The sequence below is a fragment of the Phaeodactylibacter xiamenensis genome (genome assembly GCF_000759025.1).
Taxonomy (GTDB): domain Bacteria; phylum Bacteroidota; class Bacteroidia; order Chitinophagales; family Saprospiraceae; genus Phaeodactylibacter; species Phaeodactylibacter xiamenensis.
Map to the genome: position 1 here is coordinate 57,672 of NZ_JPOS01000016.1, position 102,826 is coordinate 160,497.

Here is a 102,826-nt window from a genome sequence, read left to right on the forward strand (position 1 = left end):
AAAATTAGAAAGGGTATTGAAATGGACTGGGTCATTACCATGCTCATTAGTATGGCTAAAATGGCCAATGAGGATAATATGGAAACTATTCTCCCCATGTACTGCCATCTCCAAAGCAGGCCAATTACCAATATAATGCCTAAGTTTCCAAAAATTTCAAACTGACCACCTGCCTCAACTAGCCATTTCTCTGAAAAGTTACTCCCCACAGCAATTGCAAAAATAATGGCAGCCACCACCATAGTTTCCGTTTTACCTATTTGCTTAGATTCCATGAATTGCATTTTTTAATTTCCATTCAACTGCATTGGCTAACGGGCTCTTACCCTCATGAACCCCTACCCTGCAAACCAGTAATGCTTAGTTTTCCAATCGCTCTAAAACATAGTTCAAGCAGACATTTTCCCCATTGACATACGCGTCAAAGGTAGGGATAACTTCATAGTGAGGTATCACCCCTCTGCCAAAGGGCAGTGTGGGCTTCACATTCATCACAAACTGCAAAGCCGGGACGGACACCTTAATCTTCGAATTTGGCAACACCAATGCCCGGCCGTAGCCGCTTGTATTCCCGTAGTAGCCCCCTCCGGTTTCCTGCCCGACAAATGTGGCTAAACCCTGACTGTACATCATATTGCTGAATTCACTGCCCCCGGAATAGGTGGCCGGGCTGATCAGGACGTACGTTTTGCCCCTGAATTTGTAATCCGGCTCCTTCTTGTAGGCCATCAGCCCTTTGCCGGGTGCCGCTCTTCTTTCCAAAGAGCCGTCCTCCATTTTCCGGTTGGTCAGCAGCCTTTCAAAAAAGCCGAATGCCTTTAGGGTAATGGGCTTGTCGGTTCCATTATCCAACACCGCCTTTTGAGCCTTCACCCTCACCTTTTTGTATTTCTGATAGTTGTCGCCGAAGTAGGAATACAGCAACCCTTCATTGCCCTCCGACCCGCCGGTGTTTTGGCTGACATCCACGATGAGGGTTTGAATATCATTTTCCCGTATGGATTTAAAACTGTTCCTCAGGAAAACACTCAGCTTCTTTTCTTTTGAATGCGCTCTTATTTCACCATTGCCAAAAGTATGAATGCCCAGATAGGCTACCGAGTCATTGAGTATTTTGTATTCCAACACCTCCTCCTCCGTGTTTTTGGGCTTGCCATACCTGTCGTTCAGGTGCCTGGTAATCGCCTTTACCGTCAGCGGTTGAAGGATTACGGGCTCGCTAATGCCCTTGAACTTAATCTCAAACTGATCCACCTGCCCGTAGTAGTAGAAGTGGTAGACCGAAAAGCTCAACCCTTCCAAATCACTGTACTTGACGGCTTTGATAAACCCATCGGAAGCAAAAAGATTCCCAATGTTGCCCACTATATGCTCCGGCGTTTCTCCGTTAATGGATTCGATGGGTTGGCCTTCGAGCGCAAAGTCTTCAAAGTCGGAGCCGTTCTTAACGCAGTAGAGTTGTTTACCCAGGAAGACCACGCTTAAGGGCAGCAACCTTACTTCGCTGTTTATTTTTTCCTTCACGATCGCAGGGCGAAAGATATCCGTATGGTCTTCCCGGGAAAGGGCCACCAACGGCGCGATCAGCTTGTGAAACTCAAGGACATTTAAATCCTTCGTGATTTTCCTTCTGACGTCTGCAAAAGCCCTGTCCACGCTGTCTTTGGGCGTGTACCAATACATGCCGGAGTGGAATTTGTCCAGCCCCTGATACAGTATTTCCAGGTCACCTAATAGCTTTTCTTTCTCAATCCTGGGCAAATCGCCGAAATCCTGGGCGCCCGCAGTTTGGAGTGCAAGACAACAGATGATGATGACGTTTAAAAGGTTTTTCATTGGTGTTTGATTAATGTGCTGCGACTCAGGAACATTCGTATTCACCACCTGTTCCAGTGCCTGTGTTGTGTGTCGTGAACCGATTTACAGTTCCACTAAAAGCTTTAGGATTTCCTTGCAAATGATGGCTGCATTTTCTTTCAGGCTGAATATGGTAATATGGCCTCCTTCCAGAAAAAACGCCTGCCCATTCGTTGAAAGTCCCGCTATCTCTTCCTGCATTTTTCTTCTTTCTGTCCTAATCTCTTCCGGGTTTAAACCCATTTTTAAGAGTGCCTTCTCGTTCAGGTTTGTCCCGGCGAACACCCGGACCGGCCTGGAACCAAAGTCATTAATCAAACGAGCCTTTTCCACTAACTCCGGGTACCCTTTTTCTTCCTCAAGATAGCCCCATAGGTATTTTCCATTTAGCGTGTAATCAAAATAGCGGTTCGTTACTTCTTCTGGTAGTCCGGGTGCTCTAAGTATCGGCCCCAAGACTCTATCGCCCAGCCCCAGGACACCCAGGTCACCGGTAATTGCTCCTACTTTATATAGCGCCTTTAGGAATTTTGGCTCAGGCGGCATATTCAACCTTTCGCTTGAATTCGGATGAGGGGCATCTATGAATACCAGACCCGCTACTTCGTCTGGATAAAGCGCTGTGAAGACACGAATGTAATGCCCGCCATACGAGTGGCCCGCCAAAATATAAGGCGGTGATTCCCCCGCCTTTTCCAGAAGGGTGTGCAATTCTCCAGCAATGGTTTCCGGGTCCCTGGACGCATCGCTCAAATCGCTGTATCCTATCCCCGCCCGGTCATAACGGACAACGCGCATGCTGTCCTTTAGCATTTCACCTAACCAATAGTAATATTCACTGGGCGCTCCTGCTCCGGATTCAATAAGCAGCGTTGGCTTGTCGTTTTGTGCTCCGATGGCATTGATGTGCAAACTGAAACCACCAACATCAATAAGCTCGCCGGGGGGCTGGGGTACAGGTGCAAACAGGCGGAAAACAAGGCCCGCCAAAATGACCATTGCCAACAGTAACCCCATGGACTTCAGAGCCCACCTAAATATTTTTGATATTATTCGCATTGGTATTCATTTTGCGTTCTATTTCAACCTTTTCCTCATCGTCAGTGAAGTTGCCGTCTCTCCGGCAACCGTATACCCCAGCCGTTGGTACAAATTCACCGCAGGGTTGGCCTTATCGACACTCAGCGACAAGTATTCCACGCCTAATTTAAGATATTCTGAAGCAATGGACTTCATCAACCTCGTTCCAATGCCCTGATTGCGGTATTCCGCTACGACGGCCATGCTCAGCTCCGGCGTCCTGTCGTCAACGTACCCAAATCCCTTATGCTCCTGGTTGAATAAGCGGCCCCAAACGGCGCCAACGAGTTGGTGGTCCGCTTCGGCGACCCATGCAATATCCAGTTTGTCCTTCCCCCAGTTTTCAATATACCTGGACAAGGATGGGTCCTGAATGACTGCTTTGGGCAGCGGCCCGTGCCCTTCCGGAATGAAAATCGCCTCATAAAGCATGTCCGCTAAGAAGCCCGATTCCACTTGCCGTAGTGCCCTTACCGTCATGATTGCTCCGTTGGTTGGTTCTTTTCCTTTATAAGCCGGTAGTAAACTACTGGACATTTCTGAGGCGGGATTGATTTTTCCTGCCTCCGCGCGCCCCCTAGCCCCCTAGCTCCTTCGCATCAGCTTCGGCGCTCAAGGAAGGGGGGAACGCAAGCCCGCAAAATCAATCCCTTCCATCCATTAAATCCCTTTTGTCTAGTAGTCTGAGCCGGTAGTAAAAAAGCTCCGGGTCCCCCTCATCCAAGCCAGTCAGCTGACCGGCAAAAGAGAAACCGGCTTTGGCAAGTGCTTTTTGCATTCGGGTATTGGACCGATTGGTAGAAGTGAACAACTTCTCCGCCTTACATTGCTCCCCCAGAAGATCAAATACTTTCCCGCCAATGCCTTTACCCCTGCAGGCTTCGTCCAGGATCATCAGCTCTATCCACCCCTGATCAAAAAAGCGGTAATCGAAAATCACAAACCCTATGGCTCGGTGGCCGGCCAAAATGATATAGCAGGTCTCCTCCAATATCGCTTTGGCAATCTTGTTTTCCCGGTACAAGCTGACCCCCTCCTCCTGCTCAATGCTCTTGTAAAAGCCAACGGCAACGGCTTTGTCTTTATCGGAGGCTTTTCTTAATCTAATGACATCCACAGGGCTCCATTTTACACATTTTACAGGCTTGCGCTCTTTTTTCGCAATGTATTTAACGTCAGGAATATACGAATTCTCCCGCTCCTGCTTGTCATTATCCTGGAACCGGATACTGATGTTTGTGTATAGGTGGCGGGTGGTGGGGTTTAGGCCTCCCGTTCCTGCTCCGGCTGCCTTCCCTATCTTCCGTGCCAGCTATCGGAGCCGAAGTTGCCAACGGAGTGCAGCCTTGAAAAGGTCTATTTGCTCACGGCTTTAGAGGAACGATAAAACCCGGTCAGCAATTCACTCACGAGCACATCCAAGTCGATATCTGAGGAGGCGAGCCATTGTTTAACTTCCTTGTCCACACTTAGTTGAATATGAAGATGGCTTTTGTAATGTGCCATATCCGACTCAATAGGCACCCACTCCCCGTCAAAATCTTCATCATCGGCAATATTGGCGTCATCGTAGTAAATACAAGCCTCCGGAACATCTACTCCGATCGCCCCAAGCTTGATCGCATCCGTTGCCTCCACCCGGTCGGAGTCCGAAAATTCGACGGAGTAGCTGCTGTCCAGCCGGTTGTTTGTCAGTAATTGAAGCGCTTCAGGAAGACGGATTTTTCTTTTGGTCATATGCCTCATCTTGTTTGCTTAAACTATTTGCAATATAACGTTCCCGCTCATCTTTTCTTGCTGGCCGAGCCGAAATCAGCCTAAAAGCAATTCATTGCCGTACACTTTTAGCTCGGCAAAAAGTTCATTGAAAGTTTGGAAAGAGAGACAGAAAAAATAAGGGTTTTCTGAGATTTTAAAAATCTTTGCAGAAAACCCTTTCAAAATGCCGTTCTGCAAAGATCTAAAAAATGGTTGATAAAGCATCAATCTGAGGTTCCACAAGGCAACGCCTTGCGTCGATTAACCGTCTTATCTGGTTTATTAGGTGCCTTAATCAAAGGTGGCCGGGCATCTTTATCAGAGTTGGGCCGCCATATGGAAGACCCCACTGACCTGGAAAGTCGGGTCAAGAAGGCCAAGCGTTGGTTGCAAAATAAGTGGACCGATGTCACGGTACACTTTATACCCTACCTTCTTCCGATTCTCCACTCTCTGAGCAAGGCTGGAGAGTTAGTTCTGGCCATCGATGGCTCCTGTGTGGGCAAAGACTGCATGGCGCTGATGGTCAGTGTAATCTGGCGCAGGCGAGCCATTCCCATTTGTTGGGTAGTTCGTAAAGCTCCCAAAGGCCATTTCCCGGAACACATGCACGTGGCCATTATCGGTCAAGTGGCGATGCTTATGGACAGTATCCTGGAACAGGATTGCCGGATTTTCCTGCTGGGAGATGCCGAATTCGACGGCTGCGAGTTGCAACAGTCTTGTTTGGCTCACGGTTGGGAGTACGTGCTAAAAACGGCGAAGGATACTTTGGTAGCCGATCATCCGAACATGGAGAATGCTTCGGCTTTTGGCCATTTGGCCGCAAGTATCGGTCAAAAAAGCTTGTTCCTGCCCCAAATGTATGTGACTAAGCAAGGGTTTGGGCCAGTCAATGTCTTGTTCTGGCATGACCGGACCCGATATGACCGACCTTTGTATCTGTTGACCAGCTTGGAATATGGCCCGCAAGCCGAAACATATTACCGAAAGAGGTATCACATTGAAACCTTTTTCGGCGATATCAAATCTCGCGGATTCCACATTCATAAAACCAGGATTGAAGAGCCTCAAACCTTGTTCAATCTCTTGATCGTGGCTAGCCTGGCTTTCATCATCTGTATCTTGTTCGAGTTTGATGCCCGAACCTCAGCCCAGTTGGGTAAATTCTGCCGTAAAGACCGAATCGATAGCTTGTCCGTGTTTCAGATTGGACTGAGGGCTGTCCGATTTTATGTCAGGCATGCTTTAAATCTTTCTTTCCAATTTTCAAAGAACTTCCCGTAAAATAAAAGTGTACGGCAATGAAAAAAGCAAAGTCTCTTATTGTGTATACAACGGTGATGATTACTTTGAGAACCTTGCCAATCGTAATGTAACGAATTTCATCTTTAGATTCAACTGCGTATTGAAGCCTGTTCTCATCTTCGAACACACCAGAAGCCTGTTCAAAAGATAAGTTATGCTTTTGCTGGTTCTTTCGGTTTTTATTCTCGTCCCATTCAAACGCCTTCATCTTTTTGGTTTTGGGTATTTACTTAAGCCGCATCGGGCGTCTACACATTATCACTTTATGATACCTTTCCATGAAGTGTCCCAATACATCAGATTTGTAAGATATTGAAAAACCAAGACCGACGCAAATAAATTGAATTTTTTTGTTTTACCTTATTTCTGAAAGCAGCACCCACAATAGGGGCAGCATCACTGTAATATACAGCACACTGACGCTTTGTGCATAAATAGCGGGGGGAGGGTAGATTTGGGTAGGAAGTGCTTGCCTTAAGGTAAGCCGTACATACTCCGGCCGTCCGTCCTGTTGACCAGGCTGACCATTGGGGGCTCTTACACACTCAGGCCCTGCCCGCCACCGTTTTACCCTGTACCTTCCTTCTCCAAAAAACGATGTAAACCGTACCTATGACAGAAGGGAGTATCCAAAACAGCAAATGCACAAGCCCTAAGCCGGCAACCAGAAAAGCCGTGACGGAAGCAATGAACGCGCCGACCATCTTACGGATGTGGGACACCAAATAAGCACTTCTTGACTTTCCATCACATTGTATTTTCCGTTGAACCAAATGCTATAAATCTATACCTGACCTTCCCCTCCATTCGCCAAATGCCAACGCGCCCGCCCGCTGACTACCGGCCAGCAGCCCCGGGCCTCCGGGACAGATCGTACTAAGTATTTTACTGATCTTCTCCCACTTCTTCGGCTGCGTGCTTTGCAGGAAGGCAAACAGCGCCTCCGGGTCAAGGGCGGGGGTGGCATCAAAGGCATTAGAGTCGCCTCTAGTGTAGCCGCCATTGTCCGGCAGGGCGGCTTCTATTGCGCTTCAAATGTGTCTTCGGTGTGTATGCCTTTTGCCATATCCTTTGCTATTCTTTGATTAACAAGCCAACCAGATCGTTATTCACATAGTAGTTCAGCTTCCCGATTTTGTACTTTGAAATGATCTTCTTAGGGTCTTCCGCCAGTTCATTCAGGTACTTTGCCGCTGTTTTCCTGTTGATCTGCAAGTCCTTTGCCAAAAACTCAATCCTGGTGTACGGATGCCGGAACAGGTTATTAAGCAAATCCTGGCTGTAATAGGAGTAATGGTCCCTTATATGGACTTTATAGGATTGCATGATCTCCTTGATGTCCTTGATCAAGGCAATACTTTGACGGGAAATATTCTCCACGCCATCCAGCATGTAGAGGATCCAGGGCTCCCAGTCTCCAGTGCGCCTAACTTCCTGCAAATGATGGTAATACATATCTTTATGCTGATTCACGTAGCGGCTAAGGTACAGAATGGGGTAGTCCAGCAGCCCCTTTGCTACCAGATACAAAATATTGATAATCCTCCCGGTGCGCCCATTGCCATCATAAAAAGGGTGAATGCTTTTTGCAGCTTCCTGAATACCTTTAAGGTCTCGACATTGGCTTTCAACGGTAATGCAGGGATGTCATAAGTCATTTTCAGCGCATTTATCATGTCCGGGAATGTGCCCATTTTGGACACGAGAGTTTTTAATGTCCAAAAATATACTTTTTATGGACATTAACCTGCTCCTGTGTCCATATTTTGCCGTTTTTTGGACATTCAATCATCTTCCAGCACATAATATTTTCCGTTGAACCAAATGCTATAAATCTATACCTGATCTTCCCCTCCATTCGCCAAATGCCAACGCGCCCGCCCGCTGACTACCGGCCCAACAGCCCCGGGCCCCGGTGTCCGGGGCAGATCGTACAATTAGAGTTTTAAAAGACAGCGAGCGGAACGCCCACCGTTGCTGCTTGAAGATAGCTTTTATTTTTTGGAATGTGGGGAGAATGGTCTGTGGGGACCGTATACCGGACTGAGGGTGGGAGTCACCTCACCATACCGTTTTATGCCCAAGAGCAGCCAGCACAGAACTTATCTTGACCAGGTCCTGAGCAACCGGCGCTGCCCCACTATCCGCCAGTTTTTTTATTTCCTCCAGGTCATCTGTCAACTGTCCTAAAGTCAAATGCGTGGGATCGTTGTAGGGATTATACAATTCATCTCTGTCAATCGACCAGTAGTAGTCCACAGGCTCCATTTCAATCACATCGCCTTTTTGCTTACGCAGTTCGGCCAATAAGTTTTGTAGCGCTTTTTCTACTTCATTGATGTCGATTCGCAAGCCCATTTCAGTTGATTATTTTTATGATGTTGGTATAGAACGTCTGAATCTCCTTTTCTAAATGCGCGATCCTCGATTCTATGATCTTTTGTCTCACCTGCTCGCTGGGAGCATTTTTCAGCAATCCCAAATTATCATATTTGAGTGGGTTTTGCTTGTATTTTTCAAGCTTATCTACATGCTCCACCATTCTTTTGTAATTGGATTTCGCTGCTTTGTATTCACTTTTCGATAATCGGCCTTTAGCATGTTCAATTTCCTCCTTGATGCTTGGTTTCTTTTTCCCGCTTCCTCTACTCGAAGCCTCACTATTTTCTTCTTTGACTTGTTCGAGGATTTGCTCAACGGTTTCCAAAGTAGTCATTGATAAGATCATACTACCAGTAGAGACCTGGCTGAAGGCTGTTTTCAGCAACCAGAAAGCAGTAACCAACAATAAAGTAAATAATAAAGGTTTGACAGCAACGCCCTTTCTGTTTAGAATCAGTTCCATAGGTTAATAGGGGTTTAATGACACATCATGCTAAAATAATCAGAACCTTTTTCATAACTATCGATGGGCTGTTAAAATTCCGGATTTCTCCCTTTTTGAGGCTACGAGCGTGTGCTTTCGGCCCTCGATTGACCACGAATGCAGCTTCATCGCACACATCCCTGCACCGCGCCTAAGCATTTGCACATCAATCCAATGCGCCTTATGGATTATAACGCTTGTTTGTCCCGTCTTTCCGGTGGGTTTATGAGTCCGTGGGCTGACTGGGTGGGCGTGGGTCGATTTGGGGGTGTCGTGGGTTTATTCTTTGAGGGATGGAACACTGAATCATTACCCTAATAAGAACAAAAGCCAAAACAAAATATTTACACACTACTGTTTCAGCAAGAGTAATTTTCATCTATGCGAAAATAACAAACGACAAATTTGTATTTTTTTCATTCCACGTATTGGCAACATCCAGCTGGATGCGATATATTAGCCAACATTGAACTAATCATTTAGCCTTAACCGAACTTCAGCAAACAGAAACAAAAACCAACAATCAGACCTTTGCCAATAAAACTAAGCGCCTGTACCTGATTTTCAAAACTTTCTTTCTGTTGAGTTCACTTTTTTGCAGGATATGCTAGATACCATTGAGTTCCCAAAGAGCAATGAATACCGGACTGGTTCTGCAAATGAGCCAATTGGTTTCTTTTTGGAAGTCCTACCAAAGAGCAGGCGGTTTGATCTATTGCTAGGCTATTTTAGTTCTTCAGCGATAAACCTACTCTCTGTAGGCTTTGCCCAATTTTTATACAATGGAGGCACTGTTAGATTAATTTCAAATCATGTGCTTTCTCCTCAAGACCGAAAAGCAATTGAAGAAGGGCAATCCAATGCTCTCAGCCAATACGAATTTTCTGTTGCGGATTACACAAAAATCAAGTCCACATTAAATGAGTACGGAAGGCACTTCTTTAGGTGTTTAGCTTGGCTAATTTCCTCAAAGAAAATAGAAATAATTATTGTCCGACCAAGCGGTGCTAGAGGCATCTCGCATTATAAATCGGGCGTATTTTACGACGAGCAGGGCAAATCCATAAAATTTAAGTCCTCTTGCAATTTCACAGCCTATGGGCTATTAGAAAATCTTGAAGAATTAGAGGTTAAAAGGTCTTGGGGGAGTGCTGCGGAAGCAGCTGCAATTGAGGAATATGAAAGGTACTTCAATCAAATATGGCACAAGGAGGCTTCTTTTGTAGAGTATCTTACTACCGACGAAGTAGAATTATTAATCGCCAAAGATTTCGGTGGTCATGCGATTGAAGAGCTTATTGTCGACGAGCAAAAATTACTTCGTAAAAAGAGGCAGTTAATCAGCAACTACAAAGTTAGAAGCATCATTGATCGGTTGGAAGAAGAGATGGATCAAAGAGTTTCGATGTATGTGAAAGAGCCTTACTTCCCTTATGAAAAACCAAGGGCGTATCAGGATAAAGCTTACGAAAATTGGAAAGCAAAGGGGTACAAAGGAGTTTTTGCAATGGCAACCGGTACTGGCAAAACGCTTACTGCTCTAAATGCTGTACTACGTGAATATAAAAGACTTGGGCAATACCGTGCTATCATTTTAGTGCCCACAATTGAACTAGTCAACCAATGGGAAGAAGAGGTTAGAGGTTTTAATTACCAGAATATCATTAAAGTATCTTCTCGCAGTAAAGATTGGCGGGGGGACTTACAAATGATCTCCGTACTTTCTTCAGAAGAAGAACGATACTCATTTTTCATCATCACGACATACCGATCATTTACTCATCGGCGCTTTCAAAAAGAATTAAAACGGCTTCCTGACGATACTATTTTAATTGCCGATGAAGCTCATAATTTGGGCTCTAAAAGTATACTGCCCCTTTTAGAGAGATTTCCTATTGGTAAAAGAATAGGGCTAAGTGCTACTCCTGACCGTGTATACGACCAAGAAGGAACAGATGCAATCAATAACTTTTTCGAAGATACGCCACCGTACACCTTTGAATACTCAATGAAACAAGCTTTGGAATCTGGATTCCTTTGCGAGTATAAATACTATCCCATTCTAGTGGAATTAACCCCCGAAGAACTAGAGGAGTATTCTGAAATCAGCGCCAAACTAGCTCAGTTCTGGGCAGATGAATCAGATGAGTCAAAAGCGATGGTGGAGAGATTACTACTAGCACGGAAACAGATTATACACAAGGCTGCAAACAAGCTTACTGCTTTTGATCAACTTGTTGGAGAGCTTGCGAAACTGAATAAGCTGAACTACACCCTAGTCTATGCCCCCGAAGGCTATTTTGGGGATCTATTCGTCGATACAGATAGCTTAGGCAACCTGGATAAAGAGGAAAATAGAATCTGCGAGGTCTACTCGAATCACATTCGCCAAATTTCTCCTGATACCAAAGTTGCACTTTTCCATGGCGCGACTAAAAACAGGGAATCTACACTTGATAGCTTCGCTCAATCCGAAATAGACATCTTGGTATCTATGAAATGCTTAGATGAAGGCGTTGATGTTCCACGAACAGAGCAAGCCATATTCTGCGCAAGTACAGGCAATCCTCGTCAGTTCATTCAAAGGCGGGGTAGAATCCTAAGAAAGGCCCCCAATAAAACCCTTGCGACAATTTATGATTTGGTTGTAGTCCCAAGCGTAGAGCACCGAGTGGGCAACTATAATACAGAAAAGCGCCTCATCGAAAACGAACTGAAGCGGGTATACGAATTTGCAGGACTAGCAATCAATCAAATGGAAGCACTCCAAAGGCTAAAGCCTGTACTCAATTTATATGACATCATAGAAGAACTCTAATCTATATGGACGCACAATATATTCTTAAAGCAATGCTAGATAATGAGGATCTTATGGAAAAGCATAAGTATGGTCCTAGAGACATTAAAGACATTCAATTTGAGCCTCCTCATGACAATGGTTTTATTCAATTTATGCAGTCAGCTGTGAAAATCATGGATGAAACTCAAGACGAGACTCCTCGGATAATGGCGAACCGGTTAATTAAGTTCTTCGAAGAAAACTACGCGCTATGAAGATACTGAAGCTTGAACTAGAAAATTTCATGTGCTTTAGCGGCACGGACAACAGGATCGAATTTACCGATGGGCTTAATGTTATTTTAGGTGGCAATGGCTATGGTAAAACAAAGCTCTATGATTCCTTTAATTGGGTCTTATTTGATAAAATCACGAATCAAGATGGTCGTCTTGACACCCCTACAGAGGAAATAAAAGGCGGACTCGTCTCTAAGAAAGCCATTGCAGATGGCGACGATGGCGCGACCATAAAAGCAATTGTTAAGCTTACCCTAGTCAATGAAAAAGGGAAAGAAATCATTCTTGAGCGAAGCTATGCTGTGAAGAAGCTTTCTGGCATGGAAGCTACTAGTCTTGGAAAGAGTAAATTAACCATTAGCGCGAAGGATGACCTAGAGTTCAAACCGGTAAGTTTTAACTCACAACAAGAGGTTGATGACTACATTCGCGAGCATGTTATTCAGCCCACTGTCCTAGAACACATTTGGTTCCAAGGGGAAAGGGGAATCAAAGGCGCGGTAGATACTTCTAATGCTGTCAAGCTGAAGCAAGTCATCAATAAGCTGTCTTATATCGATACTTGGGAAAAGTTTATTGAAGCTACCGAAAATACAGACCGAAGAACCAGGGAGAAATACGAGAAAGCAGTAAAAAAATCACAAAAGCATAAGGAGAAAACAGATCTCCTAACCAGTCAAATTGAAAAGCTAGACAAAGAGCTTCATGCAATTGAAGAAAAGCTGGCTATCAAGGAAAAAGACTTGGATATAGCAGAAGATGAGGTCGACAATCTGGCGATGGGCGAAAATGTACGAGAAGAACTCCGTGCTCATAGTGCTGAAGAAGATCGTATTAAACGAGAGCTAGCTCAGGCTGAATACGACCTTGATCAAATGCTCGATAATGCCAATCGTGACTTATTTGAAAGTTTTTGGGTAGCTCATGGCACTAGTGAAGTGCAGGAGAAGTTCGAGGAGTTAGTTCAAGATTACGAATTCAACAGAGTCGCCTCCGAAAAAATAAAGAAAAAGGATAAGCCTAAGGATTTAGAGAGTCTGTACCTCCATGATCATATCCACGACATGCTGCATAAAGAGCATTGTACAATTTGTGATCGACCGGCTGCGAAGAATAGTGATGCCTACAAAAGCATTCAAAAATGGTTACCTGAGGAGGAAAAACCACTAGATGAAAAATTGGCGACTCCTTTCAATCACGCCTTTCATTTAAGTGACTTGAGGCGTTCACTAAGTGTAATTAGTAATTATGCGGGTAGTTTTGAGCATGATTTTGAGCAACAAAGAATTAACTTCTTCAAGTTAAAAAATAAGAGAAAGCAGCTTGATGAAGAAAACAGAAGAATCGAGGAAGAAAAAGAAAAGCTCCTTTCAAAGTATAATATTGGTTCAATCGATGCAGGTATTAGGCTAGGCGATCGGATAAGAAGATATAATGAAAAAACGGCTTCGCTACGAGAAGAAATTGTTCGGCTGGAAGAACGTAAAAAAGTACTGACCGAGGAAAAAGCCGAAAAAGACCAAGCTCTGGATAAACTGCACGAAGGGGATATTGACCCTATCCTCAGAAAGCAAAAGGATTATTTTAGTGATCTATTAGCTGCGACTAAAACGGCCAAAGACCAACAGTATAAAGAATTGGTTGACCTACTTATGAAGGAAACCAATCGGCATTACGAAGCGATCAATAAGCAATCCGGAGCTTTCTACGGCAAGATTGTATTCAAGCAAAATAGCAAAGGAGGCTACTCTCCGGAGATCCATAATGAGAACGGTGATAATGTCACTCCCGGCATGAATACAGCCCAGCTTCTATCTATGCAATTCTCGATTCTATTTGCCATTTTGAGTGCAAACAAAGAGTATGGCTTTAACAAGCGCTACCCACTTATTGCAGATGCTCCCAATTCCGCGTTCGATGCCAAGAAAAAGAAGCTACTGCTACGTCAGATAGGCACCACCTTCGAGCAGTCGATAGTAATGATGTTTGAATACCTTACTAATGATCCCGAACGTGCCAACCGTTATAAGATAGACAAATCCGGAATCCGAGAGCTAATAGGCACTTTGAAGGAAGAAGGTGTCCCTATGAATATTTATATGCTTGACATCCCAGATGGTGTAAATTCCAGAGACATCAATGAGCTAACCGTTCAAATCAAGAAAATTTAAGGCTTATGGATACGGTAATTACCAAGTTTAAGATCAAAGAGCCTCGTTTTGCAGAGCGGTACGAGCATCTGTTTGCTCGCTACTCTCGGAAATGGGGCGGAAGTGAGCAAGATCGCCTTGACAAGGTCAAGGTATTTGCCAAAAACTATGAGCTTTACATGTATGCGTTCTTCCTGGGGTTAAAGCATGACAGATCAATTCCACTAGGAAGTTCGGAAAAGAGTAAGTCCAATGTAATGCGTATTGAGGATTGGAGGCCTGAAGCGCTAAGAAACCATCTTGTTGCCTGCACCCTAGTTAAGGATGGCACGCCATTTAGAGAATATGACTTCATGACCGAAGATGAAATCAATAAGAAATCAACGGAGTTGAAGGAAATTGTCGAAGCTTATACCAACGGTGGTTTGTCCATCCTGCAAGAGGAATTTGAGGAGGATAAGAAGGCTTTGGATGAGCCGTTTGCTTTTACGGAGTTGGTGTTTGAATAAAAGACTTTGTTTTATGTTAAATTCAGCATTTGAACTTGCAGAGCATAGGAAGTTGAGGGAAGTCACTTATTCCGTATCGAATAAGTTATGGGAAAAATTTGCGCTTGCTAATACAGAATTAGATATTTCATTTAAAAACTGGACTTCGATCAAATACCTAAATGACGAAGCGAATGATTTCAACCAAGATGTAGCTAGTATTCCAAATGATAAAGGAGGACTCTATCTTTTTTACGCCAAATGTCCGATAATTCCTGGTATCACAGAGTTTCCTTTCTATATAGGCAGAGCCCAATTAACTCCAAATCAGAATCTAAGAAAGCGCATAAAGGAATATTTTCTACAGTATAGGAGGGAAGAGGATAGACCTAAGATAACAAGGATGTTGAGGTATTGGGGAGAGGACCTGTTTGTTGCATATCTTATTGTAGACTCAAATCAGGATATTATTACTTCTGAGAGTTTACTCATTAATTCATTACTATTACCCATGAACGATCAAATACCAGATAAGGAGATCAGAGATGGAGTTAAAGCGTTTTAGATATGAAACTACCCGCAATTAGAGCCAAAATGGGAGACTGGACTTATTATGTTTCGACTCTTACGTTTGAGCAGGTAAGCAGATACGTCTCTAGAGTGGATGATGAGCTTCATAAATCGGAGAGCTTAAAGGAGCTAATTCAAAGGAGCATAACAGATAATTATAAGAGTATTGAAGAGTATATACTCAATCAGGAAGAGTTGTTCTTCAATGCTTTGATACTTGCTGTTTACGATGATTATCCAGATTGGAGAGAGATAGAGTTTCGGTATGATGACTTTGAAACCTACAGTATGGGGGTGCTGGAGTTTCCCAGTAAGCATAAGATATTTCCGGTAGATGGACAACACCGAGTGGAAGGAATCAAGTCTGCATTAAGAAAAAAACCTGAACTAGCCTCCCAGAAGATAACTGCTATATTTATCGGTCATAAAAATGATGAGAAAGGCATGCAAAGAACGAGAAGGTTATTCTCGACTCTGAACAGGTACGCAAAACCTGTTAAAATGGACGATATTATCGCTCTTGATGAAGATGATTCTATTGCAATCGCTACGAGGGAGCTAGTAGAGTCTTTTGACCTTTTTACCAGTGATAATGTAACTAAGTCAAAAAACAAAGCCATTCCAGAAAATGACAAGCAGTCAATAACATCAATTATCACTTTGTATCAATGTAATCGAGAGCTATTGAAGCTGTTTAGGGCGAAAAGAAAAGCTGAAGAGCCAAACGCTAAAAGAGATAATAAAAAACTTAAGGAGTATCTGAAATTTCGTCCTGAAGAGAAGGAGATAACTCTGTTTATTGAGTTCTGTTCCAGTTTCTGGAATCACTTCAAAAACTCATTTCAAGCTGTTCAGCAGTACTTAGAACAAGATAAAGAGGGTCGTGATAAACCAGCTTTAGAGTTTAGAAATAGAGAAAATGGAGGGAACCTTCTGTTTAGACCTGTTGGGCTTTTACCTACTGTTCAGGCAGCGCTTGAAATTCATAAACGCACCAATGTTCCTTTGAATGAAATTTTGCAAAAGCTTGACTTAATAGATATGAAGCTAGAGGCCGTTCCATGGAGGAATGTTCTATGGAATCCAAATGAGAAAACAATGATTATGGGAACCTCTGGGTTAGTAAAGCTTCTATTACTATATATGTATGGAAGCGGCGTGATTCGAACAAGGGAGCTTGAAAACCTGAAAAACAAATATGCCGACAAGATCAATGCTGAACAAGTTGAAACAGTATTAGACACACTAAATTCTCTTTGATAGAACCAAACTCACAATTATCAAATAAAACAAGCCGCACACCCCACCCCTTCCGCATCCTCCACCCCGAGGATGTCGATCAGGCTGTCCGATTGTGCGTTATTTCGTTGGCGCTCCGTGCGCAGATAGTGTTCCCGCTTGATGGCCTGCCTACGCCCGGGCTGTGACAATTCCTCCAGGGTTTCGCCCTGCTGCCAGGTGTAGCCGTCTTTTTCGTAGACTTTGGCTTTTTCGTACAGCTCCGGGTGGTTTTCGTACAGCCATACCCATTCGATCTTTTGCTGGAAAAAGCAGAAGAAACAACCGGAACGGCTGCGGGAGTAGTGCCCGGTTTTGATTTCCCCCTCGATTTCCACCTGATATTCCCGCTTTTCGTAGTAGGCGGGGACGCCCACCCCACTGTCGCGCAGGATGCGGAAGATGTCGTCGCGCACCAATACCTCATCGTTATCGACGAGGGGGAAGTGGTCGACTTTCGATAGGGGGTAATCCGTCGTTTTGAGGAAGGCAAAGACCACGCGGTTGAAGCCTTTAATGTCGAGGTCGAGCAGCAGGTCGAGTTTTTGATCTTGGGTGAGGCGGGGCGAGACGGGCTCCTCCACGATCTCGATCAGCCGCTGCAGGTGCGGGCTGTCCGCTACGTATTCTTCGTACAAACCTTTGATGAACGCGATCTGCCCGTTAGACAGTACCTTCCGGATTACGTCCTCGCTCCAGATATTTTTCCGGAAAGGAAAGATCGATTGGATATTCGGGCGCTTAGAGATATAACCTTCCCGCTGCTCATCCCCGCGTATGCCTACGTAGGAAATCACCGGATCGTCTCCGGCAATGTACTGCTCAAAGGGGTCGAGCTTCAGCTTTTTGGTGCACCAACGCGCCATCGCGGAAGGCAGGTAGCCACCGTACACCTGCAGAAAGTGGTCGAAAGGGTCTTCCGGGCTATCCTTGGCGGCTTCGAGCTTGACGATAGACTGCCCGAGGTAGACCTCGAGGTTTTTAATCAGCTCGTAGGTTTCGTTAAGCTCTTTGCCGGTATCACAGGTATAGTACTCCACCGGAAGGTCCGGATGTTTGTCCTTGAGGTAGATAGCCAGTGCTGCGCTGTCTTTACCGCCGGAGATGCCGAGTACATGCTTTACCTGAGTCATTATAAAGATTCTTTTAAAAGCTTGATCAAAATTGCTTGCCGGAGCTGCTTGTCTTTTGCTTGACTGAGCGCTTTTTTAATTCCAGTTTCGACTTCTTTGAGCTCCTTTTGCTGTCGCTTCGACAATATAATATTTCTTTTCACAGGTTCCGAATTGAAGCCTGTAATTTCTATCTGATAAGCCTCTTCGTTTTCTTCGTCAAAATCAGTAGCGCTCAATTCCAAAAGGTTATCCAGCTCAGCAAAAGAACTCTGAAGACGGTCATAAAGGAGGCGCTCTTCCTCATCGCTTATATCGCTTAGCTGCTTACCGACTAAAGCTTGAGCAATGCTATTTAGCCACGCTGCCCGATCAGGTAATTCTGAAAAGATACGATTATAAAGGGCTCTCTGCCGAGGTAAAAGCAGATGGCTTTTTATGCCTTTATACCGCTTCTGCATCTTTTTCCGATACACCTCAAAGTCAGCCCCTTTCTCTCCAAAAAATGCTGACAACTGCTCCTCAAAGCGCCCGATCAAATCCTCATAAGCCGATCGGAGTTCCGCAATACAGGACTGTACGCGCTCCACAAAAACGCGAAGATCATCCTCTGACTCGCTTAGCTTATTGAGGTTAAGACCAAAGCAGGCAGGTAGGTCTTCAAAAAAAGTCTTTTCTAACTCTTTGGCATCTTTGATAGTATCTCTGAACCCTAAAGCATCGTGGCTTAGGTTTCTGGTTTGCTGTGTATATTTTGGCAACTGCGCATAAAAGACTAGAAAGGGTTTTGCCGTTTGCTGGAAACCTGAAGCCGTAACTTTGTCTTCTTCATCTTGCTGAGTGAGGGCGCGATAACGGTTGAAAAGATCAAGTTTTACGCCTTCTATATTGAAGGTTTTGATCTCGTGGCGCAGTATTTCACGCATTAACAACTCCAACACTTCACGAGATAAATTCGGAAGATAACGGCCGTCTTTGAAAAGCGCGAAATCTTCTCGCTTGACAAATAAAAAGGTAATCATCCAAAATTCCAGGAAGCCATCCTTTAACCGGAAAGGTGGACGCCTAAGCAACTCGTAAAATTCCTTTAGCTTCCGTCTATTGCCTTTAGCGATTTCAAGGAAACCCTCTGATGCTTTCCATAACGCCTCGAAGCTTGGAGCCTCAGGGCTATCGCTAAATGATGCAGTGACAGCACTCTGCTGGGTGTGGATTCCGGTATCATGCAAAAGCGACATGTAGATCGCCTTCTCAGCAGGAAACCGGTCTACCGGCAGCCCCATATAAGGTTTATTCCAGTCTTTTGTAAGGGCCTCTATAAACTGCCGTTTAGCGTTATGGATAGGGCTTGAAACGGTTACTTTGTTTGTATGCTCATTACGGAACGTCGGCGTATTACTGTAAATATCATCGGCTATCTTCGAGAGCATCACGTTAAGCCGCCGTTTTGAGGTGACATTTACCTCCTCGCCTTCGTAATACCACAATACATTCTTTCTCAAAAACAACTCCTCTCCCAGTAACTCATTGAGCTGCTCGATTTGGCTATTCTTCAGCTCAAGTAATTCTCGTTTTGCTACCGGATCATCATTGATGGAGGATAATGCTTTTTCTGCTGCTTTGATATCTAGAACCCTCCTAGTAACCTCCTCCGTATTCTGGAAGATACCGTACAATATGGGCTGATTGCTGATATCAAAAAGCTCGTCTGGCTCAATATCAAAAAGTAGATTAATGATACCGTCTGTTTCTTGCTCTTCCAGGTAATCAAACTCTAAAACAGGCTCTTTGGTGACCTCAAATCGGAAAATACGAGGAGTCCCTGTGATATACGTAGCGGCCTTAGCTGGCACATAATCGTAGTGAATAAACGGCCTAGCTTCAAATGCCACATTTTCCAAGCTACCAATCTCTTCGCGTGCCTCCTTAAATAACCGATCAATATCGACATCAGTACCTTCGAATATCTTATACCGATTCCTGAAGGATTGATAACGAATGATCTTCTGTTTTTCAAGCTGATCGACAATAGGCTCAATGTTCCCTTCACCTAAACAGGCTTTGGAGTAAGCGGAGAGCAGAGCTTGGTCGATCACAGCAGCATTGGTGCCAAGAATATTAAGTAGGCCAATGGTTTTTACAATTTTCACTGCCCGATCGACCTGAGCGGCATCTGCAAAGCTTGATTCTACCCGGTCAATTGCATCCCTTAATCTTACCCATCTCGAAAAGTCGGGATTATAACGGGAATTTAGAATTTGATAGAAATTGTACTGTAAATAATCATACACCTGCGCCAGATTATAATAAGGTGTCTTGGCAGAGGACGTAAACGATTTTAACCCATGATGCTCTTCAGCTTGAAGGAAGCTGAACAAAGAGCGTTCGTTTTGTCCATATCGTTGCAAAGCCACAGTGAGTACCATGGCACTCAAAATATCGAAAGGGAATAGGTGGTCTACAAGCTCTTCTTCCAATTTATTCTTAAGAGCAAAGGCACGTTTTTCCTTGATGAGTTCAAGTAGCTTACGATCAAAAGACTTTGATTTAAAGGAAAAATATTGATTGATATACTCAGAAGCCAAGTATAGCAATTGTTCTACAGGCTCGTTAAAAGCCAGCTCTTTCAACCGGCCTTTTACTTTCTCCCATTCTTTGCGTTGAGCCTCCGTAAGCCCAACCGCGTAAGCATCGAAATTTTGGTGCAGTGTGGTGATGAGCAGTATGTTCTTTTGCTCATCATTCACAAACTCTGCTAACTGCTGAATAAAGTAAAGTTCACGGTCTGGGTCAACGCTAGCCGCATGCTCTAAGAATTTGCCAAACTCATCAACAACAATAACTAAGCACGCTTGATCCGCCTCTAGCGCTTTCTGCTTTTGCTTAAGTACTTTAAAAAGGTCTTTGGAAGAAGCCTCAGCTCCAAATTCATTGGCGAGAGCATCCAGAAATGAATCTTTTTCTCCAACTATATTTAGAAACTCAAACTTATTACATCCGTTGAAGTGACCATTTAAAGGCTCAAAATACTGGTTTTGACCTGATAAATGTTTCTCAAGAGCTATGATAAACGCCGATTTACCCGTTCCGTAACTACCAATAATCGTAAACGAATGTAAGCCGCTCTCAAAATTTGAGCAGATCAGATCGTAAATTCTACGGCTATTATTGGTTGGTAAATAGCTAAAAGAATCTTTCTCTTGATCACGAACTATATTAACAGATGGAGAAAAGCTATTTGCCATAGTATTTTTTAAGAATTGCCTTGTGGTCAATATCTGACTTAAACTGAAGAACTCGCACACCGCCATCATCTGTAAAGACGGCTTTTCCAGAGTGGTTTTTAACAACCTGCTCAATCTTGTGCATCAACCCGCTATCAGAGAGCGCAAAGACCGTGCCTACACTATCCTGGTCTGAGGATAATTGACGGAAGCTAATTGCATTACCATACGCAGGATTTTCTTTAATGCAATATAGAACTACCTCATAAGGAAGATCAGCTCTAAACTTATTATCTATCCGAAACCACCAAGGTTGCTTATTGTTTTTTGCATCTCTTTCTTCTCCTTTGTGGAATCGCTGCACTAATTCAAGCTCATAAAGCAGACGGGAAAAGTCGTCTTCAATTCCCTTAGTTTTGGTTGGCAACAGATAGTTCTGTAGAAATACACGAGCATCTTTTTTGATAGAACTACTGTGAATATTCTGACCGCTTTCCTCAACCTTACGATTGAGAAATGTGATCAGCTGATCCTCATTGAATTCAATCCTCTGTTTTCTAAATATGTTGAAAACAAAGTGATAAATAGAGGAGCGTTTTTGTGTTACCAAGTAATAGTGCAACAGCCAAATCGTAGCCGGGTCTTCTATGAAAGGATCAATCCCTTTTTCATCATGAAAAATAAACTCAGCCAATTCATTTGGTTGTTCTTCTTCATCAACGAGTGCAAAAGCTTTTAGCCAGAAGCGGATAGCGTTTACCATATTCTTACCTACGCCGAGCTCCACTACAGCCTCCTCATTGAACTTCTTTCCAGTCCAAAGCAAGTCAAGCCCCTTCTTGAGCCAGTAATTGCGGCAATAGAAGGTTTCGTGACCTGTAAAATAGAGTGTATCCATTCTGCAAATTTAAGCGAAGTTAACCGCAAAACTTAAACTAGCAAGAACAAACAAGGAATGCTTCCCGGATTGAAAAAAACTAGCAAGAAGAACTACCCCTCCAATGCGGAGTAGGCACAACTCTCCTCCCCCCACCCCTCCACATTAAACCCCGTCTCATAAATATACTTCGGCGCTCTCGGTAGCGGCTGCCCGGTCCGCTGTTCATAGGCCGCTTCAGGGAGGCGCAGCAGGGCATCGAAGTAAAGGTCCTTTGGGAAGAGAGCGGGGTTGGCGCGGACCCGCTCGTAGAAGGTACGGCCGTTGGCAAGCACAGCGCAGCGGGCGTACAGAAAGAGGTCGGCAGACAGGGATTCGTCTTCCGCTACCGAGGCTTCGGCGTAGTCCCGACCGTCGAGGTGATAGAGTTGTCCGGCAAACCAGTCGTAAAAGCCGAGGATGTCGGCTTCCTGAAATTGGCTGAGCTGCGCTATAGCGGGCGCGAGGACCGCTGCATCATCGCCTTCCTTCGACCAGTCGAGCGCGTGAATGACGTCCCAGTACCGGGCCAGGCGCTCGTGTTGCTCAGACAGGGTGTGCTCCACCGCCTGCAGGGTGGCTTCGTCGTCCGTTTCCAGGAGTATTTTGGTCAGGCGCAGTTTGCGTTCGGCAGTGCTCATAAGCGGTAATGGTATAGATGGGTAATTTAGGCAAATTCGGCCCTTTTTGCAAGCCGGCATCCCAACCGCCCATCCTTCCAAAGCGACAACGCAGGCGGCGATTGCGGAATCGCGGCCTGAGGACGGGCGGCAACGCCAAAGCCGCCACCTGACTTGAAAGGCATTTGTCCCTAAAACCGTGTATATTGGCCCTGTCTGCCAGCCACCTGCTTTTTTTGCAGGCAGTGGCTGCTCAAACCGCATAGATAACGCACCACATTATTGAAGCCATGGTATCGGTCCAGCACAGCCCAGTCAACCAGGAGCAGTTCCCGCAACAAACGCCGGTTGCACAGGAACTGCATGCCTACGAGCATGTCCTTTACCACGTCCTGAGCTTAATTAGCAGTGACTTCTCCGCCCTGCAGTACTCTATTTTTCATGATGCGCTGGAAAGCTATCAGCTTTTTTTGTTTTACATCGAAAGCAAGCCGCAGCCCATACGCCCCCTGCGCAGCCGAAGAAAAATGCTTTACCGGGAGCTGAAATTGGGCCGACTGAACCCGGAGGAGGTGTGGGAAGCGGAACTGAAAATCAGTGAGGGGTATTCCCTGATGTGCGCGGCCATTGAGGGCAGCCGGGATAACATCCCTTACCTTGTTGAACGGCACCATCATGCCCGTTTTAATTTCGGCTGCATCCTGCCACAGGCGGCTGCCTTTTCACCCGCCGGGCTGTTGGCAGAGCTCCCCGGTTACTTGCGCCCCCAGTCAAGGCTCACCCGGGTGGACACCCCAAAGCTGCTGCAATACGTTTCGGCACAGCAGGCGCATCTTATACAATTGCCTTCTCCTGCCAATGATGATTTGCGGCTCTCGCTATTTTTCCACCGGGGAGACGCTGTGTTTTCGGCAATTGTCTCGTCTATCGACCAGGAATACAAATTGCCGGATTACAACTGAACGCATGGCCGGCCCCGGTCAGCCTGTTCTTTTTAGCCCTCCACCTTATCTACCATAAAACTCAGCCGCTGCAAGTCCGCCGTGCGCTGCTCCACGATGGAGTCTTCGGCATCGAGCTCCTCCAGCCACGACTGTGCGCCGGTGAGCAATTGCCGGATGGCGGCGGGCGTGGTGCGGCCTTTGCCCTGCAGGTAAAGTTCCAGCTCCACAGCGGCGAGCTGCAGGGCGACGGTGGCGGCTTCGAGGTAGAGAAAGCCTTCGCCCTTGCCCAGGTGTTGTTGCAGGAGGGGCAGGGCCGACCGGTAGTGTTCTCTGGATTTGGGCAGCTCCTCCTGTTCCTGATACAATTCTCCGAGGTATTTGTGGTTGGACGCGAGAAATAACGCCGCTTCGCTTTCCGGGAGCTGCTGCAGCAGGCCCACTGCCCGGTGGTGGCACTCCAATGCTTCCTCCTCCCGGCCTTCATCCTGATGGATCAGCCCGCAGGCACCGTAGAGCCTTGCCAGGAAAAGGGAAGGACCTTCCCCGGAGGCTTCCAGTCCGTTGATGGCTTCATGATAGTGGTGCAGGGCCTGCTCCATTTCAAACTGATCCTGATGCACTTTGCCGAGGTCGTAATGCAGGGCCCAGCGCTCATCAGGGGGCAGGTCGGTGTTCAGGGCTTCCTGCAGCAGGGCCCGGGCTTTATCAAACTGAAAAGCCTGCCGCAGCTGATAGGCTTCCTTGCGCACATTCGGGGTATCCGTATTCATGGTTGGTTATCGCATTTATGCATGATCGGAGCTAAAATACAGACTTTTCGGGGGTAGCCCACCCAGTTTTTCAAAAGCTACCATAATTTAACTACCTTTCCGCAATTACCTAATTTATTCGTTTTAGATATGAAAATTGACAAGCACAAGGTCGTCACCTTACATTATAAACTACAGGAAAAGAGCGCAGAAGGCGATTTGGTGGAAGAAACCTTCGGCAGTGAGCCCCTCGTCTTTCTGTACGGCGCAGGCGCGATGATCCCTAAGTTCGAACAGGAGCTTTCCGGTATGGAAAAGGGCGACACCTTCGCTTTTGGCATCCCGAGTGCGGAAGCTTACGGCGATTACAACCCGGAGGCGATTGCACCCATTCCCACCGAGGCTTTTGTAGTGGATGGACAGCTGGCGGAAGACCTGCTGCAGGTGGGCCGCGTGATCCCCATGCGCGACAACGAAGGCAATCAGCTGCTGGGCACGGTCATGGAAGTGGGCGATGAGCAGGTACAAATGAATTTCAACCACCCCATGGCGGGCGTCGACCTGTACTTCTCCGGCCGTATTGAAGAGGTACGCGAGGCCACCAAGGAAGAAGTGGAGCATGGCCACGTGCATGGCAAAGGGGGCGTAGAGCATTAACCTATGCCACCAATCGTAACTGACCAAATGGGGCGCAAGGTGCAACTGCCGGCGCCCCCGCTGCGGATCGTCTCCCTCGTGCCTTCCCAAACGGAGCTGCTGGCCAAACTGAACCTGGATAAGGCGGTGGTAGGCATTACGAAGTTTTGTGTGCACCCGGAGGAGTGGTTCCGCAGCAAAACCCGCGTGGGCGGTACCAAGGAAGTCAAAATGGACGTCATCGCCGGCCTTTCCCCCAACCTCATCATTGGCAACAAGGAAGAGAACAGCCCGGAGGATATCCGCGCCCTGGAAAAGGACTACCCGGTATGGATGAGCGATATCGAAGACCTGGAAGATGCCCTGGACATGATCCGCACCGTGGGTTTGCTCACCGACCGCCAACCGGCAGCGGAGGAGCTGGCCGGGAAGATCAACGGGGCATTCATCGCTCTTGGGCAGCAGGTACAGCGCCTGCCACCGGTAAGTGCGGCTTATCTGATTTGGCGCAAGCCCTACATGGTGGCGGCCCGGGAGACCTTTATCGATGAGATGCTGCAGCGGGCGGGTTTTAGCAATGTTTTCTCACGGGAGCGCCGCTACCCGGAGGTGAGCCTCGATGCGATTGCTGCCCGGGAGCCGGAGGTCATTTTACTCTCTTCAGAACCCTATCCGTTTAAGGAAAAACACATCGCGGAGCTACAGGCGGCCTGCCCGACGTCGGACATTCAGCTGGTAGACGGCGAGTTCTTCTCCTGGTATGGCAGCCGCTTGCTGCAAAGCCCGGACTACTTCAGGGCGCTGAGGAGGCGTTAATGTCCATTTCACGGCAATGCGGTTGGACAGAATCCGTTATCTTTGTGGTGCGGGCGTGCATTGCCCTGCACATGACTCAAAGACAGACGGCCCATGAAATACTTGTACCTTATCCTTGCCCTCAGCCTGTTTAGCCTGACCGCTCAGGCGCAGCCGGTGGATGCCCAAAGCGGTAAGATTGAAAATCAGCGCCTGGTCCAACTCAGGGAGGACGCGGCACTGCAGCCCTTGCTCAAACGTGCCAATGCGGCCTTTGACGGTGCAGTTTTCCAAAAGAGAGCAGTGGCCAGCAGCCTGAATATCCACCTGCTGGAGTTCGACCCTGCCCGCTGCCCGGCGGATGCGCTGTCGCAGTGGCTGGAGGCACAACCCGAAGTCCTTTACCAACACGCCAACTACAAGGTCGATTTCCGGACTACCCCCAATGACCCCGACTACGAGTTACAGTGGGGTGCCGAACGCATCGGGCTGCCGGAGGTGTGGAATTTCGGTCAGGGCGGCCTTACGGCAAATGGCGATACGATTGTCATTGCGATCATCGACAGCGGCTTTGACCTTTCTCATGAAGACATCATTGGCAATATCTGGACCAACCCGCACGAGATCCCCGGCGATGGCCTTGATAACGACAATAACGGGTACGTCGATGACCTCAATGGGTGGGACTTCCGTGGCAACGGCCCTGACATCGCCTATGACGATCACGGGCTGCGCGTCTCTGGCATACTGGCAGCAACGGCGAACAACGATAAAGGGATAGCCGGGGTGTGCTGGAATTCAAAAATTATGTACCTGAGCATCGGCTCTGTGGCTGGCATCGTTTCGGCCTACGAATATGTGCTCGAACAACGGCAGCGCTATAACGAAACCCTGGGCGCGGAAGGTGCCTTTGTGGTGGCCACCAATGCCTCCTTTGGGCTCATCGATCCGTTTTTCTGTTCGGAATACCCGATCTGGGGCAATATGTATGACCTGCTGGGCGAAGCGGGCGTTCTTACGGGTGCGGGCACTGCCAATAAAGACCTGGACGTTGATGTGGTGGGCGATATGCCGACCTCCTGTGAGAGCGACTTCATCATAACGGTACTTAACAGCACAGAAGACGAGGAGCGCTTCACCCGCTCAGGCTACGGAAAGGTGGCGATCGACATGGCTGCGCCGGGGGAGGGCTCCTACACGGTAGCGCCGTTCAACCGATATGCTTTATTCGGCGGCAACTCCGCAGCGGCTCCCCACCTTACCGGTGCGATTGGCCTGCTGTACAGTATGCCTTGTGAGTTTTTGTCTACTGATGCGCTGACCAAGCCCCGGGAGACAGCGTTGTTCATCCGCTCCATTCTGGAAGAGAGCGTGTACCGCTTCCCGGCTTATGCGGACATCACGGCTACGGGCGGCCGCCTCAATGTGCGCAGTGCCATGAACCTGCTGAGCGATGCCTGCGGGGGCAGCACGGGCGACCTGGGCCTGCTCAATATCTACCCTAACCCGGCGCGGGACCAACTGACTATTCAGTACGAAACGCCGGACTTTGAGCCTTATGAGTTCCGCATCTACAATGCGCTCGGGCAGTTGGTGTACCGCAATAACGATACGCCGGCGCGCTTCCGCGAAAAGCAGCTGCAGGTGGATGTCAGCCGCTGGCAGGCGGGGATGTACGTGGTGGAAGTCTTCAGGGGGAATAGCGTGGAGACGAAGCCGGTTATTATTCTGCAGTATTAGAGATGCTAACATAGCATCTCTATTAGTAGCTGGTCCGGGTGATGCGGGCTGGGTGCGACTTCTACGAAGTCGATTTCACGGGTGTCGCCGGGGTTAGTAACATGTGACTTCTACGAAGTCGGCTCTGCAGGTGTTGCCGGGGTTAGAAAGATGCGACTTCCTGGAAGTCGGTTGCCCCGGGTATTGAGAGGATTAGCGGGGTGTAACTCTCCCAAGTTACAACAGGTAGGCGGACTTCCGCGAAAGCTTTTCATACCTGTCATGAAACTGCTGTGCTTTAACGTGCAGGCACCACTTTCCACCACAGCAGGACTTCGTAGAAGTCGCAGGTTCACCCCAGGCAGCCCACTCTTCAGAGGAGAGGCCTGGACAGGCAGCCAAGGGCTTCCAGGTATACAGATGTGGAGGTGCATGCGACTTCTACGAAGTCAGTTACACAGCTGATGCAGAGGTTAGCAACCTGCGGCTTCCAAGAAGTCGGCTCTGCAGGTGTTGCCGGGGTTAGAAAGATGCGACTTCCAGGAAGTCGGTTGCCCCGGGTATTGAGAGGATTAGCGGGGTGTAACTCTCCCAAGTTACAACAGGTAGACGGACTTCCGCGAAAGCTTTTCATACCTGTCATGAAACTGCTGTGCTTCAACGTGCAGGCACCACTTTCAACCACAGCAGGACTTCGTAGAAGTCCTATATTACTAACCTCCAAACACCACACCTTACCCGACTTCGTAGAAGTCGCAGGTTAACCCCAGGCAGCCGAGACCCTAAGCCGACCGAAACACCTCCCCCCGCAAATTCCCATACGCATCAAAGCTGCGCCCCAGGCTGAAAGCCACCCCCAGCACCACACTCAGCGCAATACAGACAAAAATCACGATCATAATCGCCAGCTGATAACGGATAGCCGTATCCGGTGTCGCCCCGCCGATGATCTGCCCCGTCATCATCCCCGGCAGAAAGACCACCCCCATCGTCGCCATACTCGCAACAGAAGGGTTCAGGGCCGCCTGCAGGCTGTTGCGGAAGAAAGGGATCAGCGCTTCCCAGCGAGACGCCCCCGCAGCCAGGTAGTAACGGTAAGCCTCCTGCTGATCCTGCAGGCGCTGGTAAAAATCAGAAAGCCCAACCACGATCCCCTTGAGGGCATTGCCCAGCAACATCCCACCGATGATGATCAGGTACTGAGCCGAAAAAATATCCGATACCGGCAGTATCAGCACATTGAAAAACAGCAGCACACCAAGTCCGCTGACCAGCAACGCCAGAAAGATCGGCACAAAAAAGACACGCAACCGGAGTGCGCTGTTCTGAACCGCCGAGCTCGCAGCAAAGCCCACCATAGCCACCACCCAGAGCAAATTCAGCCACATATTGTCCCAGCGGAACCAGTAGATCAGCAGCACGCCGACCAGGGTCAGCTGCACCGTCATGCGCACCACCGCCACAGCCATACGCCGGAGCATGCCCAAACGGAAGTACCAGATCAGCCCGGCCGGGATCAGCAGCAGGGCGTAAAAGGCAGCCATCGCCCACAGGGATATAGGTACAGATTGGTCCATCAGGAATGCGTTGAGGTGAGGTCCAGGGTTTGGCCGGCCCGCCAGCCCGGGTCGTGGGCAACGATAATTACTGTTTTGTCTTTCAGGCTGGAAATATAGTCCATCATCTGCGCCTTGCGCTCCGCATCCACTGCCGAGGTGGCTTCGTCCAAAAGCAAGAGCGGGCGGTTCAGCAGCAGGGCGCCGGTGAGCGCCAGGCGTTGTTGCTCGCCCCCGGATAGTTCCCGGACCGGCTGTTCCAGCTGCCCGGGCTGCAGCCCAAAGCGGCCGAAGTGGCTTAGTATCGTTTGTTCCGAAAAATCTGCGCGCTGATTGGCCTCAAACTGATGGACCTGCTCCAGCAATTGCCGGGCGGTGCCTTCCACCCGTGGCAGCTGCTGCGGCACATAGGCTACTGACTGCCGGAGCGACCAGACCGTTTGTGCATTCAGCGGCTTCCCACCAATGTGGATGCGCCCTTCGTCAGGGACACAAAATCCCAGAAGCAAGCGAAGCAGTGTGCTCTTCCCGCTCCCCGATGGCCCCTGAACAAGCAGGTGAGTATGGGTAGCAAGGTGGAGGGAAAAGTCATCAAAGACCGTCTTCTGACCAAAGCGGACCGTGATGTGCTCCAACCGGACCTCCATATCCTGTGAGTTATTGCTGACTGGCGGTAAGGGAAGTGGATCGGGCAATGGCTTTCAGGGCTTCCTTTACCATTGCATCTTCCATATTCCATACCTTGTAGTAGCCCTCATCTTCGAAGAGTTGCTTGGCAATGCGGGCCTTGAGCATGTGTTTGGTGGCGCGCTTGACGGGCTCGCTCAGTGCATCTGCGGTAAGGGGATCGCCATGTTCCTCAGCGTAAGTGATCAGGCCCTGCAGCAAGGCATCATCAATGCTGAAGGAGGTAACAAAGCGGTCCAGCCCCTGTTCCGTCAGCGCAGCGGGGTCTGCCTCTTCGCCCAGGTAGCGGAAAACGTACTGCGGTACGTATTGCCGGAGCGTCAGGTAGTCCTCGTCCAGGCTGAGGGTATCGATGGGTACAAATACATCGGGCATAATGCCACCACCGCCGTAGACGATCCGCCCGTTGTCGGTGTAGTATTCGGTAGAGTCCTGTATCAGGATATTCCGGGCTGCTTCCATTTCTCCGGTTTCGTACCGGTCATACATCTCGTGCTCGTAGGCCTCGGGGTCATCGTAGGGCTTTTGGATGGAACGGCCAGAGGGTGTGTAGTAGCGGGCAACGGTAAGGCGCAGTGCGGCTCCGTCGCGGAGTTTGTACTGCTCCTGCACCAGCCCCTTCCCAAAGGAACGCCGGCCAATAATGACGCCCCGGTCGTGGTCCTGAATCGCCCCCGCTACGATCTCACTGGCCGAAGCAGAGCCTTCATCAATCAACACCACGATGTCCTCCACATCGAAGAAGTTGCGCCCGGTGGACGTATACTCACTGCGGCTGACGGCATCGCCTTCGGTGTAGACCAGGAGTTTGTCTTTTTCTTTGAATAACTGACTGAGCATATTGGTGGCTTGCTGAAGGTAGCCCCCGGGGTTGTGGCGAAGGTCGAGCACGAGGTCTTCCATGCCCTGATTTTCCACCAGCTCTTCCAGTGCTTTCATAAATTCTTCGTAAGTCGTTGCGCTGAAGCGGTTGAGCTTGATATAGCCGGTATTGGCATCCAGCATATAAGCCACGTCCACGCTATTCATTGGGATTTCATCCCGCGTCACCGTGAACTGCCTCAACTTGGTTTCTTTGCCCCTCAGGATGCCGATTTGCACGTCTGTCCCCTTTTCGCCCCGCAGCATTTTGATGATATCATCGGAGTCCATGCCTACGCCGGCTATGGTGGAGTCGGCAATCTGCACGATGCGGTCGCCGGAGAGGATGCCCGCCGTTTCGGAGGGCCCGCCGGCGAGCGGTGTGACGACTACGATGGTGTCGTCCAGGACCATAAATTCAACGCCTATGCCATCGAAATTGCCTTTAAGCTGTTCATTGACGGCTTGCAGTTCTTCCGCGGAAATGTAGTTGGAATGAGGATCGAGGCGGGAGAGCAGGTCGTCAATCACTTCCTGTGTGAGTGCTTCCTTATCTACAGCGTCCACATACTTGGCCTCCACATAGCGCAGGATTTCCTCTACTTTGCCCTGACCGATGCCTTCGGGGCCGGGGGCTTCCTGCTCCACCACGAGCTTGGGCATATTGGACTGCATGCGCATGCCGAGCAACATGCCGGTGACAAGCACAATAGCAAACAGCAAGGGGAGCCAGATACTGAATTTATTCGGAGCTGAAGGTCGATCTTGATGCATGTTTGGGACAGGGTGTAAAGATTTCGCAAAATAATGGCTTCGGCGGACTGAGGCGATAGTTCGTAAAATACCAGGTTAATACAAAAATAGGGGATTTAATGTTGCTCAAATGTGCTAGTTTTTGCTTCGGCGCATTTCAGAGCGGCGCATAGGCATGCGGTCGATGCGGCCGAAGAGCTCCTGCATGGGAACCACGGCTTCCTGTTCTGTTTTGACCGTACCGTCCTTACCAATCAGCACAAATTTTAATCCTTGTTCCGGTACCGGCCCGTATCTGTTGGTAAGCAGCCTGAGCACTTCCGGCTGAAGGGGCGTTCCTCCCGGCCCCGTACCCGAATGTTGAAAAAGCTGATATAAAACCAGATCGCGGTCTGTGACTTCTTCGGGAGTGGCCGTCCAAAGGTTAAATTGTTGCTTCAATGCAGCTTCTTCGGCATCCGGAGCCAGTAGCAAAACGACCCGGTGCTGCCAAAGGTGCTCTTGCAGGGGCTGTGCACTCCCCAAATGAGCAAATAATAAAGACCCAACAAACCAAACGAACTTCTTCATAATTCTCGCTTTACTTAAAATGACTGCATTACTTTTCTGAAAAATCAGAATTTCCTGCTAGTCAAGGCAATAACTGAAGGTCCGCAATTGTTTACTAAAACGTCTCAAATCCCTTTCACCCATGAAGAACTTCCTCCTCCTCTCCGCCCTTTTTGCCGTACAGGCTACCCCTGCTCAGGAACGCTTCGTCAGCCACGACCTGGAGGGCTACTACGACTGGTTTCACGAGCAGTCACAGGTAGCAGACCACTACGAACCGAATACGACCCTCTACACCTTTACCGCTGATACCAAAGTACATGAGGGCCCCTGCCGGGATGCTGAAGTGCTGACTACCCTTCCGCTGGCTTTTCCGGTAACGAACCTTAGCTACAACGACGACTATTTCCTGCCGGAAGACGAGATTAACGGATACGGTGATTTCTGGTATCAGGTGACCGGCAGCGATGCCAACGGAAAGCCCTTCCGGGGCTACGTCTGGGGCGCCGATATTGCCAAAGGCTACACCCGTACTGACCTGAACGACGACCAAACACCTGAGTACCTCCTGCTGGGCATCTCCACGCATGAGCGGAAGCAATTAAGAGATATCAACGGTGAACTGCGCCTGGTACAGGATGGCAAACTGCTGACCGCCACCACAGTGCCCGGGCTCTGCCTGTTCGAGGATTGCGCTTCTAGCTCTCTCCTCCGGGTCATCAACACCACACAGGGCTTCCCGGTAATCGAAACCAGCACCATGACAGTAGGATGCTGGGCCGGCATCGAAAAAGCCTTTTTCTTCTACGACGGCGCCAACTTCAACCGCGTCTATCAGGCAGAGTACACCACCGACCATGAAATTGCCAGCGAGTCTTTCATCGTCAATCAGGGCTCTTCTGCTCAGGTCTGCCAGTACAGCCACGAAGGCAAAGACTATGCCCCGGTCTGGAAATGCCGCCCGCTGGAAAGCCAAAATGACCGGGCAGAAATGGTCATGGAGCCTTCCGCCCATACCCGTGTAAAATAACCGGGCTGGCTTAATTGCGCCGGCCCTCAGGAAACCAAATACTGCGCAGCCTTCCCTCTTCAGAAAAGGCTGCGTTTTTTATTTTCGGGCTCATCCACCAAACATGCCGACTGGACAAAGAAAGCGTTTACGCACACCACCGCAATGATCAGGGATATTGAGTCAGAAGCCGGCGTGTATATGGCATCCAGCCAACTGCAAAAGCTCGAAGAAGCAGCAAATGCCATTGAAGGCAGTAAGCTGATGACCAATCAAAAAGAGGCTATCTACACCTTCTTCGATCATGCACAAAAAGTCATGAATACCCTTTCTGACCGCATTGCCACCAAGAGTTATCAGGATTACAACATGCGATAAACCAATCACCTAAATACCAGATTCAGGCAGAGCGGATGGCCCCGGGCGGGTCATCCGCTTTTTTTGTAGCCGCCAAGACCGAACTAAACACCTGTTACCGGAAAGCCCCGCACATTTTACCTTATTTTCAGCCCATTATTAACCTTGTGAAATGGAAATATGAAAAAATGCTTACCCCTGTTGCTGGCTCTGGTACTTCCGGTACTCCTTGCCGGTCAGCAGCTCAATCATGTCCTTGGAGAAGCCCTGATCAGGCTGGAGCCAAAAGCCAGCGTCCAATCTCTCACCGGCCGCCTGCAAACCTTCAACGGGCGGTCTACCAATTTCAAAATCATTGAGGAAGTCGTGCCCTACATGCGCATCTGGCGTGTGGGGTTTGACCATACTGCGGTCTCGGAAATTGACTTCCTGGCCCATCTCAACCGCATGCCCGGCATATCCGTCGCTCAGTTCAATCACCTGGTAGAGCTGCGGAGCACCGTGCCGGACGACCCGGAATTCCAAAATCAGTGGCAGTACATCAATGGTGGCTCCGGTAGCTGTGTGGAAGGGGCTGACATTGATGCGGACCTGGCCTGGGAGATCACTACGGGTGGCACCAATGCACTGGGCGATGACATCGTAGTTTGCATCGTAGACGACGGGCTCGACCCCAATCATCAGGACTTTGGCGACAACGTCTGGGTGAATGTCGCAGAAATACCTGGTAACGGCATTGATGATGACAATAACGGCTTTATTGATGACTATGCCGGCTGGAATACCGGCTCAGATGATGACGACATTGATGCATCCAATGGGCACGGCACGCCCGTAGCGGGCATCGTTGGCGCTCAGGGTAACAACGGCATCGGCGTGGCCGGTGTCAACTGGGATGTTAAGCTCATGATCGTAGTTGGCGGTTCCGGTATAGAGTCGGAAGTATTGGAGGCCTACAGCTTCCCGCTTGCCCACCGCATGCGCTACAACGAAACCGGAGGAGCAGAAGGCTCTTTTGTAGTAGCCACCAACTCCTCCTGGGGTGTCAACTTCGGACAGCCGGAGGACGCGCCCCTTTGGTGTGCATTCTACGACACCCTCGGCGTGCACGGTATCCTCAATGCGGGCGCTACGATCAACGGAAACCAAAATGTGGATGAAGTTGGCGACCTGCCAACCGCCTGCAGCAGTGACTTCATGATCAGCGTGACCAACCTCAACTGTACCGGCAATAAGGTCAGTGGTGCAGGCTTTGGTATAGAGACCATAGACCTCGGCGCACCCGGGCAGGGCACCTGGACGGCAGCCGAGGGCAATACCTATGGTGGGTTTGGCGGTACTTCCGGGGCAACGCCTCACGTCGCCGGGGCAATTGCCCTGCTCTACTCCGCACCCTGCTCCCAGCTTACACAGCTGTCGCTCGAAGCACCGGCAGAAGCCGCCCTTTTAGTCCGGCGGGCCATCTTTGACGGGGTCAAACCCAATCCAAGCCTGGATAGCATCACGGTAACCGGCGGCACGCTCAACCTTTACAACAGCCTGCAGATGCTGCTCCAAAACTGTGGCCCCTGCCCGGGCGCCTTCGGCCTGGAAGCTACTGCGGTAACCGACAGCAGCGCGACCATCAGCTGGGTGTCTACCGACTCCACTTTGCAGTCCAGCCTCTACTGGCGGGAAAGCGGGGACACGACCTGGCAGATTATTCCGGACGCCATGGCCCCGGTTGAGCTGAGCGGCTTACTGTCTTGCAGCGCTTATGAGTTTGCCCTGGAGGAAACCTGTACAGACACCACCGTTTTCTCAACCATCGCCACCTTCCTGACCGAAGGCTGCTGTGATGCGCCTCAGGACTTGTTCGCCGAATCCACAGTGGACAGTACCGTGCTGTCCTGGCGTCCGGTATCGGCTGCAAGTGCCTATCAGGTGACCGTTACCTGCCTGATGGATACCCTGACTTATGACAGCGTCTTCACCAACACCTTAACGGTGACCGGGCTCGACTCCTGTCAAACCTGTGTAGCCAATATCCAAAGCCTGTGCAGTGATGACCTCTTACCCGACTCCCTGGGTACGGACATTCTCTTTGACGTACCGGGCTGTGGCAATTGCATCGACCTCGACTACTGCCTGGTCACTGGCAATACGGAGTATGAATTCATCAATGCTGTATCCATAAATGACCTGGAAAACACTTCAGGCAACGATGGCGGCTACGGAGATTACACCGGCCTGAGCACCAGCCTGGAAACCGGCGCAGGCTACACCCTGACCATTACACCCGGCTGGGTGACCAGCGCCTATTCTGAGAACTACTGGGTCCTCATCGACCTTAATCAGGATGGAACCTTTGACCTGAGCACCGAAGTGGTGGGCAGTGTAACCGATTCGGAAGAGACCAGTATAGAAATCCCGATCCTCATCCCGGATGATGCCCTGACTGGCAGCACAAGGATGCGGGTGGCGATGGCTTTTCAGGAGGACCAGTTACCAGAATGCAACAACAGCATTGAAGGCGAAACGGAAGACTACTGCCTGGAGATCACCGATGAGGTACCACCCTGCCCTGTACCGGCGGCTGTCACCACCGACTCCATCAGTTATCAGAGTGCCTACCTCAGCTGGGAAGGCAGCAGCGAGGTCTATCAGCTGCGCTTCCGCCCGGAAGGGGCTGCGGAGTGGTCCGGCGTTGAGGGCGTTGGTGCCCAAATGCTTATCCTCGAAGGACTGGATGTCTGCACCGGTTATGAAGTGCAGGTGTCGGGCTTCTGTGGTGACTTCCCAAGTGGATGGTCCGAATCCTTCTTTTTCTCTACGATCTGCAATCCGGCCTGCGACAGTGATGCAGCGATGCTAACCGTCCTTGACCTTACTGATACCACCGCTATGCTGGTCTGGGCGGCACCTGATGCTGCACTAAGCTATGAGCTGCAGGTCCGCAGAAGCGGCACAACGGCCTGGGATACCTACCCGACCACCGGCCTGGAACTTCAACTGGAGAACCTCGATTCCTGCTCGGCCTACGATGCCCGCATCTGGGTCACCTGCGAGGGCGTCAATAACATCAGTCAGCCCTCCGCTACTATGAACTTCGAGACGACCTGCCTGACCGGGACCGAAAACCTGGCCCGCCAACTGGGCCTGGAAGTCGCGCCCAACCCCTTCCGGAAAACCCTCGGTATCCAACTGGAACTGGAACGTGCCCAAACGGTGCAGTACCTGTTGTACAATGCCGCTGGCCAGCAGCTCTTGCAACGGGAAGAAGCACTGACACAGGGTATTCAGCAGAGCAGCCTGTCTACCGCTACCCTGCCTGCCGGACTGTACTGGCTGAGCGTGCGTACGGAACACGGCGTCGCTACGATTAAAGTGATTAAGCAATAACCCGTTTGACGGACTGACCTGCAGCGGCCGGCATTTCTATTGGAAGTGCCGGCCGCTTTGTTATAACATCATTTGATAATACCAATAGAACTAAATCATCGCTCAATGCGTATTAATAGTACCAAATGATACTATCATGCAGCACAAGTATTTTGAGCCTACCGCAGAAATCGTCAACCTTTCTACAGACATAGGCCACCTGCTAGGGGTGATCGACGGCTCACAGCTCCGTAAGCCTCAGCCCACCCTTCGCAAGCGCAACAAGATCAAAACCATCCGCGCCTCTCTCGCTATTGAAGGCAATACTCTGACGGAAGCACAGGTCACTGCCATCCTGGACAATAAACCCGTCATCGGCCCGCAGAAAGATATCCTGGAGGTCAGGAATGCCATCAAAGCCTATGAAAGCCTCCCCGATTTCAACCCTTACGCTGAGTTGGATTATCTCAGGGCTCATCAGATACTCATGGAAGGCCTCGTGGATAAAGCAGGTCAATACCGAACTGAGGGCGTTGGAGTATTTCAGGGCAATCAGGTGGCTCATCTCGCCCCTCCCGCCTGGAATGTCCCTCATTTGATGAGTCAACTCTTTGCGTATTTGCTGTCGGGCACTGAAAACCTGATCATCAAAAGTTGTATTTTCCATTATGAAATGGAGTTTATCCACCCCTTTTCGGATGGTAACGGCCGAATGGGCAGGCTTTGGCAAACCCGCCTGTTGATGGAAGCCAACCCCGTCTTTGAATTTCTGCCTGTGGAAAAAGCCATTAAGGATAGTCAGGAAGATTACTACAAAGCACTTAGCGACAGCGACCGGTCAGGATTGTCCACCACCTTTGTGGTTTATGCCCTGAAAAAGATAAGAAGCAGCCTGCAGGAGATGATTAAGCTGAGTACTCCACCGGCTAATGCTGAAGAGCGCATTCAATACTTTATGGAACAGCACGATCAGCCTTTTTTTACCCGTAAAGATTATAGGGCTGTTTTCCCAAACCTTTCCACCTCCACTGCCTCCCGGGATTTACAGGCAGCAGTGCAACAGGGCTTGCTACTTAAGACCGGTGATAAGCGCAATACGACCTATGAGCGTCGGTGAGGCTTATGTCCCCACCCGCAGCACAATCTTCCCTTTGCTCTGATTGCTTTCCATATACCGGTGGGCCTCCGCCACTTCCGACCAATCGTAGACCTTATCGACAACCGGGCGCAGCTGCCCGTTCGCAAACAAGGGCCAGGCAAAGAGCTGCAAATCGCTGGAGAGGCGGATCTTATACTCCAAGTCCCGGGCGCGCAGGGTGGAGCCGATGATCTGCAGACGCTTGCGCAAAACCGGTGCGATGCTAAGGTTATCCACTTTCACCCCGCCCAGAAAAGCCAGGAGCACCATACGCCCTTCCAGCCCCATAACGTCGAGGTTTTGCTGCAGATAAGGCCCGCCGATGAAGTCCACAACCACATTCACGCCTTCCCCCTTGGTATAGTCTTGTAGCCTTTCGGCGAAATTTTCTGCCTTGTAGTCAATGGCCAGTTCCGCGCCCAGTTCCTGACAAAGGCCATGCTTGCCCGCCGATGCCGTTACGATAGGGTGAGCGCCCATGACCTTCGCCAGTTGAATAGCCGCAGTGCCTACCCCACTTGCGCCCGCATGGATCAGCACCCGCTCGCCTTCCTGTAGGTGCGCCAGCCAGCGCAGGGCCTGAAAAGCAGTCAGAAACACCTCCGGGACCGATGCGGCCTGCACGGCATCAAAGCCTTCGGGCCAGGGCAGGGCCAGGCGCTCGGGAATCACCGCATACTCGGCATAGCCACCGCCGCCCAGCAGCCCGCAGACTTTATCGCCAATCTTCCAGTGAATAACCTGCTCACCAACTTCTACGACCTCGCCAGCCACCTCCAGTCCCATAATCGGGCTATCGCCTTCCGGCGGGGGGTATTTGCCCATACGCTGAAGGGTATCCGCCCGGTTGAGGGCTGTGGCTTCCACTTTGACCAGTATCTCGTTCGCGGCAGGGGTAGGGGTCTCATAATCGCCCAGATAGAGTTCTTCCGGGCCTCCAAAATCTTTAATTTGTATGGCTTTCATCGTTGTATTTTAATGGCTTCAAACTGAGCTGCAGCATCGGCCCAAAGACGCTGACGGTTCGGCGCGAGGGCGCGGGCGTGTTCAAGATAAGGCTTGAAAGTTTCAGGCTGCGTTGCCCATTTGTTCAACCAAGATACAATTTCGGTATGAGACGGGCAAAGCTCCCCATTACGGCCGGCATCCACGTGGTTGGGCACATTGCCCCCGGCATAGGCCAAAATAGGCAACCCTGCCGCTGCTGCTTCCTGCAGGGCCATACCGTAGGTCTCTATATAGGCAGCCGAAATCAACAGGTTGGAACGGGCGTAGGCTGCCTGCAGGGCTTCCTGCGTCAGCGTGCCCAGGTAGTGTACGCCTTCCAGCTTTTCCACAACCGACAGGCACTGTTTGGCGTATGCGGGTTCCATGTCCTGATTACCAGCCAAACTGAGCACTACGCCTTCAGGGGGCGCGGCTGCCCAGGCGTTCAGCAGGGGCAGTATACCTTTCCTTTCCACTACATTAGCGACCACTATGGCTTGAATAGGATGGGCGGTTTTGTCCTGCACCACCGGCAGCTGTTTTAAAGCGGGCTCAATCACCTCAATGGGCTTGGAAACATCCCGGCCCTGCAGGTAATCCGCCGTGTAGGGGCTTGTCGCCAAATACCAGCCAAAGTGGCGTAGCCAGGGCCATTCCTTTTCCCGAAACCAGTCTGCCCCCTTCCACCCCGCCGGTGGGTGCAGGCTTTGCAGGTGGTGCACGATCAGCCCGGATTGCTTCGCAAGTGCAGGTGGCAGCGTTGGGGCAAGTAGAGTGTCTGTGAGCATCGGCACCCCTTCCGGCAGGCCCTCCGGCTGGGCACTTTCGTAAATGGGGTGCCCCAGCTCCCGCAGGGCATCGATCAGGTGGCGGTTGTAGAGATTGCCACCAGACACAAAGGCTCCGGTGTCGGGAATGAGGAAAGCGTACGCTTGCTTCTTAGGCTTCATAGGCCGCCCAGGCTTCGTGGGATTCCCCGAGGACGACCTTGATACGGCCATCAAACTGATCGGCCACCGCTGCCTTTACCTGCCCGTGAATGTACAGAGCCAGAAACTCGGTAGTCGTCAGCTTGCCTTTGAATTGCGGCAGCTCGTCCAGGTTTTGATAATCCAGAGGGGCGAGGGCTTTCTTGAGCGCATCGTGGGCGAGCGCAATATCGATAACGATGCCCATCTCCGTGAGTTGTTGGCTGTAGAAGGTTACATCGGTAACGTAGGTCGCGCCATGCAACCGCTGTGCCGGCCCAAAGTCCGGGTGTGGCAGGGAGTGCGCAATCATAATGTGCTGTCGGATGGTAACGCTGAACATATCTTAGATTTTGGATGAATAATCGAAGGCGGTACCCAGGGGAGGCATGACGCCCGAGCGCAGTTCCTCAAAAAAAGCCGGGGCTTGCGCGAACGGTAGCACCTGTGTGATATGAGCATCGTAGCCCGGGTCTTTGAGCAATTCCATCACCACGGCTTTTCGGCGGCGGAAATCCCAGCGTGCCCGGTGGCCTGACGGAAGATTGGCTACCTGAGAACTGATGATTTGCTTGCGCCCGTAGTGGAAATCGCCGCCCAGCTGCACTTTTGCTTCCCGCTCGCCGTACCAGCTCAATTCAATAATTTTGCCCTCCTGCCCCACCGCGTCTATGGCCTGCTGCAGCCCTCCTCCGGTAGCGGAGGTGTGAAAAGCGAGGTCTGCCGGCTGTCCGTCCCATACTTCAAACCCCATATCCAGGTGCTGCGACCGGCGTTGTTCATCGGTTTCTGCCACCTGCACCTGCACGCCCGGCATACGGGATAGCGTCCGGGATAATAGCCCGCCGATCATCCCGAAGCCTACCACCAGTACCCGGTCGCCCAGGCTGACACCGCTGTCCCAGATGGCGTTCACCACCGTCTCCATATTGCTGGCAAGGGTTGCCCGCAGTGGGGGGACTTCCTTCGGTATAGGGAAAAGGGCTTCAGCAGGCGCACAGATTTCCGTTTGATGGGGCCAGAGGGTATGCACCATTTGCTTATGCAGCGGATGACCAGGAGCTTCCACTTTCCCTACCCAGGAATAGCCGTAGGTCAGTGGGAAGCTGAAGGTGCCGATCATACCGGGTACCCGCATATCGGTATGCAGGGAACGGGGCACCCCGCCGGTGGCAACGAGGCGTTCTGTGCCGGTGCTGACCAGGGAGTAATGGGCCTGTACGCGCAGCCCCTCATCAGTCTGCTCAGCGGGCTGAATGGCGGATTGGGTATCTGAAAGGTGCCATAGGGCATGAGGCATAGTTACTTGCTTTTTGGCGTGGCGGTGACTTCCGGCATTTCCGGAGCCGCCTGTTGTATGTTTTCGGGGATGCCCACAAACATCATGGTATCGCCCACCGGCTCAAAGGTGAAGCTACGAAAGGCAATAGCTTCGTCTACTTTGGCGATTGGCGCGAATTGCACGGCGCCCATACCGGAACCAAACAGCATAGGCGAAATATGCAGCTGCAGGATATCCACTGCGCCGTCTTTCAGGAAGCGGGAAGTGGTGGTGGGGCCTCCTTCCAGGTACACGGTCCGAATGCCGCGGCTATACAGCGCCTTTAGTACCCGAACGGAACACACCCTGCCCTCATCAGGCAAGTCTGGCAATTGTGTATAGTCTACCGGCGCATCCACGCGGGCATCCGCAGCACCGTATACAAAGATGGGCTGATCGCAGGCCTGCAGCAGGGAATCGTAATCCGCATCGGGCCGGCCCACTACCACACGGACGGGATGCTCGCCGGCGACATGCCGCACCGTCAGCCGGGGGCGGTCGCAGGCCAGGGTGCCACCACCAATCAGTACGGCATCACACAGCGCACGCATGCGGTGGGCGTGCACCAGGTTTTCGTCATTGCCAATCCATTTGGAGTGGCCGGATTCAGTGGCGATTTTACCGTCCAGCGACTGTGCAAAGTGGGCTACCGTACAGGCGCGCTGCATGTGGTCAGCCATTTGGGGCAAAAAGAGGTAGGGCAGGTAGGTCCGCAGGTATTGCAGGGTAGTCGCATCAAAGTCCCCGTTCTTGAGTATGCTAAACCGTAAAGCATCTGTTTTTTGGAGGTGGGCCTGACCGGGAAGAGGATCGTGTGTACCTGTGCCGAGCCCGATATAAACAACTTTGTCTCCGGAAAGCGGCTCATTAAGAGCGGCTTTGCCGGATGTGGAAAGGCAGGCAAAATGGACAGGCTGAGTGGTGCGTGACAGAGCCGTACGCAATGCTAAAGTCCCATTCCATAGCCCATCTGTCATTACTTATAGCTTAAAAAGATGCCCCATTTCGTCCTGCTTGGTCTTGAGGTAATCAAAATTTTCTTTTTGTGGCTTAATGATGAGCGGCACGCGGGCGATCACGTCGATTTCCGCATCGTCAAAAGCATTGATTTTTTCGGGGTTATTGGTCAGCAGGTTGATTTTGTCGATCCCCAGTTCCTGCAGCATTTCGATGGCGATGTTGTACTGCCGGGCGTCCACTTCCAGTCCCAGGTGGATATTGGCATCCACGGTATTCATGCCTTTGTCTTGCAGGTTATAGGCCTTCAGCTTGTTGATGATGCCGATGCCCCGACCTTCCTGCCGCAGGTACAGGACCACGCCCCCGTGCTCAGCGGCCAGGCGCAGAGCTTCCGCCAGTTGCTCCCCGCAATCGCAGCGTTTGGAGCCAAAAAGGTCACCGGTAATGCATTCAGAGTGCAGGCGCACCAGAATAGGGCCGGAGGGGTCAGCGTCTTTATGGATGAGCGCCAGGTGCGGCATCCAATCCTCATCACTTTCTGAAAAGGCGACCATATTGAACTCGCCCCAGGGCGTTGGGATCATGGCTTCTGCCTGCCGTTTCATTGCTGTTGCGTTTTTTTGCTGAATCTGCTTTACCATCCCCTTTGTATCATTAGCGCGGTGGCTGCCGGTTGTTAGAGCAGGCACCTGATCATTCTTTTATTTCTTTTCAAACCTTATTTCACGCGAAAAGTTTTGATGAGCGGAGAATGCAGGCTTCAGGCTTCTCCTCCTGGAAAAGGACGATGGCTCTGCTATCCACTTTCACCTTCTGTGACGAATATCATTTTACCTTTAAAAAACTAATCCTACCTTTGAAGTGTATTTGAGATAGTCACCATGAAGAACATTGCTCAATTTATGGCGTTTTATTTTCTGCTCGGCAGTTTCCTGCCCGGAGCGGACTTTAGCCAGTTGAGCAAACTCCCGGCAGCACTCCGACACTTTCAGTTGCATAAAGAACTGGCTGCCGATCAGGGCGACACAGTGTCATTCCACCACTTCATGGGTGCGCATTTCTGGAATCCTGACCATCACGACCATGGTGACGGAGGTCAAAGCCATAAAGATCTGCCGCTGAAGCATGTCCATTCTTTCGACCACCTGGTCCTGGAATTTCCTTACATCCTGGCACCTGCACCGGCAGAAACCACCCATTTCCTTACGGAGAAGCCGCTTAACTTTCTGCCACACCACCACCTCACAAACGTTTTCCGACCACCCATTCAGGCCTGATTAGTATTCTGCTTTACCGGCGGAGCGATCTCCGCTATTCTTTTTCAAGTCTGAATTGAACCACACATGATCAAAGCAATCATTGAGTTTTCCGTACGGAATAAACTCATCATTCTCCTGTTGGTAGCGGGGTTGATCAGCGCAGGTATTTACAGCCTGTCCCGTCTCCCCATTGATGCGGTACCTGACATCACCAACAATCAGGTGCAAATTGTAACCGTCTCCGGCTCTCTGGCTCCTCAGGAAGTCGAGCAGTTTATCACCTACCCTGTCGAAATCGCTGTAGCGAATATACCGGACGTTACCGAAATCCGCTCCATCTCCCGCTTCGGGCTATCAGTCGTTACCGTAGTATTCGAGCCCGGTGTACCTATATTACAGGCCCGGCAGTATGTCAAAGAACAACTAGGCATGGCCGAGCAGGAAATCCCGCCCGGACTGGGCACACCGGAGCTGATGCCGATTACCACCGGGCTGGGCGAAATCTACCAGTATGTCCTGCGCGTGAAGCCTGGCTATGAGGATCAGTACAGCCCTATGGAGCTGCGCACCATTCAGGACTGGATCGTTAAACGCCAAATGGCAGGCACCAAGGGCATTATCGAAATCAGCAGCTTCGGGGGCTACCTCAAGCAGTACGAGGTCGCCCTTGACCCCGTCACCCTGCAGGGCTACGACATTGCCATCAGCGAGGTCTTCGATGCCCTGGCCCGCAACAACCAAAACAGCGGTGGCAGCTACATCGAAAAAAACACCAATGCCTACTACATCCGTACCGAAGGTATGGTGCAGAGCTTTGAAGATATCGAGCAAATCGTGGTGGCTACCCGCAACGGCACGCCCGTGCTGATCCGCGATGTGGGCGAGGTGCAGCTCGGCAGCCCCAAGCGCTTCGGGGCGATGACGATGGATGGGAAAGGCGAAGCCGTTGGGGGCATTACCCTCATGTTCAAAGACGCCAACTCCTCGGAAGCTATCGCCAATGTACACGACCGGGTGGAACAGGTCCGGGAATCCCTGCCGGAAGGCATAGAGCTTTATCCCTATCTCGACCGCTCTGTACTCGTCGGCAAAACCATCAACACCGTCAAAAACAACCTGCTGGAAGGCGGGCTGATCGTAGTCTTCGTTCTGGTGCTCCTGCTGGGCAACCTGCGGGCGGGGCTTATCGTAGCTTCGGTTATCCCCCTTGCTATGCTTTTTGCCCTCATCCTGATGAGCTACTTCGGCCTGTCAGCCAACCTCATGAGCCTCGGTGCTATCGACTTTGGTATTGTGGTGGATGGGGCCGTGATTATTGTGGAAGGGGTGCTCCACGGCTTATTCACTTACCATATCGGCAAAAAGCTGACGCAGGCGCAGATGGACAATATTATCATCGACGAGTCTGCCAAGCTCTTCCGTGCAGCGGTATTTGGGGTATTTATTATCCTCACGGTGTTTATCCCGATCATGACGCTCACGGGTATTGAGGGAAAGATGTTCCGGCCTATGGCGATGACGTTCAGCTTTGCGGTGCTGGGTGCGCTTATCCTTTCGCTCACCTATGTACCGATGATGACCGCCTGGGTGATGCCGCGAAATATAAAAGCCCACAAAACTTTTGCAGACCGTATCGTTAACTTTTTACGCAAGCTCTACCGCCCCACACTTGAGGGTGCGCTACGCCTGCCACAACTGGTGCTGGGTGCCACACTTGTAGTCCTGATTGGCTCCATGCTCCTGTTCCGTACCCTGGGCGCTGAATTCCTCCCTACCCTGGAAGAAGGCGACCTGGCCATGCAGATGGCTATTCAGCCAGGCAGCTCCCTGCAGGAGAGCGTAAAAACCGCTGGCAAAGCCGAAAAAATCCTCCTCGACCATTTCCCGGAAGTGGAGCATGTTGTTTCCAAAATCGGTACAGCCGAAGTCCCCACCGACCCTATGGCTATCGAGGATGCCGACATCATGATCATCCTCAAACCGCAGGGAGAATGGGTCAGCGCTACGGACCGGGAGGGGCTGGTTGATGCTATGAAGGAAAAACTGGAAGTCATTGCCGGTGCTTCTTTTGAGTTTACCCAGCCCATTCAGTTGCGCTTCAATGAGCTGCTGACCGGTGCCAAGACGGATATCGCCGTGAAGATTTTCGGGGAGAATACCACCGTGCTCAAACAGCAGGCCGACCGGGCGGCGGACATCATCAAAGGGATTCCTGGTGCCGGCGACGTCAAAGTGGAACAAACCGAGGGCCTGCCCCAACTGATGGTCGAATTCAACCGGCCGAAGATTGCGGAGTACGGGTTAGATATTGAACAGCTCAACACCCTGGTGCGCACTGCTTTTGCCGGGGAGACGGCAGGGGTAGTCTTTGAGAATGAGCGAAAGTTCGATCTCGTGGTCCGTCTCGATCAGCCAAGCCGTCAGGAACTTGACCTGCAGCAGCTGTTCGTCCACCTGCCCGACGGTCGGTCACTGCCGATGAGCGAGGTCGCCAAAGTGCATTACACCGAGGGCCCCATGCAGATTTCCCGGGAAGGCACCCGCCGCCGCATCAACATCGGGGTGAATGTGCGCGACCGGGACGTGGCAAGCCTGGTGGCTGATATCGAATCGCAGCTCAAATCCGGGCTCGATTTGCCTGCCGGTTATTACATTAAGTACGGTGGGCAGTTTGAGAACCTGGAGGCGGCCAAAGCCCGGCTTGGAGTCGCCGTACCGGCAGCCCTGGCACTGATCTTTGTTTTGCTCTACTTCACCTTTGGCAAACTGAAATACGCGCTGATGATCTTCACGGCCGTGCCTACGGCTGCTGTTGGGGGTATCCTGGGGCTCTGGGCCAGGGGCATGCCGTTCAGTATTTCGGCGGGTGTTGGGTTTATCGCCCTGTTTGGCGTGGCGGTGCTGAATGGTATCGTACTCATTAGCCACTTCAACCGGTTGCGGTACGAAGAAGGGTACACAGATATCCGGAAGGTCGTCATTGATGGCGGGCTGGCACGGATGCGCCCCGTGGTCATGACCGCCACGGTGGCAGCGCTGGGCTTTTTGCCGATGGCGCTTTCCACCTCTAATGGCGCTGAAGTGCAAAAGCCACTGGCGACGGTCGTTATCGGCGGGCTGATCACGGCGACGCTGCTCACCCTGCTCGTCCTGCCGGTGCTTTACTACCTGGCGAATAAGAATCTGAAACCTTCTGTGCCCGGTGCGGCAGTCATCGCCTTACTCCTACTGGCAACACCAGCACTGGCTCAACAGCAGCTCACACTGGACTACGCCACACAGCAGGCGCTGGAGCTTAATCCGGACCTCCAAAACGGCACACTGAGCATCCAACAGGCGCAATTGGGCATTACCGCAGCCCGCGAGATCCCCCAAACGGAGTTCATGGCCGGCTTCGGGCAGTACAACACCACGATGGGGGATTATCAGGTTTCGATTACGCAGCCCTTGTCTCCATTCGGTTTGAATAAAAAGCAGGAGGCTGCTGCCCGCGCTCAGCTGGCGCTGTCTGGTAGCCAACAGGCGTTGCTGGAGCATCAGGTCAACTTTGGCATCAGGCAGGCACGGCAAAGCTGGCTGGCCGAACAGGCGCGTCTGCAATTGTACCAACGGCAGGAGAAGGTGTTTCAAAATCTGGCCGACCGGGCAGCCCTTCAGCTGCGGGCCGGTGCCATCGACCGCTTGTCGTACACCCTGGCTCAACAGCAACTCACGCAGGCCCAAAGCGCAAGCCGGCAAGCCCTTCAACAGGAGGAACAGGCTTTCCGCCGTTTCCAGCAACTGGCGTACAGTCCGGCCTCGGTCCGGCCTGTAGACTCCCTCGAGGTGCTCCCTGCAGGGATGGCAGACACTACGACCGCCCTACAGGCTTTCCTGCGCCCGCTGGAACAGGAAATGCAGACCGCTACTGCAAATGCAGAGGTGGAAGCCCAACGCCTGCAGCCACAGTTGTCCTTTGGGTATATGCAACAAAGCATCCGACCTGACATCCCACTGAATGCCGTTCAGATCGGGCTGCGGGCACCGGTTTTCCAAAAAAGTCAGCGCGCCCGCATCGCTCAGGCAGAGCTGGAGGCGACCAAAGCTGCTCAGCAACTGCAGGGGCAGCGGCAGCAGCTCGAACAGGAACGGCAGATGGCTCAGGTGCAATGGCAGCAACTGGCCCGGCAACTGGGAGAACAGGGCCCGGCACTACTGGCTCAGGCCCGGCAGCTGCGGCAGCTCGCCCAACTGCAACTGGAGCAGGGGGAAGTCAACTACTTTCAGTACGCTCAGAGCCTAAATGCTGCCCTGAGCAGCGAGCTCGAACGCATCAACCTCACGGCCCGCTACAATCAGGCAGTGCTGTACCTCGAATTTCTATCTCAGTAATCCAATTTAAAACAACCACCATGAAATACGTATTTTTCATCTTCATCCTTTCTGCGAGCCTGATGGCTTGCCAAAACGAAGCGGCCCCGGCAGATGCCACCGAAACGCCGGCTGATACTGAAATCGCAGATGGCCTCATCCACTTATCCGCCGCCCAACTGAAGGAGGCAGGTATTCAAACCGGACAGCCCGAGCAGCGGGAAATTCCGACTTACCTTTCCTGCTCCGGCACCATTGATGTGCCCCCGGCTTATCAGCAGGCGGTGCACAGCCCGGTGATGGGTTTTGTGCGCGACATCCGCCATCTGCCCGGTGAACAGATCCGGCGGGGCGAACGCCTGGCCAGCATTGACCACCCTGATCTGGTACGGCTTCAGCGGACTTTCCTGGAAACGGCTGCACAGCTGCCTTACCTTCAAAAAGACAGGGACCGTAAGGCCGAACTGGCTCAGTCGGATGCCGCTTCCCAGAGAGACTATGAACTGGCGATATCGGAACTGTCCATCATGCAGGCCCGGTACGAAGGCCTGAAAGCAGAGCTGGAACTCATCGGTATCGATGCTAAAAATGTGGAGGAAACGAAGAAGATTCAATCTGCAATCGGCATTTACGCCCCCGCCGGTGGGCAGCTCACACACGTGGAAGTCCGCTCCGGGCAGCTCGTACAGCCGGAGACCATGCTTTTCCAGGTCACTGATGACAGTCATCTCCACCTGGAACTGCAAGTCTATGCCAAAGACCTGCACCTCGTGAAAAAAGGACAGCCGGTGATCGCCAACCTGCCGGGCGAAGAGGCACCGATAACCGGTACAGTGCACCTGGTGAACCAAAGCATTGATATGGATCAGAAGACCGCTCGGGTGCATGTCCACCTGGATGAAGGCGCCTCCAAACTGGCGATCGGCAGCTTCCTGTTTGCCAAAATACAGACGGACAGCCGCATGGCGCTGACCGTGCCGGAAGAAGCGCTGATCCGATCCGGGGAGGAGGCTTTTGTCTTTCAGGAAACCGGGAATGGCTTTCAGCGAATACCGGTAAAGCCGGGCACCGCTGCCGATGGGTATGTGGAGATTAGCGGAACAAGTATCACCGACCGGACGCCGGTGGCGCTTAAGGGTGCGTATTATATTAATGGTACGGAGTAGAGGGAACGTGGGGAGGCACCTGTGAATTACGGGTGCCTTCTTTTATGTGGTATTACATGGTAAATTGATCCATCCGCAGATTTTCTTATTCCAAAAGCCTTTTTTCTGTCTTCGAAAAGGAACTATAGCTGGATACCTCCCTTGATGTGCTAAGCCTACTCTTCTTCACTTGCTAGCCTTGAAGTACTGGAAAGAGCTTGCTTCAATTCTTCTTGTAATTCTCCTACTATTTGCGCTATCATTCGGTTTGAAATATTGTCTTGTTCTGATTTATCGTAAATAGATAATAAATAAATATCGGTATCTTTTGGTTTTTGGACTAGCTTAGTCTCAACGTAAGTAATTATCCTCATGCCACCACTTTTGCCTTTGCCTTTACTTCTAACCGCGAGCCTTACCTTGTAAACATTTTCACTGATTTGGACTCCAATTCTTGGTTCCCCCTCTAGTTCTTCCGTAAAATCCAGAAGCTCCCGCCTCAAAGAGCGGTATTTTTTGATTAATTTTTTCGCTTCTCTTTCAAAGTTCGGGGTCAATATAACATTAACACTCATCTAAAAAATTTTGCATCGTGCGTCTTGGTAACTCACCGGATTGGATTTGCTGTACCTCATCGAAGGCTTTCCTTAAACGCTCTTTAAGCTTTTTATACTCAAAGAATTCGCTCAGCTCATTTTGAAAGTCTTCCCATTCTGCAAATGGGATCATTACCGCCTTCTTGTTGCCGCTTTCATCTACCACAAATTCAAGATTCATTTTTCCCATTTCTTAACTATTTGTACTCAATAATACAAAAAACCTCTGCTCATTTTAGTTCAATTCCCCATTGTTTTTATGGTCTGAGTCCGGACTAGTGGTCTGTCAAGTGTTAATTTATGGGTTGAGTGGGAGCGAATTTTGAGGCTAATCAACCTGTCCGTGTCTCGTCGCCTGTTGGCTTTGGCCACCGGAGACCGTACTTAGGTACTAAGGCAGGCGGGGGCGGATGTTCCCGCGCATAGCAGCGCTACGTAAGGGGTTATCCAACGAAGAGTAGCCTCATAAGTCGCCGCAGGCAACCCCTGGTTTTAGCCTTGACAGACCACTAGTGTGTGACTAAATCACAAAGTCAATATTCAGGTCTGTTAGGCCAGGAAACAGGCCGCCCCTTTCCCATCTTTTGCCGAAGTGTGTTATTTTTACCGCTAACTATCATAAACGACCTGACACCCATGACCGCAAAATCCAACCTTCCCAACCGCGCGGAGCGCAGAAAAGCGCAGCAGCGCAAACAACGCAACCTTATCCTTTTGATGGCTATTCTCGCACTCCCTGTAGTCGGGGGGCTAATCTATATGTCTATGCCAAAATCCACGCCAAAGGCTTCGGGGCCACAGTTTACCAAACAGGGCACGCTTACGTTTTATGCAGAGCAGGGCGATCAGGCGATCAGCACTATTGATATCGAAATCAAAGCCGATGATATGGGCCGGGCGGAAGGCATGATGTGGCGCAAGTCCATGGAAGACAATCAGGGCATGCTTTTCATTATGGAGCGGGCAGAGCCGCAGTCCTTTTGGATGCGCAATACTTATATCCCTTTGGATATCATCTTCATCAGTGAAGAGCAGCGCATCCTGAATATCCGCAAGAATGCACAGCCCCAGACGCTGAGCCCGCAGACCAGTCAGGGAGACGCCAAATATGTACTGGAGGTAATTGGAGGCCTGTCCGATAAGCTGGGGGTAAAGCCGGGCGACCGGGTTGAATTTGAGCGCCAATAAAAAATCCCCCCGACGCGGTCGTGCCGTGCCGGGGGGATTATAACAATTGTACTAGAAAACCCGCTGAGCGGGATCAATATTATCCATTCTCGAGGGCAGCCGCACCACCCACAATTTCGAGGATTTCGTTTGTAATGGCTTCCTGACGTGCTTTGTTGTAGGAAATCTTGAGGTCGCGCAGCAGTTCCTGAGCGTTCTCCGTTGCCTTGTCCATAGCCGTCATACGGGCACCGTGCTCAGAAGCGTGGGTGTCGAGGACGTACTTTTGGAATTGCGTCTGAAGGATGGTCGGAATAAGGTATTCCAGCAATGCTTCCTTACCGGGCTCGAAAATATAGTCAGCCAGCATGCCTTCCGTTTCTTCTTCGCCAGCTTCCGCCTCAATCTTAGGGACAGGAAGGAACTGCTCCACCTGTGTAATCTGAGTGGCGGCATTTTTGAACTTGCCGTAGGTCACGTCAACCGCATCAAAATCCCCCTCCTCAAAATACTGAATGAGCATCTTAGGCACTTCCGACACTTTGTCGAAGCTCAGATCATCAAAGAGATTGACATAGCCCGGGATGAAGTCCAGGTCCGGATAGCGCTTTTTAAAGTACTCCGCTCCTTTCTTGCCGATGCACAGCATGCTCAGGTTGCCGCTTTCGCGCACAGCTGCATACTTAGTCTCCACCAGATGAGCTGCTGCTTTGGAGATATTGGAGTTGAACGCACCGCAAAGACCACGGTTGGACGTTACCACGACGATGCAGGCTTTCTTTACCTCGCGCTCAACGCCAAGGCTGCTGCCGGCATCTCCTTCCAGATTGGAAAGGATGTTGCGCAGTACCTGATTCAGTTTATCAGCATAGGGGCGCATCTGCAGGATCGCATCCTGCGCACGGCGCAGCTTAGCCGCTGACACCATCTTCATCGCCTTGGTGATCTGCTGAGTATTCTGAACCGACTTAATACGGTCCCGTACCTCTTTTAAGTTAGCCATCTATAGCAATTTTGCCGGCAGCCACCAGGGGCTGCCGATCAAATAATCGATTGTCTTACTTCTTGTACTGTGCAGACAGTTCAGCTGCCAGTGCTTCTACCTTGTCTGTAGCGTCTTTGTCGAGTTTACCTGCTCGGAAAGTGTCAAGCACTTCAGGGTACTGCTTCTCCAGAGTGGTCAGGAAGAGCTCCTCGAACTCCTTCACCTTTTCTACCGGCACATTACGCAGTTTGCCTTTGGTACCCAGGTAAATGATCGCCACCTGTTTCTCAACCGATACCGGAGAGTACTGTGGCTGCTTCAGGATTTCCACGTTGCGCTTACCTTTCTCCAGCACGGCCGTTGTTGCAGCATCAAGGTCAGAACCGAACTTGGAGAACGCCTCCAGCTCGCGGTACTGTGCCTGATCGAGCTTCAGGGTACCGGATACTTTCTTCATGGACTTGATCTGAGCCGAACCACCCACACGGGATACGGAGATACCTACGTTAATCGCAGGGCGCACACCAGCGTTGAAGAGGTTGGACTCGAGGAAGATCTGACCGTCGGTAATGGAAATTACGTTGGTCGGGATATAGGCAGAAACGTCACCCGCCTGCGTCTCGATGATCGGCAGGGCCGTCAGTGAGCCACCACCTTTTACCAATGGCTCGCCTTTTTCGTCTTTGGCGTTGGCCAGGGTTTCCGGCAGGTCGTTCATATTGCGGGCAATCTCGTCGTTGCTGATGATCTTCGCTGCACGCTCCAGAAGACGGGAGTGCAGGTAGAATACGTCACCAGGGTAGGCCTCACGGCCCGGAGGACGGCGCAGCAGCAGGGATACCTCACGGTAAGCTACCGCCTGCTTGGACAGGTCATCATAAATGATCAGGGCAGGGCGGCCTGTATCACGGAAGTACTCGCCCACAGCAGCACCGGCAAATGGTGCATAGAACTGAAGCGGTGCAGGGTCAGCAGCTGAAGCAGAAACGATAACGGTGTAGTCCATCGCTCCGTTATCTTCCAGGGTCTTCGCTACGTTGGCAACAGTAGAGGCCTTCTGACCAGAAGCTACATAGATACAGAAAACCGGCTCGCCGCGCTCGTAGAACTCGCGCTGATTGATGATGGTGTCGATCGCAATCGCCGTCTTACCCGTCTGACGGTCACCGATGATCAGCTCCCGCTGTCCACGGCCGATTGGAATCATGGCATCGATAGACTTGATACCCGTCTGCAGCGGCTCATTTACCGGCTGACGGTAGATTACACCCGGTGCTTTACGCTCCAGTGGCATTTCGTAAGTCGTACCTTCAATAGCACCTTTACCGTCGATCGGCTCACCCAGGGCGTTCACTACGCGGCCAACGAAGCCTTCCCCTACTTTGATAGAAGCGATGCGGTTGGTACGCTGTACACGGCTGCCCTCACGGATGCCATCACTTGGGCCCATGAGTACCACACCTACGTTGTCTTCTTCCAGGTTCAGGACGATCGCCTGTGTGCCGTTATCAAATTCCACCAGTTCACCAGCCTGTGCTTTGGTCAAACCGTACACACGCGCAATACCGTCACCTACCTGAAGTACGGTACCGTACTCTTCAAGTTCGGTTGCGGAGCTGAAACCGGAGAGTTGTTGTTTGAGTATTGCTGAGATCTCATCAGGTTTTACATCAACCATGTCTGAAAAATTTTATCACTGCGCGGTGCAGCGGGTTTTCTAGTATTAAAGTCGTTAATTGGATACCTGCGAAATGTAGAGGTTATCCCTAAACTGACGCTTGAGCCCGTCCAGTTTGCTGGCTAAGCTGGCGTCATAAATTTTATCGTCGAATTCCAGTACGAAGCCGCCGATCAGGTCGGGGTCCACGACGGAAACGATTTCTACCTTCTCGTCTGTAGCTTTGCTTTCCAGCAGTTTGGCCTTGATCGCGTCCAGGGTTTTCTCATCCAGCTCGGTCGCCGTAGTGACTGTAACAGTGGAGATGTGCATGAGGCGCTTGTACTGTGCCAGGTATTCTGTCACGATTTCCGGCATATAGCTTTCACGCACTTTGGTGGTCAGCACGTCAAGGAAAGAAGAGGTCAGCTGGTCAAATTTCCCTTCGAAGAGGGTTTTGAAAATCTGCTTCTTCTTGTCGGTCCCCACTACCGGGCTTTTGAGCAGCAGGTACAGGTCGCGGTTGCCGAGCAATTCCTTGAAGGTTTCCATGTCCTTCGTGACGGCCTCGAGCTTATTCTGCTCCTGAGCCAGCTCGATGAGCGACTTTGCGTAGCGGGAAGCTATTCTTTGTACAGACATATCAGTTATAGTTTTCGATAAGAAATGCCGGGGCAGTGCTTACCGATGGCTTAGTTCATTTTGAGGTCATCGACAAGGGAGCTGACAAACTGCTCCTGACCTTTCTTGTCGTCCAGTTGGCGGCGCAGCAGCTTCTCAGCGATTTCGATAGACAGCACGCCTACCTGATTTTTCAGGTCCGTCATAGCAGCCAGGCGCTGATTTTCGATGTCCTGCTTTGCGTTGTTGACGATTTTACGGGCTTCGTCCTGTGCTTTTTCCTTTGCCTCTTTAACAATCGCCTCCTTGGTTTCCTTTGCTTCTTTCAGGATTTTGGCGCGCTCCTCCTGTGCCTCACGCAACAGTTCCTCATTCTTAGATTGCAGCGCTGCCATTTCTTCACGGGCATTGCGGGCCTCATCGAGGGCATCCTGAATGTCATTTTCCCGTTTTTTCAGGGCATTTTGGATAGGGCCAAAAGCCATGCGGCCGAGCAGGGCCCAAACCAGCAGGAAGATTAGAGTCGTCCAGAAAATCAGGCCTGGATCGGGCTTGATAACGGAGAAGTCAGCCAAAAACAATACGTTAGCCATTGTATCGAAAAAGTTTAGAAGGTAATTTTTGTTAATCCAGCCAGCTCACTCAAGCCAGGGGGCGCAGGCAGCCAACCGCTGCTGCAACCACCCTGTGCTTCAATTTTCGTGGCTCGGGGGCAAATTAGCCCAGCAGGCCTACAACGATCGCAAACAGTGCGGCACCTTCAACGAGTGCTGCTACGAGGATCATGTTGCTTCGGATATCACCGGCAGCCTCTGGCTGACGAGCGATAGCTTCCATTGCTTTGCTACCGATCAAACCGATACCGATACCTGCGCCGAGTGCTGCTAATCCAGCTCCAATTGGTCCCATTGTTATGAGATTTTATATGAGTGAGTAAAATAAAATGCTTAATGTGCATGTGCCTCGTCGTGGTGGTGCTCTTCTACGGCTGCCCCAATGTAGGAAGCAGACAGGATCGCAAACACAAAGGCTTGCAGCGCGGCCACCAACAGCTCTATCAGGTTCATGAAGGCAGTGAACAAACCACCTACCACTGCACCCGCTGCAGCTCCTCCGGTATTGGCGCCGTTGTCGCCAAAGAGGAAGATCAAACCGATAAGGCTCAGGATAATAATGTGCCCGGCCGAAATGTTCGCAAACAAACGAATCATCAGGGAGAAGGGGCGGATAAACAGGCCAAGAATTTCCACAGGCGTCAGGATGATTTTCACCCAGCCCGGAATACCCGGCATCCAGAATATGTGCTGCCAGTAGTCTTTCTTACCGTTCAGGTTCACCACAATGAAGGTAAACACCGCCAGTACCAGCGTCACGGCGATGTTGCCGGTAACGTTTGCACTGCCCGGGAAGAAAGGAACCAGGCCCAGCAGGTTGCAGAACAGGATGAAGAAAAACAGCGTCATCACGAAAGGCTGGAAGCGCTCGTAGTGCTTCTCGCCAATCATGGGCTTCGTGACTTCATCACGCATGAATACAAAGAACACCTCAAAGAACGACTGAATGCCCGATGGTGCCTTTCCTTCGTTCTTCTTGTACCCGCGGGCTACCGCATTGAAGATGAAGATCAACAGCAGAGCTGCCAGGAACATGGTAAAGACATTCTTGGTAATAGAGAAGTCGTAAAATGAAGTGATGCCGCCACCCATCATGCCACCGTCGAGGGTGCTGGGTGCGTCAAGCTTATAAGATTCATTTTCGTAACTGACGTAGTAAACGTCTTTTTCTTTTCCTGCTTCGTCCGTCTCGACCTTGTGATCGATGTGTCCAACGTGTACTTCGCCTTTAGGGAAGGAAGCATCGGCGACGCGGTTGATACGCCCGTGGTTGAGTACGTAGCCATCAACGGCGGTGTGGCCGTGCTCAAACATGGCAGAAGTACCGGTCGTCCAGCCATGGTCCGGTGCATAAAGGAAAACAGGAAGTGGGATGTGCACGCCTTTCCAGATATGGAACTCATTGGCATCGGCAATATGGTGCATGACCGTCGCTACCGGATCGTACCCTTCACCGTGCTCTTCGTTCTGATTGTGCTCTTCGTGCCCTTCGGCATGTTCGTGCCCGGCATGGTCGTCATGGCCGTGATCGTCGTGTTGCGCAAACGCAGGGCTCATAAAGCCGGTGAGGGCCAGGGCCAGCGTCAGTATGCAGAACTTCTTGATGTCCACTTTCACTATTCTTATGCTTTAGTAGGCTTTGCTTAATAGAGGTGCAAAAACCAGGACCTTTAGAAATCGGCACAAAAGTAAGGCACTTTGGCATATTAGTGAAACGTACACCCTTTTTTTTCAAATGGACTTTTGTTTTACAGGGGTTGAGAAACAGCGAGTTATAGCCGTTATTCTCCAATTAAATAAGGTGGGATTGCAAACAAGGTACTCCGGGGCGTTTTTTGTTTCCCAAAACACAGGACTTACGGAATAATTATTTCTCCTGCTCCCCCTTGACCTAAGCGGTATTTTTTAGAAACACTAAACGGCCGCAGGGCTTTTGCGTAGTCGTTTGATTCTAAAATCTTTATCGATTACAGCCACAAGCCTAATTATTCCGGTCATAATATTTATAGCCGGTGGTCGGTTTTTGGTCATTTCCGCCTTCTCCCTGATTTTCGCCTTTGCCTTCTTCACCGAATAAAAGATTGCTCCAGAAAGCTTTCCGTTTTTCGCGTCTTTCCTCGCGCTCCTCCAGCCGCGCCTGATAAGCCCGTATGCGCTGCACATAAGCTTCATCTGATTCGCCGGCCTGCCGGGGCGGTACGTTGATGACCCGGCCCTGTTCATCTTTGTAGGGCTGATCGGTCAAACGGCCGAACAAGCTTCGGTTGTCTTCAAAGTAGTAATAGCCGTCCTCATGCGCAGCAAGGATGGGCATCTCCTCAAGGTAGGGCGGGCACTGCATGAGCGCCGTGACCGTGTCCGCCGGGGCTTCAAATTTGGCGTAGCGTACAGACTTGAAAGCCTTGTCCTGATACACCTTTCTCATAAACGCGCCGTAAATCGGCAGGGCTGTGGACGAAGCCTGCCCCCGGTACAAGGTGCGAAAATGCACCTGCGGCCAGGAACCGCCCACCCAGGCACCGGCGACCAACCGGGGGTTGAAGCCCATATACCAGCCATCAGACTGATTTTGGGTCGTCCCGGTCTTACCGGCCAGGTCGTTGTAAAGCCCGTAATGGTAACGGAGCTTCCGGGCCGTACCGCTATCGACTACCGACTCCAGCATTCTTATCATCATATCAGCCTGCGATTGCTCCAGCACCCGTGGAAAACGGCGCGGGTTAGGCCGGTCAAATTCAGCCAGAATGGTGCCATCAGCGGTCTCAATGCGGTCCAGATAGTGCCACTCCGGACGGCGGCCACGATTGGCAAAGGTGCCGTAGACTTTCGTCATTTCGTAAAGGGAAGCCTCCACTGCGCCCAAAGCAATGGAAGGTACCGCCGGGATTCGGTTCTCAATGCCCATTGCCTGCCCCAGTTGCCGGACCGAGTCCATGCCCGTCCGCATCATGATTTCCACCGTGACGGTGTTGACCGAATTGCTCAGTGCGCCCTCCATAGAATAAACGCCATCGTATTCGCCATCGGCATTGCGGGGGGACCAGTTATCATATTTGGCGTAAGCCACCTGCCGGTTGTAAGTGTACTCACAGGGCAGCATGCCGCTTTGCAGGGCCGTGGCATACACTATCGGCTTGAAGGTGGAGCCGACCTGCCGTTTGGCAAATACATGGTCATACTGAAAATACTTGTGGTCAATGCCGCCTACCCACGCTTTGATCAGCCCTGTGGATGGATCAGCCGCCAGAAAACCCGCATTCAGCAGGGTAAGGTAGTACTTCACAGAGTCGAGCGGGCTCATTTCCCGTTCTTCTTCTCCCTTTTTCCAACTGAAGACCGTCATAGGGACGGGCTGCTGAAAGATAGCATCGATTGCTTCCTCTGAGAGGCCTTTGTCTTTTAGTTTCTGATAGCGCTCCGACTTCCGAACGGCCCGTTCCAGCACTTCACTGCTGACCCAGGGTGTCCCTTTTTTCCAGTCCTCGTAAAAGTTGCCCTGTACTTTGGTCATTTCCTCCTGCACGGCCTCTTCGGCGTAGCGCTGCAGACGGGCATCGATAGAGGTATAAATGCGAAGCCCATCTGTATATAGATTATAAGGTGTGCCATCGGGCTTGGTGTAATCTTTCAGCATATCATCCAGCTCATGCCGCAGATGTTCCCGGAAATAGGTCGCCAATCCTTTGTTGTGGCCTTCGGGCCGGTAGTCCGTTTCCAGAGGCAACTGTATCAGTGAGTCTTTGACTTCCGCATCCAGATAACCATAGCGCACCATCTGCCCCAAAACGATATTGCGGCGGCGTTCGGCATTTTCGGGATGGCGCACCGGGCTGTAGTAAGTCGTGGCTTTGAGCATGCCAACCAAAACGGCGGCTTCTTCCAGGTTTAAGGCTTCCGGGGATTTATTGAAAAAGCGTTGCGCTGCGACTTTGATCCCGAAAATCCCTTCTCCAAAGGATACGGTGTTCAAATACAGCCGCAGGAGCTCCTCCTTGGCATAGACCTTTTCCAGGCGGCGGGCAATCAGCATTTCCCGCATTTTATTCACCACCATCGACAGCATAAGGTAATCCTCCCTCGGATAAAGGTTCTTGGCCAGCTGCTGACTCAGGGTGCTGCCTCCCCCGGAGGACTCGTCCATGAGTAATATCGACTTGACCAGCACCCGGGCCGCAGCCCGAACATCAATACCGCTGTGCTCAAAAAAACGGGCGTCTTCGGTAGCGACGAGGGCATTGATTAAATCAGGAGAAATCTCCTCAAAGTCAGCATTGATACGGTTTTCCACATAGTACTTGCCCAGCAGAACGCCATCTTCCGCGTATACCTCGGAAGCATTGTGGTTGCTGATGGCCTCCAGCTCCGGATAACCCGGTACGGGCCCCAGAGCTTCAAAGTACACCAGCGCTGCAATCACAAGGACAGACAAAAAGCCTAGAATACCGAGCCCCCCCGTTATCAGCCCGGCAATAGCCCAGCGGGGGTGCCGGCCGTAAAAGCCTAAAGACCACTGACGGAGTTGCTGCCACTGTGCGACGGACCAGGTCCTTGCTTGTTCAAAAAAATTGGAGTTGGACTGCTGCATCTAAATCACTGCGTCTGTTTGTTTTAAAATGACCTTGTCTAACGCCAGGCGTTGCACTTTTATTCCCCCTTATGCATGAAAAATTGCCTTTTCTGGCTGCGAACGAAGCGATCGACAATCTGCTCTGCAAAATAAACAATATTTGTTTTAAAATCAACCAAATAGAAACAAACGTCAGCTATAAACGAAACTGCCGCTCCCCACACTCAGGTGGAAAGCGGCAGCTTATCAGCGCATTGCCTCCGTTAACGGATCAGGGACAAATCGCCCCGGTAGACCAGCCGGATGCCATCCAGGAATTCAACATCAATCACATAAACGTAGACGCCCATGTTCATGAACTCACCTTTAAAGGAACCGTCCCAAAGCGGTAGCCCTCCGGCGCAGAACAGACCATTGCTGACATCAAACCCACCATTTTGATAGACCTGATTGCCCCAACGGTCAAAGATATTCACACTTCGAATGGCCGTGACGCCGGTGCAGGGAAAAACCCGGAACTCATCGTTGGTGCCATCACCGTTAGGTGAGAAAGCGCCCGGGATATAGATATTCCGGTTGGCATCAAGCTCCACAAATACCGAGCCTTCCGCATCACAGCCATTTATATCCACAATGCGCAGGGTGTAATCTTGCGATTCCAATGGGAAGACCGTGGGGTTTTCCACTGTATCTGAGGACAGGTAAATAGCAGGGGTCCAAATAAAGGAGTCAACCTGCGTGCCCGCCGGGCTGATGATCGGCATGAGGCTTGTGGTGCTGTCGCCGAGCTCAATTTCCACCACCGGCTGAGGGAAGGTAACGGTGATCTCATCGGGCTGATCGATTTCCACAAAGAAGGCCGCAGAACAGCCATTGGGGTCGAATATTTCAATGGTGTGCTCCCCGTCACCGAAGATATCTGCAGGGACATCAGGTGTCAGTAACACCCCATTTCCATCAACCATGTACCGGTAATCATCCGGTGTGGTGCCTGCGCCTCCAAATACGGTGTCAATGAAAACCAGTGTAGTAGCATCGAAGCAGGGCGGATCTTCCGGATCAGGGATGATGGCCATGATTTCAGTAGGTTCGATCAGGCTGATGGACACAGAATCCTGACAGCCTTGCGTATCTGTGATCGTGATACCATAGGTGCCAGCCGTCAGTCCGCTCGCGAATCCGGTAGCGGCATTGCCCGCCCCCTGCGGTACATTGGCTGAGAAAGAGAAGGGGGTATTACCAACTGGATTAATATTGTCGTTGAAATTATAAGTCACCGCTATTTGCCCGTCTTCCTCACCGAAGCAGGAAATATCGCGGGTATTAACAGGATCGATGCTCAGCTCCAGGGCATCAGGTTCGCCAATTTCGGGCAGGCCATCCTGCTCACAGCCATTGGCATCAGTAACGATAACGTTGTAGGCACCAGCCATCAGGCCCGACACAGTGGCAGTTGTCTCATTAAGGTCAGGCCAGAGGAATGTGTACCCTCCTGCACCCCCCGAAGGCGTCAGCGTTATAGAACCATCTGTGCCTCCATTACAGCTCACGCTTGAAGAAGATACATTGAGCGCAATCGGATCAGGGCTCGGGATGATGACTTCTGCAGTTTGTACGCATCCATTCTCATCTGTCACCACCACCGTTTGGGAGTCCCGGCACAATTGCGTTGCGGTGGACGTCAGTACATCCAGGTCAATCTCCCCGCTTTCCCAGTTAAAGTTGAAGAGGCCGGTACTGCCATCAGCGTACATGGCCGTTGCCGTTGCCTGCCCATCGCATACGCCCTCGAAACAACTGACCGGCAGGACATCCGTAAAGGACACCTCAATACTCGGCGGGTCAACCACCTCTGCTGTTGCCGTTACGCCTGCACAGCCATTCGCATCCACAACAGTCAGGTTGTAAAGGCCAGCAGAGAGCCCCGGATTGAGCACGGTGGAAAGCGTATCTGAGCCCCAGATGTACTGATAAGGTGCGGTGCCACCACTGGCAAATACCGTAAGGCTACCATTGCTTTGCCCCACACAGAGCGGCGAGGATGAACCAATACTGTCGATAACCAGTGGTGCCGGTGCAACAACCTGTGCCGATTCGACCAGCTCACAGCCATCCTCAGCCGTAATAGTCACAAAGTAGGTGCCAGGTGCAAGGTTGGCAATAGCCGGTCCGGTCTCGTTATTGCTCCAGGTATAACTCTCGATTGGAGAGCCGCCGGGCGTCGCTGTGATCGTCAGGCTACCATTGGTATCATCAGAGCAGAGCAGGGTATCATTTTCAAACTCAATAATATTGGGCGGTGCCGGTGCTGTGACCGCAAAGGTGTCGATCGATGTGCAGCCATTGGCGTCCTCCAGATTGAGAATGTAGAGGCCTTGTACCAGATCCGTCAGGATAGAGTCTGTATCCATATTCGACCAGTCGTAAGTGTAAGGAGCCGTACCACCATCTACGCCCACAGTAATAGCACCATCCATACCACCGCCGGTACAGCTCTCGTTGGCCAGGTCCAGCAGCGTCACCTGAAGCGAATCAGGCTGTCCTATATTAAAGGTGTCTATGGTGAAACAACCGAGCGGGTCCTGATCGGTTACGGTAACGACATACAGACCGGGCGCCAGGTTATTGATGTTGGCTCCGGCAAGGCTGCTTCCGCCGGGCAGTGCGGTCCAGTTGTACGTGAAGGCACCGAATGGAGGTTGGCCGGTGGCGGTGCCCTGTACCTGCAGGAACGCATCATCCGCACCATTACAGCTGACGTGGGAAGAGTCCACCAGGGTCACGCCCAGTAGCTTGGTGGCCCCTACAGGAAAGCTGTCGATGACTACACACCCATTCGCATCCGTAACCGTCAGGTTGTACATGCCGGGGTCAAGGTCCAGCAGTTGTGCCGTTGCAGCAGTATCTACCGGCTGCCCTTCCCACTGATAATAGTAACTGCCCATATCATTTACGCCACCGGAAGCGCCTACAGTAATGGCACCATCCATGGCACCGCTACAGGTAGCATCCGTAATATTGGTATTCTGAGCCAGGAGCAGCAGTTCACCGGGTTGGCTGAGGGTCGTACTGGCTGTGGCAACGCACCCATTATTATCCGTAACGGTAACGGCGTAGGCCTGTGGCTGGAAAGAAAGCCCGGTAATGGTTTGGGTGGAGTCCCCGGTATTCCAGGAAAAAGTGAAGCCAGGCCCGGGGTTGGGCTGAGCCACGCCATCCAGCGTAATCTGAGCGGTCAGGCTGCCATCGCTATCGCCGTTACACGTGGGCTGAGTCTCAAGGAGGCTGAGCCCAAGGGCCGGGCCTTCGAGTACCTGCAATTCTATGGTGTCAATATTGGCAGGCATATCGCTGTCTGAAACAGTGATCGAGAATACCCCTTCTCCCAGCCCTGATGCCGTGAAGCTGTCGCCCGAGGCGGCAATTGTCCCGGTATTGTCCGGGCCGGCAGGGGGTACTGCATTCCAGGCATAAGTGTAAGGGGGCACGCCACCTGTAGCCGTGACGGTAAAGGTGCCGTCATCAAAACCGGCACAGGAGACACTATCCACGGTGCCTTGTACCAGTAAGATTGCATTGGTGATATTGACCTGCCCGTTATCAATGATAGTTGGAATATCCGCGTTTCCTGAATTGGCATTTCCGGCCTGTATATCCAGAGGGGAATCAATAATCGTCACCGCTGCCTCATCGCCCAGGTCGCCAACGACTTCAAAGCAAACCTCAAAGAGGAGTGCGCCATCCGGCAGGGTACGGGGCGTGGCCAGAAAGTCTGCCCACCCCATGGTCAGCCGCCCGGTATCGGTAATGGCCGGAGAGATATTAAAAATGCCCTGATCAAAGGAGGGCAGGTCAGACGTCAGGTTGTCAACACCTATAAAATCAAGCAGCGCAGGGTCCCATGCCATGGAAAACTGAGCATTGGTCAGGTTGACGAAGTTGGTCGTCGTCACCGGGACACAGACGGTATCGCCGGGAGCGCCATTCAGGTCGCCTACATCAAAAAGCACAGGCATCACGAGTGTATCGATCAGGCCGCAGCTTTTGCCATCTTCCACGATGACTTCATAAGTGCCTGTCTCGGGCACGGTATAGGTGATGGTATCGTTGTGGCCGGGCGTCACCGTTTGGACCGTGCCCATTGCGCCGCCTCCGATTTCATTAATGGTAATGGTGTAGGAAGTGGAAGGGTCAAACTCCGGCAGGCCGCCCTGCAGGACAAAGCTGCCTTCCAGCCCTCCGGCGGGGTCGACAAAGGTTTCGGTAATGGCGATGCTTTCGAGGTACACCACCGAAAAGGCTTCATCGATGCTGACGCTCACACAGGGACCGCCCTGCTCGTACTCCAAAGCAGAGGCGTTGTCCACGGTGATTGGGGCAAACCAAAACTGAATCGGCGCCGGCACGCCCATGTTATAGGCTTCCTGCAAGCTGCCGTTGTTGATCAGGTCGAGATTGCCAAAACTGTTGATGGTAGGTGCCAGCCAGATGCCATTCTCCTGATCAAATTCAAATCCATTGAGAATGATGGGCGAAGTCGTATTCAGAGAGGGGTCCGTCAGCACAGTGGTCAGGTCAGGCCCATCAATAGTTGGTATATCATCATAAAAGGCGTAAGCGATACCAGGCGCAGTAGCCGGGTTTGGATCGCCACCGAAGGAAAAATCCATGTTGTGGGTCAACCGCAGCGTATCGCCCATACACAAATAAATGGTGTCAGGGTCAATATCATTGGATTGCCCTGCGAAGGGGCCAAAACCCTGAATCGTCCCCGCATTATTCTGATTGCAGGGCACCCGAAAAGCACTTTCAGCAGAACCCAGTACAGAAACATTTTGAGGCACCTGCGCGTACAGCCCCATATTGGCGAGCAGCAGTAAGGCAATTGGAAGGAAAAATCTAATCATTGTTCCGGATTGATTTGAATATCGTTAATGGGATTTGGGTAAGGGCATATTTCAACAGGGCATAAAAATAGGCATCGCCCTCCGACTATTGTAATTTGTCGAAAAGTTTAATGGTCTGTAATACGGCTCCTTTACGGAAAGGTACCCGTACAATACTGAATTGAACGATGTTGCTGCTCAAAAAGTGTACGACTGGCCTTTTAATACGACAACAGTCGCTCCAACTGCGCCCGGAAGCGGGTTTTGGGTAAAAACTGCTCTTCCAAAACAGTCGAAAAAGGCACGGGGGTATCCAGGCTGCCTGCCCGAAGCACCGGTGCATCCAAATACTCAAACAGGTGCTCGCTGATGTAAGCGGAAAGCTCTCCGCCAATACCGCCCGTTTGGGTATCTTCGTGCAGGATAAGCACCCGGTTGGTTTTCTGCACCGTTGCCCGGATGGCGTCGTAATCCAGAGGCAAAAGGGTACGCAGGTCCAGGATGTCAGCATCGATGCCCATTTCCGCACAAACCTCCAGCGCCCAGTGCACGCCCATACCGTAGGTAATGATAGAGACTTCATCGCCCTCCGCCGCCAGGCGGGCCTTGCCGATTGGCGTGGTGTAGTACCCGTCAGGCACCGCCGCCGTCAGTCGGCGGTACAGGGCTTTATGCTCAAAGTACAGCACCGGGTTGGGGTCTTCAAAGCTAGCCAGCAGCAGACCTTTGGCATCTTCCGGGGTGGAAGGGTAGACGATCTTCAGGCCCGGAGTGTGGAAAAACCAGGCTTCGTTGCTCTGGGAATGGAAAGGTCCGGCACCTACGCCTCCGCCCGTGGGCATCCGGATGACCACATCGGCATTCTGCCCCCAGCGGTAGTGCAGCTTCGCCAGGTTGTTGACAATCTGATTGAACCCGCAGCTCACAAAATCCGCAAACTGCATTTCCACCATCGCTTTGTACCCCTTCAGGCTGAGCCCCAGGCCTATGCCTATGATGGCGCTTTCGCAAAGGGGCGTGTTGCGCACCCGGTCGTGCCCAAATTTTTCTGTAAAGCCATCCGTAATTTTAAACACCCCGCCGTAATCGGCAATATCCTGCCCCATGAGGACGAGGTTATCGTGGGCTTCCATGGCAGCCTCCAGGCCTTTGGAGATGGCATCTACAAAGCGCAGCTCGGTGGACGGCCCCTGTGGTGGTTTTGGGACTGGTGTATCAGGTGCATAGACATCCCCCAATTCTGTTTCCAGTACAGCTGTTACAGCCGGCTCGGCGTAGGCTTTGTCCAGCCCTTCGTTGATTTGCTGCTTGAATGATTTGCGGAGGGCTTTGACTTGTGCTTCATCGAGCACACCTTCCTGCAATAAAAAGCGCTCATAGTTGTCCAGGGGGTCGCGCTGTGCCCATTCGTCCATCAGCTCCTGTGGGACATACTTGGTGCCGGAAGCCTCTTCGTGCCCGCGCATACGGAAAGTGCGGCACTCAATTAGGACAGGCTCAGGGTTTTCACGTAGTTCGGCAGACAGGCGGGTAAAGGTTTCGTAAACCTCCAGGATGTTGTTGCCATCAATGACTTCGGACCGCATGCCGTAACCTTTAGCCCGGTCGGCAAGCTGCTCACAGCGGTACTGCTCGCTTGTAGGGGTGGACAAGCCGTAGCCATTATTCTCAATCACAAAAAGCACCGGCAGTTCCCAGACCGCTGCCGTATTGAGTGCTTCGTGAAATTCGCCCTCACTTGTGCCTCCTTCGCCGGTAAAAGCCAGGGAGACCTGGCCGGCTTTGCTTAGCTTATTGGCAAGCGCAACCCCTGCGGCCAGCGACAACTGTGGCCCGAGGTGGGAAATCATACCCACAATGCGGTAGTCCATCGCACCAAAGTGAAAAGACCGGTCCCGGCCTTTAGTAAACCCCAGCTCTTTGCCCTGCCATTGGGCAAACAGGCGCTCCAACGGCACTTCCCGGCTGGTGAATACGCCCAGATTGCGGTGCATGGTGAAGAGCAGTTCGTCAGGATGGAGGGCCAGTGCAGCGCCCACAGAGATCGCCTCCTGCCCAATGCCCGAAAACCACTTGCTGATTTTGCCCTGCCGCAACAGGATCAACATCTTCTCTTCGATCATGCGGGGCAGCAGCAGCCCTCGGTATAATTTCAGGAGCTCTTCATCAGAAAACGCACTACGGTCGTAGGCAAGGACGGGTGTTGAGATGACGTCGGCCATGGTTTTAGTTTGGTTAAATTCGGGCACAAAGGTAGGTGGTTTCTGAATGTCTGTGCAAGAAAAATCAGGCTTTGTTTATAGCTTTTCACCAAACAAAAGCCCTGTCTTCTGCCTTCAATAAGGTGAGACATTTCCAAGTTCAAACAACAATAGTTATGTTTAAGCACCATTTTCCCATATTTCTGATGGCAATAAGCCTGTTTTTTACAGCTTGCCAAAACACCAATAATGCAGGCGATAGCGCAGCCGATGGCACCGACTCCACCAGCATGGGTCAGTTTGTGGACGATGAAAACTTTAAAAATCAGCACGAAATGCCCGGCGAGGCCGCCCCTGCCAATACCGGCAAGCGCATCGAATTTGATACGCCCGACGGCAAAAAGGGCAGCGCCTACGCCCTGATGACGGCAACGCCCAGCGAAGAATACCTCCTCGTTTTTCACGAATGGTGGGGCCTGAATGACCACATCCGGCAGGAAGCCGAGCGGTACTTCGACGAGCTTGATACCGTCAATGTACTGGCCCTCGACCTGTACGACGGGGAGGTAGCCACCACCCGTGAGCGGGCAGGAGAGCTGACCAAAAGTGTCAGGGAAGACCGTGCCAAAGCCATCATACAGGGTGCCCTCGACCTGGCAGGCCCCAACGCCCGGATTGGCACGATTGGCTGGTGCTTCGGCGGCGGATGGTCCCTCAAAGCTTCCATACAGGCGGGCGACCGGGGAGAAGCCTGTGTCATGTACTACGGCATGCCTGTGCAGGACAAGGAAGCGTTGATGCCGCTGAAAGCACCCGTGCTGGCTATCTTCGCTCGTCAGGACGAATGGATTACGCCGGAGGTCGCCCAAAGCTTTGAGGACCTCGCGGTAGAAACTGATAAAACGGTACAAGTACAGTCGTACGATGCCGACCACGCTTTTGCCAATCCCAGCAGCCCCCGCTACGATCAGCAGGCAGCGCGTACGGCCAATCAGGCAGCGCAAGCCTTCCTGAAAGCGAATCTCTAGCCACCAAAACTTGCGTAGCTTGTAACCCTGCTCTATCTTCAACGTAACATTAAAGCACAATGAGCAGGCAAAATGGAATCATCGCTTTTGCTGTTGCCACACTGCTGTTGTCCGGGCTTGTGCTGATTTACGTTCAGCAACTCGACCCGGCGACGGCACAGGCCAAGGCAGCCGAAGTGCAGCTACAGGCTAATGAAGCTCAGGCACTGCGGTGGCTGGAGCAGGACAGCTTGTGGCTGGAACAGTGCCGGCAGCCCTTTAGCCATTCGGCAAACCGACCTTTGCCGAATGGCTTTTCTTTTATGTGCTATGAGGGTGACAAACGGGTATTTTGGACCGATACGCACATCTATTTCCCTGACCGCCTGCAGAGGCCCCAAGCCCTTAAGTTCCCCGGCAGAGCACCACAGTACTTCATGCCCCGTGAGCTTCCGGGGCCCTATTCCGTCGCAGTGGCCATCCCTTTGCCGGCTGTAGTCAATGACGAGTGGTCCCCTTCTCCTTACCCTGTCCACAATACAGCCGGGACGGTTATTGGTTACGTGCCCGATCAGGTGCAGCATCTGCCTGCCTTTTGGCAAAAAGTGCACCTCGCTGCCGGGCTCCTGTTTTCGCTGGCGCTGTTTTTCCTGGTCGATAAAGGGAGTCGGTTGCTGAGCCGACGCCTGAGCCCTACCCCGGTTTTTCTGACAGCAGTCCTTGTTGGAGCGCTATGGCTGCGGACGACAGGTATGCTGAGCTACCCTTCTCTGGAATTTCCGCAAAACCTACTGTCGATTCGCCTTCCTGTTGGCAACCTGGCGCAATTCACCCTGCTGCCGCTGCTTTTATTCTGGCTGCTAAGCCTGGGGCAACGCCTGCCGCTGAAAATAGGGGTCCGCGACCGGCATTCCTGGCAAAACGGTGTACTGGCAGCGCTGGGCTTCGGAAGTATCGTTACGGGCTTACTGATTGGTGGGACCCTGTTCCGTGCACTACTCCTGGAGACCGATCTGGATTTCGACTTCAGCAATGTGCTCATGCTGGGCACTGCGGAGCTGATTGCATTGGCGGCTATCGTGCTGCTCATGCTGACCTTTCTGCTTTTCAGCCTTTGGGCCGTCAAGGGTATTCACCGACTGCCCCTTGACCGAAATCAGCGGCTCCTGGCGATGGGCATTGCCATACTGCCCGGCATACCAACGGCCTTGTTCCTCAACCTTGGACTGGGATTGCTGCCGGTCTTGCTGCTACCCCTGCTCTATATCGCTCTGCTGGACCTTTTCGTGGAAACCGAAGCGGCCAGCCCGGCCTGGCTGATGCTCTGGCTGGCATTGCTCTCCGGTTTTGCCGCGGGGCTCCTCTTCAAGTATAACCTCGACAACGGGCACGAACAGCGGCTGGCTTTCGCCAAACAGCTTACGGACCCCGAAGATCACCGGGCAGAACAAGCCCTGCTGGAACTACAGGTGCAACTCGCTGCCGGCCCGCCTGCGGATAGCCTGGAGACGCTGCTGCTTTACACACCTTATTTATACAAGAATTTCAACTGGCACCTTCTGCCGGAAAGCGACATCCGCCACCACCAAACGGCGGACCCTGCCTTCCGGCTGTCCCCCAACCGCCATTACTATACCTACAGCTTGCCATGGCGCCAGGATAGTGCGCTGGTTTTTCAGCCTGCCCTGCAGCCCAACCGCCGGGTACTGCAGGAGCTCGTGCCTTCTGCTCCGCATCAGCAAACCCGTTATGCCATCAGTTTATTTAAAGACTCCGTGCGCATCGCCCAGCGTGGCTACTTTCTGCGGGAATGGCTGTCTGCCGACCTTTGGCCGGCGAAGGGAGAAAGCCGGGAACGCCTGAACAGCAAACGGGCCAATCTTTACTATGCCCATCCGGATGGCTACACGATCATCGTTGGGGAAGCCCTGGGCGGATACCTGAAACCGATTTCCCTGTTTTCCTACCTCTTTGCCCTGCTCACGGTGCTGTCGCTCCTGGTCTTTGGGCTCAACCGGCTCTACCCCATTTTGCCGGCCACACCGGGCAGCCTGCTTTTCGGCACGCCTTCTCTGCGCCACCGCATACAGCTTTCAGTCATTGGGCTTACGCTCTTTGCTTTCCTGTTTATCGGTGCAGTTACGGTAGCTTCTTTGCAGCAGTCTTCGGTCAGCTATCACGGGGAACGGCTGCTGGAAAAAGTAGATGTGCTGCTGCGTGATTTGCAGAAACAAGACTTTGACCCGCATGATCAGCATGCGTTGCGGGAGCTATCCGAAATTCATCAGGTCGACCTTTCGGTTTATGATGCCGGGGGCAGCCTGATCCGGACTTCGGTGCCCTTCTTTCTTTTCCAGGGCTGGCAATCGCCCCGCATCAACCCGGAGGCTGTACGGGCTTACTACCGGCAGGGGTTCAAGCCGGCTCTACTGGAAGAACGGGCGGGGGAGCTCCGTTACCTGTCGGCCTACGTACCGGTGGCTGAGCCCACACAGGGGCTGAGTTATTTTTTCCAAATCCCCTTCACTTCCGGCACGCGCAACCTGCAGCAGAATGTCCTGGGCTTTATCGGCAACCTGCTCAACCTCTATGTCTTTCTCCTGCTCATTGCCGGTGCCATCGCCATCACCGTCGCCAATTCCATTACCCGCCCGCTGATGAAGATCGGCGAGAAGCTGCGCGGTTTTCAACTTGGCCAAAATGAGCCGCTGGAATGGGAAAGCGAAGACGAGATCGGCAAACTGGTGAACGAGTACAACCTGATGATCCAAAAACTGGAGGAAAGCGCCGAAAAGCTACGGCAATCAGAACGGGAAGGGGCCTGGCGCGAAATGGCCAAGCAGGTGGCGCATGAAATCAAGAACCCGCTTACGCCCATGAAACTGAGCATTCAGTACCTGGAGCACGCCCGCAAATCGGATCCCGAACGGGCAGCCGCTATGATCAGCAGCGTGGCCCAAACCCTGATTGAGCAGATTGACGGGCTGGCGCGTATTGCCACCGAGTTTTCCAACTTCGCCAAAATGCCAAAGGCGGAACCGGAATCCCTGAATTTGAATACAGTGGTGGAAAGCGTTTACCGATTGTTTACGGAACATCAGGAACCGGCAGAGCGCATTGAGCTTACCTTACCGGATACGCCGGTGCCCGTCTTTGCCGACCGGGGCCACCTGGTACGCGTCCTCAACAACCTGATCAAAAATGCACAACAGGCCATTCCGGAGGACCGGCAGGGGCTCATCCACATCCGGGTACAGCCCGGCGCAACGCAGCACCTCATTACTGTTACTGATAACGGGACGGGCATTCCGGAGGAGGTGCAGCCCAAGGTATTCCAGCCCAACTTTACCACCAAATCCTCAGGTATGGGGCTTGGGCTTGCCATGTGCAAGAATATGATGACCGCAGCGGGCGGCGACATCTACTTCGAAACGGAACCCGGCAAGGGCACGACTTTCTTTATGGCACTGCCGGATGCTTCAGTAGCCAATTAATAAGGTGGAGAAATTAGTTTACCCCGACTTGCTGATTGTGCTTAGCCACCCGCTTGTCCATCACCCGGAACCAAAGCGGAGGCACAAGCGACAACAGGATCGCTCCCGGATAACCGGTAGGCAGCTGCGGGCTCTCGTCCTGATGCCTTAGGATCTGATATTTGCGTGATGCCTTGTAGTGGTGGTCAGAATGACGGGTCAGCTCATACAGAAAAATACGACCCAGTTCATGATCAGAATTCCAGGAATGCTGCGGCCCCACCCGCTCGTAGCGCCCACTGTCGAGCTGACGGCGCTGCAGCCCGTAGTGCTCAATGTAATTGACCGACTCCAGCATTAGAAATCCAAACACGGCAACCGCAATCGCAAAAGGCACTAATGCCCAGCCAAACACCCACCCAACAGTGGCCAGGTAAGCCAGCTGCAGCCCTGTAAACCGGATCATCTCGTTGTGCAGGCTGAGTGTAGGCTTACCCTGCCTTTCCAACCGTGCGGCTTCCAACCGCCACGCACTGAAGTAACCCCCGATGACCGAGCGGAACCAGAACGTGTAGATCAGCTCGCCCCGGCGGGAAGTAGCCGGGTCTTTGGGCGTGGCCACATGCTTGTGGTGCCCCAGGTTGTGCTCAATGATGAAGTGGGTGTACAAAGCCGGCAGCAGCAGGGCTTTCGCCAAAAAACGCTCGAAGCGATCAGCGCGGTGCCCCAGCTCATGGGCGACGTTGATGCCCGCCGTGCCCAAAATGAGCCCCACGCTGCAGGTCATGCCCGTGATTTCATAGCCGGCGAGCCTGCCCTGCGACAGGGTATAGAGGTAGTAGCCCACCAACCCGTATACCAAAGGCACATTGAAATACAGCAGGTAGTCAAACAACCGGGCCCGGGCACGCTCAGGTTCTGCAGCCTGCGGGTGGTTTTCCGGCGACTGTGGCACAAACAACTCCACAACCGGAATGACAATAAAGCCCAGGTAAATGGCTGCAAAGGACCAGATGCCCCCAATGTAAATGGCAGCGTAGGCGGACAGGGGCAGCAGGTAGGCGATCAGGTATTTGGTGTCGCGGCGGTTCATAATTTGAGATTTGGTGTGCTGTATAAAAATACGGTTTTTCAGTAAAAAATATAGTGCCCGGTTATAGAAATGGAACCATGTTTCGATTATTTCGTTTATATTGAAGAAATGATTTCAATATGAGTAAAACCTATCCGGTATTATCCAAGGAAGAACGTCAGATGGCAGCGTTTTCTGCGAAAGCAATCACATCAGCACTGGAAAAAAAAAGCAGATTCTCCGACTGACTTATCAGTTGATGCACAGGGCCTGCCATCCCTACAACTGAAGCTACCCAAACAAGCTTTGCAGGTACTTCAGGAGGTGCTTTCCCTTATTTCTGAAGGCAAGCCTTTTTCACTTTTGCCATCAGATGTAGAGCTTAGCACTCAGGAAGCGGCTGATTTACTGCAGATATCAAGACCGCACCTCATTAAACTATTAGAGGATGGAGCAATGCCTTTTAAGAAGGTGGGTACCCATAGAAGGATCAGCCTGAGTGCTATTATAGCGTACCAGCAACACCAAAAAGAATTACAATCAGAAGCGTTGGATGCCTTAGCTGAACAAGCGCAAACGCTCAATTTTGGATACTAAACCTTTGATTTGCACAAATGATAAGAGCGCTCTTAGACACCTTGAAGGTCAATGATATTAAGCAGTTTCCAGCCCTACTGAAACCTTTGCTCTAAGAAAACACTACCTTCACCACAAAAACCAAGCATGCCAATCACTTTATACCAAACCACTGCTCAGGGCCTCATCTTCGATATGGACGGCACGATGGTCGACAACATGATGGCGCACCACGAAGCCTGGCAGCGCAAACTCAGCAGCCTTGGCATGGACATGGAGCTGGAGCAGGTCCGCCGGGAAATCCACGGAGTGAACGAGGAAATCCTGCTGCGCCTGTTTGGAGACCGCTTCAATGACGAGGAGCGCCAATACCACGCGCAGGACAAGGAAGCTGAATACCGCCGGGGCTTTCAGGAGCAATTGCAACTGATCGACGGGCTGTCGGACTTTCTGGAAGAAGCCTGGGAGGCGGAACTGCCTATGGGCATTGGAACTGCTGCACCGGAGGAAAATGTCGATTTTGTGCTGGACAACCTGGAGTTGCGCGACTACTTCGCCACAGTGAAACATGCGGGCGATGTTACAAAAGGCAAGCCCGATCCGGAAATCTATCAGCTGGTCGCCGCCGGGCTGGGCATACCGGTCAAAGACTGCGTTATTTTTGAAGACAGCCCCACCGGCGCCGAAGCTGCCCACAACGCCGGCAGCCCGGTAATTGTCGTCACCACAACGCACAAGCCTGCCGAGTTTAGCCACCTGCCCAATGTATTGGCGTATATTGAGGACTTTAATGCACTGAAGTACGACATCCGATAGAGGCCGGACTTCTGTTTTGACCAATAACACTTTTGATTAGTATGAAAAAACACATTCTACAGGCCTTGCTATTTCTGGGTCTGCTTGCCATTGCCCTGCCTGCTTTTAGCCAGGATAAAGCTGACGCCCTCTGGGAAGAGGTACAGGAAATCGCCATTGTGGAGCAAAAGGTCATGATGCCTATGCGCGATGGTATCCGCCTGGCCACCGATATCTACCGGCCCAAAACGGATGAGCCCGTACCGGTCATCTTTTCCCGTACGCCCTATAATTTCAACCTCTATTCGGAGGGTAAGCTGAACAAGCGCCAAATCCAACGAGCCATGGAAGCCGTGAAGCGCGGCTACGCCTACGTGGTTCAAAATGAGCGCGGCCGCTATTTTTCCGAAGGGGAGTGGGACATCCTTGGCGTCCCCCTGACCGATGGCTACGATGCCTTCAGCTGGATGGCCGATCAGGAATGGTGCAATGGGAAAATTGGCACCCTCGGCTGTTCCTCCACCGCAGAATGGCAAATGGCCGTGGCTGCTCTGGACCACCCTTCCCACGCCGCTATGGTGCCACAGGGTTATGGTGCCGGTATTGGCACGGTGGGCGACTACTACGAGCAGGGCAACTGGTACCGGGGCGGTGCTCAGCAGATGCTCTTTACCTCCTGGTTGTACTGGGTTCAGAATGGCCGTATCCGCCCGATGTTTCCTAAGGATGCGATACAGGAAGAGCTCATCCGCATGTCGCGCTTCTTCGACCTTGTGCCCGATCCGCCTGATGTGGACTGGAAGGAGGCGTTCAGACATCTGCCGGTAAAGGACATCATCGAAAATGTAGATGGGCCACGCGGTATTTATAGTGAAATGATTCAGCGTAAGCCCAATGACCCGGCCTGGTTTGAAGGCGGCTTGTACCACGATACGATGGGCTTTGGCGTGCCGAGCTTTTGGTTTACCTCCTGGTATGATGTGTCCATCAGCCCTAACCTCGCCCTGTTCAACCACGTGCGTGAAAATCCGGAAGTTGGAGACGATCAGTATCTGATCATCGCCCCTGTGCTGCACTGTGCCTACACCCGCGCCACCGAAAATACGATTGTGGGAGAGCGCAGTGTAGGCGATGCCCGCCTCAATTACGATGAGCTGATCTACGGCTGGTTTGATTACTGGCTGAAGGATGATAAAAGCAAGGACCCAGCCCAAATGCCAAGGGTGCGCTACTACACTATGGGCAGCAACCAATGGCAAACCGCCGAAACCTGGCCCCCTCAATCGGCGGAAATGACCACTTTCTACCTCGACAGTGAGGGGCAAGCCAACAGCCTTTTCGGCAACGGTGTGCTGACTACCCAAATGCCCGATGCAGCGGATCAGCCCGATGCCTTTACCTACGACCCGATGAACCCGGTACCCAGCGTAGGCGGCAACGTTTGCTGTACCGGTGGTGCCATAGACGGTGGTGCCTTCGATCAGCAGGAACTGGAAGCCCGACAGGATATTTTGGTGTATACCACCCCGCCCCTGGAAGAAGGTATGGAAATCAGCGGCTTTATTGAGACCACCCTTTACGTCTCCTCTGATGCCAAAGACACCGACTTCACGGTCAAGCTCATCGATGTGTATCCGGACGGGCGGGCTTACAACCTGGACGAGACCATACAGCGCGTGCGCTACCGGGAGGGCTACGACAAGGAAGTCCTCATGGAGGATGGAGAAGTGTACAAAGTCGACCTCACGCCTATGTCCACCAGCAACTACTTTGAGAAAGGGCACCGCATCCGCATTGAGGTATCGAGCAGCAACTTCCCACGTTTTACCCGCAACCTCAACACCGGTGGCAACAACTGGGACGAGACCGAAGGCGTCAAAGCCCGCAATCAGGTGCACCATTCTGCAGCGTACCCCTCGCAGATACGACTACCGATTGTACGGTAACACCTGAACCCCTCTAACCTTAGCCTCCCAATGCCCTGATCAGCTGATTTTGCCAGACCAAGGCATTGGGAGGTTCACTAGTGCTCCTCTGCTGATAATTGATTTAATCTCCATTTAAATATACCATGTTTCCTACCTTTGCGTTCCTTTACAGGAAAGACAAACTTTAGCGTTGGATAACATGAACATCGTGAAAACATATACCTGGGCCGTACTGGCCTTCACCATCCTTTGCACCACCACTGCTCATGCTCAAAAGGGCTGGGAAGCCGGTGGCTGGATCGGCAGCTCCTTCTACCTTGGGGATTTGAATACCGATTATGATTTCAGCAACCCCGGGCTGGCGGGCGGACTGATTGCCCGTTACAATTTCAACAAGCGGCTGTGCTTTAAGGCTTCTGCCAATTTTGCACAGGTATCGGCCTCCGATGCAGACTCCCCAAATGCTTTTGAAAGGGCACGCAACCTGAGTTTCGAAAGCAACATCATCGACGGGACCTTTCAGTTCGAGTTCAATTTCCTGCCTTACAAGCACGGTGACCCGGACGAATTCTTCACGCCGTACCTGTTTGCCGGCTTCAATGTTTTCCACTTCAACCCCATGACCGAGTATCAGGGAGAAATGGTAGAGCTCCGCCCGCTGGGCACTGAAGGGCAGTTTAAAGGTGAGGAATACTACAGTGTGAGCGGCGGCCTGGCTTATGGCTTCGGCTTCAAGGTAGACCTCAGCTACGAGTGGAGCCTGAACTTAGAGCTAAATGCCCGCACCCTCTTCACCGACTACCTCGATGATGTCAGCACCGTTTATGCCGACAAAGATGACATCCTGCAACTCCGCAATGAGCTTGCGGTTGCCTTGTCCGACCGCTCCATCGAAGTGGAGGGCGCGCCCAATAGCCAAATTGGCCGGGAAGGCACACAGCGGGGCAACAGCAACAATAACGACACCTTCATCACACTGGGAATAGGCTTACTGTACTACTTTGGGGATGTGCGCTGCCCGGAGTATAGCCGGTAGGATAAAGGTAAGTTAGGTTGCTTTGAAAAAACAGAAACACAGCTGATTCATCTTTTATTTGAGGCTGTCAAAACAGAAAGGCACTCATCAATCTGGTGGATTGAACCGTAAATATTTGACAGCTTAGCCCCGATAGCTATGGGGGGGGAGGCTCTTAATAATGCCTAAGCGTGAAAACAGTGCCAGATAATCCGGTCTAGTCGCACTAGCTACCAGCAAGCTGCCCAATAAGCCGGTTCAGTTTCTCCTCGTCCTCTTTACTCAAAGGAATATCGGAAAGTAAATCTTCGCTCACGTACTTGTGCAGCGCGGCTGCATTACCCTGCGCCAGTAACTCCAGAAAAGTGCGGACCGTACCGGGCTCTATTTCTGTGAAGTCGGACAGTTTGATGGCAGTCCAGTTCGGAAAGAGAAGGACGGTTTTGAGGAGGTTGAATACACGGTTTTTGAAAACCCCTTTGTTCAGTCCCTCCCTTCTGCCTCTCTCTAAAATTTGCTCTAATGTACTCATCACTTCAGGTTTTACGCTCAACGCTGTGTTCTTGAGTTTTTCTAAAAATGTTTTTTCAGATCGCTCCCCTACACCAAGGAGGTAGGTCGTGATCGCCATGATTTTTTCTTTCCCTAATGCCCCTCCAAAAATAGGTTCTATATATTGAAAGATCAAGTGTTGCCGATAACGGAACGCCATCGCCATCATAGCACTGCGAAAGTAGCTCAGGTCAAGCCGGAGGAGCTCCTCCGGGCTCAGGCTGGAAGCGTCCTGATATAGAAAATCGAAGTTGGGAATGTAGGGTTCTAAAGTACTCAAGTGCGGGTGATCACTAAAAAGTTCCATAAGTGTTTTAGGTTCCCACTTTTTCTTACCGTTGTAAAATATTAACGGTAGCACAGGCTCTGGCTTCTGCCCACCCCTTCTGACTGCCCTGAACATCAGTTCCATTATATAAAACCCAACTTGCACTGCAACGTGAGGGTCCGGCTTAGACTTGTGCTCAAATAATAAACAGAAATAAAAATGGTCATCACCTTTTCCCTTAAACCGGCACCTGTAAATAACATCTGCCTCAAACTGCTTGAGACTCGGACGAATGCCGATGCTATTCTCCAGGCTTAAGCTTTCAAAGTCAGCTATCCGGGCGACTTCCGGAAAAAAGAACTTTATGTAACTTATTGCAACTTCCGGGTCGCTCATAGCCGATTTAAAAAATCGATCATCCGGTTGATGGACTTGCAGGTCTTGCGGCATGGTACAGAGAGTAGACCCAGCTATAAATATACTAAAAATTTTAAACCTTGGGAATAAAACACAATTTTTATCAAAAAAAGACTAACTTATTAAAAGGTGTTTTGATCCCATATTTCACCCCCCAATCTGGCACATCCAAAGCCGCAGGATTCGTACCTGAAAGTAAAGATTCGAAGGGAAAAGGGACATAGAATCTTCCACACCCATCAAGCATTACAGAAAAACCCTACGACTCCTTAAAAGGCGAATTCTCCTGCTGCTCCAACAGCAGCTGCCGGGCGAAAATAATACTGGCTATAAGCACGGCTATGGCGAGCGCAATGAGCCCTTCGTAAATTTCCTGCAAAATGAGAAAGTCGTACAATCCGTGGATGACGAGGGGCGCAAACAAGGCCATGAGCAGCCGCTTCCGGCGTATTTTCGGGTCGGGCTCAAACTTGGCTTTCCCAAAATAATAGCCCATGATGATAGCAAAGGCTGCGTGGGCAGGCACCGCTGTAAAGGCGCGCAAAATAACCGTTTCCAACCCATACTGCAGGGCGTACATCAGGTTCTCCAGCGTTGCAAAACCCATACCGATCATCACCGCATAAACGATGCCGTCCATGGGCTCATTGAAAAAACGGGATCGGTAAGGATACAGGAATAAACAAAGGTATTTGACCAGTTCCTCCGTCAGGGCCACCACAATGAAGGAGGAAAAGAGGGTAAATAATACCCCTTCCCCCTGAAGGAATGGCGAGTAAGTCGCCCAGGTCTCAATCCTGACCACGCCCAGGGTGGCAAAAGCCCCTAACCAGAAGGTGGCGAATAGCGGAAAGGGCTGTTCCCGCTCATATTTATCCATTTTGTAGATGTACCAGCAGATGAGCAGCCCGGGGGCGATGGCCGCCAGAAAGAGGAGCACGTCCCTAAAGCCCATCAGCTGTTGGCTTTCTCTTCGCAAAAGGCTATGAACTGCCGCACGTAGCGCTGCGTGGCCTTCCGGGCTTCAAACTGCCCCATATGACCGGCTTTTTCCAGAATGTGGATGGAAGCTACCGCCGGCAGATGGGTTTGGGCTATGCTTTTCTCCGCTGGGATAGCACTATCCATTTTCCCTACGATGAACAAAACTGGTACCTGAATTTGGCGCAGTGTTTCCGTTTCATCCTGCCGGTTTATCATCGCCTGCTGTGCCGCAATAATGCCTTCACTGGGGAATTTGGCCGCCCGGTAGATGAGTTTTTCCAGCAAAAAGGTGTTGCTACGGGCAAAGTTGTCGGCAAAGAGGCCAGGTATCAGCTGTTTCACAAACAGGATATGGCCCTGCCGCTGAATGAACTCCACGCTCTTCTGCCGGGTCGCTTTCTTTTCCTCCTCATCTGCATAAGGGTGCGAATGGAAAAGCCCCAGTCCCAGCAGAGCTTCCGGGAACAACCGGGCAAAAGCCAGCCCTACGTAGCCGCCCATGGAATGCCCGATGAGCACCGCCGGTCCCGTGCCCAGCTCCTGCAGCAAGGCGTGTACCCGCCTGGCCATCCCTTCGATGGTAATCCCCTCTACCACGTCGGAAGCCCCAAAGCCAGGTAGGTCGATGACAATAACCTGATAGGGCTCTTCGCGCAGATCGTTCTGAAATTCTTCCCAAATTTTGTGGTCTTCGCAGAAGCCGTGCAACAGCACCACCGGAGTGCCTTTACCTTCTGCATGGTAGGCCATTTCCTGCCCTTCGTACCGGAGTTTTTTCATAACTAGTGAGTTGTAGGGGGTTCAATAGCCCCTTATCCTGTTTGATGGTTGCTGTATAAGCTGCATAAACCGCTGGTCATAAGCCCCGGCTAAAATACTCCAATCGTAGCGGGCTACAAAATCAGAGAGCAGCGACGGAGCCCTGACGCTGCCTTTCTGCAGCAGGGTTTTGGTCTTTTGGTACAGCTCTTCTGCCGTGGTGTATAGATATTGCTGGCGATCTGCGCCCGGCAAGTGCTCCGGAAAAGCCAGGCGGCCGGGCAGAATGGGATAGCAACCGGCATGAATGGCTTCCACCACACTCCCCCCGAAGAAGTCCTGCCGGCTCGTGACTGGCAGCAGATCCGCTTGTTGCAATAGCCGGGCGTACTCCTGCCGGCTTTCTGCATAACCCCAGTGCAGGATGTGGGCAGCCAGCCGCGCTTTCGCTTCCGCAAAAACGGGAGGCGCGCCCCGGTAATTTTCGCCAAGTACGATCAACCGGAAAGGTAGGCCTTCTGCCTGCAGGCGAAAGAGAAGCTGGAAAAAATCTACCGGGCCTTTGTCGTACTCCCAGCGGTGGTTCCACAAAATAACGGGCGGGCCGGGCGCCGGGCGGGCATCCCCCCTCACAGAGGAAAGGGGCAGCCCAAGGTGCAGCACTTCGCTCTTTGCTGCCAGGCCGGGCAACTGGGACAATCCGCGGGTATCCGGGAAGGCACGCAGAAAGCCGGGCAGGGCCTCCAGAAAAGCTGTACGGTGGTAGTAAGAATTGAAAAACACTGCATCCGCTGCCAGGGCTGAGGTGAAATTGAGATAGGCATAGTGCCGGTCTCTTTGCGCTTTCACGTCCTCATCGGCAGGCGACCAGGGGTAGGTAAGCTGATTTTCATGGAAGTAAAGCGCCACGGGCACCCCATGCACCAAGTCCCGTACCTGCCCCAGAAAGCCCGCAAGGTCCAGCATATCGGTCGCCAGAATGAGGTCAGGGCGCTCCCCCTGCTTTCTCAACTGCTCCGCCAAAGCCGGCGCCCCGCCAAACATGCGCCACTTCCAATGCCGCCCGGGCAGGGTCATCAAAGTGACCTCGTGAGCGCTGTGGGATTGATACCCTTCCGCCCATTGCCGGTGGCTCCCGGAAAAAAAAGGTTCGAAAAGAAAAATTTTCATGTTAACGGGTTGCTAAATCTGGCCTTGACTTTAGGTGCCGAAGCGGAGTTTACTATATTTACTGCATACTGACCGGGAATACCTCCGGAAAACTACAAAAATAACCATGCCTGGTTTCTCAGATTTAAAAAAAGGACTGTCGAGCATCGAATCCCTGGAGCGTGAGCTAAACCTCAAACAGCTCCAAATCAATCGATTGCTGAACATCACCCAAGCCATCAACAATAATGTGTCGGCTGAGGGGCTGTTCAATATGTACCGGTCTTTCCTGAGCTGGGAAATCGGCGTGAAGAAAATGGCGCTCTTCGTACAGGATGAGGAGAGCGGCAAGTGGAAGTGCATGGCGAGCATAGGCATTGAGGAGGAAATCCCCACCGCAGAGGTCAGCAAGCAGTTCCACAAATACACCCGCCTGATCAGCGTGGACGAGGAGGAACATCCCTTCATCCGCCGTTTTGACGTGGTCATCCCGGTGCGGCACAAAGAAAAATCCATTGCCTACGTCTTTATCGGTGGCTTTAATGAGGAGGATGACATGTACAATAAGGTGCAGTTCATCACCACCATCACCAATATCGTGGCGGTGGCGATCGAGAACAAGCGCCTCTTCAAGCGTCAGCTGGAGCAGGAACGCCTCAAGCGGGAAATGGAACTGGCAGGCGAAATGCAGCGCATGCTCATTCCCAAACAGCTGCCTTATACCAGTTGCTATCAGCTGGACAGCATCTACAAGCCGCACTACGGGGTGGGCGGCGACTACTTCGACTTCATGGAGTTTGACAACGGGCGCATCATTTTCTGCATCGGGGATATTTCCGGCAAGGGAGTGGCTGCCGCGCTGCTCATGGCCAACTTCCAGGCCAACTTCCACACCCTGATCAAAAAGCAGGCCGACCTGGGCGACTTCGTACGCGACCTCAACCATTCCGTCAACCTCATCACCAAGGGCGAGCGGTTCATCACCTTCTTCATTGCCGCCTACGATATGAAGACGCAGACGCTGAGCTACGTCAACGCCGGCCACAATCCACCTGTGCTGGTCAACGATGGGCAGGTACAACTGCTGGACCGGGGGTGCACCATTCTGGGGTCCTTCCCGGAACTGCCGGAACTGGAGGTAGGGGCCGTCAACCTGGACGGGGAGGCTATCATCCTCACCTTTACCGATGGGCTGACCGACCTGCAAAACGAGAAAGAAGAATATCTCAACGAGCAACAGCTGTACAGCTTTGTCCGCTCCAACTACAAGCTTACGGCAACGGACTTCAACCAGAAACTAATGGGCTACCTGGAGGCATTCAAAGGAGAAAATATCTACCCGGATGACTTCACCGTGCTAACGTGCAAGATTTTCACGCCCGGGCACAGTCAGGGCTAGTGGATTGAGCCGTAAATATCTGACAGTTAAAGGCCGGACACTACCGAAGGCTTGAGCATAAAAATACTACCAAATAATTCGGTCTAGTCGCACTAGTCCACCTCTTCGTAATCAATGTAGTCATCATCATTATCCCCACGGCGTGACTCTTTACGCTGGTCATCGTAACGGATTTGGTCCCGCTGGTCCTCCTGCCCCCTGCCAATAGCGTTGGGGCCAAAGAAGAATTTGTAGGCAGCATAGAGAATCAGTCCGGTGACAAGAAGCTTGAGCATATGAATTTAAATTGAGGGCCTGATTTCCCGTGCAGGAATTGAACCTGACCGGTTTTCAGGTTTATGAGAATGCGAAAATACGCCTTAGTTTGGACACCCCCGAAAAAGAAGGCGTAAATCAGGCAGGAGGGCTGCAAAGTATTCAGCAGACAATGCTGCCCTGCACTGCCAAGATTTTTTTACTTTTGCAATTCTTATTGCCGGAGCCCGGGCAAATCACTACTGCCCAAAGCGCCCGCTGAAAAAAGAAAACATAAATGGGATCAACAAACCGCTTACACACTATCGCTGGCTGGCTGGTATTTGCTATCGCGCTGACGGTCTACTTTTTCTCCGCCGAGCGCACAGGCAGCCTTTGGGACTGTGGAGAATTTATCCTTGGCGCCTACAAGCTGCAGGTGGTCCACCCACCGGGTGCCCCCCTCTTCATTCTTGTGGGCAGGTTGTTCACCTGGTTCGCAGAGCTCTTTTCGGACAACCCCGCTGATATTGCCTTTGCGGTCAACCTGATGTCGGGTATTTCCACCGCTTTTGCGGCCGCTTTTGTTGCCTGGAGTACCATCATCCTGGGCAAAATGGCGCTCGTGGGCCGGGAAGGCACCGCAGACAGCGGGCAGAATATCGCACTCGCCGGCGCTGGTATTGTTGCCGGCCTGACCACGGCCTTTGCCACCTCTATCTGGTTTTCTGCCGTTGAGGGCGAGGTTTATGCCATGTCCACCTTCTTTACCACCCTTACCCTGTGGACGATGATGAAGTGGTACAATCTGCCGGACACGCCTTCGGCCGACCGCTGGCTGCTGTTCACAGTGTATGCTGCCGGGCTTTCCACCGGTGTCCACCTGCTCAGCTTGCTGACGTTCCCGGCACTCGCGTTGTTCTACTACTTCAAGAAATACAACGAATATACCTGGAAGGGCATCGCTATTGCTGCTGCGGTAGGCGTTGCGATCATCGTGGCGGTCCAAAACTTTGTGATCGTTGGCATTCCGGGGCTTTGGTCCACCTTCGACCTTATGATGGTCAACGGGCTGGGGCTGCCTTTCCACTCCGGCATTATCCCAACGTTCATCGTGGTAGCCGCCATCATTGTGCTGCTGCTGATGTATGTGCACGGGAAGATCACCTCTCCGGTACCGATGTATGTGCTGGCAGGTGTGTTCCTGCTGATCGGGCTGTACGCGGAAAACAGCATGGGCGGCGGCCGGTTTATCCGTATGATGGCCCGTGCCGCAGTTATCGGCGCTCTGGGCTTCTTCATGAGTTCACTGCTCAACCGCTATCGCCGGGAGATGCAGTTGTTTGCCATCGGCGCTGCGCTGGTCATCGTTGCCTTCTCTACCATCGGGCTGGTGGTGATCCGGGCCAATGCGAGCCCGCCTATCAACATGAACGCGCCGACCGATGCTATGCGCCTGTTGCCTTACCTCAACCGGGAACAGTACGGCGAACGCGCCCTGCTGCATGGCCCGCACTTTGATGCGCGCCCCATGAAGACAGAGATTGAAGACCGCTACGGCCGTAAAGGCGACCGCTATGAAATTGTAGACCAAAAAATCTCTTACGTCTATCAGGATCAGGACAAAATGCTGTTCCCGCGTATGGGCGATTACAGTCAGGGGCGCCCGCGACTGTACAAGCAGTGGGTCGGCATGGACCCCAGCAAGCCGCTCCCTCCGGGCCGGCCTAATCAGGCAGACAACATTAGCTTCCTGGTGAACTATCAGCTGGGTTGGATGTACTGGCGCTACTTTATGTGGAACTTCTCCGGCCGGCAAAATGGAGAGCAGGGTTTCTATCCCTGGGACAAATCTGCCGGGCACTGGATTTCAGGCATCAAATTCCTGGATGAAGCCCGCCTGGGCAATCAGGACAAGCTACCGGAAGCCGAGAAGAATGCGGAGGGGCGCAACGTTTACTACATGCTGCCGTTCCTGTTCGGGCTGCTGGGGCTGATTTTCCACTTCCGGAAACGGCCCAATGAAGCGACGGGGCTCCTGGCCTTGTTCATCATTACTGGTATCGGTATCATTATCTACTCCAATCAGCCTCCGAATGAGCCTCGTGAGCGGGACTATGTACTCGTAGGGTCCTTCTTCACTTATGCCATTTGGATTGGAATGGCAGTGCTGGCCCTTTTCGAGCTGCTCAGGGAACGTGTTAAACTTGCCGGACCGGCGGCAGCAGCAGTGGCAGCAGCGGTTATTCTCATCGCACCTGCACTCATGGGCACGCAAAACTTCGATGACCATAGCCGGATTGACCACTCAGGTGCCCGCGACTATGCCAACAACTTCCTGCAAAGTGTGGAGGAAAATGCCATTATCTTCACTTACGGTGACAACGATACCTACCCGTTGTGGTATGCACAGGAAGTGGAAGGCATCCGCACCGATGTACGGGTGGTTAACCTTAGCCTGATCGCTGTAGACTGGTACATCGACCTGCTGCGCCGTAAGGTTAATGAATCTCCTCCGATCAAAATGACGATCCCGAGCGAGGCCCTGCGCGGCAATATGCGCAATCAGCTGTTCTACTACAATACGAGCGGGAAAGAGCGCCCCAAAACGTTGAAGAACTTCCTGGAGTTTGTGGGCAATGACAATCCGATCACCCTGCCGTTTTCTGCGGGTGCCCGTGAGGTAGAAAGCTATTACGATACCAAGCAGGTCTACATTCCTGTCAACAAGCAGGAGGTCCTTGCCAAAGGCGTGGTCAGCGAAAAGGATACTGCCAATATCGTAGATGCCATACCGCTCAACCTGCAGTCCAAAGATTACATGATCAAGGATGAACTGGCGATACTGGACGTGATTGGCAGCAACCTCTGGGACCGCCCTATTTATTTTGCAGTAACGGCCCGGCAGGAGAAGCTTTTCGGGCTGGACGACTACATGCAACTGGAAGGGCTGGCGTTGCGCATTGTGCCTGTGAAATCGAGTAGCGAGCAGCAATACGGCATCATCGGCAGCGGCCGGGTGGACGGCGAAAAGGTCTACGAAAATGTCATGAACGAATTCATGTGGGGCAACTTCGATCAGAAAGAGCTCTTCGTGGACCGCAGCTACGCACCAAGTGTACAGAGCCATCAGCTGAGTATGCGCCGCGCCGCGCTCCAACTGCAGCGCGACGGAGAAACTGAAAAAGCGGTTGAGCTGATCGATAAGTACTTTGAGGTCTTCCCGGATATGAACTTCCCCTACGATTACCGGGCCTACTACATGATCAGTGTATACCTGGAAGCCGGGGCGTATGAGAAAGCGAAGCCGCACCTTCAGATTCTGGCAGAACGTACGGCCGACGAGTTGGATTACTACAACTCTCTCGATCCGGAGATACTGGAGAGCAGCTTCCAAACGGAATACATGCTGGCGATGCGCACAATGGACGATATCGTTCAAGCCGCCCGGCAAAACAATGACGAGGCATTTGCGCAGGAGCTACAGCGCCTGTTCGAGCCATTCCAAATGGAAATGCCGGAAAACATGATGCAACAACGCAATGGAGGACGCTAAAAAAACAATCGCCATCGGGTGCGATCATGCCGGCTACCCTTATAAAGACCGTGTGATCGCCTTCCTGGAGTCAGAAGGCTGGACGGTCCGGGACTTCGGCACGGATTCGCCGGACTCCGTTGATTACCCTGACTTTGTGCACCCAACCGCCGATATGGTGGAATCGGGCGAGGCGCAACTGGGGATAGTCCTGTGCGGAAGCGGCAATGGCGTGGCAATAACCGCCAATAAACATCAGGGCATCAGAGCGGCGCTTTGCTGGCTCCCGGAACTGGCAAGCCTCGCACGGGAACACAACAATGCCAACATGCTTGCTTTGCCGGTCCGCTTCATTGAGGAAGCAACTGCGGTTGACATTACCCGGGCTTTTCTGGCCGCTTCCTTTGAAGGAGGGCGGCACGCCCGGAGAGTCGGCAAAATTGCCTGTGGATAACCCTCTGTAGTAGTACTGGAAAAGCCCCGCCTGTGCAAAATCAGGTGGGGCTTTTTTTTGCCCGGCGCTCATCTCTGACTTTTGAAAACAAGGGCTTGCCCAAAGATATCAGCTCGCCTGCCGCAAAAAAGCCCGGAATTTCCATCCCGGGCTGCCGTATATTGAATTAGTATGAAAAAACAAACCTTCCAAATGCAACGCCGTTGCAATAATTTTTATTATGCACTTCTCCCATTCAACCTAATCCCCCTCAATTTTGTACTTTTGAAAGGCAATTCATTTATAAACTGCGCAGTATGGTCCGGGAAGAAGACATTCTCCAGAAACTGGAATCGCACCAACTACGGAAGACCGCTTTCCGAAAGGAAGTCCTAGAGCTTTTCATGGCTTCTGAAGGGGAGGCGCTTTCCAATCAGGAACTCGAATCTCAGCTCGACAACCCGGACCGCATCACCCTCTACCGCACCCTCAAAGCCTTTGAAGACAAGGGGCTGATCCATTTAGCGGCAGACAGCGGCGGCATTAGCCGGTATGCTCTGTGCCTTGCCGATTGCACCACCCACGCTCACCATGATCAGCATGCCCACTTTCAGTGCCGGACCTGCGGCAAGACCATCTGTCTTGAGGGCGAGGTCGTCATCCGTGCCCAGGCCCCGGCGGGCTATAAAGTCGAGCGGGAGAACCTTACCCTTGAAGGGCTCTGTGATGAGTGTATTTAGTCCGTAACGACCACTCCGAAAATAACAGGTTCCGCTGTATTCCGCACGCCATCGTGTGCATCCACTCTGAACCGGTAGTTGCCGGCCTTCAGTGTCTGTGGAATGGTATATTCAAAGTCGAAATTGTAATCTTTTTCCACTCCTGCATCAAAGGCGACATAAGCGCCTGTGCTGAAGGTATTGCCAGAACTTAGGTCCGTGTAGCTCAGAAAGACAATGCCATTGCCCCCTTCGCTCAGGGAGTAATTGTCGGTGACCGTGCCGGAAAAGGTGACGGTACTGCCCTTGGCAGCCGTAAAGCTGACCTGAGAGGGGGAACTAAGCGTCAGTGTTGGCGCTTCCCCATCCGTGGGGTTGATCGCGCGGATGCTGTAGAAATTGGCCAGGGGATTGTCATTACCGGCTTCATCAATAACTTGTATCTGAAAATGATAAATGCCCGAGGTGACATCCGTAGGCACCGGCAGCTGCAATTGCTCCTCGGCAGTCTCACCCGAAAGCCCCCGAATATCGAGGACCGTCCAGTCTTCCGTCTGATTACTCACATTTGGCACAGCCACGCCCGGTGCGGCAGCACCCCCATGCCCGTGGCAGTCGAAGTTGTTGTGGATATCCACTTTGTACTGCGACAGCGAACGGTCATCGCTAAAACGCAGGGTAGCGGTCAGCGTTTCTCCACCGAGAACAGTAAAAACGGAATCTTCCATCCCTCCGCAAACCGCGCCGGGTTCCGGGGCGGGCGCAAAGGAAATAACCTGCATAGACGGCGCTGAGACGTCCACATCATCAGACCCGTTGCAGCTCCACGCGAGCAAGGCGATGAGGACGATACCGGCAAAAAAAGTTTTGATTGGGTCCATAAGTCAGAAAGCTTCGGTTGTTGTACAAAGATAACCACCGTTAATGCAACTATGTTGCATCAAGTATGTTATTTTGGCAGCCTTTTAGCAAAAATGGACGAACTTGGGTCCTTACACACTGCATATGACCAAAAGAGCCTTCATCATAAAATACCCCCTAACCCTGCTGTCCCTATTGTTGCTGCAGTCCGCAGCCGCGCAGGTCTCCGGCCGGGTGGTTGACGCCAAAACTGCCCCACTCCCGGGGGCCACAGTATTGCTGTTGCCGGACAGCCTGGTCCGGGTTGCAGATGAACAAGGGCGGTTCCGGTTCAGCACATTGCCCACCGGGGCGCATCAGCTCCGGGTGTCTTATGTGGGCTATGAAATGACCGAACAGCCTGTCCGCTACGAAGGCACCCCCATTCAGTTACCGCCCATCACCTTGCAGGATGCGCAGGAACTACTGGAAACCGTGGTCGTCACCGAGGAGCATGCCAAGCAGGAAGAAACCCTGGCCACCGAGCACTTTACCGGAGCCGTTATCGAAGAAAACCTGCAGGGCACCTTTGCCCAATCCATCGACAAGCTCCCCGGGCTCAGCGCCATCAACGTAGGCACAGGCATTGCCAAACCGGTGATCCGGGGCCTGTCCTCCAACCGCATCATCGTCAACCATCAGGGCATCAAGCAGGAAGGGCATCAGTGGGGAGCAGATCACGGCCTCGAGATCGATCAGTTTGGCGTGGAACGGGTGGAAATCATCAAGGGGCCCGCTTCCCTGCAGTACGGCTCAGACGGGCTGGGCGGCGTCATCAACATCATGCCCGGAAGAGTGCCTCCGGAAGGCGTGATCCTGGGCAGCATAATGGGCCTGCACCGCACCAACAACGCTCACTGGGGCGGCTCTGCCAAACTGGGCTTCAACCTCAACGGTTTTTTTACGCAAGCCCAGTACAGCCATCAGGATTTTGCCGACTACCGCGTCCCGGCGGAGACCTTTGATTACAACACCTTCACCCTGCCCATTATCGACGAACGGCTCAAAAATACGGCAGGGAATGAGCGAACCCTCAGCGTCACCACCGGGCTTAACCGCGACTGGGGCATCACCCGGCTGACCTTCAGCCGCTATCAGCTGGAAGCGGGGCTGTTCTCAGGCGCGGTAGGCATACCCCGCTCCTACGCCCTCACCGATGATGGCAACCGCCGGGATATCGACATTCCCAAGCAGGAGGTGGAGCATACGCGCCTGAGCCTGCATCAGGACCTGGTGCTGCCGCAGGGGCACATCAACTTCAATATCGGCTATCAGCGGAATTTGCGGCAGGAGTTTTCCTTTCCGGAATTCCACAGCATCCCCAGTTCGCAAATTGACCCCGGCAATACGCTTGGGCTGCAATTTTTGCTGGAAACCTTTAGCGCTGACCTCCACTACGAGCGCGAGGGCATCAACGGCTGGCGGGAAGTCTACGGCGGCAATGCGCAGTGGCAGTTCAACGAGCGGGCAGGCTTCGAGTTCCTGTTGCCCGACTTCCGTACATTCCGGGCAGGAGTGTTTGGGCTGGTGGAAAAGCAGCTTTCGGAACACCTGCTTGTCAACGGCGGGCTGCGCCTCGACTATGCCACCAACGACACAGAGTTCTACCGGCAGTGGGTGTGGGACAGCAATGAGAATATCACCGATTCCCTGATTGCACCGGTCACGACCCCGGAGTTTTTCAACTGGTCGGCCTCGGCGGGGCTTTCGGCTGCGCTTTGGGATGACCGGGCTCAGTTCAAAGCCAATATCGGCAAGAGCTTCCGGGTGCCTTACCCGGCAGAGACGGTTTCCAATGGCATCCACCACGGCACCTTCCGCCACGAGATGGGCACGCCCGGGCTGGACTCCGAGCATGGCTATCAGCTCGACCTAAGCCTGGAGTGGGAACGCCCCCGCTTTTCCGGTATGGTCGCGACCTACTTCAATTACTTCGACAATTACATCTACCTGGGCCCGACTTTCCCGGCCCGCTTTTCGCCTCTGCCAGAGTCCGGGCAGATTTTCCAGTACCGGCAGGATGACGCCATTTATACTGGTTTTGAGGTGCAGTACGATTGGGATTTCCTCCCCCGCTGGCGCTTTTCGCAAACCGGCGACTTCGTGCAGAGTTACAATATCCGTACCCAACTGGCGCTGCCCTTTACGCCTCAGCCTTCTATACAGAGCAGCCTGCGCTATACGGTGGAGCCCCGGAACAGCCGGGTCGCTTCCTTCTACGCGGAGGTCAACCATCAGTACACTTTTGCAGCCGAAGGCCCCTACCGGGTAGACCGTTCGGAGCGCTCTACGCCTGCTTATCAGCTATTCGGGGCAGCGCTGGGGCTGAAGTTGCACTGGTTTGGGCCGCAGCCGCTGCAGTTCAATGTGCAGTTGCAGAATGCCCTCGACGTTTTCTACCTCAACCACCTGAGCCGCTATCGGCTGATCAACGTGCCGGAGCAGGGCCGCAACGTCAACATCAGCCTAAAAGTGCCCTTTTGGGGGCGGCTGAAACAGTAAGAATCTCCTGCATTTTTCGCAACTTCGCAGCATGAAGACATCCCTGCTCGAAAAGCACTTATCCGACCTTTTTGAAGAATGGGCAGGCGTCAGCCCGGAGCTGATGCTGCCCCTCGCGCCTTCCGGTTCGGCGCGCATTTACTACCGCCTGCAGTACGATGGCAAAAGCGCGATAGGCACCTACAGCCCCAACCGGCAGGAGAATGAGGCTTTTGTGGCCTTCTCCCGCCACTTCCACGCCAAAGGGCTGCCGGTACCGGAGATTTATGTGGAACGGCTGGACGACAACGTTTACCTGCAGGAAGACCTCGGGGCAACGACCCTCTACAGCTACCTGCTGCAGCGCGACGATGGCCCTTTCCCCAATCACCTGATGACCATCTACAAGCGGGTGGTGGAAGACCTGGCGCGGCTACAAATTAAAGGCGGGCAGGGGCTGGACTACAGCAAGTGCTTCCCCCGCGCTGTGTTTGACCAACAGTCGATGCTCTGGGACTTCAATGCCTTCAAATATCAGTTTCTGCGGCTGGCGGGCACCGATTTTAACGAGCAGCGGCTGGAAGAAGACGCCCATCGCCTGGCAGATTTCCTGCTGGAAGCCGGCACCGATCATTTCATGTACCGCGATTTTCAGTCCCGCAATATTATGGTACGGAGCGGCAAGCCCTTCTTTATCGACTATCAGGGCGGGCGCCGGGGGGCGTTGCAGTACGACCTGGCTTCCCTGCTGTATCAGGCCAAAGCCAATATCCCGGATGAGCACCGGGAAGCCCTGCTCGACCACTACCTCGACACCGCCACGCAGCTTACGAAGATCGACCGGGCGGCATTCCGGCGCTACTACTACGGCTTTGTGCTGATGCGCAGTGTGCAGGTGCTGGGCGCGTACGGGCTGCGCGGGCTGTACGAGCGCAAAGAGCATTTCCTCAAAAGCATCCCCTTCGCCCTCGACAACGTACAGGAACTCTTCAGTCAGAACCGCATCGCCGTGGAACTGCCGGAATTAAAAAAAGCCATCGAACAGGTGGTGGCTTCCGGGCAGTTTGAACCCTTCGATACGGAGCGGGGCGAACAGAGCCTGCTCACGGTGCGCATCCACAGCTTTTCCTACAAAAAAGGTGGGATCCCGCCTGACCCCTCCGGCAATGGCGGTGGCTTCACTTTCGACTGCCGTTTCCTGCATAATCCAGGGCGCTACGAGCCTTACAAGCAGCTCACGGGCCGGGACGAGCCGGTGATCAACTTTCTGCAGCACCATAGCAAGATGGGGGAATTCCTGAATGATGTCTTCCGGATTGTGGACGAAGCCGTGGAGAACTACATAGAGCGCAGTTTCACCAACCTGATGGTCAGCTTTGGGTGCACCGGCGGGCAGCACCGCTCTGTCTACGCAGCGGATGCCCTGGCTAAGCACCTGAAAGAGAAGTACGGTGTGGCGCTGGAGCTGGAGCACATTGAGCAGGAGAAGAAAAACTGGATTAATAAGTAGGGGGGGTCCAAGGAGGGTCTTGAAGGGAGGTTGAGGATAAGGTTGAGGTTGAGACCAGGCTTGGGCTGCAGAGGAGAGGAATAGCAAGCTATTCCTGCAAGGCAGTCATCGCGGAGCCACTCAACCTAAACCTCAACCTCAGCCTGACTCTTCTAGCTCAGCACCCCCTGCATCAGCTCTCCAAACTCAGCAGGGGCTTTGAAGAGGCTATCGTTGTACGTGGTCGCCCGGAAGCGCAGGTTGTGCACCCGGTCGTTGCGGTGCTCCAGCTCAATCATAATGTTGCCAAAGTGCTGCACGAAGCGCCCATCCTCCTCCTGATTGCTGCGGATGCTCAGCCCTGGCTTCAGGTAGTGGCGCTCAATGGTTTCCACCCAGTTGGCGCGCTGATAGCTGCGGCGGTCGGAAATCTGGGTACGGTATTTTAGTGCCAGTACCTGCTCTTTGAGGAAATCAAAAAAGTGCTGCACATCCCGCTGACTGTAGCCCGTCTGACTAAAGTGGACCACAAACCCCTTAGAGGAAGGCGTATTGAGGAAGTCCAGCGCCTCGTCGATATCATCCGGCCGGATGCGGTAGATGGCATACTGTTCGTTGAGCCAGTTGAGGAGGCGGCGCAGCACCAGCGTTTCCTTCCAGAACTGGTAGTCTTCCCGTTCTTCCGCACTGCGCTCAATCATCTCATGGATAAGCGGCTGGGAAGGCGAGCTTTCCTCCGCTTGCTGGAATAGATTCTTGAAATATGACCACAGCTTATCCATTGTGCTTTTTGGAATGTTCAACAGCGGGGCGGGCGGTTTGTTTTGGGAGGTGTTGCCGGGCGCACTCTCCGTCCGATGTAGTTAAAAACGGAGTCGGCCCTTTCGCCGGGCGTACCAAACATACAGAGCGCAACGGGTGAATGCCCAGGCAACGGCTTGGCGTAGTGCACCCGGTGAGGGCATGCTACTTTATCCATTAACCTTAAAAACCTTTACCCTTTAAACTTGAATACTTTAACCTTATCCCCCCTCACTCCACCAACACCCGCAACACCTGCAAAGCCCGACCCGACTCCTCCATAAGCCGCAAGAAGTAGACGCCCGGCGGCCAATCCCCAACCGGAATATTTTGAAGCGGCAAAGAATCAAGCGCGTGCTCCGCCAGGTGACGCCCGTACGCATCCAGCCATTGTGCCCGCGCGGCCTGAGGCGTATCTACCAGAGCTTCTAATTGAAGGGCTTCCCCGCTGGAAACCGGATTTGGATAGGCACGGTAAGCGCTTACACTAGAGGTCGGTGCCGCAACCTCCTCCACATCTACAAACTGCAGCCCCTCCTCACAGTTGGGGTGGTAGCAGCCGGCGCTGTCTAGTTTTAGGAGCCAGGCGACAGAATATAAGGCTACGGTATCTTCTACATAGCCTCCAAGAATTAACCCTCCATCCTCAGTTTCAAGGCCACACCGTAATTGCCCCAGATGGAAACCTTCCGTATTATCCAGATACATTCTTTCCCAGTTTAGCACACCTTCTTGTGTCATAGAAAAAACCCAGCCTACCCCACCATAGAAATCTTCTCCTACATAGGTGTTTGAATCTCCTACACCTATAATGTTGCCGGTCTCCGTTTGGAATAAGTCTGTAATATAATTGCCAAGGCTGACAAACTCAAAGTCGTACTGCTGCAAGACTTCGCCCTCTTGGCTGACCCACAATAGAACGGGGGCTCGTCTAACCCCCTGTCCGATTTCCCGGAAAAAAGAAACCAGCAATTGCCCATTATCCAGTTCAATTACATTCTCGGTTGGGGCACCAGACAAATAATACTCCCCAATCGTCGAGGTCCAAAGCTCATTGCCCTCCGGGTCTATACATAACAGCCGCAGCCGTTTGTCCACCCCGGAACCGCAAGATTGATAAGAAAGGCACTCTCTATAGACAATTACCACATTGCCATTTTCCAATACCTCAAAATCCCTGCTCCTGATTAAACCATAGTCTCCGGCATAAAAGCGCTCCCACAGGATATTGCCCTCAAAATCTAAAGCCATTACCCACACTTTCTCTTCACCAGAAGAAAATGTTCCATGATCGCCATGAACAATAAGTGTACTATCATTGAGAAGGTCGATACCAAAGAGATGATCCTCATAATTGCTTCCAAATGATTTCAGCCACAAGCTATCGCCGTTCAAGCTTTGTTTTAGAAGAAATCCATCAGGATAAACACCGGATTCCTCAATAATTGACCCAACAAAAAACAGGCTGCTATCATTGACCACCATTCCCTGATTGCCTGTTTCAATTCCAACAGAAACAAGGTAATTATTGGTTGTTGAAGATTGCCAAAGGACATTACCATCAATGTTTGTACTTGCAGATTTATGAACGTAGGTATAACTGGGCGGTGGAGCAGTCAAGACGCTTAGTAAATAAGTAGAGTCTTTCTCGCGTATGGAGGAGATGCTTTCTACGCCACCAAGATATAGCGCCTTAGAGAACGGTGCTTGCCCAAATATCAAAGAGCTTGGCATTAAGGTTAAACCAAAGAGTATGAACCAAAGGTATTTCATGATTCGATATTATAAAACAGCAGTGAGGAAAAAGCCCCCACTGCCGTATTTGAGTTCAAAAAAAATTTACTCAACAATAGCTTTCAGCGTACCAATTCGTTCCCCTTCTGATACCGCTTCAAAGAAGTACAGACCTGTTGGCTGCCCGCTCAGGTCAATCTCAAAACGCTGTCCTTCCTGAAATTCCAGGCTTTGGATACTACGTCCTGCTAAATCTCTGATTTCAACCAGGATAGGTTCAGCGTAATATTGGCCAAGGTCTAAAGTGAATGCGCCGGAAGATGGATTAGGTGCGATACTTAGGCCAGGAATCGTGCTGATTGCTTCTGTTCCCGGAAGCTCAACCCCAAGCGGCAACTGATAGTCTGGCCAAAACTGCCGGTCTAGTAACAGGCCCAGCAAAGCCCTGGCGTAACTGCTTTCCGGGGCTGATTTGGCAGCGATTTGTTCCAGGGTGCTGATTTGGTCTGCGCTTAGCGTAAACGCTGCTTCCCCTCCCGACAGCCGCTGAAGGTTGATCATTTGCACCGCTCTAAACAGGCCATCCGAAGAGGTGAGATCCCCCTCTTCCGCCAGGTTGTTCAGCAATTCTTCTGCTTGTCCAAATTCGCCGCGCCTTACTCGATAGCCGAATTCCAACCGCTGATAAGCAGTATTCTCCATTTCTTCTTCAAACACTAGATTCGCATCGGCAGTAAATTCCTCATTATCTATTCCCGCGCTGATGATCCAATGCGCAATTCGCTCCATCTGTTCCTGAGCTTGAAGCACCGCGTACTCCAATTCTGAATCTTCAGGGTCGTTATTTGATTCAGTTTCGAGATCATTGTATAGCTGTTTTGCGTCTGAATAGTCACCGTGACCAAAAGGAGGTTCCTTAGGATTTCTCAAAAAGAGATAACAAGATTCTTCTTGGCTAGGGGAGGTCAGAATTTTTAAATAATTATTGGTAGTACCTGCAGAAGTAGAGTTCTGAGGCGTTTCGCAGGGGTTAGCCAAGTGAAAATACCTAAATGGTGTTGTAGTCCCAAAAGTCCAAATGTGTTCTGCACTGCCATTGGTAAAACAGTTTCGAGCTGGATCGCCAGGGGCACCTTGGAGTAGGGCAATATTAGTTGCCACCTGAGAACCATCCAAAGTAATATTGCCATAATTGGAGAAGAAAAAGTTTCGGGTAATAAAGGACATATCGTTTTCACCCGTGAAGAGAACAGGTAAAAATATACCATTGTCAAGCATATCATTGCAGGTGATTTCCACAGTACCATTGCCCGTATCATCCCCATATACACCAAACATATTGCCGGAATTGTCCCTAAAAACATTTTCCCGTATGACCGCATTGTTCAGTCCAGCCAGCCATACGCCGTCTCCCCCATTGAACCGGTTCTGTTCGATCAAGGCGTCCTGATTACCCTTAGACTCGGGGGTAGACAGCATAACCCCTAGCTGCGGATTAAACAAATGAAATTCGTTTTGAGCGCCGCCGCCCGGCCCCACATAAAGCCCCGCCCCACTGGAGAATGGATAGGTCACCTCAGGATTAATGCCTTGCCCACAGGAATTGAAGGTGCATCCATTAATGATGGACATCCCGGCATCAACCGCCTCAATGGCAAAGTTTGTCATTTGGGAAAAGTCAGAGCTATTGAATTCAATGCCATCCGTTTCCCATATGGACACACCGCCAAGGTTAGGGGAGGCCGATGGGTCTGTGATATCAAAATTGCAATCAATGAACCGGCTGTTATTGATAAAATCATAGCTCATGAAAGAGGCAGACCGGAAATTATTCAGAAATTCCGTATCTGTACAATACACCAAGCCTCCCCGGTAGGTATCATCCCACCATGGGTTATACGTATTGGCTGAAATGGCATGCCGCGCCCATTCAATAACGGCACCATTGCTGGACCGCAGGATACCGGCTTCATTCGGCCCGGGCACTACAAATACATTAGGCTGGGGCAGGTTCTTATTACCCTCTACCACTATTCCGTCCCAATAGCCTGTGTCCTCGCAGCGGGTCAAATAGCCACCATTTACATGCAAACGGCCTCCGCGCCGGACCACTATCCCACTATTCGACGTAAACCGCAACGTGCCGGTAACGGTAAGTTCACCTCCGGCTTCGACAAAGATGGTGCCGTTTATAATTTGAGTGCCAGCTATCACATTGCCAGACGTGTTGAATATCAAATCCTGAGCAGCAGCACAGGCACAAGTCGTTGGTGTACAGCAGCCGGTGGAATTCAGGATGGACGCTCTTATTCCGCCGGGTTCAAAGAGCGCCCTCATCACCGCTTTCTGGTCTTGGGTAAAGAGGTTCTTGCATTCATCTCTACCATAATCCATATAATTTTGGAACATATCCGGTAAGTCTACAGGTGAATCTGTACAAGAATTCAAATAAGGGAATACACAATTATTTGAAACTGTATCCGTCTCTTCATATTGGGTAGGTGTATCGTCCAGCATATCATCAATATTGCATCCAGATTCCCCGGAAGTACCACCCCAGGTATGCCTTAAATCAAGCCAGTGCCCTACTTCGTGCGTCAGTACCCTACCTCTGTCGAAAGGGGGCACCACGTCACCAATTGTTCCAAAGGCTTGACGTTTAACCACAATTCCATCAAGGTGAGGGTTAGAACTTAATTGATCAGGAGTAGAAGACTTTCCGAGGGCACTATTTAGTAACCCAACAACCCAAATATTCAGGTAGGATTGCGGTGGCCAGCCGTCTTTACCATAAGTAGCACTAGACTTCATATCATTACTTGAAACGAGATAAGCTGTCGGCGTAAGCGGAGTATGCGTCCTGGTAATCCCATTTGTAGGCAGTCCATTCGGATCCTCTGAGGCCAGACAAAACTCAATTTCCACATCAGCCGCTACTCCTGAAAAGACCGAAGGTGTGTTAACAGCATCGGCATTCAAACGTCGGAAATCTTCATTCAATACGTTAATTTGCGAGATTACCTGAGCATCAGTTATGTTTCCAGCAGGTTGCATGGTGTTATAAACAATGTGCACAACTACCGGAATAGTTATGACACCCTGGACAGGTGGATTCCGATTTATTCCAGTTCCTCCCTTGATGAACGGCTGAGGAGTATGCGTTTCTGTTCCGCAATAAATCTGAGCATTCGAAGGAAGGGCTCCAAATAGACCTGTTAGCATTAGCATCAACAGAAAAACCCTCAGCCCGTATTTTGAGCGGTTTGCACCGCGCGGGGGGGGTAAAAGTTAAGATTAAACATGTTAAGCTATTTTAAAAGATTTAGAATACAGATAGACAGCGGCTGAAGGTTTATGTACGCTATATCAACAGCAACATGATCGGCTACAGATGAGCGCAGTACATTTTTCATCAAGCGCATACTGCAAGATAACATTTTAGCTCAAAGCTTGATTACCAAATCAAAACTTTAACATTGTGAGGGCTTGTTGCTGGTTCAATAACCTGGCACAGCGCACCGGGTGAATCCCCCGACAATGGCTTGGCTTAGTACACCCGGTGAGGTGCTCTCCTTTCGCCCGGCGTGCTGATCATGGGCACACGGAAAGCGTACGGGGTAAATACCCCATTAGGACACGCAGCCTTTTTTTACAAAAGTCATTCAAAACACTGCTGGTTTAAAGCTTGAGCCAAGCCTCTGCCAAGAGCTCAAGGTGAGAAGGCTAAAGTTAGGGCGTACTCCTGATGGATGGCTCGAGCTTAAAGTACACCCTAACAGGCTCAGGCGCGAAGTCGGAACCCGACCGACGAAGCAAGCTTGACACGAAGTCGGTTACTTAATCACCACCCGTTCCACCCAAACCTGCCCCTCCACTTCCACGCGCAGGGCATACACGCACGGCAGCAACTCCGGCAGCTGCAGTGGTACCTCTGGTGCAGATGGTTTGGTGACCGACCACACCGACTGCCCCTGCATATTGTAGAGCGTGAAATGCCCAGTACCCGTGGGCGCTGCGCCCGGCCAGGCGACCGTAAGGTGGCGGGAGGCGGGGTTGGGGAAGACGGATAGCTGTGAACTGGAAAGCGGCGGGGCCCACTCCTCAGAAGTAACCACATAAGCGCAGGAGTCCAGGCTTGGGCACCCTTCCGCATCGGTGCGGACCAGCCAGCAATTTCTGCGCCCGTCTCCGCGCGACTTTCCTCCAACTACCAGATCGCCATTGGGCAGCTCCCCAAAGCGGCCAAATTGCCCGGAAATATTTTCGCCCGACAAGTCAAAGGGGGGCAGATAGTAACGGGACCACAGGGTATCCCCCTCCGGCGTAAACTTAAACAGCCACCCGGCCAGCTTTTTCGACCCTCCAACCCAGGTGCTGTGCTCTCCGGCACTCACAATGTTCCCATCTGAAACCAGTTTTAGCTCCCGGGAGCCGTTTCTTCCATTGATCACGTTAGGCTGTCCTACAGTATTAGCCCATTGTACGCTATTATCGGAGGCAAGCCTTGCAATAACTGGTTGCACTGTTGTTGCCCAATCTGGACCATTTTCCTGAAAGGTTTCCCCGAAAGTGATCAGGCTCCCATCCTCCAGGGCAACGACCTGCCGGATCAGCCCCGTTTCAGGATATACCTCCGATGCCCATTCGGATTGTAGCGTACCATCGGTTACATTTATCTTGTATATTATGTTATAAAATTGCTCAGACTTTGTGCAACTAATCACTAAAACGGAGTCCCCCTGCATCGTGCCGTCCTGTACGATTTCCGTGGCACCTTCTTCTCCGTAATACTGTACCCATTGGGTCTCCCCAACTTTATTAATCCGGCGGGCATAAGGTGCGCCGGAACCATCAAGCGCCTTAGCCGTGCCGTACAACAAGTACCCCCCCTCCAGTTCGATGGGCTCTACCACTGTAAAATTGCTGATCGCATTGCTGTCCTGGTATTCGTAGCGGAACTCCTCCTGCAGATCGCGGTTGAGTTTGACGATGATTGAATTATTCCTGCTAGTCACCGCATTAAACAAATACCCGTCATCTCCGGTCGGGATCAAGCCACCGTAGAGATAGTCTACTGCAAAGTTATTTATAATGGCAGAGGTCGTCGCTGTATCCGTAATGAAGTTTTGAAGCTGCACTTCATTGGATGGGCCATACCGGGTCAGTAAGACGCCTATTCTGTCAACCCCATCGGACTCCTCCATGGCTCTGCCAAAACCGATCATCGCCCCATTGTGCCCAACAACCGCATCGATGTAATCATTGAAATCATACCCAAAATCATCCGCGCGGTTGGCCGGTTGGGCAACAGAAAAGGTATAGAAAAAAAGGGAAAGGGCTCCAAAGAGCCAAATGTTATATGACTTTATCATAGCTGGTTCTTTAGCGTTAACGCAATACTACTTTTTGGCGCAAGGGCGCTGCACCGGAGGCTGGTGCTACGGCTACAAGGTATATTCCCGCTGGCAGCGAAAGCTTTACCCTGGATATTTCGCCTGCCAGATATTGGGTGTGTAGCTGTTGCCCCTGCAAAGAAAACACTTGTAGCTGCCCGCCCGGAACCCCCTGGGGCAGATGGACATTTATGGTGCCATCGGAAGGGTTGGGGTAGATGCGCAGCGGCTTTATACGGCTCCTTTTAAATATATCCCTGCTCTCTGAGGTGGATTGTGGGCTCCCTGGTTTTGATGACAGGCTGGGCGCAGCATTGCCTGCGCAGTTGGCTGCCGCTTCAACACCATTGCGGTGCAAGAGGTGGACCGCCAGCAAGCCGGCTTCATTGCAATGCGGGGTCAGGAGCTGCAAGGATTCGATGGCAGCATTGGGCAATTTATCCAGGTTGCCCCCCTCCATTACCGGCCCCTTCAGAGTGTTGAACACCTGGCTTAAGCCCTCGTATTCGTCAAGTTGCAGTTTGCTTAGCAGGAACTGCTCAGGAATAGCGGCCCAGATCTTTTCAAATGCCGCCAAATCGCCTTTCAAAAAATGCTCCCGGGCGAGCAAGTAAGCCGTGCCATAGGTATTTGCCCGGCCCAGCCATTGGTAAACGGAATCCAAGGCTACGGCTACGGTGTCCTGTACGTATTCTTTCAAAACCTCTCCAGCCGCTTCATCCATCGCCCAGCGTGCGGCATGAAGCTTCAGCTGTGCTTCTGTTGCTGCTGCCCCGCTTAGGCTGCTAAGGGCCTCCTTCAGACTGTCCCGTTTGCTCTTTTGATCGTAAAACCGAAAAACGGGGTCATCCTGAGGCTGTTCACAGGGCGGGGCACAAGATTCGCCAGGACAGTAATCAGAAAAATCAAACTCATTAATTGGTTCAGGGATAACACCCTGAGCGTCATCTGGAAAATGCCCCAAAAGATTCCCATCGAAATGATATACTAGATTGTCTCCGTTATTTTCATAAATTATGCTCGGCCCAATTTGGGAAAAAATATTGCCTGAAGGGGCAAATGCCTGATCATCAGCAAACCCATAGTGCGGGTTTTTGACTGTCCCTTCGATTTTGTAGTCCGCAACTTCTAATGGCGAAGAGGGGGCCGGAGAGAGCTGGGCTTCAGGGTCATGGTCATTACATAAGTAAACCAGCCCGTTTTCCATGCTCCCGTTATTGTTCCTGGCGGCGTTGCCTATCAGCATACCAGCGTACTCATTGTATGAAATCTGGTTCCCCAGCCCCTCGCCGGTGCCTTCACAGTAGGTGCCCTCAGATATAAACAATTGGTTTTCGCTATCTAATGAACTTTGCTCAAACCGGTTGTACCGTACAGACAGGGCTTCGCTCAAGCCCAAAACCGATACTCCTGTGACTTTATAGCCTTGGAAAGGCGTGTAATCATTTAAATCCGTTGTCAGCTCGAACAGGTTGTCCCTAATGTCGAAGAAACTGCTGTTCCGGATTTGTACTCCTGTGAAATTATCTTTGAAATGGCATTCTTCAATGAATGGGGCACCGTGCTCCAGGGTGAGGTTGCCAGCATCAATCCCTTTCTCTAATAAATGGAAGTAATTGCCCCCGCTCCGGAAGCCGCTATCTTCTGCCCTAATGCCAACGGCACGCAATGGCGGGCAGTCAACCGGCTCACAAGGCGCCCTTAGGTCCAGAAAATCAGACAACAGCACTTCCAGGTATTCAGTCTGACTCAAAGAGAGTAAAACCGGGGGCGCTGTGCCTCCTCTGTAAAAATCGTCTACCCAAAATTTGCCCAATACTATTTTCCCTTCCGGGGAAAGCGGGTTTCCACCTGGCCGCATCCGGAGCCCTTCCAGGCAATTTATTATACTTCCGCCCCAAACCTGTACGTTGCCTCCTCCCAGAACTTCTATGCCGCACCTGGCGTGTTCAATAATGCCTTCATTGCCCAGCAGGAATACCCGCCCCCCGTTTTCTACTTTAATCCCATCCCACATGCCTCCGCAGGCGCTCGTGAGCTTCGTCAGTATCCTCAAAGTAGCTCCTGTTTTGACGGTAATGGAGGCTTCTGGCAACATCTCCAAAGGCGCATTCAAGCTCAGCACGCCGCTTTCCACAATTACATCGCCGGACACACCCACAGGCACTGCATCCGGATAAACCGTCCGGTATTGAATGTCATTTAGCATATCAAGCCCCGAAGAACTTCCCCACTCCCTCAAATACATCTTCATACGGCCCACCTGCTCTTCAACAAACTGGTCCTGGCAACTCCTTTCATCGACGTAGCTCATGTAGTTCCGGATGAGGGTTTCATCAGCAGGGTCTGTCACATTCTCACAGTCTGTTGTAGCATTTAATATTACCTGAGTGCGTGACAAAAAAGCGGGGCATCTATTATGCCGCCATTTTCCGGAGGCGGATTTTGCGTTCTGAGCCAACGACAAACTGGACAAAATCCTCCATGTCGCCATTTAATTTTACAGCTCTTAGATCCATCACTTTTTGGGCACTGTCGCTGCTCCACCGCATGCCGCTCTGCTCCATACGCTCTTTGACCAAATGCCCACAAGTGGACTCTGCCATAGCTGAGCTTATGGGGTATCCCTTCTTGATAAAAGCCAGATAGTCCATCTTATGCTGATGGTTGGTAAAATAGGTAATGGCTTTGTTCAGCTGTTGGCTTTTACTTTTGGATAATTTTGTCTTATCCCGGATAGCCACTAAATCATCAATGACTTTTTGCGTTTTGCTGTTGAGCAAGTCCGTGAGCATATCCCTGACCCAAGGCGTGCGCAGCTTGGACTGCTCGCCAAAAACCGCAGTCGCGGCTGCCCAAACATATTCCAGCACATGGATAATATCCAGGATAATGCCATCAAAGGCATCTTCCAAACCGTATTTTTTGACCGCTCCCAAGACTTTGTCCTCTAGCCCGATGCCTGCGTCAATAGGGACAACGAAGCGGCTGTCTGTATGGCTAATCCGGTTTTTGATGTCCTGTATCCCATAGTCCACCGCCTTGTCCTGGTCTGCTAAAAATGCCCTGCGGTGGATATTTTCGTGCCAGCCATTCTTTTTTGAGCGCTGCTCTTGTTTTGGTTTTTTCTTTATCTTTTGAGGCTCGTTTTCCACTCCCATCAAAGCATCGGCAATGGCTTTGACACTACGTTGCTTAGGCTTAAAGCTGGAAGTTACTGAAACAGTTGCCATCTGCTTTGTCCCTGGTTTCTCCCCTTTGCCCAAGCGGGCTTTGGGGTTGCCCGAGCGGGCTTTGGGCTTTCTTACCTTCGGTACGCCCTTGCCGTCAAAAGAGGCGCTGAAGCACACCGCTTCAGGTTCTGCCTTAGCCGGGCGGGCCTCATAATAGGCTTCCACGTATTGGCCCAAATTAAGAGTGTTGCGCACCGAGGACTCCCAGCGCAAATCCAAATTCAGCAGCTTGTTAAACAGGTGCACGCTTTCACGGAAATCATTCTCTGATGCACTTTCGCCCACTAATTCCTGGATATTGTAAGACCAATAGCTCCCTCGGGGCAACTGCAGGTGCTCATCCAGTTTATATACAACCCCTTTGTCACTGGCCCAGTGGCTCGGGCGCTGTATGGATAAGGGCCCAAACAAACTTAAATAGCGCCGCGCCTTCTTGCCCTTGCTTTGGCAAGCTGCTTGATTGTCCACGTCGAATTCATAACTCTTGCACTGTTTTAGCTTCCCGGCTATGATGTACCGGAGCAGCAGCAGCCCGATGCTCAGCAATTCGCTCAGCAAGCCTTTTTCAATGTCATGCATGGCATCCGAAGATTCGACGTATCCATCGCTAAGGCACACTAATTCTTCAAACTTCTGATTTAATCGCTGGGTAAGTTGCTGTTTTTCCATAACTTCATCCGGGAGGTTTGGCTGTCGTTAATTGTTTTGTGTCAAACTCAATTTACGACTTATTGGCTCAACCTCCCTTTTTTACCCATCCCCGCTTTTTTGTCACGCACTC

The 102,826-nt window shown here is 51.7% G+C and carries 81 protein-coding genes (1 of these 81 running past the window's edge); 31 read left to right on the top strand and 50 right to left on the bottom strand.

What is annotated here, in order from left to right; genetic code table 11:
- The 6 genes from IX84_RS06325 to IX84_RS06350 form a co-directional block, all read right to left on the bottom strand.
- A protein-coding gene (locus tag IX84_RS06325; RefSeq protein ID WP_152604942.1) for a hypothetical protein crosses the window boundary here: on the bottom strand, positions 1 to 275 show its 5' portion. The gene continues 82 nt to the left of window position 1, outside the view; the window shows 275 of its 357 coding nt (coding positions 1-275); the start codon lies at positions 273 to 275; the stop codon falls past the left edge of the window.
- Between the two features lie 85 nt (positions 276 to 360).
- Positions 361 to 1,836, bottom strand: a complete 1,476-nt coding sequence (locus IX84_RS06330; protein ID WP_044217676.1) for a S41 family peptidase — start codon at positions 1,834 to 1,836, stop codon at positions 361 to 363.
- Between the two features lie 84 nt (positions 1,837 to 1,920).
- Positions 1,921 to 2,916, bottom strand: coding sequence for an alpha/beta hydrolase (locus IX84_RS30740; RefSeq protein WP_052515813.1), 996 nt, complete (start codon positions 2,914 to 2,916; stop codon positions 1,921 to 1,923).
- Between the two features lie 18 nt (positions 2,917 to 2,934).
- Positions 2,935 to 3,474 carry a GNAT family N-acetyltransferase gene (locus IX84_RS06340; RefSeq protein ID WP_052515814.1) on the bottom strand — a complete coding sequence of 180 codons (540 nt, stop codon included), beginning with the start codon at positions 3,472 to 3,474 and terminating at the stop codon, positions 2,935 to 2,937.
- A gap of 106 nt (positions 3,475 to 3,580) precedes the next feature.
- Complete coding sequence (locus tag IX84_RS32400; RefSeq protein WP_052515815.1) at positions 3,581 to 4,054, bottom strand: GNAT family N-acetyltransferase; 474 nt, start codon at positions 4,052 to 4,054, stop codon at positions 3,581 to 3,583.
- Positions 4,055 to 4,293: 239 nt separating this feature from the next.
- Entirely contained in the window at positions 4,294 to 4,674 is a 381-nt protein-coding gene (locus IX84_RS06350) for a hypothetical protein (protein ID WP_044217679.1), read from the bottom strand.
- A gap of 234 nt (positions 4,675 to 4,908) precedes the next feature.
- Between IX84_RS06350 and IX84_RS06355 the strand changes: the two genes are divergently transcribed.
- Positions 4,909 to 5,982: a transposase gene (locus IX84_RS06355; RefSeq protein ID WP_044217682.1), complete on the top strand. Its 1,074-nt coding sequence runs from the start codon at positions 4,909 to 4,911 to the stop codon at positions 5,980 to 5,982.
- On the opposite strand, the gene IX84_RS06360 is transcribed toward IX84_RS06355, so the two are convergent.
- From IX84_RS06360 to IX84_RS06380, 5 genes are all read right to left on the bottom strand, one after another.
- The gene (locus tag IX84_RS06360) at positions 5,933 to 6,211 is read right to left on the bottom strand and encodes a BrnT family toxin (protein ID WP_052515816.1); all 279 of its coding nucleotides are present in this window, start codon (positions 6,209 to 6,211) and stop codon (positions 5,933 to 5,935) included. The two genes, IX84_RS06355 and IX84_RS06360, sit on opposite strands and share 50 nt — an antisense overlap.
- A gap of 866 nt (positions 6,212 to 7,077) precedes the next feature.
- A complete protein-coding gene (locus IX84_RS06370; protein WP_394333421.1) occupies positions 7,078 to 7,605 on the bottom strand; it encodes a Fic family protein in 528 nt (175 codons plus the stop codon).
- Positions 7,521 to 7,697: a hypothetical protein gene (locus IX84_RS34055; RefSeq protein WP_238578237.1), complete on the bottom strand. Its 177-nt coding sequence runs from the start codon at positions 7,695 to 7,697 to the stop codon at positions 7,521 to 7,523. Before IX84_RS34055 ends, IX84_RS06370 begins: the two co-directional genes overlap by 85 nt.
- Positions 7,698 to 8,064: 367 nt before the next feature.
- Positions 8,065 to 8,361, bottom strand: coding sequence for a hypothetical protein (locus tag IX84_RS06375; RefSeq protein WP_052515818.1), 297 nt, complete (start codon positions 8,359 to 8,361; stop codon positions 8,065 to 8,067).
- 1 nt (position 8,362) lies between these two features.
- Complete coding sequence (locus IX84_RS06380; protein WP_044217688.1) at positions 8,363 to 8,848, bottom strand: hypothetical protein; 486 nt, start codon at positions 8,846 to 8,848, stop codon at positions 8,363 to 8,365.
- A gap of 625 nt (positions 8,849 to 9,473) precedes the next feature.
- On the opposite strand from IX84_RS06380, the gene IX84_RS06385 reads away from it, so the two are divergent.
- From IX84_RS06385 to IX84_RS06410, 6 genes are read left to right on the top strand one after another with little or no spacing between them, the layout of a single operon-like run.
- On the top strand, positions 9,474 to 11,687 hold the full coding sequence (locus tag IX84_RS06385; protein WP_044217691.1) for a DEAD/DEAH box helicase family protein: 2,214 nt from the start codon (positions 9,474 to 9,476) through the stop codon (positions 11,685 to 11,687).
- 5 nt (positions 11,688 to 11,692) lie between these two features.
- Positions 11,693 to 11,923, top strand: coding sequence for a hypothetical protein (locus IX84_RS06390; RefSeq protein ID WP_044217694.1), 231 nt, complete (start codon positions 11,693 to 11,695; stop codon positions 11,921 to 11,923).
- Positions 11,920 to 14,115 carry an AAA family ATPase gene (locus IX84_RS06395; protein WP_044217697.1) on the top strand — a complete coding sequence of 732 codons (2,196 nt, stop codon included), beginning with the start codon at positions 11,920 to 11,922 and terminating at the stop codon, positions 14,113 to 14,115. The genes IX84_RS06390 and IX84_RS06395 overlap by 4 nt, the downstream gene beginning before the upstream one ends.
- Before the next feature lie 5 nt (positions 14,116 to 14,120).
- Positions 14,121 to 14,603, top strand: coding sequence for a hypothetical protein (locus IX84_RS06400; RefSeq protein WP_044217700.1), 483 nt, complete (start codon positions 14,121 to 14,123; stop codon positions 14,601 to 14,603).
- 13 nt (positions 14,604 to 14,616) lie between these two features.
- A complete protein-coding gene (locus IX84_RS06405; protein ID WP_044217702.1) occupies positions 14,617 to 15,147 on the top strand; it encodes a GIY-YIG nuclease family protein in 531 nt (176 codons plus the stop codon).
- 2 nt (positions 15,148 to 15,149) lie between these two features.
- Positions 15,150 to 16,412, top strand: coding sequence for a DNA sulfur modification protein DndB (locus IX84_RS06410; protein ID WP_044217704.1), 1,263 nt, complete (start codon positions 15,150 to 15,152; stop codon positions 16,410 to 16,412).
- 20 nt (positions 16,413 to 16,432) lie between these two features.
- Here the strand turns inward: IX84_RS06410 and IX84_RS06415 are convergent, their stop codons facing one another.
- The 4 genes from IX84_RS06415 to IX84_RS32405 all read right to left on the bottom strand — a co-directional run bounded on the left by IX84_RS06415 (position 16,433) and on the right by IX84_RS32405 (position 22,323).
- Positions 16,433 to 17,563, bottom strand: coding sequence for a phosphoadenosine phosphosulfate reductase family protein (locus IX84_RS06415; RefSeq protein WP_044217707.1), 1,131 nt, complete (start codon positions 17,561 to 17,563; stop codon positions 16,433 to 16,435).
- A complete protein-coding gene (locus tag IX84_RS06420; RefSeq protein ID WP_044217709.1) occupies positions 17,563 to 20,787 on the bottom strand; it encodes a PH domain-containing protein in 3,225 nt (1,074 codons plus the stop codon). The genes IX84_RS06415 and IX84_RS06420 overlap by 1 nt, the downstream gene beginning before the upstream one ends.
- Complete coding sequence (locus tag IX84_RS06425; RefSeq protein ID WP_044217713.1) at positions 20,777 to 21,664, bottom strand: DUF4007 family protein; 888 nt, start codon at positions 21,662 to 21,664, stop codon at positions 20,777 to 20,779. The genes IX84_RS06420 and IX84_RS06425 overlap by 11 nt, the downstream gene beginning before the upstream one ends.
- A 92-nt stretch (positions 21,665 to 21,756) precedes the next feature.
- On the bottom strand, positions 21,757 to 22,323 hold the full coding sequence (locus tag IX84_RS32405; protein ID WP_052515819.1) for a DUF4240 domain-containing protein: 567 nt from the start codon (positions 22,321 to 22,323) through the stop codon (positions 21,757 to 21,759).
- A gap of 269 nt (positions 22,324 to 22,592) precedes the next feature.
- On the opposite strand from IX84_RS32405, the gene IX84_RS06435 reads away from it, so the two are divergent.
- Positions 22,593 to 23,264 carry a hypothetical protein gene (locus IX84_RS06435; protein ID WP_044217715.1) on the top strand — a complete coding sequence of 224 codons (672 nt, stop codon included), beginning with the start codon at positions 22,593 to 22,595 and terminating at the stop codon, positions 23,262 to 23,264.
- Between the two features lie 32 nt (positions 23,265 to 23,296).
- Here the strand turns inward: IX84_RS06435 and IX84_RS06440 are convergent, their stop codons facing one another.
- The gene (locus IX84_RS06440; protein ID WP_044217718.1) at positions 23,297 to 24,016 is read right to left on the bottom strand and encodes a tetratricopeptide repeat protein; all 720 of its coding nucleotides are present in this window, start codon (positions 24,014 to 24,016) and stop codon (positions 23,297 to 23,299) included.
- A gap of 129 nt (positions 24,017 to 24,145) precedes the next feature.
- Here IX84_RS06440 and IX84_RS06445 point away from each other — a divergent pair, with 129 nt between their 5' ends.
- The 3 genes from IX84_RS06445 to IX84_RS30745 all read left to right on the top strand — a co-directional run bounded on the left by IX84_RS06445 (position 24,146) and on the right by IX84_RS30745 (position 27,166).
- Complete coding sequence (locus tag IX84_RS06445) at positions 24,146 to 24,652, top strand: FKBP-type peptidyl-prolyl cis-trans isomerase (protein WP_044217719.1); 507 nt, start codon at positions 24,146 to 24,148, stop codon at positions 24,650 to 24,652.
- Positions 24,653 to 24,655: 3 nt separating this feature from the next.
- Complete coding sequence (locus IX84_RS06450; RefSeq protein ID WP_044217721.1) at positions 24,656 to 25,447, top strand: ABC transporter substrate-binding protein; 792 nt, start codon at positions 24,656 to 24,658, stop codon at positions 25,445 to 25,447.
- A 93-nt stretch (positions 25,448 to 25,540) separates the two neighbouring features.
- Entirely contained in the window at positions 25,541 to 27,166 is a 1,626-nt protein-coding gene (locus tag IX84_RS30745) for a S8/S53 family peptidase (protein ID WP_052515820.1), read from the top strand.
- A 761-nt stretch (positions 27,167 to 27,927) separates the two neighbouring features.
- Here the strand turns inward: IX84_RS30745 and IX84_RS06460 are convergent.
- The 4 genes from IX84_RS06460 to IX84_RS06475 all read right to left on the bottom strand — a co-directional run bounded on the left by IX84_RS06460 (position 27,928) and on the right by IX84_RS06475 (position 31,572).
- The gene (locus tag IX84_RS06460) at positions 27,928 to 28,722 is read right to left on the bottom strand and encodes an ABC transporter permease (RefSeq protein WP_044217724.1); all 795 of its coding nucleotides are present in this window, start codon (positions 28,720 to 28,722) and stop codon (positions 27,928 to 27,930) included.
- On the bottom strand, positions 28,722 to 29,348 hold the full coding sequence (locus tag IX84_RS06465) for an ABC transporter ATP-binding protein (RefSeq protein ID WP_044217726.1): 627 nt from the start codon (positions 29,346 to 29,348) through the stop codon (positions 28,722 to 28,724). The genes IX84_RS06460 and IX84_RS06465 overlap by 1 nt, the downstream gene beginning before the upstream one ends.
- Before the next feature lie 10 nt (positions 29,349 to 29,358).
- Complete coding sequence (locus IX84_RS06470) at positions 29,359 to 31,023, bottom strand: S41 family peptidase (protein WP_044217728.1); 1,665 nt, start codon at positions 31,021 to 31,023, stop codon at positions 29,359 to 29,361.
- Between the two features lie 114 nt (positions 31,024 to 31,137).
- On the bottom strand, positions 31,138 to 31,572 hold the full coding sequence (locus tag IX84_RS06475) for a DUF4174 domain-containing protein (protein WP_044217731.1): 435 nt from the start codon (positions 31,570 to 31,572) through the stop codon (positions 31,138 to 31,140).
- A 121-nt stretch (positions 31,573 to 31,693) separates the two neighbouring features.
- On the opposite strand from IX84_RS06475, the gene IX84_RS06480 reads away from it, so the two are divergent.
- From IX84_RS06480 to IX84_RS06495, 4 genes are all read left to right on the top strand, one after another.
- Positions 31,694 to 32,581: a hypothetical protein gene (locus IX84_RS06480; RefSeq protein WP_044217734.1), complete on the top strand. Its 888-nt coding sequence runs from the start codon at positions 31,694 to 31,696 to the stop codon at positions 32,579 to 32,581.
- A gap of 144 nt (positions 32,582 to 32,725) precedes the next feature.
- The gene (locus IX84_RS06485) at positions 32,726 to 32,938 is read left to right on the top strand and encodes a hypothetical protein (protein ID WP_044217735.1); all 213 of its coding nucleotides are present in this window, start codon (positions 32,726 to 32,728) and stop codon (positions 32,936 to 32,938) included.
- 159 nt (positions 32,939 to 33,097) lie between these two features.
- Positions 33,098 to 36,298: a S8 family serine peptidase gene (locus tag IX84_RS30750; protein WP_052515821.1), complete on the top strand. Its 3,201-nt coding sequence runs from the start codon at positions 33,098 to 33,100 to the stop codon at positions 36,296 to 36,298.
- Between the two features lie 136 nt (positions 36,299 to 36,434).
- On the top strand, positions 36,435 to 37,394 hold the full coding sequence (locus IX84_RS06495; RefSeq protein ID WP_044217737.1) for a Fic family protein: 960 nt from the start codon (positions 36,435 to 36,437) through the stop codon (positions 37,392 to 37,394).
- Positions 37,395 to 37,397: 3 nt separating this feature from the next.
- Here IX84_RS06495 and IX84_RS06500 read toward each other — a convergent pair whose 3' ends face one another.
- From IX84_RS06500 to ribA, 6 genes are read right to left on the bottom strand one after another with little or no spacing between them, the layout of a single operon-like run.
- Complete coding sequence (locus IX84_RS06500) at positions 37,398 to 38,381, bottom strand: NAD(P)H-quinone oxidoreductase (RefSeq protein ID WP_044217740.1); 984 nt, start codon at positions 38,379 to 38,381, stop codon at positions 37,398 to 37,400.
- Entirely contained in the window at positions 38,378 to 39,352 is a 975-nt protein-coding gene (locus tag IX84_RS06505) for a glycosyltransferase family 4 protein (protein ID WP_044217743.1), read from the bottom strand. Before IX84_RS06505 ends, IX84_RS06500 begins: the two co-directional genes overlap by 4 nt.
- On the bottom strand, positions 39,342 to 39,713 hold the full coding sequence (locus tag IX84_RS06510; protein ID WP_044217745.1) for a 6-pyruvoyl trahydropterin synthase family protein: 372 nt from the start codon (positions 39,711 to 39,713) through the stop codon (positions 39,342 to 39,344). Before IX84_RS06510 ends, IX84_RS06505 begins: the two co-directional genes overlap by 11 nt.
- A 3-nt stretch (positions 39,714 to 39,716) precedes the next feature.
- Positions 39,717 to 40,670, bottom strand: coding sequence for a zinc-dependent alcohol dehydrogenase (locus IX84_RS06515; RefSeq protein WP_052515822.1), 954 nt, complete (start codon positions 40,668 to 40,670; stop codon positions 39,717 to 39,719).
- 2 nt (positions 40,671 to 40,672) lie between these two features.
- Positions 40,673 to 41,668 (bottom strand): RibD family protein, encoded by a 996-nt coding sequence (locus tag IX84_RS30755; RefSeq protein ID WP_052515823.1) that lies wholly within the window; start codon positions 41,666 to 41,668, stop codon positions 40,673 to 40,675.
- Positions 41,669 to 41,671: 3 nt separating this feature from the next.
- The gene (ribA, locus tag IX84_RS06525; protein ID WP_076650626.1) at positions 41,672 to 42,256 is read right to left on the bottom strand and encodes a GTP cyclohydrolase II; all 585 of its coding nucleotides are present in this window, start codon (positions 42,254 to 42,256) and stop codon (positions 41,672 to 41,674) included.
- A gap of 276 nt (positions 42,257 to 42,532) precedes the next feature.
- Here ribA and IX84_RS06530 point away from each other — a divergent pair, with 276 nt between their 5' ends.
- The 3 genes from IX84_RS06530 (at position 42,533) to IX84_RS06540 (ending at position 48,426) form a co-directional block, all read left to right on the top strand.
- Positions 42,533 to 42,928, top strand: a complete 396-nt coding sequence (locus IX84_RS06530) for a hypothetical protein (protein ID WP_152604943.1) — start codon at positions 42,533 to 42,535, stop codon at positions 42,926 to 42,928.
- Positions 42,929 to 42,994: 66 nt separating this feature from the next.
- Entirely contained in the window at positions 42,995 to 47,281 is a 4,287-nt protein-coding gene (locus IX84_RS06535) for a CusA/CzcA family heavy metal efflux RND transporter (RefSeq protein ID WP_044217750.1), read from the top strand.
- Positions 47,282 to 47,301: 20 nt separating this feature from the next.
- A complete protein-coding gene (locus tag IX84_RS06540; protein ID WP_044217754.1) occupies positions 47,302 to 48,426 on the top strand; it encodes an efflux RND transporter periplasmic adaptor subunit in 1,125 nt (374 codons plus the stop codon).
- 155 nt (positions 48,427 to 48,581) lie between these two features.
- Here IX84_RS06540 and IX84_RS06545 read toward each other — a convergent pair whose 3' ends face one another.
- Positions 48,582 to 48,980, bottom strand: coding sequence for a type II toxin-antitoxin system RelE/ParE family toxin (locus tag IX84_RS06545; protein WP_044217757.1), 399 nt, complete (start codon positions 48,978 to 48,980; stop codon positions 48,582 to 48,584).
- Positions 48,970 to 49,191 carry a hypothetical protein gene (locus IX84_RS06550; RefSeq protein WP_044217759.1) on the bottom strand — a complete coding sequence of 74 codons (222 nt, stop codon included), beginning with the start codon at positions 49,189 to 49,191 and terminating at the stop codon, positions 48,970 to 48,972. The genes IX84_RS06545 and IX84_RS06550 overlap by 11 nt, the downstream gene beginning before the upstream one ends.
- A 446-nt stretch (positions 49,192 to 49,637) precedes the next feature.
- Between IX84_RS06550 and IX84_RS06555 the strand changes: the two genes are divergently transcribed.
- Complete coding sequence (locus IX84_RS06555) at positions 49,638 to 50,189, top strand: DUF192 domain-containing protein (RefSeq protein ID WP_052515825.1); 552 nt, start codon at positions 49,638 to 49,640, stop codon at positions 50,187 to 50,189.
- Positions 50,190 to 50,268: 79 nt separating this feature from the next.
- On the opposite strand, the gene atpG is transcribed toward IX84_RS06555, so the two are convergent.
- From atpG to IX84_RS06600, 9 genes are all read right to left on the bottom strand, one after another.
- Positions 50,269 to 51,171 carry an ATP synthase F1 subunit gamma gene (gene atpG, locus IX84_RS06560; RefSeq protein WP_044217762.1) on the bottom strand — a complete coding sequence of 301 codons (903 nt, stop codon included), beginning with the start codon at positions 51,169 to 51,171 and terminating at the stop codon, positions 50,269 to 50,271.
- Between the two features lie 55 nt (positions 51,172 to 51,226).
- Positions 51,227 to 52,831 (bottom strand): F0F1 ATP synthase subunit alpha, encoded by a 1,605-nt coding sequence (gene atpA / locus IX84_RS06565; protein WP_044217764.1) that lies wholly within the window; start codon positions 52,829 to 52,831, stop codon positions 51,227 to 51,229.
- Between the two features lie 54 nt (positions 52,832 to 52,885).
- A complete protein-coding gene (gene atpH / locus IX84_RS06570) occupies positions 52,886 to 53,452 on the bottom strand; it encodes an ATP synthase F1 subunit delta (protein ID WP_044217767.1) in 567 nt (188 codons plus the stop codon).
- Between the two features lie 50 nt (positions 53,453 to 53,502).
- On the bottom strand, positions 53,503 to 54,024 hold the full coding sequence (gene atpF / locus IX84_RS06575) for a F0F1 ATP synthase subunit B (protein ID WP_044217770.1): 522 nt from the start codon (positions 54,022 to 54,024) through the stop codon (positions 53,503 to 53,505).
- 124 nt (positions 54,025 to 54,148) lie between these two features.
- The gene (atpE, locus tag IX84_RS06580; RefSeq protein WP_044217773.1) at positions 54,149 to 54,340 is read right to left on the bottom strand and encodes an ATP synthase F0 subunit C; all 192 of its coding nucleotides are present in this window, start codon (positions 54,338 to 54,340) and stop codon (positions 54,149 to 54,151) included.
- Between the two features lie 38 nt (positions 54,341 to 54,378).
- On the bottom strand, positions 54,379 to 55,662 hold the full coding sequence (gene atpB, locus IX84_RS06585) for a F0F1 ATP synthase subunit A (protein ID WP_238578238.1): 1,284 nt from the start codon (positions 55,660 to 55,662) through the stop codon (positions 54,379 to 54,381).
- 364 nt (positions 55,663 to 56,026) lie between these two features.
- Complete coding sequence (locus IX84_RS06590; protein ID WP_052515826.1) at positions 56,027 to 58,630, bottom strand: transglycosylase domain-containing protein; 2,604 nt, start codon at positions 58,628 to 58,630, stop codon at positions 56,027 to 56,029.
- Positions 58,631 to 58,875: 245 nt separating this feature from the next.
- Entirely contained in the window at positions 58,876 to 63,519 is a 4,644-nt protein-coding gene (locus tag IX84_RS06595) for a T9SS type B sorting domain-containing protein (RefSeq protein WP_044217776.1), read from the bottom strand.
- 200 nt (positions 63,520 to 63,719) lie between these two features.
- Complete coding sequence (locus IX84_RS06600; RefSeq protein ID WP_044217778.1) at positions 63,720 to 65,720, bottom strand: alpha-ketoacid dehydrogenase subunit alpha/beta; 2,001 nt, start codon at positions 65,718 to 65,720, stop codon at positions 63,720 to 63,722.
- Between the two features lie 155 nt (positions 65,721 to 65,875).
- Between IX84_RS06600 and IX84_RS06605 the strand changes: the two genes are divergently transcribed.
- Complete coding sequence (locus IX84_RS06605) at positions 65,876 to 66,727, top strand: dienelactone hydrolase family protein (protein WP_052515827.1); 852 nt, start codon at positions 65,876 to 65,878, stop codon at positions 66,725 to 66,727.
- A gap of 59 nt (positions 66,728 to 66,786) precedes the next feature.
- Positions 66,787 to 70,200: a sensor histidine kinase gene (locus tag IX84_RS30760; protein WP_052515828.1), complete on the top strand. Its 3,414-nt coding sequence runs from the start codon at positions 66,787 to 66,789 to the stop codon at positions 70,198 to 70,200.
- A 13-nt stretch (positions 70,201 to 70,213) separates the two neighbouring features.
- Here the strand turns inward: IX84_RS30760 and IX84_RS06615 are convergent, their stop codons facing one another.
- Entirely contained in the window at positions 70,214 to 71,272 is a 1,059-nt protein-coding gene (locus IX84_RS06615) for an alkane 1-monooxygenase (RefSeq protein WP_044217780.1), read from the bottom strand.
- A gap of 285 nt (positions 71,273 to 71,557) precedes the next feature.
- Between IX84_RS06615 and IX84_RS06620 the strand changes: the two genes are divergently transcribed.
- The 4 genes from IX84_RS06620 to porG all read left to right on the top strand — a co-directional run bounded on the left by IX84_RS06620 (position 71,558) and on the right by porG (position 75,586).
- On the top strand, positions 71,558 to 71,848 hold the full coding sequence (locus tag IX84_RS06620; protein ID WP_052515829.1) for an excisionase family DNA-binding protein: 291 nt from the start codon (positions 71,558 to 71,560) through the stop codon (positions 71,846 to 71,848).
- Positions 71,849 to 71,974: 126 nt separating this feature from the next.
- Complete coding sequence (locus tag IX84_RS06625) at positions 71,975 to 72,643, top strand: HAD family hydrolase (protein ID WP_202965213.1); 669 nt, start codon at positions 71,975 to 71,977, stop codon at positions 72,641 to 72,643.
- 41 nt (positions 72,644 to 72,684) lie between these two features.
- The gene (locus tag IX84_RS06630) at positions 72,685 to 74,568 is read left to right on the top strand and encodes a CocE/NonD family hydrolase (protein WP_044217786.1); all 1,884 of its coding nucleotides are present in this window, start codon (positions 72,685 to 72,687) and stop codon (positions 74,566 to 74,568) included.
- Positions 74,569 to 74,758: 190 nt separating this feature from the next.
- A complete protein-coding gene (gene porG, locus IX84_RS06635) occupies positions 74,759 to 75,586 on the top strand; it encodes a type IX secretion system protein PorG (protein WP_238578239.1) in 828 nt (275 codons plus the stop codon).
- A gap of 205 nt (positions 75,587 to 75,791) precedes the next feature.
- Here the strand turns inward: porG and IX84_RS06640 are convergent, their stop codons facing one another.
- From IX84_RS06640 to IX84_RS06655, 4 genes are all read right to left on the bottom strand, one after another.
- A complete protein-coding gene (locus IX84_RS06640) occupies positions 75,792 to 76,835 on the bottom strand; it encodes an Rpn family recombination-promoting nuclease/putative transposase (RefSeq protein WP_081968644.1) in 1,044 nt (347 codons plus the stop codon).
- Between the two features lie 226 nt (positions 76,836 to 77,061).
- A complete protein-coding gene (locus IX84_RS06645) occupies positions 77,062 to 77,757 on the bottom strand; it encodes a PrsW family intramembrane metalloprotease (protein WP_052515830.1) in 696 nt (231 codons plus the stop codon).
- Positions 77,757 to 78,566 carry an alpha/beta fold hydrolase gene (locus IX84_RS06650; RefSeq protein ID WP_044217791.1) on the bottom strand — a complete coding sequence of 270 codons (810 nt, stop codon included), beginning with the start codon at positions 78,564 to 78,566 and terminating at the stop codon, positions 77,757 to 77,759. Before IX84_RS06650 ends, IX84_RS06645 begins: the two co-directional genes overlap by 1 nt.
- Positions 78,567 to 78,587: 21 nt before the next feature.
- Positions 78,588 to 79,715 (bottom strand): tRNA-queuosine alpha-mannosyltransferase domain-containing protein, encoded by a 1,128-nt coding sequence (locus tag IX84_RS06655; RefSeq protein ID WP_044217794.1) that lies wholly within the window; start codon positions 79,713 to 79,715, stop codon positions 78,588 to 78,590.
- Positions 79,716 to 79,821: 106 nt separating this feature from the next.
- Here IX84_RS06655 and IX84_RS06660 point away from each other — a divergent pair, with 106 nt between their 5' ends.
- A complete protein-coding gene (locus IX84_RS06660; RefSeq protein WP_044217797.1) occupies positions 79,822 to 81,093 on the top strand; it encodes a GAF domain-containing SpoIIE family protein phosphatase in 1,272 nt (423 codons plus the stop codon).
- Between the two features lie 92 nt (positions 81,094 to 81,185).
- On the opposite strand, the gene IX84_RS06665 is transcribed toward IX84_RS06660, so the two are convergent.
- Complete coding sequence (locus IX84_RS06665) at positions 81,186 to 81,368, bottom strand: hypothetical protein (protein WP_044217800.1); 183 nt, start codon at positions 81,366 to 81,368, stop codon at positions 81,186 to 81,188.
- Positions 81,369 to 81,625: 257 nt separating this feature from the next.
- Between IX84_RS06665 and IX84_RS34060 the strand changes: the two genes are divergently transcribed.
- From IX84_RS34060 to IX84_RS06685, 3 genes are all read left to right on the top strand, one after another.
- Entirely contained in the window at positions 81,626 to 84,883 is a 3,258-nt protein-coding gene (locus IX84_RS34060) for a glycosyltransferase family 117 protein (RefSeq protein WP_044217804.1), read from the top strand.
- Entirely contained in the window at positions 84,870 to 85,316 is a 447-nt protein-coding gene (gene rpiB / locus IX84_RS06680) for a ribose 5-phosphate isomerase B (protein ID WP_044217806.1), read from the top strand. The genes IX84_RS34060 and rpiB overlap by 14 nt, the downstream gene beginning before the upstream one ends.
- A 296-nt stretch (positions 85,317 to 85,612) precedes the next feature.
- The gene (locus IX84_RS06685) at positions 85,613 to 86,035 is read left to right on the top strand and encodes a Fur family transcriptional regulator (protein WP_044217808.1); all 423 of its coding nucleotides are present in this window, start codon (positions 85,613 to 85,615) and stop codon (positions 86,033 to 86,035) included.
- Here IX84_RS06685 and IX84_RS30765 read toward each other — a convergent pair.
- Positions 86,032 to 86,895: a DUF4625 domain-containing protein gene (locus IX84_RS30765; protein WP_052515831.1), complete on the bottom strand. Its 864-nt coding sequence runs from the start codon at positions 86,893 to 86,895 to the stop codon at positions 86,032 to 86,034. The genes IX84_RS06685 and IX84_RS30765 overlap by 4 nt on opposite strands.
- Positions 86,896 to 87,019: 124 nt before the next feature.
- On the opposite strand from IX84_RS30765, the gene IX84_RS06695 reads away from it, so the two are divergent.
- The gene (locus tag IX84_RS06695; protein WP_052515832.1) at positions 87,020 to 89,416 is read left to right on the top strand and encodes a TonB-dependent receptor; all 2,397 of its coding nucleotides are present in this window, start codon (positions 87,020 to 87,022) and stop codon (positions 89,414 to 89,416) included.
- Between the two features lie 31 nt (positions 89,417 to 89,447).
- Positions 89,448 to 90,905 carry a RapZ C-terminal domain-containing protein gene (locus tag IX84_RS06700; protein WP_044217811.1) on the top strand — a complete coding sequence of 486 codons (1,458 nt, stop codon included), beginning with the start codon at positions 89,448 to 89,450 and terminating at the stop codon, positions 90,903 to 90,905.
- 152 nt (positions 90,906 to 91,057) lie between these two features.
- On the opposite strand, the gene IX84_RS06705 is transcribed toward IX84_RS06700, so the two are convergent.
- The 6 genes from IX84_RS06705 to IX84_RS06730 form a co-directional block, all read right to left on the bottom strand.
- A complete protein-coding gene (locus tag IX84_RS06705; protein ID WP_044217813.1) occupies positions 91,058 to 91,666 on the bottom strand; it encodes a hypothetical protein in 609 nt (202 codons plus the stop codon).
- Positions 91,667 to 91,916: 250 nt separating this feature from the next.
- Positions 91,917 to 93,458: a hypothetical protein gene (locus IX84_RS06710; RefSeq protein WP_152604944.1), complete on the bottom strand. Its 1,542-nt coding sequence runs from the start codon at positions 93,456 to 93,458 to the stop codon at positions 91,917 to 91,919.
- 66 nt (positions 93,459 to 93,524) lie between these two features.
- A complete protein-coding gene (locus IX84_RS30770) occupies positions 93,525 to 96,419 on the bottom strand; it encodes a M43 family zinc metalloprotease (protein ID WP_052515833.1) in 2,895 nt (964 codons plus the stop codon).
- Between the two features lie 833 nt (positions 96,420 to 97,252).
- Positions 97,253 to 98,791 carry a T9SS type A sorting domain-containing protein gene (locus IX84_RS06720; RefSeq protein WP_044217817.1) on the bottom strand — a complete coding sequence of 513 codons (1,539 nt, stop codon included), beginning with the start codon at positions 98,789 to 98,791 and terminating at the stop codon, positions 97,253 to 97,255.
- 16 nt (positions 98,792 to 98,807) lie between these two features.
- Positions 98,808 to 101,165, bottom strand: a complete 2,358-nt coding sequence (locus IX84_RS06725; protein WP_044217820.1) for a T9SS type A sorting domain-containing protein — start codon at positions 101,163 to 101,165, stop codon at positions 98,808 to 98,810.
- A gap of 64 nt (positions 101,166 to 101,229) precedes the next feature.
- Positions 101,230 to 102,714, bottom strand: a complete 1,485-nt coding sequence (locus tag IX84_RS06730) for an ISKra4 family transposase (protein ID WP_044216405.1) — start codon at positions 102,712 to 102,714, stop codon at positions 101,230 to 101,232.
- Positions 102,715 to 102,826 lie beyond the last annotated feature (112 nt).

Coding starts and splice junctions, on each gene's coding strand:
- ribA (WP_076650626.1), bottom strand. CDS start 42,256: ATGAAACGGCAGGCAGAAGCCATGATCCCAACGCCCTGGGGCGAGTTC.
- atpF (WP_044217770.1), bottom strand. CDS start 54,024: ATGGCTAACGTATTGTTTTTGGCTGACTTCTCCGTTATCAAGCCCGAT.
- IX84_RS06360 (WP_052515816.1), bottom strand. CDS start 6,211: ATGAAGGCGTTTGAATGGGACGAGAATAAAAACCGAAAGAACCAGCAA.
- IX84_RS06390 (WP_044217694.1), top strand. CDS start 11,693: ATGGACGCACAATATATTCTTAAAGCAATGCTAGATAATGAGGATCTT.
- IX84_RS06425 (WP_044217713.1), bottom strand. CDS start 21,664: ATGGATACACTCTATTTTACAGGTCACGAAACCTTCTATTGCCGCAAT.
- IX84_RS06605 (WP_052515827.1), top strand. CDS start 65,876: ATGTTTAAGCACCATTTTCCCATATTTCTGATGGCAATAAGCCTGTTT.
- atpH (WP_044217767.1), bottom strand. CDS start 53,452: ATGTCTGTACAAAGAATAGCTTCCCGCTACGCAAAGTCGCTCATCGAG.
- IX84_RS06515 (WP_052515822.1), bottom strand. CDS start 40,670: ATGCCTCATGCCCTATGGCACCTTTCAGATACCCAATCCGCCATTCAG.
- IX84_RS06385 (WP_044217691.1), top strand. CDS start 9,474: ATGCTAGATACCATTGAGTTCCCAAAGAGCAATGAATACCGGACTGGT.
- IX84_RS06705 (WP_044217813.1), bottom strand. CDS start 91,666: ATGGATAAGCTGTGGTCATATTTCAAGAATCTATTCCAGCAAGCGGAG.
- IX84_RS06665 (WP_044217800.1), bottom strand. CDS start 81,368: ATGCTCAAGCTTCTTGTCACCGGACTGATTCTCTATGCTGCCTACAAA.
- IX84_RS06655 (WP_044217794.1), bottom strand. CDS start 79,715: ATGAAAATTTTTCTTTTCGAACCTTTTTTTTCCGGGAGCCACCGGCAA.
- IX84_RS06330 (WP_044217676.1), bottom strand. CDS start 1,836: ATGAAAAACCTTTTAAACGTCATCATCATCTGTTGTCTTGCACTCCAA.
- IX84_RS06410 (WP_044217704.1), top strand. CDS start 15,150: ATGAAACTACCCGCAATTAGAGCCAAAATGGGAGACTGGACTTATTAT.
- rpiB (WP_044217806.1), top strand. CDS start 84,870: ATGGAGGACGCTAAAAAAACAATCGCCATCGGGTGCGATCATGCCGGC.
- IX84_RS06535 (WP_044217750.1), top strand. CDS start 42,995: ATGATCAAAGCAATCATTGAGTTTTCCGTACGGAATAAACTCATCATT.
- IX84_RS30740 (WP_052515813.1), bottom strand. CDS start 2,916: ATGCGAATAATATCAAAAATATTTAGGTGGGCTCTGAAGTCCATGGGG.
- IX84_RS06615 (WP_044217780.1), bottom strand. CDS start 71,272: ATGAACCGCCGCGACACCAAATACCTGATCGCCTACCTGCTGCCCCTG.
- IX84_RS30760 (WP_052515828.1), top strand. CDS start 66,787: ATGAGCAGGCAAAATGGAATCATCGCTTTTGCTGTTGCCACACTGCTG.
- IX84_RS06440 (WP_044217718.1), bottom strand. CDS start 24,016: ATGAATACGGATACCCCGAATGTGCGCAAGGAAGCCTATCAGCTGCGG.
- IX84_RS06505 (WP_044217743.1), bottom strand. CDS start 39,352: ATGAAGCCTAAGAAGCAAGCGTACGCTTTCCTCATTCCCGACACCGGA.
- atpG (WP_044217762.1), bottom strand. CDS start 51,171: ATGGCTAACTTAAAAGAGGTACGGGACCGTATTAAGTCGGTTCAGAAT.
- IX84_RS06485 (WP_044217735.1), top strand. CDS start 32,726: ATGATCAGGGATATTGAGTCAGAAGCCGGCGTGTATATGGCATCCAGC.
- IX84_RS06495 (WP_044217737.1), top strand. CDS start 36,435: ATGCAGCACAAGTATTTTGAGCCTACCGCAGAAATCGTCAACCTTTCT.
- IX84_RS06645 (WP_052515830.1), bottom strand. CDS start 77,757: ATGGGCTTTAGGGACGTGCTCCTCTTTCTGGCGGCCATCGCCCCCGGG.
- IX84_RS06545 (WP_044217757.1), bottom strand. CDS start 48,980: ATGAGTGTTAATGTTATATTGACCCCGAACTTTGAAAGAGAAGCGAAA.
- IX84_RS06660 (WP_044217797.1), top strand. CDS start 79,822: ATGCCTGGTTTCTCAGATTTAAAAAAAGGACTGTCGAGCATCGAATCC.
- IX84_RS06450 (WP_044217721.1), top strand. CDS start 24,656: ATGCCACCAATCGTAACTGACCAAATGGGGCGCAAGGTGCAACTGCCG.
- IX84_RS06590 (WP_052515826.1), bottom strand. CDS start 58,630: ATGCAGCAGTCCAACTCCAATTTTTTTGAACAAGCAAGGACCTGGTCC.
- IX84_RS06350 (WP_044217679.1), bottom strand. CDS start 4,674: ATGACCAAAAGAAAAATCCGTCTTCCTGAAGCGCTTCAATTACTGACA.
- IX84_RS06445 (WP_044217719.1), top strand. CDS start 24,146: ATGAAAATTGACAAGCACAAGGTCGTCACCTTACATTATAAACTACAG.
- IX84_RS06405 (WP_044217702.1), top strand. CDS start 14,617: ATGTTAAATTCAGCATTTGAACTTGCAGAGCATAGGAAGTTGAGGGAA.
- IX84_RS06420 (WP_044217709.1), bottom strand. CDS start 20,787: ATGGCAAATAGCTTTTCTCCATCTGTTAATATAGTTCGTGATCAAGAG.
- IX84_RS06400 (WP_044217700.1), top strand. CDS start 14,121: ATGGATACGGTAATTACCAAGTTTAAGATCAAAGAGCCTCGTTTTGCA.
- IX84_RS06600 (WP_044217778.1), bottom strand. CDS start 65,720: ATGGCCGACGTCATCTCAACACCCGTCCTTGCCTACGACCGTAGTGCG.
- IX84_RS06730 (WP_044216405.1), bottom strand. CDS start 102,714: ATGGAAAAACAGCAACTTACCCAGCGATTAAATCAGAAGTTTGAAGAA.
- IX84_RS06685 (WP_044217808.1), top strand. CDS start 85,613: ATGGTCCGGGAAGAAGACATTCTCCAGAAACTGGAATCGCACCAACTA.
- IX84_RS06375 (WP_052515818.1), bottom strand. CDS start 8,361: ATGGGCTTGCGAATCGACATCAATGAAGTAGAAAAAGCGCTACAAAAC.
- IX84_RS34060 (WP_044217804.1), top strand. CDS start 81,626: ATGGGATCAACAAACCGCTTACACACTATCGCTGGCTGGCTGGTATTT.
- IX84_RS06595 (WP_044217776.1), bottom strand. CDS start 63,519: ATGATTAGATTTTTCCTTCCAATTGCCTTACTGCTGCTCGCCAATATG.
- IX84_RS32405 (WP_052515819.1), bottom strand. CDS start 22,323: ATGAGCACTGCCGAACGCAAACTGCGCCTGACCAAAATACTCCTGGAA.
- IX84_RS06630 (WP_044217786.1), top strand. CDS start 72,685: ATGAAAAAACACATTCTACAGGCCTTGCTATTTCTGGGTCTGCTTGCC.
- IX84_RS06480 (WP_044217734.1), top strand. CDS start 31,694: ATGAAGAACTTCCTCCTCCTCTCCGCCCTTTTTGCCGTACAGGCTACC.
- atpA (WP_044217764.1), bottom strand. CDS start 52,831: ATGGTTGATGTAAAACCTGATGAGATCTCAGCAATACTCAAACAACAA.
- IX84_RS30750 (WP_052515821.1), top strand. CDS start 33,098: ATGAAAAAATGCTTACCCCTGTTGCTGGCTCTGGTACTTCCGGTACTC.
- IX84_RS06695 (WP_052515832.1), top strand. CDS start 87,020: ATGACCAAAAGAGCCTTCATCATAAAATACCCCCTAACCCTGCTGTCC.
- IX84_RS06530 (WP_152604943.1), top strand. CDS start 42,533: ATGAAGAACATTGCTCAATTTATGGCGTTTTATTTTCTGCTCGGCAGT.
- IX84_RS06460 (WP_044217724.1), bottom strand. CDS start 28,722: ATGGACCAATCTGTACCTATATCCCTGTGGGCGATGGCTGCCTTTTAC.
- IX84_RS06640 (WP_081968644.1), bottom strand. CDS start 76,835: ATGCCGCAAGACCTGCAAGTCCATCAACCGGATGATCGATTTTTTAAA.
- IX84_RS30745 (WP_052515820.1), top strand. CDS start 25,541: ATGAAATACTTGTACCTTATCCTTGCCCTCAGCCTGTTTAGCCTGACC.
- IX84_RS06470 (WP_044217728.1), bottom strand. CDS start 31,023: ATGCATCAAGATCGACCTTCAGCTCCGAATAAATTCAGTATCTGGCTC.
- IX84_RS06555 (WP_052515825.1), top strand. CDS start 49,638: ATGACCGCAAAATCCAACCTTCCCAACCGCGCGGAGCGCAGAAAAGCG.
- IX84_RS06710 (WP_152604944.1), bottom strand. CDS start 93,458: ATGAAATACCTTTGGTTCATACTCTTTGGTTTAACCTTAATGCCAAGC.
- IX84_RS06500 (WP_044217740.1), bottom strand. CDS start 38,381: ATGAAAGCCATACAAATTAAAGATTTTGGAGGCCCGGAAGAACTCTAT.
- IX84_RS34055 (WP_238578237.1), bottom strand. CDS start 7,697: ATGGGCACATTCCCGGACATGATAAATGCGCTGAAAATGACTTATGAC.
- IX84_RS06380 (WP_044217688.1), bottom strand. CDS start 8,848: ATGGAACTGATTCTAAACAGAAAGGGCGTTGCTGTCAAACCTTTATTA.
- IX84_RS06550 (WP_044217759.1), bottom strand. CDS start 49,191: ATGGGAAAAATGAATCTTGAATTTGTGGTAGATGAAAGCGGCAACAAG.
- IX84_RS06465 (WP_044217726.1), bottom strand. CDS start 29,348: ATGGAGGTCCGGTTGGAGCACATCACGGTCCGCTTTGGTCAGAAGACG.
- IX84_RS06395 (WP_044217697.1), top strand. CDS start 11,920: ATGAAGATACTGAAGCTTGAACTAGAAAATTTCATGTGCTTTAGCGGC.
- IX84_RS06340 (WP_052515814.1), bottom strand. CDS start 3,474: ATGTCCAGTAGTTTACTACCGGCTTATAAAGGAAAAGAACCAACCAAC.
- IX84_RS06540 (WP_044217754.1), top strand. CDS start 47,302: ATGAAATACGTATTTTTCATCTTCATCCTTTCTGCGAGCCTGATGGCT.
- IX84_RS06415 (WP_044217707.1), bottom strand. CDS start 17,563: ATGACTCAGGTAAAGCATGTACTCGGCATCTCCGGCGGTAAAGACAGC.
- atpE (WP_044217773.1), bottom strand. CDS start 54,340: ATGGGACCAATTGGAGCTGGATTAGCAGCACTCGGCGCAGGTATCGGT.
- IX84_RS30755 (WP_052515823.1), bottom strand. CDS start 41,668: ATGACAGATGGGCTATGGAATGGGACTTTAGCATTGCGTACGGCTCTG.
- IX84_RS06510 (WP_044217745.1), bottom strand. CDS start 39,713: ATGTTCAGCGTTACCATCCGACAGCACATTATGATTGCGCACTCCCTG.
- IX84_RS06625 (WP_202965213.1), top strand. CDS start 71,975: ATGCCAATCACTTTATACCAAACCACTGCTCAGGGCCTCATCTTCGAT.
- IX84_RS06700 (WP_044217811.1), top strand. CDS start 89,448: ATGAAGACATCCCTGCTCGAAAAGCACTTATCCGACCTTTTTGAAGAA.
- IX84_RS30765 (WP_052515831.1), bottom strand. CDS start 86,895: ATGGACCCAATCAAAACTTTTTTTGCCGGTATCGTCCTCATCGCCTTG.
- IX84_RS06435 (WP_044217715.1), top strand. CDS start 22,593: ATGGTATCGGTCCAGCACAGCCCAGTCAACCAGGAGCAGTTCCCGCAA.
- IX84_RS06475 (WP_044217731.1), bottom strand. CDS start 31,572: ATGAAGAAGTTCGTTTGGTTTGTTGGGTCTTTATTATTTGCTCATTTG.
- IX84_RS06720 (WP_044217817.1), bottom strand. CDS start 98,791: ATGATAAAGTCATATAACATTTGGCTCTTTGGAGCCCTTTCCCTTTTT.
- IX84_RS06650 (WP_044217791.1), bottom strand. CDS start 78,566: ATGAAAAAACTCCGGTACGAAGGGCAGGAAATGGCCTACCATGCAGAA.